This is a genomic window from Priestia sp. TSO9 (genome assembly GCF_021029645.1).
Classification (GTDB): Bacteria; Bacillota; Bacilli; order Bacillales; family Bacillaceae_H; genus Priestia; species Priestia megaterium_E.
This window is the reverse complement of record NZ_JAJEKD010000016.1, coordinates 1-112,907: the sequence shown is the minus strand read 5'-3', so window position 1 is coordinate 112,907 and position 112,907 is coordinate 1. Positions and strand designations below refer to the sequence as shown.

Sequence of the window (112,907 nt, the reverse complement as noted above, 5' to 3'; positions counted from 1 at the left end):
TCATCAGAATCATCAGGTGCTCGTCGTGAAGGAACCATTGTAAAAATCTTAGAACGAGGTACCCAGCAAATTGTAGGTACGTATACGCAAAGCAAAAATTTTGGCTTTGTGATTGCGGATGACAAAAAAATTGCAGGTGATATCTTTATTCCCAAAGCAGCAAGAAACGGTGCAGTTGAAGGCCATAAAGTAGTAGTAGAACTGACAACCTATCCGGAAGGCCGCATGAACGCAGAAGGAAAAGTGGTTCAAATTCTTGGACATAAAAACGATCCGGGTATTGATATCATTTCTGTTATCCATAAGCACGGTCTTCCTCAAGAATTTCCTGCTGATGCTTTAACACAAGCAATTGATACACCTGAAACGATTGACGAAAAAGATATCGGCAACCGCCGCGATCTTCGTGATCAAGTTATTGTAACCATTGACGGAGCAGATGCAAAAGATTTGGATGACGCCGTAACGGTTACAGAGCTTGAAAATGGAAACTACAAATTAGGCGTCCATATTGCAGATGTAAGTCACTACGTTAAAGAAGGTTCTCCGATTGATGTAGAAGCAGCAGAGCGCGGAACAAGCGTCTATTTAGTAGACCGAGTTATTCCGATGATTCCTCACCGTTTATCTAATGGAATTTGCTCATTAAATCCAAAAGTTAACCGTTTTACGCTTTCTTGTGAGATGGAAATCGATCCACAGGGTGAAGTAGTAAAACATGAGATTTTTGAAAGTGTCATCAAAACGACAGAACGAATGACGTATTCAGACGTTAACAAAATCTTAGTGGATAAAGACGAAGAAGTGTTAGAACGCTACGAGCCAATCGTTCCGATGTTTGAGCGTATGGAAAAGCTGGCAGCTATTCTTCGTAAAAAAAGAATGGATCGCGGTGCCATTGATTTTGATTTCAAAGAAGCAAAAGTATTAGTAGACGATGATGGCCATCCCCACGATGTTATTTTGCGTGAACGTTCGGTTGCTGAAAAGCTAATCGAAGAATTTATGCTAGCGGCGAATGAAACAGTAGCAGAACATTTTCACTGGATGAACGTACCGTTCATTTATCGTATTCATGAAGATCCAGATGCAGAGAAGCTTACTCGTTTCTTAGAGTTCATTACAAACTTTGGTTACACGGTGAAAGGAACAGGAAACGATATTCATCCGCGTGCGCTACAGGATATTTTAGAAGAAGTAAAAGGTACGCCTGAAGAGATGGTTATTTCAACTGTTATGCTTCGTTCGATGAAACAAGCGAAATATGAAGCAGAAAGTTTAGGCCACTTTGGTTTATCAGCTGAGTTCTATACGCATTTTACGTCTCCAATCCGTCGTTATCCGGATTTAATCGTTCATCGTCTCATTCGCACGTATTTAATTGAAGGAAAAACAGATCAGCAAACGCAAGAAAAATGGCGCGAGCTTCTGCCTGATGTTGCTGAGCATTCTTCTAATATGGAACGTCGTTCAGTTGACGCTGAGCGAGAAACGGACGATATGAAAAAAGCTGAGTTTATGGCTGATAAAGTTGGGGAAGTATTTAATGGTATTATTAGCTCTGTTACTAACTTCGGAATGTTCGTGGAGCTAGAAAATACGATTGAAGGTTTAGTTCACGTCAGTGACTTAACAGATGACTATTATCGTTACGACGAGCGTCACTATGCGATGATTGGAGAGAAAACGGGTAATGTCTTCCGAATTGGAGACGAAATTGAAGTGAAAGTTGCCGATGTGAATAAAGACGAGCGTTCAGTTGATTTTATTATTGTAGGAATGAAAGAAAGTCGCAAACGCTTATCTAAAGACCGTCCTAAAGTGATTAAAGCAAAACAAAAGTCACGCAAAGATGATAAAGGAAAAGGTCGCGAGGGCAGCCGAAGCAAAAATGAAGAGTGGTCTACTCAAAAGCCAAAGAAGAAAAAGAAAAAGAGATTCTTCGAGGGTGCCCCAAACGTTAAGCGCAAAAAGAAAAAGCGCAAATAATCGAAATCGACAGCAGTGAAGCAGAAGGGTATTCCTTCTGCTTCAAAACAGCTCCATTAAACGTTTTAGTTGTTGTTTAGATTTCCATACAGTAAAATGATACATAATATCATACATATACGTAAGTACGGCTGAAGGGAAGGAACGTTTTATGCCAAAAGGTGAAGGGAAATTAATTGCACAAAACAAAAAAGCCCGCCACGACTTTTTTATTGAAGAAACATATGAGACGGGTATTGTTCTACAAGGAACGGAAATAAAATCAATTCGTAATGGGCGTGTAAATTTAAAGGACTCTTTTGCTCGTGTGCAAAACGGAGAAGTATTTCTACACAATATGCACGTTAGTCCTTACGAACAAGGAAATCGATACAATCATGAGCCGTTGCGTACACGAAAGTTATTGCTGCATAAGCGTGAAATCAGCAAGCTAATTGGCTATTCAAAAGAAACGGGTTATTCATTAGTTCCTTTAAAAGTGTATTTAAAAAATGGATACGCAAAGGTTTTACTAGGGCTTGGTAAGGGTAAAAAGAAATATGACAAGCGTGAAGACTTGAAGCGAAAAGAAGCGAAGCGCGATATCGAACGAGCATTTCGTGATCGTCAAAAGATGTAACATTACAAAATCTTACAATTGCAAAATGCTCATTTTGTGATATAATAAGTATTGTTATCAGTTAGATTTCATTTTGCACACTGAAGTCGCTATCTGATGTAAGATTTTTTCTTACACATTCCGACTCCCTTTTATATGGGGACGTTACGGATTCGACAGGGGTAGTTCGAGCTTAGGTTGCGAGTCGAGGAGATGGCCTCGTTAAAACATCAACGCCAATAATAACTGGCAAATCTAACAATAACTTCGCTTTAGCTGCATAATAGTAGCTTAGCGGTTCCTCCCTCCATCGCCCATGTGGTAGGGTAAGGGACTCACTTTAAGTGGGCTACGCCGGAGTTCGCCGTCTGAGGACGAAGGAAGAGAATAATCAGACTAGCGACTGGGACGCCTGTTGGTAGGCAGAACAGCTCGCGAATGATTAATATGCCAACTACACTCGTAGACGCTTAAGTGGCGATATTTCTGGACGTGGGTTCGACTCCCACCGTCTCCACCAATACATATTGTATGGTGGTTTACCTTACTTATAACAGGAGTTAATCAAATGTATGTTCTGCATTTGATTAGCTCCTTTTTAATTTATGATGTATGTAAAAAGGATGTCTCTTACACAAAGAGACATCCTTTTACTTTTGTTTAAGCTGAACAAAAAGCAGCATAAGAAAGGAAAGAAAGACGATTGAAATAACCCATAGCCAAGCGAGATTCATGTTTCCAGAGTCAATCGCTACGTAGATAGCGGTAGGAACAGTTTGTGTTTCACCTGGAATATTACCAGCAAACATCAAAGTGGCTCCAAACTCTCCGAGTGCTCTTGCCAGACTTAGCACTCCTCCTGTTACGATGGCTTTAGAAGCTAAAGGGATGGAAATAAAGAAAAAGACTGTCCATTCGCTTGCACCATCTACTCGAGCTGCGTCTTCAATTTCGTAATCTACGCCTTGAAAGCCTGTTTTGGCAGATTGATACATAAGCGGAAACGCAACGACAACGGATGCAATAACAGCCGCCCACCATGTGAAAATAACAGGTTGTTGAAAGACCCATTCAATTGCCCGGCCGAGCAGGCTCTGTTTCCCGAATATGACAATCAATAAAAATCCAACAACGGACGGAGGGAGCACCAACGGGAGCATTAACGCCGTTTCAATCATCACTTTTCCCTTAAAGTGTTTCCTGGATAACAGTTTTCCTATAACAGTGCCTAAAATAATAACGACAAATCCTGCTACTAATGCAATTTTAAGCGATAGCTGAAGAGGAGATAAAAATTCTTGAATCATAGCGGCCTCAATTTGCAGTGAAACCGTATTTCTTTAAAGTGTCAAGAGCCGTCTTACTTTGTAAAAATTGATAAAAAGCTTTTGCTTCTTGTGGATGTTTCGAATCCTTAATAACGCCTAAAGGATATACAATTGGTTTGTGAGTGCTATTCTCTGCAGTAGCGACAATCTTCACCTTTTTTGAAATCAAGGCATCGGTTTTATAAACCACCCCAGCTTCAACGTTTCCTGTCTCCACATAGGAAAGTACCTGGCGTACGTCTTTCGCATAGACGGTTTTTGGCTCAATGTTTTTCCAGAGGTTCATGTGCTCAAAAGTCTCTTTCGCATACTGTCCGGCAGGAACGGATTCTGGTATTCCAAGTGCAATTTTTTGAACAGTCGGCTTTGATAGATCTTCAAAATTTGTGATAGCAGACGTATTATTCTTTGGCACGATAAGCACAAGGTCATTGCCAACCAAGTCAGTACCATTTTTCTTGGAGATAGCTCCTGCTTTTACTAGTGCATCAAACTTGTCTTCCGCGGCTGAAAAAAATAAATCAACAGGTGCGCCGTTTGTAATTTGCTGCTGCAGCGACCCTGAAGCTCCAAAATTAAATTTTAAGTCTATATTTGGATGCTTTTTTTCATATTGCTTTTGAATATCAGTGAGCGCATCTTTTAAGCTGGCCGCAGCGGATATCGTTAAGCTGATGTTTTTGTGCTGAGCTGCGGATTGATCTGTATTTGTTTCGTTCGAACAAGCAGCAGTAAACATAATTAAAAATAATAGTGCGAATAAAGGTTTAAAGTATTGTTGCATCGTGTCACCTCAATTAGTTGTAGTAAAGCAATTTAGTATAACTATATCACGTTCATTTAAAATTTGACTTCCTAAAAAGAAAACAGCGACTTGAAAGGGGAAAACTTTCAAGTCGCTGCTTCATTTATTCTTCCAACGCTTTGCCCATTCCTTTTAAAAAGTGAAGCCCAAATCCAATTGCACGATTGACATCTGGATCGTTTAGCGCTTTTATAAGAGCTAATGCACTTACTTTTTTTCCTGTTTTTACATATTCATTCGCTTCGTTCATACCAGCCGTTGCGCTATTTACAAGTTTAGCGGTTACCTCTGGATCTGCCTTCATCAAACCGCTGCTTGCACCCATAAGAGTATTAATTAAATTGGTTACCGGTTCTCTGGAAATTTGATCAAGCGCAATTTTTGAGATTTTTTCTTTTGCTTGAATCATTGAATCAGCAGCTTCAAGAACACCCATGTCGTTAAGTTCGCCAACAATACCGAGAATACGGTTCAACGCTTCTTCATTATCTGCCAGCAGAGAAGTTAAATCTTCTAATTTTTGTTGTTTTTCTTCTTCCTCGCTTAGAAGAGGTTTCTTAATTTCTGTAATAGGTTGTGCCATCTTTTCTCCTCCTATTTACTTGTTAAATGGACGTAGCCAGGACGGTTCCATTTACGCTGAACCTCGACCCCATTTTGAGGATGACGTTTTTTATTACGCGGATTTGTAGACGGTAAAGGCGTTTCGCCACCTTTACTTAATACTTCCATCCGTACTTTTGTTTGTTTGTAAGCCGGCGTATTTGTTCGTTGGTCGACTGCAGGTCCCGTCAAGAAGTTAATAGCCGAATCTTTATGAACAGAGTGCATTGGAAGATACAGTTCATTTGCTTTTACTCGCTCTGTAATTAATGCCTGTACTTTTACTGCTCCAAACGGTGAGATTAATCTGACAAGCGAACCTTCTTTAATTTCACGCTCCTTGGCAAGCTGAGGTGAAATTTCTACAAATACTTCTGGTACTTTTGATTGGATGCCGCTCGATTTATTAGTCATATTCCCTTCGTGAAAATGTTCTAACATTCTTCCATTATTAATGTGTAGATCATATTCTTCTGGGAATTCGGCAGGAAGTACCCAATGTGATAAAGCAAAGCGCGCTTTTTTATCTGGGAAATTAAATCCATCGACGTAAAGTAACGGCGTGCTTTTTCCCTCTAAGCTCCCCCATAAGAAGCTATTCCAGCCTTCAAGGTTTTCGTAGCTGGCTTGGCTGAATAGGGGTGATAGACTAGCCATTTCTGCAAAGATATCACCAGGATGTGTATACGTCCAGTTCGCGCCTAAGCGGTTGGCAATCTCTTGAACAATCCACCAATCAGGCTTTGAATCACCGAGCGTTGGTAATGCTTGATACAATCTTTGGACACGTCGCTCCGTATTGGTAAACGTTCCGTCTTTTTCAAGAGAAGGAACAGCAGGGAGTACAACATCAGCATATTGAGCCGTTCTCGAAAGGAAAATGTCTTGGACGACAAAAAAATCTAAATTTGATAATATTTCGTGTACGTGGTTAGCATTTGAATCAACAAGAGCCATATCTTCTCCGACAAGGTACATGGCCTTCATTTTTCCTTCATCAATTGAATGCAGCATTTGAATATTATCAAGCCCTGGCTTGTCTTTAATTTTTACACCGTATGCTTTTTCAAATTTCGCTCGGGCGACTGAGTCTGTGACGTGCTGATAGCCTGGAAGCCAAGCAGGAAGAGTCCCCATATCACATGCTCCTTGGACGTTATTGTGGCCTCGGAGCGGATAAGCACCTGCTCCAGGGCGTCGATAGTTTCCAGTAGCAAGCAACAGGTTTGAGATAGCTGCTGATGTATCAGAGCCTCCCGTATTTTGCGTTACGCCCATGCCCCACAGCACACAGGTTCCATCGGCGTCTCGAATCATTTCAGCTATTTGAATGAGCGTTGCTGCTGGAATACCCGTGATTTGTTCAGCATATTCAAGCGTGTACTTTTCAAGCAAAGAGTTAAAGTCTTCAAAATAGTTGACGTTTTCTTGGATGAATTTTTCATTGTGCCATCCTTGGTCAATCATGTATTTTGTTACAGCCATTAGCCATACTTGGTCCGTACCTTGCTTTGGACTGATAAAAATGTCAGAGCGTTCAGCCATTTCGTTTTTGCGCAAATCCGCGACGATTAGTTTTTGGTCATGAAGTTTGTGCGCGCGTTTGATACGAGTTGCTAATACAGGGTGACCTTCAGCAGGGTTAGCTCCAACGATGATAACCAGTCCAGCTTTTGCGATGTCTTTTATCGTGCCGGCATCGCCTCCCATTCCCACTGTTCGGAATAATCCATCAGTTGCAGGAGACTGACAGTAGCGAGAGCAGTTGTCTACGTCATTTGTTTCAAACATTTGGCGAGCCAGCTTTTGAATAACATAGTTTTCTTCGTTTGTAATCTTGGAAGAAGAGATAAAACCAACTGATCCATGTCCATACTGCTGATTGATAGAGCTTAACCTGCTTGCTACTAAGTCGAGGGCTTCTTCCCATGACGACTCTACAAATGCGCCATTTTTTCGGATTAAAGGCTTAGTAATACGTTTTTCAGAGTTTACAAAATCCCAGCCGAATTTTCCTTTCACACAGGTTGAAATAGCATTTGCGGGAGCATCAGAGCTAGGCTGAACTTTAAGGATTTCACGGCCTTTTGTCCACACTTCAAATGAACATCCCACTCCACAAAATGTACAGACAGTTTTTGTTTTTTTTGTGCGTGTTTCGCGCATAGCTGCTTCTACTTCTGAAACAGCAAAAATTCCGCTGTATCCAGGTTCTACTTCTTTAACTAAATCAATCATTGGATTTAAAACGTCTTTTGGAAGTCCAGTCATAAATCCAGCTTCTCCAAGCATGGATTTTTCCATTAATGCATTACAAGGGCATACTGTTACACATTGACCGCAGCTCACACAAGAAGATTCATTGATTGCTACACCGTCATCCCAGAGAACGCGGGGGCGTTTCGCTTCCCAGTCGATAGAGAGTGTTTCATTAACTTGAAGATTTTGACAAACCTCTACGCATTGTCCACAAGCAATGCATTGATTAGGGTCATAACGGTAGAAGGGATGAGACATATCGACTTCATTCTCTGAGGCCTTTGGCGTATAGGGGTATTTTTGATGTTCAATCTCCATCATTTCGGCTGTGTTATGTAATTTACAGTTTCCATTGTTATTATCGCAAACGGTGCAGTATAGCAAATGATTCTCTAATAAACGATCCATTGCTTCCGTCTGTGCCGCTTTTGCGGGTGCTGATTGTAATTCAATCTTCATGCCGTTTTCAGCTTTGGTAGAACAAGAACGAACTAACTCGCCATTCATTTCAACAATACATGTGTCACAAGTTTGAATAGGATCCACTTCAGGCACATAGCAAATCTGAGGGTGCTCAATACTTTGCTGATTAATAATTTCGAGTATAGTAGAGCCTGAAGCTGCCTTGTATTCGTTACCATTTATATGAACAGTGATGGTTTCACGACTCATTTGTTTTCCTCCTTTATATAAAAACAAAAAACCACCATGAATACACACGCCTAATCAAATAAGGGAAGTGCAATCATGGTGGAATAGTTTACTAGCAGGTCTTACTAATATGCCAATCCGGCCCATTTATATCGTTAAGAAAAAGTGATAGAGTAATAACAATTCATTATTATTATTCCATCTCGGTTATTTATAATTATATCGCTACGTTTTTAAATGCACAACTTTTTTAAATACCCAACTCTCTTCAAAAGTTTTGCTGCAAAGATTTTAGGCTTTTATTTTTTGAAGTGTTGATTTATGATAAAAAAACTGTAGGAATAAAATGCACAATTTAATTTTAATCGGTGGGAGAGCGTTGATTATGTCAAAAACTATTCATGAATTTAATGATATTATTCGGAAGCTTCGAAAAGATTTATTTGGAAAAGGACCGGAAAGAATACATACGGTTTTTGTTGAAAATATGGCTGTCTCAACACTGTATGGAAATTTAACTCCGACAGAAACATTTATTGCAAGCACTGCTGAAGGATGTGACATGGTTCATCTAGCTCGAACAAAAATGATCCAAGATGTATATGCATCGAATCCGCCGGAAGGGCTAGAAGAATTGGTAGGAGCAAAGTTGGTTAATTTATTTTCAGATATGAAAATAAAAGAAAATATAGCGGTTTCCGTATTCGTTTTTGATAAAAACATTATTTGAAAAAGGAGACATCACATGAACTCGACCGTTAAGAAGCGTACAGTTCTTAGATTTAAAAATGGTCAAATGGAAAGCGTAGAAGATAAAATCGTAACGGAGTTTCCTGTGACTGTGAAAATTAATGAGGAAGAGTTTGTCACGATGGTATGTAGCCCACAATACATTGAAGATATGGTCATTGGCTATTTAGCATCTGAAGGGGTTATTCGAGCATATAAAGACATTAAAAACATATGGGTTCAAGAAAAAGAAGGGTATGTTCATGTTACAATAGATAAATTAAACCCGTATTTTCAAAACCTTCAAAATAAACGATATATCACGTCTTGCTGCGGGGCGAGCAGACAAGGGTTTGTCTTTATAAATGATGCGCTGACTGCTAAAAAAATGAATGATATATCGGTAGAACTTTCAATTAAGGATTGTTTTCAATTGATGAATAAGCTGCAGCAATCTGCTGCTACGTTTCAAGAAACGGGTGGCGTTCATAACGCTGCTATTTGTGATAAAAATGGCTTTATGCTTAGCAGAATGGATATTGGCAGGCATAATGCTCTAGATAAACTATACGGGTATTGCTTAAAACACCATATTTCAATTAGAGATAAAGTAGTCGTTTTCAGCGGCCGTATTTCGTCAGAAATTTTGTTGAAAGTAGCGAAGATCGGGTGTGAAGTGGTTCTTTCAAAATCTGCTCCGACTGAACTTGCTTTAAATCTAGCAGAAGAATTGGGAATTACAACGGTAGGGTTTATTCGAAATGATTCGTTGAATATTTATACATGCCCGGAAAGAATTTTAAAAGAGAGTTAATCTGCTGTGGAGAAGCTGACAGCTAGAGAGAGGAGAGATGAGGCAGATGTCATACGCTATAGTTGATACTTTAAAGCGTCCTTTACGAGACTTGCGTTTGTCAGTAACAGATCGCTGTAACTTTCGCTGTCGATATTGTATGCCTGAAGAAATTTTTGGGGCAGACTATCCATTTTTACCTGCCGAAAACATTCTTTCGTTTGATGAATTAGAGAGACTCACTAGATTATTCGCATCGCTAGGAGTAAAAAAAGTGCGTATAACGGGAGGAGAGCCGCTGCTAAGAAAAGGCTTGCCAGATCTAATCAATCGTCTGAAGCAAATTGAGGGTATAGATGATATTGCGATAACAACAAACGGCTCACTGTTAAAGAAGCATGCAGAAGCCTTATCAAAAGCGGGATTATCAAGAGTGACCGTTAGCTTAGACTCACTTGATGAAGTGAGATTTCAAGAGCTGAATGGAAACCGAGGAAGCGTAAAACGAGTATTAGAAGGAATAGAAGCAGCAGCTCTTGTGGGGATTTCAGTCAAAATAAACATGGTTGTTCAAAAAGGTAAGAATGAGCAAGATATTCTTCCGATGGCCCAATATTTTAAAGACAAAAAACATACGCTGCGTTTTATTGAATATATGGATGTTGGAAATGCAAACGGATGGAAAATGGATGAGGTTATAACAAAGAAACAAATTCTGGATATAATTGGACAAGAAATGCCTCTTGAAGAAATTCCACCTCATTATACGGGGGAAGTAGCCACCAGGTATCGATACGTCGGGACAGAAGAGGAAATTGGTATCATTTCATCTGTCACAGATTCATTCTGTTCCACTTGTTCACGCGCAAGAGTATCGGCTGAAGGAAAGCTCTATACCTGTTTGTTCGCGTCAAAAGGATATGACCTCCGCAAACTGATACGATCAGAAGCATCTGATCATACTGTTTGTGACACGATTTCTGATATCTGGAATCATCGGAAAGATCGTTACTCAGCCGAACGAGCTAACGGAAGACAGGTCCAAGGCGCTGAAAAAGTGGAAATGTCCCATATTGGTGGATAATTCAAAAAAGCTTTATACGTGCCAATCACTGCGATGATTCACATTTATAAAAGTGGGATCTTCTGCTGAAAAAGGCACGCGAAGGACGTTTGTCTGATTCAATAATTGCGTAAGCCTTCTTTCACCTTGTGTAACGAGTTGTTCAATAAGAGGAAGCGTTCTACGGTGATAGATTGCTAGAAGCGGGTGAATGTGATCAGGCTGAACAGGAAGAACAATGTCAGGTGAGTCCGTTTGAGTCAGTGTGATCATGTGATGAACAAACTCAGCATTAATAAAAGGAATATCGCAAGAAAGAATAAAGAACCATTCAGCGCAGCAATCGATGGCAGTTAAAGCGTGATGAATTGCATATAAAGGTCCTTGATACGGGCATTTTTCAACTGCAAATGCCACATCCTTTCTTTGAAAATAAGGGAGTAAATCTTGGTTGGTAGACACCAGTATAGGTGTGACGTGATTGTCTTTTAATGCATCTATACTATATTCGTAAAATGATTTCTTGTTATAGGTTTCAAACATTTTTGGTTGACCGTAGCGAGAAGATTTTCCTCCTGCTAATACAATGCCGGCAATGGACATTTATTAAATACCTCCATCAAAATATATTTGTATATTTATGCAAAAAAGCCTCCGTGAAGCAGCGTAGCTTTATGTGTATAATAGCATGTTTTTAAAGAAATATCTTTGACGAAGGAATAGACAGTGAAGTCAGAGATTGAATGAGAAAGGGAGAGAAAAGAGTGACAGAACGTTATTCACGTCAGCAGCTTTTCCAGCCCGTTGGAAACAAAGGGCAGCAGCAAATTAGAAATAAGCATGTTTTAGTTGTAGGTGCAGGGGCTCTAGGCAGCGCTAGCGCCGAAGCCCTCGTGCGTGCTGGAATTGGAAAATTGACTCTTGTAGATCGTGATTATGTGGAATGGAGTAATCTACAGCGTCAGCAGCTTTATACAGAACAAGATGCGCAAAACAAACTACCTAAAGCTGTAGCAGCAAAAAATCGTTTGCGTCAAATAAACACGGAAGTAAAGATTGAAGCGCTGGTGATGGATGCTCAGCCTGCTAATTTAGAAGATATCGTCCAAACAGCTGATGTGATTATCGATGCGACAGACAACTTCGACATCCGTTTTATTTTAAATGATTTGTCACATAAGCATGAAGTTCCTTGGATATACGGCTCATGTGTAGGGAGTTATGGCGCCACTTATACCGTTATCCCCAATGTAACCCCTTGTCTGCACTGCATATTAAAAAAAGTGCCTGTCGGAGGAGCAACCTGTGAGACAGCAGGAATTATCAGTCCCGCTGTTCAAATCGTGGCAGCCTATCAAATAACCGAAGCATTAAAAATTTTAGTCGAAGATGTTGAAGCTTTGCGCCACACATTTCTAACCTTTGACGTCTGGAATAATCAGCATGCTGAATTTAAGACGGGCAAAATGAAAAGTGATAAATGTTCTTCTTGCGGATCGACTCGAACATATCCGTACCTAGCGTATGAAAATCAGCTTAAAACAGAAGTTCTGTGCGGCAGAGAGACGGTTCAAATCAGACCTTCGCAGCGTCATTTGTACAACTTCGATGAATTGGAAAACCGGTTAAAAAAACAGGGGAAAGTGGACCGCAATCCATACCTTCTCTCATGTCAGCTTCCAGAGCAGCGCTTTGTAATTTTTCAAGATGGCCGTGTATTTATTCATGGAACGAATGATATTCAATTTGCGAAAAGCTTATATTATCGTTTACTAGGATGAGTAAAGGAGTGAAAAGAATGAGAGAAAAGCGAACTCCTATCCCTGTCGGAGAATGCGTTGGACGAGTGATGCAGTATGCAAAAAACAGAAAGCAAGAAATCATTGCGCTTGAAGAAGCTCACGGCAGATTTTTAGCTGAAGATTTAATAGCAGATCATGATATTCCTGCTTTTGATCGTTCACCATATGATGGTTTTGCCGTTCGGTCGCAAGATACGAAAGAAGCATCATCACTTCATCCAGTAGAACTGGCTGTTCGAGGAGAAATAGGAGCGGGTTCTGTTTTTGAACATACAGTCAGCGCGATGCAGGCTGTGCGTATTATGACAGGAGCTCCTATTCCCAAAGGCTGCGATGCGGTTGCGATGCTTGAAGTAACAAAAGAATATACGAAAGACAATCAGCCGATCGTTCAAATCAAGCGTTCATTTAACAGCGGAGATAACGTTTCTTTTCAAGGAGAAGAAACAACAAAAGACACTGTGTTAGCTTCAAAAGGAACGTATATCACTCCGGGAGTAGCAGCTCTTTTAGCCACATTTGGCTATAGTGACGTAGCTGTCTTCAAAAAGCCTGTAGTTGGATTACTTGCAACTGGAAGTGAACTAGTGGAAGTGAGTGATCCTGTTGAACGAGGCAAAATTCGTAATAGCAATGCTCATATGCTTCGTGCGCAAATTGAAAAAGCTGGAGGCGAAGTGAACTATTTTGGTATCATGCCCGATGATTTAAGTGAGTGCTACAATGCGGTAAAATCTGCACTATCAGAAGTGGACATGCTGATTACGACGGGCGGCGTTTCAGTAGGAGACTATGATTATCTACCAGATGTTTATAAGCAATTACAAGCCGAAGTTCTCTTTAATAAAATTGCGATGAGGCCAGGCAGTGTAACAACGGTTGCTCGTATGGGAGAAAAGCTTTTATTTGGCTTATCGGGAAATCCTACAGCGTGCTATGTCGGTTTTGAACTTCTGGCTCGTCCGGTAATCAGTACATATGCGGGTAAAAGCGCCCCTCATCTTCGGAAAGAAAAAGCTTTGTTAGGAAAGGACTTCTTAAAGCCAAATCCTTTTATGCGATTTGTATCTGGCAGGCTTTCATACAGGGAAGGACAGCTGATTGCTTCTCCATTAAGCTTTACAAAATCTAGTGCTGTTTCTTCTTTAGCTCATGCGGATACATTAATTATATTTCCTGGAGGGACGAGAGGATACAAAGAAGGAATGCTGGTTGACGTCTTATTGCTAGATGACGTGCGGGGAAGTGAATGGCCTTGGTAGCTTGTTGTACCGTTTTACAAGTAGTTGGATTTCAAAACAGCGGAAAAACTACTTTAGTGGAAAAGCTCATTAAAAGAGCGAAACAATTCAATCTATGTGTAGGTTCTATTAAGCACCATGGACACGGCGGACCTCCAGATAGCAGCAGTGAGCTAAAAGACAGTCATCGCCACCAGCAAGCAGGTGCCGATGTGGCAGGTGTAGAGGGAGGTGGAATCCTTCAGCTTACGGCAGATAGTAAAGACTGGAGCCTAAAAAAGCTGATTGATTTTTATCAATTTTTCTCGCCAGATGTCATTTTTATTGAAGGATATAAAAAAGAATCCTATCCAAAAGCAGTCTTGATTCGAAGTGAAGAAGATCTTGTTCTGCTTTCCTCTCTAACCAATATTATATGTGTGATTAGTCACGTTCCGCTAAAAAAAGAAGTGCAGCGAGCATATCCAATGTTTCATTTACAAGAAGACGAACTTTATCTTAATTTTTTATTGAAAGAAGTGGGGGAAAGAAGATGAACCAGCACTTATTTGAAGTAGTAAATCAGCCAATTGCTGTAGATGAAATAATTAAAAAAGTTTCTAGAAGAGACGCGGGAGCTATTACGACATTTATTGGAACGGTAAGAGAATTTACAAAAGGCAAGAAGACGCTCTCTCTTGAATATCAAGCCTATGTGCCAATGGCAGTGAAAATGCTTAGCCAAATTGGTGACGAAATTCAGGAAAAGTGGCCCGATGCGTTGACAGCTATTACTCACCGAATCGGGAAGCTTGATATAACAGAAGTCGCAGTAGTTATTGCGGTTTCTTCTCCGCATCGCAAAACAGCTTATGAAGCAAACGAGTATGCTATTGAACGTATTAAGCAAATTGTGCCAATTTGGAAAAAAGAATTTTGGGAAGACGGAACAAAATGGATTGGAGATCAGTTAGAAACGAAAGAATATCCTGAAGGAAAGCCATTGAAGGAGATGTGAAAATGATTAACGTCTTATTTTTTGCTGCTATACGTGAAGAGGCTGGAGTGGAACAAGTAACAGTTGATAAGCAAGATATAACAGTGAAGGAATTAAAGGAATATGTACAAAAAACGTATAAACTTTCCTCTCTGGAGCAAACGATGACAGCAGTCAACGAAGAGTTTGTAACAGATGAAGAAGCCATTGGAACGGGAGATACCGTCGCATTTATTCCACCCGTTAGTGGAGGATAAAAAAAGGTGCTGAATACACAGCACCTTTTTTTATTATCTAAATTGAGCTACTTTTTCGATTGGTAAACGTACAGACGGGTAACCGCTATTTGCTGCTTTGCCGATTGAAAGTAACATAACCGGTGCATAGCGCTCTTTGTCTAAACCGAATGCATCGGCAATTTGATCTTTTTCATAACCGCCAATAGCGTTTGTATCATAACCATGAGCACGTGCAACAAGCATTAACTGCATGGATACTAAACCGCCGTCAATTAATACTGTTTCTTTATTTAATTCTTCAGAAGCAGCTGCGTAGTGCGCTTTGATTTTAGGGATTTGCATGTCTCTAATTTCTTGTGGCATATAGCCTAGTTCAACAGCTTTATCGTAAATTTCATCTAAATTTTCTTCACTTTTTAAATCGCCGAATATCGCAATAACAGCTGCTGATGTTTCTACTTGTGACTGATTAAATTTAGCAAGCGGAGCTAATGTTGTTTTTCCTTCAGGGCTATCAATTACTAGAAAGCGCCAAGGCTGTGCATTAACAGAAGATGGAGCTAGCGTCGCTTCTGTTAAAATTTCTTTCATTTCTTCGCGGCTGATTTTGACAGATGGATCGTAATAACGAATAGATCTGCGCCCTGTAATAATATCTTGAAAATCATTGTTTAGTGTTTTTGTTTGTGTCATGATGAACTCTCCTTTATGTTAAAAATGTTATGACCGTTCAATGGCCGAAATGTTTACTTTTAAACGCTCGAGCATTTTGGAAAGCAGCAGCTGTTCTTCTTCGCTGAAATCTTTAAATGCTTCATCAATAAAGCGAGCTTTTTCGTTTCGAAATGCACCGATTTTTTCATGTCCGCTTTTCGTAAGCTTTACAAATGTTACGCGGTTGTCATCAGGGTTTTTACGGCGTGATACAACATCTCTTTCTTCGAGCTGCTTTAAATGCCTTGTAATTGCAGCATTGTCAATGTTTACTTGCTGTTGAAGCGCCTTTTGACTCATTTCACCTGTTTCATAAAGCTGATGTAAAATATCAAGACGTGATTGGCTAACACCGGTACAATGCTCAAACTTTTGATTAATTTGTTTATTAACTTCTTGCAGAGCATACAGAACATTTGCTTTTTCAGAACATGAATGTGACAAGAAAGTCGCTCCCTTTTTCTATAATATTTATTGATGAATTAATATTTGATACATCAATGTTTGATACATCAACTAATATAAAATAAATAAAAGTGAAAGTCAAGAAAGTGAACGTTGTTTTTTAAAAATAATAAAGAAAGAGGCTGAGACGTAACGAAATGAATCCCATCCAAAGGCGAACAATCTGGATATATAATCTGGACTGCTTGCTCGGCCGCTGAGCCTCCTCGTTGCTTGCGCTCCTGCGGGGTCTCACCTGTTCCACTGTTCCCGCAGGAGTCTTCGCCTTGCCCTCCAATCAACTGCTGGAAGGAACGAAACAGATAAAATCTACGTTCACCATAACAAAAAAAAACGAACCACTAATCAAACAGTTTGATTAGTGGTTCGTTTTTCATTTCAGCTAAACTATTTTTCTCTCAGCCTCTTTAAGCTGAATGATTTTTTTGCTAATTTGTTCATGCGTATAGGGAGATAGAAACGGAATACGCTTGATAATCAAATCGTGAATCCAGAATAATCGCTGAATAAGAGGAGCTGTTTTAGCTGAAACGTATATAATAAAGCATCCGATAGCTCCCGCAATCACCATGCCTCCAAGTACATCTGCTGGATAGTGAACGCCTACGTAAATACGTGAAAGGCCCGAAATGACAGCCCATATAAAAATGATGCTTCTCCATTTGTTTTTTCGTAACCACATGATCCAAGCAGCAGAAAAGACTAAAATCGAATGATCACTCACAAAAGATGAATTAGCCGGGTGCGGAATCAGCTTATGAACGTGATGAGTCACAAACGGACGCGGGTGGTAATACACCAGGTGAATGACCTCATTGATACATAGAGAAAGTACAATTGTAAACAACATGTATAAAGCCGTATAACGGTGATAAATTGTTCTTTCTGTTTTTCCGCTAAACCAAAGCAAAAGCAAACAAGCCATTATAAAATAAGGAACGCTATTCGTGATGATAATCATGACAGAATCCATTGCGCTGGATTCACCAGCAAACGAGTTAATCCATTGAAATACTTCGTAATTGAGGTTCATTTGTTTTCTCCTTATGCAGTACTTTTCACTCTTAGTTTAGATTGACACTCTAAAAAAACGATGAATTTCACATTAAAAATCAATTAAAATCCGAAATTTAAGGGCATTTAATGATATAAAAAGGAGAGGAAGAAACTGCTTTTAGAATAGGAGATGAAACAGTTGAAAAAGGTTTTATTTTTACCTCTTCTAAAAATGCCTTCTGGCCATCATCAAGTGGCAGAGGCGTTAATGGATATATTGGAAAGAAGAACAACAAATATTTGTTATAAAAAAATAGATTTATTAAGCTATACAAACGAACTATTAGAAAAAGTGGTCACAGGCACATATTTGAAATGGATTCGTTATGCTCCAGAAACGTACAATATGGCATACAAACATCTCTTTTATGAACCGCCTGTTCATTCATTCAAATGGTATCATCACGTATTCGCAAAAAAAATGGAGCACTTAGTTAAAGAAGAAAATCCGGATTTAATTATATGCACACATGGGTTTCCTTCTTATTTGCTCAGTCAATTAAAAGCAAAAGGCAAGTGTGATGTTCCTATTATAAATGTCTACACGGATTTCTTTATTAATAATTTATGGGGAAAAGAAGAGATTGACTTTCACTTTCTTCCTAGTGAAGAAGTAAGAAGAGGGCTTCGTGCTCAAAGTGAAATTCCACTTCAAAATATGATGGTCACAGGGATACCGGTACATGAAGAAATAACAAAAACACGAACTGTTAAGCATCATGGTAACCAAAATATTTTAATTGCCGGAGGCAGCAGCGGCTTAGGCAATATTATGGATTTCTACAATGATTTAAAAGATGCGCGCCATTTTCATTACTTTGTCTTATGCGGAAAAAATCAAAAGTTATATGAAGAAATCAAGGGATGGGAATTACAGCACGTTACACCAATTCCGTACATTTCATCACGCACAGAAATGAATGAACTGTATGAACAAGTAGATGCTATCGTAACAAAGCCAGGTGGTATCACGGTCAGTGAAGCTCTTCGCAAAAATTTACCGATTTTTGTTCATTCTGCTTTACCGGGTCAAGAAGAGGTAAATTTACGCTATTTGACAGAGCAAAACTTAGTTCAAGAACTAAAGACGGATCAATCGTTAGAAAGTCAGCTGCAGGAAGTGCTGCAGGATGCTGATAAAATGAACACATTATATAACGCCATTGCTGCTTATCATAAAGAAATCGAAGCACAAACGCCTGAAGAACTTTTAGCAGTAGTCAATTGGATTTTAGGTGAAAAGCAAACGATTGGTCTTCATGCGTAAAACATTCATGTCTACAAACAATAAGGATAAGCTAAAAGACAAGTATGTTGAAAAAGTAGGGTTTAGATAAAAAAACAAACATCTTTTGAAAAAGGTGTTGTTTTTTTATCTAAAGAAGCTATTCTTTCACTTAAGACATGTGGTGAGAGGTGTATAACATGAAAGAGAAAATTTTAATTGTGGAAGATGAAGCGCAAATTGCGAAAGTGTTAAAGATTGAATTGGAATTTGAAGATTATGAAGTAGATGTTGAGTACGATGGGAAAGCGGGGTTAGAGACGGCAATATCCGCTCAATATGACCTCATTTTGCTAGACGTGATGCTTCCAAGCCTAAGCGGTATTGAGGTGTTAAGGAGACTTCGGAAAGCGGAAGTATTTACGCCAGTTATTTTATTAACTGCCAGAAATACGACGCTAGATAAGGTAATGGGCTTAGATCAAGGGGCTAATGATTATGTTACAAAACCGTTTGAAATTGAAGAGCTGTTAGCACGGGTTCGCTCTTGTATTCGCTATCGTTCGCTCGTAGAAGCATCAGGAACGAAAGAAGCTGAAGCGGAGCTCTTAACGATCAGTGATTTGACTATTAATCTTGAAACAAGGGAAGTCCTTAGAAACAACGAATCCATTACGCTGACACCGAAAGAGTATGATTTAGTTGTGTATTTGCTTACGAATAAAAATAAAATTGTCACGAGAGAAGGAATTCTCACAAACGTTTGGGGCTATGAATATGAAGGAGAAACGAACGTAATTGATGTGTATATTCGCCACTTAAGAAAAAAAGTAGATGAAGGTTTTTCTACTTCTCTCATTCATACGGTGCGAGGCGTAGGATATATGATGAAAGAGGAGAAACATGAAGATCACGACGAAGATTAATTTACTGACAACAGCATGGCTAGTGGTTATTTTATTAATCATGAACATTGTTGTTTTTTTCTCCTTTACTAAATCTACGGTGAATATGGAACAGGACATTTTATTCGAAAAAGCACGCGAGATTATTCAAAAAGGTCAGCAAGATCATTCCGTGGAGCTCTCGCCGGAGTTACTAAAATTTTATTTAACCAACCATTCATTTATCCGAACAGTTTCAGAAAATTCTACGGTCATTAACCAAGTATCAAATGATCCTCATCTGGTGAAAATTAAGCCCGAATTTTCAAAGAAAAAAAAGGTGAAACTTCGCAAAATCAGAGAAAAGCAGGTATTGGTTATTCGCATGCCTGTCAAAGTCAATAATCAAGTCGTTGAAACGCTTGAGATTGGTGAGCTCCTGACTGGTTTTGAAACCCGTAAAGACATTTTGCTATCAATTTTGATTTTTTGTTCGCTTGTGTCCATTTTATTGTCTCTTTTAGGAGGAAGATGGTTATCACGCGTCATTATGCATCCTATTAAAAATATGGTCACAACGATGAAAGAGATCGAAGAGAGCGGTGTTCCTAAAAAGGTCCTCATTCAAACGGAAACGAGAGATGAACTGCAGGGAATGACCGTTACCTTTAATCATATGATTGACCGCTTGCGAGAAAATATTGAAAAGCAAAATCAGTTTGTTTCCGATGCTTCTCATGAATTAAAAACCCCTCTAACCGTTATTCGCAGTTATTCTAATTTATTAAGAAGAAGAGGGATTAAAAATGAAGAAATTACGCTGGATGCGATCGACACCATCTATGCGGAAGCAACCAAAATGCAAAAAATGATTGAAACGCTGCTTGATCTGGCAAGTGTGGAAAAAGAACAAACGCTTGATATGAAGCAAACAGATCTTGTTCTTATTTTTGAACAAATCGTTAAGCAGCTGCAGCAAGTATACAAAAGAGAATTAGTTCTTCATTATGATCAAACGCCCATTACGATTGAAGTGGATGAACTAAAAATGAAGCAAGTGTTGATTATTTTGCTTGATAATGCAATTAAATACAGTACGGATAAAATCGAAGTGACCGTTGAAAAAAAGCAGGAAGATGTCATTATCAAAGTAAAAGACTATGGAATTGGCATTCCAAAAGAAGATCTTGCCCATATTTTTGAACGTTTCTACCGAGTGGATAAAGCCAGAAGCAGAGCTACGGGAGGAACGGGGCTTGGACTATCGATTGCACAAACTATTGTCCGCCAGCATAAAGGCGAGATTTTTATTAAAAGTGAAGAAGAACAAGGAACGGAAGTTGTGATTCACCTTCCCGTTTCATCTGTGAAATGAGGAGATTAGAAAAAATTAGTTTAGTAGAAGGAAGGTCCGAACGATAAATCGTTTGGATCGTTTCATTTTTCTCAGACTAAAGTATGAAGGTATTTCATTATAAAGTCGTTCGAAACGCACGAAAAAAGCGAATAAAATAAGAGTATCAACAATCAGTGGAGGTTTTAGTATGAGTTATACTCTTTTTATAAAAGCAAATGACAGATCGGCAAGTGAAGCGGTTAGCGTGAAATTATATGATGCATTTTTAGAAAGCTATCAACAATCGCACCAAGGTGAAGAAATAATAGAGCTAAATTTGTTTCAAGAAGAACTTCCTTATTTAGGTGCCGACATGATAAACGGTCAGTTTAAATTAGCAAGAGGGCTAGAAGTGACGGCAGCGGAAAACAAAGCAGCAGAAACTGCTAATTACTACTTAGAACAATTTGTGAGAGCAGATAAAATTGTTATTGCCTTTCCGCTTTGGAATTTTACTGTGCCGGCCGTGCTTCATATGTACTTTGATTATTTAAATCAAGCAGGCAAAACGTTTAAGTATACGCCAGAAGGTCCGGTGGGATTACTAGGCGATAAAAAAGTGATGTTATTAAATGCACGAGGCGGAGTATATTCAGAAGGTCCAGCAGCTGAGGTCGAAATGGCCGTTAAATATGTCAGCAGCGTACTTCAATTTTTTGGAATCACGGACGTGAACTCTGTTATTATTGAAGGACATAATCAGTTTCCAGATCGTGCGCAAGAAATTATTGAAAGTGGCTTAGAGCAAGCAGCACAAGCAGCTAAAACATTTTAAATAATAGTAGTAAAAGAAGACGGGACAGAAGTATTTTAGGTGAAGGTATATCCGAACGATGAATCGTTCGGATTTTTTGCTGTATATCTTAAAAAATAATAGGTAAAATGAATAAATAATATAAAAGATATTTGCTTTATCTATAGGAGGAGCAGAGATGGATATTCGTCAGCTTAATTATTTTTTAGAAGTCGCTAAATTAAGGAGCTTTACTAAAGCATCTCAAAGTCTCCATATTTCACAGCCGACCTTGAGCAAAATGGTGAAAAACTTAGAAGAAGAATTGGAAGTAGAATTAATTGATCGGTCCGCACGACAGATTGATTTAACGGATGCCGGGGAAGTGGTGTATGCGCAAGGACAAAAAGTCATGGCATCCATTGATGAGCTATCGACTTATTTATATGATGTGATGAATCTGAAAAAAGGAGTGATTAAAATTGGAATTCCTCCATTGATTGGAGTTCTGTTCTTTCCAAAGATTATCAAAGGGTTTCAGCAGCTCTATCCAGATATTACGATTAAACTTATTGAATACGGAGCAAATCGTGTTCAAAAAGCAGTAGAAAAAGGAGAGTTAGACTTAGGTGTAGCCGTGCTTCCAGTAAATGAACATCTTTTTGATATTAATCCTTTTATCTCTGAAAAAATGCTTTTATATGTTCACCATTCCCATCCTTTAGCCTCTAAGACTCATGTGGAAATTAATGAATTAGCCCAAGAGAAATTTATTTTATTTAATGAAGACTTTACGCTTCACGACCGACTTATTCAGGCATGTCAAAAAGCGGGATTTGAACCTAACGTAGCTTATGAGAGCTCTCAATGGGATTTTATTGGTGAAATGATTGCAGAAAACTTAGGCGTATCTATCTTTCCACAGTCCATTGCGGCAAAAGTAGATTCCTCTATTGTAAAAGCCGTTCCTATTACTAACCCTTCAATTTCATGGGATTTAGGGTTGATTTTAAAAAAAGATAAATATATTTCATATGCCTCTAAGCAATTTCTTCACTATATGAATAAACAGCATTCTGCTTTATATAGATAAAATGCATATGTTGTATTGAATATATGTATTTTACGAAAGAGAGAATGTGCGTTAAAGTAGATAGTGTAGAAAACATACAAGAAAGCAAACATTGATTCCGCGCGGTGTCAGTAAAAAATACGGAGGTTGATTTTACATGGCACAAGATAGTTATCAAAAAGGTTTAGATAAATTAATGGAATATACATTAACGAGTAATGATGATATTTCAACTCATTTAAAAATTACAGAAGACTTAAAAGACCTAGCTCCTGACGTTGGGAAATATATTATTGAATTTGCCTATGGAGACATTTATTCACGACCCGGTTTAACGAATAAGCAGAGAGCGTTAGTTACCATTTCATCATTGGTCACTCAGGGTACAGAGCCTCAGCTTGAGCTGCATTTAAATACAGGTTTAACAGCTGGACTAGAGCCGAATGAAATTGTGGAGAGCATCATTCAATTAATCCCATACACAGGTTTCCCTCGCGTGTTAAATGCTTTAAATGTAGCTAAGAAAGTGTTCGCTCAGCGTGACGTGGAAGTAGAAACAGGTGAAAAAGAGCTGGTAGAAAATAAATAATAAGCAAAACAAAGACGCTCTAAAAGAGCGTCTTTGTTTATGCGAGCTGCTTTTGTTTGGTTTCTTTTCCTAGAAAAACAACCGAACCAACACCGATTAAAATAGCTCCACAAAAGATTGAGAACGTAACGGTTAAAGATGTACCTTGCGTTGACATATATCCAACTAACAGCGGTCCTAAAATTCCTCCAATTCGCCCAAAAGAAGCAGCCATTCCAGCTCCTGTGCCTCGGATAGATGTCGGATATTGCTCAGGTGTATACGCGTATAAAGCACCCCAAGCGCCTAAGTTGAAGAAAGACAACAGCATACCTGCTGTTAGCAGCAGCCAAAGTGACTCGGCATTTCCAAAGATATATGCGCTGGCAGCCGTACCTAACAAATAGGTGACCAATACGAATTTTCGGCCCATGCGTTCAATAAACCAAGCAGCCGTATAATAGCCGGGCAGTTGAGCTAATGTCATAATCAATACGTATTCAAAGCTTTTGATTAAGCTAAATCCTTTAATGACCATGACGCTAGGTAGCCACAAAAACATGCCGTAATATGAAAATACAACGCAAAACCACAGAACCCACAGCATAATGGTAGATTGACGATAAGGCTTAGACCACACGCTTCTTACATTGTCCGCAATCGACGGTTTCTTTTCTTTTGTCGTTTCCACAAAATGAGGAGAATCTGGCAGTTTGATGCGCAAATAAATGGCATAAAACGCTGGGATAGCCGTCAGGATAAGCGCTAGCTGCCACCCGTAGGCTGGGATTACAAAGTAAGAAATAAGCGCTGCCAGTAGCCAGCCGAACGCCCAAAAACTTTCTAATAAGACGACCACTTTACCGCGTTTTTCCGGTGCCACAGTCTCAGAAACAAGTGTAGAAGCAACAGGCAGCTCTCCTCCTAAACCCATTCCAATTAAAAATCGAAATACTAAAAAAGCAGCAAGGGTAGTAGTAAGAGCCGAAAGGCCACTTGCTACTGAAAAAAGAACAAGAGTTACAATAAAAACGGTTTTTCGTCCAATTCGATCAGCCAATAACCCAAACACTAAAGCTCCAACGGCCATTCCAATCGAGTTAACGCTGCCTATCCAGCTCATTTCAGTAGGGGAAAGTCCCCATTCAGCGTGAAGAGCTGCAATGATAAAAGACAAAATGCCAACATCCATTGCATCGAAGAGCCATCCGAGCCCTGCGATGCCAAGAAGCTGACGTTCTGATAATTGTTTTGTTTTCATGTCTTCCTCCTAGAAGCAAAGAATTTTGCTTTAAGTTTACACTTGTCTTGACATAATGTCACGTCTATTTTAAAGAAAAAATGCAAACGGAAAAGCTCTATACCTAATGGTATAGAGCTAATTTTATTCTCACATTTTATCGTAAAGCATTTTTCCAGGCCATGTATACGCCATATGACCGCCGTCTACAGTAATGCAATCACCTGTTACATAGGAGCTGTCATCAGATGCTAAAAATAATACAGCACCGGCTACTTCTTCCGGTTTGCCTAGACGGCCCATCGGATCGACCCATTCATATGCTTTTCTAAATTTTTTTCCTTCTTCAGCGCCTGATAAATCATCAAGAAGCGGTGTTTCGATTGTGCCCGGAGCAATTGAGTTAACGCGAATACCTTCACGAGCGTAGTCAATTGCCATGGTTCTTGTTAGGTTGGTAATAGCACCTTTCGCTGCGTTATAGCCAGAACGGTCTAAGTCTGCTGCTAGTCCGGATACGGATGAATTATTAATAATCGATCCGCCATTTTCTAACATCAGGGGAATAACGTATTTGCTTACAAGAAATGTTCCGCGCAAATCTACAGACATTAAGCGATCCCAAAGTTCTACTGGATATTCGTGAAGCTTGCCGCCTTCTGTGTCTGTACCGGCATTATTAAAAAGAATGTCCACTTTTCCAAATTTCTTTTCAATTTCCGCTGTGAACTCTTTTACTTTTTCTTCTTCAGCTACGTCGATATAGTAGGCATGGGCTTCACCGCCAGCATCTTTAATTTCTTGAGCTACTTTTTTCACACCGTCCAAATTAATATCAGCACAAATAACAACCGCGCCTTCTTTCGCAAAGCGTTCAGCAGTTGCTTTTCCTATGCCGGAGCTTGATCCTGTAATCACTGCGATTTTTGATTCTAAACGTCCCAATTGTATCCCTCCGCAAAAATAAATATATAAGTATGTATGTTCATGTACCCATCTATTATTTTGATAAAACGTCGTTAGTTTATACGTGTGCGAATAGAAATAAAGAGACGCAGCAAAACAAATCCATTGTATAATGAACAGCAGTATGTCAGAAAAAATGAGGTGTTTGTATGAAAGCAATCATAAAAAGTTTTATTAATGGACTCTTAACGATTGTCCCTATTATCCTTGTTATTTATATTTTAGTAAGAGTGTTTAATTTTTTAGACAGCATTTTAGGAAACGTATTGAAGCCCTATATGAAGCAGGATTATATACCGGGGATTGGCATCTTAGCGACGCTTGTTTTAATTACGTTCTTAGGATGGTTATCCACTCGTTTTTTTGCAGGGAAAATTATTAACTTAATTGATCGGTTGTTAGAAAGAATACCGCTTGTTAAAACGCTATATACCGTTATTAAAGATACGTTTCAATCTTTTCTTGGAGAGAAAAAGTCATTTTCAAAAGTCGCTTTAGTGACGATGCCCGGCACGTCAATGAAAGTCATAGGGTTTGTGACCTCTGAAGAAGTAGAAGAGGTGATTCATTCATTAAAAGACCACGTAGCCGTTTATGTTCCACAGACTTTTCAAGTAGCCGGTTTTACTTTTTTGATTCCAAAAGAAGAAATTGAATGGTTAGATATTAAGCCGGAAGAAGCCATGAAGTTCGTGTTATCTGGGGGAGTATCTAGTTCAAAAGCAGAAAAATAACAGAAGGCTTGTTGAAGCCTTCTGTTATTTTTGTTGAAGTAAGGCTGTTAAAAGATTAAGCGGTTCTTCCAACGGTTTAAGTTCCGTTAAATTTCCAACCATGCCTTTTACAATAGCAGCGGTAGGCTTATCTTTTTTTAGCTCCGTTTGTAAAATGTGAAAGCTGTCTGCGTGCTCATCAGAAATATGATCGCTGTTGTCTAGCAGATGTTTAATTTCCTCAAGAGCTTGTTTTACCTGCTCATTTTTACTGAGAAAAGTCGTTCGTTCCTTTCCGTATATATCTTCACCAAAAGAAGCAGGAATAAGGGGACGAGGTTTTCTAGCTAATAAATCTTCTACTAATACATCAACTCGGTCCATTATGTACTGCGCTACTTCTTTAAATGTAAGCTCGAATTGATTGAAGATAATAATTTCTAAAAAGGAATGATGAATACCTTCAATCATTTTCGTTAAATCCGAGATATAAGGAGTTACGTCTTCTCCGTATACGCTAACGAGGCTTTTGCGATGGAAGTAAAACGTTTCTCGCTGCATTTTATGAACAAAGGTCTCCACTTCTTTGTTAAAGGGAATAGATTTTTCACGGATTTGCATGATAATAAAATCTCTGTGCTCCGTAATAAATTCATAGAAATAGATGAGCTGATTCATATAGCGGCTGCGGGCATCGTTTACTTCCTCGTCGAGAGCATAAACAGAGCTAAAGAGCTTTTCATAGTAAAAGTTTAGAATTGATAATAAAAGTGCATCCTTAGATTTGAAGTGCAGGTAAAACGCACCTTTTGAAATGTTGCATTCATCTACAATTTCTTGCACAGAGGTAGCATTAAATCCTTTTTTTGCAAAAAGCTTAATCGAAGCTTCAATTATTCTTTTTTCTTTTTCCTTCATGTCTTCTACCTCATTTATTGAACAATTTGGCCATTCATTTCGTTAGATAATAGTATCATACACTAAAAAAGATAAAGGTATATATCAAAGTTGAGAACGAGAGTCAGTTCCTTTAAAAAACGATTATTATAAATATGTCTTTATTATGAACAAGTCAGGAGAGAACCTGCTTAGGGTTGACACTGACTAGTTAGTCATTTATATTTTAAGTTGTTGTGACCGATCAGTCAATTTTATTAGTATACATATATTTGAAGGAGGATATGCATTGGGGAAGTTTATTAAATTTTCATTGAAAAATAAATTTGCAGTATGGCTGTTAACGCTCTTTGTCATTATTGCAGGGCTGTATTCAGGGTTTAATATGAAGCTAGAGACCATTCCTGATATTTCAACGCCTGTTGTAACAGTCAGTGCAACTTATCCGGGAGCCACTCCGGAACAAGTGGCAGATAAGGTGAGTAAGCCGATTGAACAAAAGCTCCAGGGACTGAGCGGCGTTGACACAGTTAGCTCATCTTCTTATGAAAATATGGCTACCATTCAAGTTGAATATAGTTTTAGTAAAGATATGGAAAAGGCAGAAGACGAAGTTAGGCGAGCTCTTTCAAACGTAGATCTGCCAGATGATGTCGAGGAACCAAATGTTTCAAGACAAAGCATTAGTGATTTTCCGATTATTTCATTAAGTGTTTCAGATGATAAAAAATCATTAGAAGACTTAACGAAGTATGTAAAAAATACCGTTGTTCCACAAGTTGAAAAAGTGCAGGGGATTTCTTCGGTCAGTGTGTCAGGAGAACAAGTTGAAGAAGCAGAACTTGTATTCAAACAAGACAAGCTCAAGCAGCTGGGACTTGATGAAGATACGGTGAAAAAGCTTATCCAAGCATCCGATGCAAAAGTGCCGGCTGGCACGTATACGATGGATGGATCTCAAAAATCTGTTGTGGTAGACGGAAAGATGACAACAGAAAAAGATTTAGAAAACTTAGAGATTCCAGCTGTGCCTAGTCAAGGAGCTGCTCAAGGTCAGCAACAAGGAATGAGCCAGCAGCAGACACAAGGCACCGTGCAGCAGGCGCCATCCGCAGCTTCTATTCCAACTGTGAAATTAAAAGAAATTGCGGATATTAAAGTGACGGGGAAAGCAGAATCTATTTCTCGCACGAACGGAAAACCTTCCATTGCTGTACAAGTTGTCAAAGCGAAGGATGCGAACACAGTAAATGTTGTAAATGATATTAAAGAAAAAATGAATAGCCTAGAAAAGAAAAACAAAGACCTTCACGTTGACAATATTTTTGATCAAGGTAAACCGATTGAAGATTCTGTTCATACGATGCTAAATAAAGCTATTATCGGTGCGGTCTTTGCGGTTATTATTATTCTTTTATTTTTACGTGATATTCGTTCAACGATTATTGCCGTTATTTCGATTCCGCTTTCGTTATTGATCGCCATTTTAGCGCTCAAATCAATGGATATCTCTTTAAATATTATGACGCTTGGAGCGATGACTGTAGCCATCGGAAGGGTTGTAGATGATTCCATTGTCGTTATTGAAAATATTTACCGCCGCATGGCTTATCAGGAAGAAAAGCTTAAAGGAAAAGATTTAATTGTCGCGGCGACGAAAGAAATGTTTGTTCCAATTTTCTCTTCTACAATCGTAACCGTGGCCGTATTCTTACCGTTAGGTCTAGTAGAAGGACCGGTAGGAGAGCTATTCTTACCGTTTGCATTAACCGTTGTTTTTGCACTGTTAGCATCACTGCTAGTAGCGGTAACACTCGTGCCAATGCTTGCTCATTCGTTATTTAAAACAAATGTAAAAGTAAAAGAAGAAAAACCAAGCAAACTAGCGCACGGATATAAGCGAATTTTGAACTGGACGCTAAACCATAAGCTTATTTCCTTTGGGTTAGCCGTACTACTGTTAGTAGGAAGTTTATTCTTAGTTCCTTCTATTGGCGTGAGCTTCTTATCATCTGATCAAGAAAAAACGCTGACGCTTACGTATACACCGAAAGCCGGACAGTCTCAAAGCGACGTAGAAAAAGCAGCAAATCGCGCAGAAGCGTACTTGATGAAGCGAGATGGTGTCAAAACGGTTCAGTATTCGTTCGGCGAAGGTAACTCTTTTAATCCGGGAAGCAAAAATAACGTTTTAACATTTGTGCAATATGACGAGGATACACAAAACTTTGATAAAGAGCAGGATAAAGTATTAAAAGCTCTTAATAAACAAGCGAATCAAGGTGAATGGGGCTCAATGAATACGGCGTCTAGCGGCAGCAATAATTCATTAAACGTCCTTATTTACGGAGATAGCTTAGATGAAATCAAACCTTATGCTGATAAAGTTGAGCATGTTTTAGAAAAGCATAAAGAACTGAAAAATGTCGATTCTACGCTTTCAGATACGTTTGATGAATATACGCTAGTACCGAATCAAAAGAAAGCCGCTGAACTCGGCTTGTCAGCCAGTCAAATTGGCATGCAAATTTCGAACCTTGGACAGCGTGAAGTATTAACAACTATCCAAAAAGACGGAAATGAAATTAACGTATACCTTCCAAAAGAAAAAGAGGATTTCTCTACTTTTGCTGAACTTTCAAGCACAAAAGTGACCTCTCAAACTGGACAGGAAGTTACATTAAATGAAGTTGTCGACATTAAAAAAGGTAAAACATCGAATACGGTAACTCGCCGTGATAATAAAATTTATGCAGAGGTAAGTGCCGATATTAAGAGTGACGATGTAGGCGGTGTTTCTTCTAACGTCCAAAAAGAAGTGAAGAAAATTGACTTGCCAAGTGATATGGATATTAACTTTGGCGGAGCATCAGAGCAAATCAATGACTCATTTAGTCAATTAGGAATTGCTATGCTCGCAGCCATCGGTATCGTGTACTTCGTACTAGTACTGACATTTGGTGGAGGGCTAGCACCATTTGCTATCTTATTCTCACTTCCATTTACACTCATTGGTGCACTAGTGGCGCTTTTAATCTCTGGAGAAACGATCAGCATTTCTTCGATGATTGGAGCTCTTATGCTGATTGGAATTGTGGTAACAAATGCAATTGTGCTGATTGACCGCGTGATTCATAAAGAGCAAGAGGGTCTGTCGACGCGTGAAGCGTTACTAGAAGCTGGAATGACACGTCTTCGCCCGATCTTAATGACAGCTATTGCAACAATTGGTGCACTGCTTCCATTGGCTTTTGGATTTGAAGGTGGAGGCCTTATTTCAAAAGGGCTAGGGGTTACGGTAATCGGAGGACTAACAAGTTCTACGCTGCTTACGCTCATTATCGTTCCAATTGTCTATGAGTTTTTTATGAAGTTTAAGCGCAAAAAAGTAAAAGAGTAGAAGCAAAACAAATTTCCGCTTTTGAGGTGAATAGCGATGAAGTCAATTGATAAACTAATGAAACAGCTGATTCAACAAGGAATTAAAGCAAAGAAAGTAACGATTGATAAATCAAAGCGCCAGCAGTGGATGTCCATGTCATTGCCTAAAACAGCATGGCAGCATTCAAAGTAAAAAAGAGCTGACTTAGAGTCAGCTCTTTTTTTATTAACGATCTGTATCTTCAAATGATCCTTCTTGATAGGCGTCGCTTACTTGCTCATGTGTTTCTGCTAGGCCTTGTGAGAGTGCATCTTGTCGGTTATAATCTTCTGTTTCGAACTGGGGGTCAGCCATTTCATTTGTATTAGGCTGCTTTTTAGGCTGTTTTTTTGAATTCATTTTCACCACTCCTATTTAATAAAGTGAGACCACGGTTAGTGTGCGATGAAAGGAAATACATTATACATGCAAAAAGAGCTTCGATTCGTCGAAGCTCTTTCTTTCATATTATTACTGTTGTTTTTTATTTAAGAAGATTTTTTCAATATCATCAAGTACGATATTAGCTGCTAATACACCGCCTGCTGTATTCCAAGTAGCATCATCTACTTTATGAACATGGTCTTCTTGAGCTACTTTTAACTTTTTGAAAAGCGGATCGTTTATCCATTCTTTTTCAAGCTTCGTTGCTTCGCCATCTCCCGTTTCATAAGAGAAGTAGAATAGCTGGTCGCCGTCCATTGCCGGAATGCGTTCTTTTGTTGCATTCATTTCAGCAAAATCATTTTTGTCTTGAGACTCAGGTCGAGCGAATCCAAGCTGGTCTAAAATAACGCCTGAGAATGAATCTTTATGATAAATACGAACGTCTCCAGCTGTAAAGCGTACAACTGAGATTTTTTGTTTTAACTGATCTCCAAGGCGTTTTTTTAAATCTGCTACGCGATTGTCATAGTCAGCTAATACTTCTTTACCTTTTTCTTCTTTATTTACAGCTTTTGCATATAGCTTAAAGTTTGATTTCCAGTCTCCGCGCAGTTCTTCAGAAAATACAGTGGGAGCAATTTGACTAAGCTGGTCGTATACTTTTTCTTGGCGCATTTTATTTCCGATAATCAAGTCAGGCTTTAAAGCAGCGATTGCTTCTAAGCTTGGCTCACTTTCTGTACCCACACTTTTAACACCTTTCATCTGACCTTTAATATGGTCGTACCACGGATTTCCTAACCATGATTGAACAGCACCAACAGGCTTTACACCCATTGCAAGAAGAGCCTCAGTACCTTCGTTTGTTAAAACGACAACTCGTTTAGGCGTTCCTTTAATCTCTGTTTTATCCATTGCGTGTTTTACTGTATAAGTTTCGCCAGAACCCTCAGTTTTTTCTTTTTTATCATCGTCAGCGCTGTTTGAATTACCGCAGGCTGCCAGCACAAGCAGTGTCATAATGGTAAGAATGGATAACAAATATGACAACTTGCCTTTAGAATATGTATTCACATCTTTTCCCCCTTATAAGTGATAATGATTTTCATTAACAATTAAGATAATATTCTAACTTTTAAGCGGTGTCAATTAAAAATTGAAAATGATTCTCAAAATCATTGACACTTTTTTCAATGTTTCCTAAACTAAAGGTTAGATATATATAGGAATCATCTTAGAGGAGAGCAATGAAAATGATGCTACGCAGTGTTCAAATGAAAGTAATGGGGCTCATCATTGGAATCATGCTGCTTTTAATCTGTATTGGATTAAGTATCGTACTCGGATACACAGATACAAGTATCAAGACAGCATTTGAAGCTTTTCAAGCGTTTAACGGTTCGAATGAGCACATAGTTATTCAAAATATTCGATTGCCGCGCGCTATAATCGGTGCTGTGGTAGGTATTTGTTTAGGAATTGCAGGAGCAATGATGCAGGCGTTAACGAAAAACCCACTTGCTTCACCGGATATTATTGGTGTGAACGCTGGGGCCAGCTTTTTTATTGTTGTTGCAGTGATGATTTTTTCGGTCAATTCACTTCAAGCTTTTACGTGGATTGCATTTGTAGGAGCGGCATTAACCGTAGTGGTTGTCTATTTTCTTGGATCCCTCGGAAAAGAAGGATTAACGCCTATTAAATTGACGCTCGCAGGAGCGGCTATTGCAGCCTTTTTCTCTTCTTTAACACAAGGACTGCTGGCTGTGGATGAATCTTCGCTTGATCAAGTTCTTTTTTGGCTGGCTGGATCTGTGCAAGGACGCAAGGTGGAAATGCTGTATGGCATACTGCCTTATATAGTACCAGCAATCATTGTCACGTTTTTTATCGCTTCAAAAATTAATATTTTAACGATTGGTGAAGATGTAGCTAAAGGATTAGGTCAAAGAACGATTCTTGTCAAAATTATAAGCGGCATCATTATTGCCATTTTAGCTGGTGGAGCCGTTGCAGTAGCCGGTCCGATTAGCTTTGTCGGAATTATTGTTCCTCATGTTGTAAGAGCAATTGTAGGACAAGATTATCGTTGGGTATTTCCCTATAGTGCGGTTGCCGGAGGCATCTTAATTTTATTAGCCGATGTTGCAGCCAGGTATGTCATTATGCCTCAAGAAATCCCTGTTGGAGTCATGACTGCTGTTATTGGTACGCCTTTCTTTATCTATATGGCAAGGAAAGGGGCAAAGGCGTCATGAAAACATACTTATCTCTTCGCTTAAAGAGAATTTCATTTTTGGTTAACATAAAAGCAGCTCTGATCATTATTGGATTTTCAGCTGCACTTGTTGCTCTCTTTTTATTGAGTGCAGGTACGGGTGACTTATTTATTAATCCACTTCGTGTGATTAACATTTTAGCGGGTCATGGATTGGAGTTTGAACGATTAGTTGTTACATCTTTTAGACTTCCACGCATTATTGTTGCCATTTGTGCCGGTATTTGCCTAGCTATTGCAGGCGCTATCTTGCAGGGGCTTGTGAGAAATCCGCTTGCTTCACCAGACTTAATTGGATTAACAGGAGGAGCGTCAGTCGGTGTAGTGTTATTTTTGACACTATTTAGTGATAAAAGCAACTCGTTAACCGTAAGTATTAATTGGATGCCTGTTAGCGCATTTTTAGGTGCAGTGGCAGTGGCGCTTTTACTTTATGTGTTTGCCTGGAAAAATGGCGTCTCTCCTATTACACTAGTATTAATAGGAATTGGATTAACAGCGTTAACGAAAGCCATGACCACGCTGTTTATGATTATGGGTCCTATCTATCGCGCCAGTCAGGCAAATATTTGGATCACAGGAACGGTGTATGGCTCAAATTGGGCCAGTGTTTCCGTACTAGTTCCTGTTACAATAGGGCTGGTTATAATTACGATTTTAATGATTCGCAATTTAAATGTTCAAGAATTAGGTGAAGAAATTGCGACTAACGTTGGAAGTCGCGTTCAAAAAAATCGATTGGCACTATTGCTGATGAGTACAGCTTTAACAGGAAGCGCCGTTGCATTTGCCGGCGGAATTAGCTTTGTAGGATTGCTTGCTCCACATATTGCCCGAAAGCTGGTAGGTTCTTCATTCGGCGCTTTAATACCGCTATCGGCATTAATCGGAGCGATTTTAATCACAGCAGCAGATTTAATTGGCCGAACATTTTTCTTGCCAATCGAAGTGCCAGCAGGTGTATTTACAGCTGCAATTGGCGCACCGTACTTCATTTATTTACTATACAAACAAAGAAACGTATAGCATTCTTTGTAGAAGGAGCGATTCGCATGCATTCGTTAGAAACAAAATCGCTAACATTATCATATGGAGAAGCGATGATTATAGATGAGCTTGACGTTACCATCCCAAAGGGTGAGATTACGGTCTTTATCGGCAGTAATGGATGCGGAAAATCTACGTTGCTGCGTTCACTAGCAAGGTTATTGAAACCACATGCCGGCTCTATTTTACTAGAAGGCTCTAAAATTTCCTCTCTTCCGACAAAGGAAATTGCAAAGCAGCTAGCAATTCTTCCACAAGGTCCTGTTGCACCTGAAGGGTTGACCGTGCTGCAGCTTGTTAAACAAGGGCGCTATCCGTATCAAAATTGGTTCCGTCAGTGGTCTCAAGAAGATGAAGAAAAAGTACAAAATGCACTCGAGGCAACAGGTTTAGCAGACTTGGCTGATCGTCAAGTTGATTCGCTTTCTGGAGGACAGCGCCAGCGCGCATGGATTGCCATGACATTAGCACAAGATACGGATATTATTTTACTTGATGAACCGACAACGTATTTAGATATGACACATCAAATTGAGATCTTGGACTTGTTATTTGAACTGAATGAAAAAGAAAATCGTACCATCGTAATGGTGCTGCACGATTTAAACTTAGCCTGCCGCTATGCTCATCATATTGTGGCGCTTCAAGATAAAAAAATCTATGCACAGGGAAGACCAGAAGAAGTCATTAACTGCGATTTAGTACAGCGAGTCTTTAATATGAACTGTGAAGTGACGGTGGATCCGTTATTTGGAACGCCTCTTTGTATTCCTCATGGGCGCGGACGATGTATTGTGAATAAGCTGCGCGTTGAAACGCAGCATGCTCAATAAGAAAGAGCAAAGCGAGTTAGCAGAAAAATTCCGCTGTACGTTTAAAGATAACTCGCTGTACAGGTTGTCTCCCTCCAGCTGCATGGATGAAAGCACGTTGAGGGTGCAGCTGCTATGGGTTCAACACACGATGAAGGCTGCTAACTTGAGAGCAGCTGCTTCCATGTTAGCGAAGCGGTATAGCTTTGTTGTGGTGGCGGCTTTGTATTCATTTATTGTGTTTCAAAAAAAGATAAACGCATCGACTAACAATGTTTCGTTGCATACAGAAGACGCTGAAACGATGTGGCTGCCAAAAGTATTTATCTCAGAAATTGAGACGAAAGAAGTAACAGAGGACAATCAGAAGATTCTTCTTGATGAACTTCTTGATGAATTGTTTGCTCATCACATTGAGCCGATATGGTCATCGCTGCATAAAGTGACAAAAATCTCGAAGCTGACGCTGTGGGAAAACGTAGCTGTTTATATCCACTGGCTTTACGATTTGCTTTTAGCAAATGAAGAAATAGAAAATGTGCAAGTGCAAAAGAATTTACGATACGTGTTGGAAGAAGCTGAGGGTCATCACTTTGGTTCATACCATCATAATCCGCTTTCTCGGTACAGTTCACCTCCTCCATATGTAAAGAAGCAAAAGCAGGAGATAAGGGTTCGGCAAACGTGCTGTTTATCTTACCAAACAGGAGCTAAAGAGACTTATTGTCAAACGTGTCCGGTTATTTGTAAACCAAAGAAAGGAGTGATTGTGCATGAATAAAACCTTTCAAGAGCAATTCGACGGTTTGATTGAAAAGTATACAGAACTAATGGTCGGCGAAAGTGACGAGCAGCTACAAGAAAAAGTAAAAATGTGGGCACTTTACAACCATATCTCAAAATCCATGCCGCCTTTAACCAAGCATTGGAATCAATTATATCCAGAAGCAAAAGCGGAAATGGTCGAGATTGTAAAGGAAATCAAAGAGCTGAATGAAGCGCATCGAGCGTCACAGCGAAAACCAGAATAAAAACATTCATCACGAAGCTGATGGATGTTTTTTTATCCAAAAGCTCCCGGTCGCTTTTTGGTTTTGTGTGCATACGTTAATAAAGGGTGCCTATCTAGTTTGAAAAATGGTAAAATTAATGATAATTAAATAAATTTTGTGAGGCGTATGACAAGTGAAGGCGGGGGGTTGCTTTGGAACAAACGATAAGAAACTTTTTTTTATTGTTATCAAAAAGCAAAAAGTTAACAAAGCTGGCTAAGCGCTATGGCTTACGTTTTGGAGCAGCAAGATTTGTTGCAGGGGAAACCATCGATGAAGCTGTTAGTGTGATAAAAAAGCTAAATGAACAGGGATTAAAAGTAACGATTGATTATCTTGGCGAGTTTGTGGAAAGTGAAGCTGAAGTTGCCCATGCTGCAGCTCAATGCATAAAGGCCATTCACCTTATACACAAAGAAAGGTTAGATTCAGAAATTTCTTTAAAATTAACGTCTATGGGATTGGATATTTCAGAGGATTTGGCGCTTCATCATATGCGGCGTATTCTTCAAGAAGCGGAAAAATATAGCGTATTTGTGACGATTGATATGGAGGACTATAGGCGATGCAGCAAGACGATTAAGCTATTTAAACAATTAAAAAATGAGTATGAACACGTAGGGACGGTGCTTCAAGCATACTTATATCGAACAGAAAGTGACATCCGTGAATTAGATGCTTATGCTCCTAAATTAAGGTTAGTGAAAGGTGCGTACAAAGAAGCACCAGACGTCGCGTTTCCTGATAAAGAAGACGTAGATGAAAACTTTCAAAACATCATTGGACTTCACTTATTAAACGGTCACTATACAGCAGTTGCTACTCACGATGAACGAATCATTCAGTATACAAAAGAGTTTGTTAAAAAGCATGGAATTTCAATGAATCAGTTTGAGTTTCAGATGCTATACGGGATTCGATCAGAAAGGCAAGTTCAGCTCGTAGCAGAACAATATAAAATGAGAGTGTACGTTCCTTATGGAACGGACTGGTATGGGTACTTTATGAGGCGCCTTGCAGAAAGACCTGCAAATGTCGCATTTGTCTTAAAAGGAATCGTAAAAAAATAATAATGAAATGGTCGTGATGACAAAGTAAGAAATAATCAAAAATCGAACATGATTCGATTACTCATGTTCGATTTTGAGGTTAATGTTCTTGAGTGTTATGCTTTGTGTACTGCTGGTTTTGAGACGTCTTTTTGCCGCGTCCGTGCGGTTCATTGACCGGTCCAGCATTTCCTTTAACGCTTGCTGCGCTTACGCCTGCTGACGATGGATCCTTCTTTAATTTGCTCACAAAATCACCTCCTGTGTATTAAGATAACCAAACACATTAAAAATAGTTAGAGATAATATTGTGAATATATTGCGAAAATTTAAAAAATGTTTTATAGTAAAAACAGAGATTAACAGTGACTCTCTTTTTTTACGCATAAAATGAATGATCATTCATTCAATATATTAAAGGGGATGTGGGGATAATTATGAACATAAAAAAAGCCGCCGTTTTAGGTTCCGGAGTTATGGGCTCTGGAATTGCAGCTCATTTAGCAAATGTAGGAATTCCAACGCTTTTGCTAGACGTGGTTCCAACTTCATTAACAGCAGACGAGGAAAAAAAACAGCTAACGCTTGAAGATAGGCAAGTGAGAAATCGGTTGAGTACAACTGCTGTAGCTAAATTAACGAAGCAAAAACCGGCGCCTTTAACGTCTAAGTCATCACTATCGTTGATTACGCCAGGAAATCTTGAAGATCATTTACAGCAGTTAAGCGACTGTGATTGGATTATTGAAGTAGTAGTGGAACGTCTTGATATTAAACAGCAGTTGTTTGAAAAAATTGACAGTGTACGAAAAAAAGGAAGTATTGTAAGTTCAAACACTTCAGGAATATCGATCCACGAAATGGCTAAAGGACGCTCAGAAGATTTTAAAGCGCATTTTTTAGGAACGCACTTTTTTAATCCACCGCGTTATTTAAAGTTATTAGAAATCATTCCAACTCATGACACAAAATCAGAAATTGTTGAATATATGAAAACGTTTGGTGAAGATGTATTAGGTAAAGGAGTAGTTATTGCAAAAGATACGCCTAACTTTATCGCCAACCGTATCGGTACGTACGGTTTACTTGTGACCGTTCAAGAAATGTTAAAAGGTAATTACAGCGTGGGAGAAGTTGACTCTGTGACGGGCCCCTTAATTGGAAGACCAAAAAGCGCAACGTTTCGAACACTAGACGTAGTGGGACTAGACACATTTATTCATGTGGCCAACAATGTATTTGACAAAGTAGAAGGCAAAGAAAAAGAAGTGTTCGATGTCCCTTTATTTATGAAACAAATGCAGGAAAATGGCTGGCTGGGAAGCAAGTCGGGGCAAGGCTTCTTTTTAAAGAAAGGCAAGGAAATTTTAGAACTTGATCCTAGTACACTTCAATACGTTGAGAGAAAGAAGTTAAAAACAGCTTCTACCGAATTAAGCAAGCAGGCAAAAGGGCTGCAAAATAAAATGAAAGCGCTTATATATTCTGATGATCGTGCCGGACAGCTTCTTTGGAATGTGATCAGTCCCGTTCTTGTATATGCAGCACAGTTAAAAAATGAAATCGCCGACGATATCGTGGCCATTGATCAAGCTATGAAGTGGGGATTTGGCTGGAAAATGGGTCCTTTTGAGACGTGGGATGCAATTGGTTTAGAAAAGTCAATTGAGAAGATGGAGCAGTCTGGTTTAGCGGTTCCGCAGTGGGTAAAACAAATGCAGGAAAATGGATTTACAAGCTTCTATAAAGAAATGGAAGGTCAAACGCTTTACTACGAAGATGAAGAGTATAAAGCGGTAAAAGAAAATAAAAAGGTGATTCACCTGTCATCTTTACGTTCTCAAAATAATGTCATTTTAGAAAACAGCGGAGCGAGTTTAATTGATTTAGGAGATGATGTGGCGTGCCTGCAGTTCACCTCTCCTAACAATGCAATCGGGCTAGATATTATTAGCTTATTAAATCAGTCTCTTGAAGAAGTGAATAAGAACTATAAAGGACTGGTCATAGGAAATCAAGGGAAAAATTTCTGCGTTGGCGCTAACTTAGCTATGATTTTAATGGAAGCACAAGATGACAATTATTTTGAAATTGAATTTGTCATTAAACAATTTCAACAGGCAATGATGAAGGTAAAATACAACGAAAAGCCGGTTGTTGCAGCTCCATTTGCGATGACGCTTGGAGGCGGAGCAGAAATTTGCTTACCGTCATCTAAAATCCAAGCTTCTGCTGAAACTTACATGGGCCTTGTAGAAGTAGGAGTCGGACTTATTCCTGGTGGAGGAGGTAATAAGGAGCTTTATATCAAACAGTTAAATGGTTTACCGAACGGTGTAACGCTCGATCTTCAGCAAATTGCCAATAAAACATTTGAAACAATTGCTACTGCAAAAGTATCTGCTTCTGCTGCAGAAGCTAGACAGCTAAACTTTTTAAACCGCCATGATGGCATCAGCGTAAACGGAGATCATTTGCTGAATGATGCGAAGAACTCAGTCCTTGCTTTACATGACACGGGCTATAAACCACCTGTAAGAACTAAAATTCCTGTGGTTGGAGAAACAGGATATGCAACGTTGCTGCTAGGAGCTCAATCCATGAAATATTCAGGATATATATCAGAACATGATTATAAAATTGCTAGTAAGTTAGCATTTGTGTTAGCCGGAGGACGTGTAGCGTTTGGTTCGGAAGTTGATGAAGAGTATTTGCTGGACTTAGAGAGAGAAGCATTTTTAAGCCTTGTTGGAGAAGCGAAGTCTCAAGAACGTATGCAGCACATGTTAGTTAAAGGAAAACCACTGCGTAATTAAGGGGGAGAAAAAATGAGAGAAGCAGTTATTGTAGCAGGTGCTAGGACACCGGTCGGAAAAGCAAAAAAAGGTTCACTGGCAAGTGTTAGGCCTGATGATTTGGGAGCCATTGCGGTTAAAGAAACTCTTCGCCGAGCAGGCGGATACGAAGGACCCATTGATGATTTAATTATTGGTTGTGCGATGCCTGAAGCAGAACAAGGTTTGAATATGGCTCGAAATATTGGCGCTCTTGCGGGTTTGCCTTATACGGTGCCAGCAATAACGATTAATCGTTATTGTTCGTCAGGTTTGCAAAGTATTGCCTACGGTGCAGAACGAATTATGCTAGGGCAAGCCAAAGCAGTGTTAGCTGGAGGAGCAGAATCAATGAGTTTTGTTCCGATGTTTGGAAACGTAGCGCGTCCGAATGTTCAGCTGGTTGAAAATGCGCCGGAATATTATATGGGCATGGGGCATACAGCAGAACAAGTGGCGATGAAATACGGCATTTCACGTGAAGACCAGGATGCGTTTGCTGTACGCAGCCATCAAAAAGCAGCAAAAGCACTTCAAGAAGGGAAGTTTAACGACGAAATTGTTCCGGTGGAAGTGACGCTTCGAAAAGTGGATGAAAACAATAAGCTCCGTGAACAAAAGCTGATGTTCTCTCAAGATGAAGGAGTTCGTCCCGGCACAACTGCGGACGTATTAGGAAAACTTCGTCCAGCTTTTTCGGTTAAAGGATCCGTAACAGCTGGAAACTCTTCGCAGACAAGTGACGGAGCTGCATCCGTTTTTCTAATGGATAAAGAACAAGCTGAAGCAGAAGGGTTAAAGCCTTTGCTTAAGTTTCGCTCATTTGCAGTTGGAGGAGTTCCGCCTGAAGTAATGGGGATTGGCCCGATAGCTGCCATTCCTAAAGCTCTTAAACTAGCAGGGCTGGAGCTTTCTGATATTGGATTGTTTGAATTAAATGAAGCATTTGCTTCTCAAGCACTTGGCGTTATTCGTGAATTAAATATTAATGAAGATAAAGTAAATGTAAACGGAGGCGCTATTGCCTTAGGTCATCCATTAGGCTGTACCGGAGCTAAGCTGACTCTTAGCTTAATGCACGAAATGCAGCGTCGAAATGAGCAGTTTGGAATTGTCACGATGTGTATTGGCGGAGGAATGGGAGCTGCTGGTGTATTTGAATTGTTAGCATAATCATTTCAAAGGGGGATATGAACATGTCAAATAAAACAAAACAAATGATTAAAGGTGGAAGCTTTTTAATTGAAGAAGGCGATGCAAGCCGCGTCTACACGCCGGAGGATTATACATCTGAACAAAAGATGATTGCCAAGACGACAGATGAATTTGTAGAAAATGAAGTCCTTCCACAAGTGGAATATTTAGAAAAGCATGAGTTTGACCGTTCTGTAAAGTTATTAAAACAAGCTGGTGAATTAGGCTTGCTTGGTGCAGATGTACCGGAAGAATACGGTGGACTCGGTTTAGATAAAATTACCTCGGCTTTAATTGCTGAAAAAATGTCTCGAGCAGGCGGATTTTCCATCACTCATGGTGCTCACGTAGGAATTGGGTCATTGCCAATCGTCTTATTTGGAACAGAAGAGCAAAAGCAAGCATATTTACCTGCTTTAGCAGTTGGGGAAAAAATAGCAGCATATGCGTTAACAGAACCTGGTTCTGGTTCCGATGCCCTCGGTGCTCGAACAACAGCTCGCCTTAACGCAGAAGGCACACACTATGTATTAAATGGAGAAAAGCAGTGGATTACGAATGCCGGATTTGCTGATGTGTTCGTGGTGTATGCGAAAATCGACGGCGATAAATTTTCTGCTTTTATCGTTGAACGCGAATTTCCAGGTGTTTCGGTTGGACCGGAAGAGAAGAAAATGGGAATCAAAAGCTCCTCAACCAGAACGTTGATTCTTGAAGATGCGCTTGTTCCAAAAGAAAACGTGTTAGGTGAAGTTGGCAAAGGGCATGTGATTGCCTTTAATATTTTAAATATTGGGCGCTACAAGCTTGGAGTTGGAGCAGTTGGAGCAGGGAAACGTGCGTTAGAAATCACGTCTCAATATGTTAACCAGCGTCAGCAGTTTAAAACGCCCATTGCTAAATTTTCATTAACCCAAGAAAAAATAGCAACAATGGCTTCTAAATTGTACGCAACTGAAAGCTCCGTCTATCGTACGGTAGGACTTTTTGAAGACCATATGGGCCAGCTTTCAGAAGAACAGCAAAAAGACGGAAAACAAATTGCCGCTTCCATTGCTGAATATGCTATTGAATGCTCATTAAACAAAGTGTTTGCAACGGAATCTCTTGACTACATCGTAGATGAAGGCGTCCAGCTTCACGGAGGCTATGGTTTTATGAGTGAGTATGAAATCGAGCGCCTGTATCGTGATTCCCGCATTAACCGTATTTTTGAAGGAACAAATGAAATTAATCGTCTCTTAGTACCAGGCACGTATTTACGCAAAGCGCTAAAAGGAGAGCTTCCGCTGCTTCAAAAAGCACAAACGCTTCAAGAAGAATTGATGATGCTTATGCCGCAGGAAGTAGGGAATGAGCCGTTAGATCAAGAAAAAATGCTTGTGCAAAATGGGAAGAAAATTGCGCTCTTGCTTTTAGGCCTAGCTGCACAGAAATACGGTAAAGAATTAGAGAAAGAACAAGAAATTCTCGTTAATATTTCTGATATGATTAGTAACGTATATGCAATGGAATCTACTGTTTTACGTACTGAAAAAGCCATTTCCAAAACAGGAGCAGATCAAAACAGCTTAAAAGTAAAATATACGCAAGTATTTTGCCAAGAAGCATTTAATCGAATTGAAGCAGATGCAAAAGAAACGTTAATTGGCGTTGAACAAGGTGATACGCTTAGAGTCATGCTTTCGTCTCTTCGCAAGTTAACGCGCTATACACCAATCAATGTGATTAGCGTAAAGCGCGAGATTGCAAAAACGCTTCTAGAAGTAGAGAAGTTCACAGTTTAAGGGAAAAAGGAGCTCGTTTTACGAGCTCCTTTTTGTTTAAGAAGCCTCTATCTAGGTAAATGATAAAGGATGTGTTAAAATACGAAAAAAGCTTAAAATAAAGGGTGGTTGACGAAATGTCATTATTTTTTTATTCATATCCAAAGTGTGGTACGTGCCGAAAAGCCAAGAAGTGGCTGGATGATAACGGAGTAGCGTATGAAGAAATTCATATTGTAGAAAACCCGCCAACAAAAGAGCAGCTGCAATCTTATTATCAGAACAGCGGCTTAGAATTAAAAAAATTCTTTAATACAAGCGGTAAAAAATATCGTGAATTAGGGCTTAAAGATAAAGTAAGCAGTGCGAGTGAAGACGAACTGCTGTCTATTCTTGCGTCAGATGGCATGTTAATTAAGCGTCCGCTGCTAACAGATGGACAAAAAGTAACGCTTGGCTTCAAAGAAGAGCAGTTTGAGGACGTGTGGAAGTAAGTTTTCAAATAGAAAATTTTTACCTTTTACGTTACACTGTTAATAGGAAGTTATTTTAGGTTGTAGAAAGTGTTCTCCACGTTGAAGGCGCTTTTTATATAAACAAATTACGATACATATTTTGGAGGGATTAAGATGAGTACACCAAAAGATTTGCGTTATTCTGAAGAGCATGAATGGGTAAAAACAGAAGGAGACGTTGTCCGCGTAGGTATTACGCATTTTGCTCAAGCTGAGCTTGGCGACATCGTATTCGTTGAACTGCCAGAAGTAGGAGCAACAGTAGAAGCTGACGAGCCGTTTGGCAGCGTTGAATCAGTAAAAACAGTTTCTGAGCTTTACGCACCAATTAGCGGTGAAGTTGTAGCAGTAAACGATAACTTAAGCGATAGCCCTGAACTTGTTAATGAATCTCCATACGAAGAAGCATGGATGATTACAATCAAACCGTCTGATGCTTCTCAAGTAGACAAGCTAATGACAGCAGAGCAATACGAAGAAATGACAAACGAAGGATAATATTCCTCCATAAATTGTCTTTATGAAAAGTTTTTGACTGGACACTCTATTAGTAAACAAGCTAAAGGAGTGTCTTTTTATGTTTGAAAAACAAAAAATGGACGTTACAGATCGCGTTACAGCTAAATTTCATGACGGCGGCATGAAATTATATGTTGATAAGCAGCCAATTGGTGAAGTTAGTTACGGAACAAGCGGCAATGAATACCGCTTTGAAGAAGGGTATTCGCAAGAAAATAATAAGTTCTACCAATATACAGATGTACAAAAGCAAGGTGAAACGCAAAAATATACAGACTGCGACGAAGAAGCAGGATGGTGCTAAACAGTGGCAACTGCCGCTGTTTTTCTTGTTTTATGGAAACAATATGGCCTAAGCTGCCTTTTAAAACAGTTCTTTCTTGCAAATTTCTTTTAAAAAACAGGTGAACTGTGATACATTAACGAATATTGTATAGCATAAAGAAATGATGTTACTATACAACTGACGATTATGGGTGATGAAAATGGGGCTAATTGAAATTGAAAAAGTAATTATTGTCGAAGGAAAATCAGATAAAAAACGTATCCAAGATATCATTCGAGAACCAATTGAAATTATCTGTACAAACGGTACGATTAGTTTATCAAAGCTGGATGAAATTATTGACTTTACGTTTAACAAAGAGGTATACATACTCGTTGACTCTGATGATTCAGGGAATAAGCTAAGAAAACAATTTAAACGAGAGCTTCCGGAAGCAGAGCATCTATATATTGATAAAATGTACCGAGAGGTTGCTGCCGCCCCTAGACATCACATAGCAACAGTATTACTGAGTGCCAATATCGATGTTAATGCAGAATTTTTAACATAAAAGGAATGAGCAACATGCAAGAATGGAGCGAAAAACAGCTTGACGATCAGTTAAAAGAAGGACAAAGAGCGTTTATCTTTTTCCATACACCTTTTTGCGGGACATGTCAGCTGGCAAAAAAAATGTTAACCGTAGCAGAAGCAATGCTGCCTGGTGTGACCATCGGAATGAGCAATTTAAATTATATGCCTTCAAAAGCAGAAGTATTTTCAATTGAAAGTGTACCTTGTTTGATTGAAGTGAAAAATGGCGAAATGGTAAAAAAACTCTATGCGTTTCATTCCATCGAGCACGTACTTGAAGAGCTTCGATAATCAAACGTTTGTTTAAAATGAAGAAATGGAACGAGAGCAAACCGTTGGGGCTGTTGAATTCTTGGGATATTATCCCAAGAACAAAATCTGTTGACAGCCTATCTGACACATGCTAAAATCACACTCATGAATGTTCATAAATGAATGAATATTTCCCAAAAACAAAATAATTGTTGCGAACTCTTATCAAGAGAGGTGGAGGGACTGAGCCCTGTGAAACCCGGCAACCGTCAGACTAACTGAAATGGTGCCAATTCCTGCAAAGCTATGCGCTTTGAAAGATGAGAGAAAGGATTAAATATCGAGCCTTTCTGTCATGCGCAGAGAGGCTTTTTTAATGGGGAAAATTGTTTTACGGCTTTTTCATCCTATAGGGCAACCTAACATAATTAAGTTTTTACTAAAGAAGGTGAAGAAATATGATTACATTAACAGACGTTACAAAAATTTATCAGGCTAAAAGCGGTCAAGTAACAGCTGTTGATAATGTGAATCTAACCGTTAACCAAGGTGAAATTTACGGAATTATTGGTTATAGCGGAGCGGGTAAAAGTTCTTTAATTCGCTTGCTAAACGGGTTAGAAACACCAACGACAGGAACGGTCGAAGTAGCAGGTAATGATATTGGAAAAATTAAAGGCGGAAAACTCAGAAAAGCTAGACAAGAAATTAGTATGGTATTTCAGCACTTTAATATCTTGTGGTCGCGTACGGTGCGAGAAAATATTGCCTTTCCGTTAGAAATAGCAGGGATCTCAAAAGAAAAAAGAATGAAACGAGTAGACGAGCTTATCAAGCTAGTCGGGCTTGAAGGGCGTGAAAATGCTTATCCATCACAGCTTAGCGGTGGGCAAAAGCAGCGTGTTGGTATTGCTAGAGCGCTAGCCAATAACCCAAAAGTATTGCTGTGTGATGAAGCAACATCAGCGCTTGATCCTCAAACGACAGATTCTATTTTAGATCTGTTAGTAGATATTAATGAGAAGCTAGGGTTAACCATTGTACTCATTACTCATGAAATGCACGTTATTCGTAAAATTTGTCATCGAGTAGCTGTTATGGAAAATGGGGCAGTGGTAGAAGAAGGGCAAGTGCTAGAAGTCTTCAGAAAACCTAAGCAGCCGATTACAAAGCGATTTGTTCAACAGATTTCTGAACCAGAAGAAACGTTTGAAACAATTGAACAAGTACAGGAGTTATATCCAAGCGGGCAAATTATTCAGCTGACGTTTGTTGGCGGAAAAGCAGAGCAACCGCTCATTACAACGATTTTAAAACAGTTTGATGTAACGATTAATATTTTGCAAGGAAAGATTTCTCATACACAAACAGGTTCATACGGAACGTTGTTCGTTCATTTAGACGGAGAATTAACAGAAGTTGAAAAAGTCATTGCATACATTCATGAGCAGCAGGTAGAAGTGGAGGTAATGACAAATGCTTGAGAAACTATTTCCAAATGTTATTTTAGATGATTTTATTCAAGCGACAAATGAAACACTATATATGACGGCTATTTCAGTTATAGCCACGTTTGTTCTAGGTATTTTATTGGGCTTGCTTTTATTTTTAACCTCCAAAGGACAGCTTTGGCAAAACAAACCTTTATATGCCATTGTGTCAGCAGTTGTAAATATCTTTCGTTCCATTCCATTCATTATTTTAATTGTTTTACTGATTCCATTTACCAAAGCATTGGTAGGAAGTATTTTAGGCGCTAATGCAGCGTTACCTGCTTTAATTGTTGGAGCAGCACCATTTTATGCGCGCCTTGTAGAAATTGGTCTGCGCGAAATTGATAAAGGTGTTATTGAAGCTGCTAAATCAATGGGAGCAACAACAAGCACTATTATCTTTAAAGTGCTGTTACCTGAATCGCTGCCAGCTTTAATTTCTGGTTTGACGGTAACTACGATTGCGTTAGTCGGCTATACGGCAATGGCGGGTGTGATTGGAGCTGGAGGTCTCGGGAATCTTGCATATTTAGAAGGATTCCAGCGCAGTCATAATGATGTAACGCTAGCTGCTACGATCTTAATTTTGATTATTGTATTTATTATCCAACTTATTGGAGATGCGATTACTGCAAAAATTGATAAAAGATAAAAGGAGGATTATTTATTATGAAAAAATGGCTTTCGGCTTTAGCATTAACATCTGCGCTAGTAGTAGGATTAGCTGCGTGTGGATCTAACAATGGATCAAAAGATGAAAAGAAAATTGTTGTGGGTGCCTCTAATACGCCCCATGCTGAAATTTTAGAACAAGCAAAACCGATTTTAGAAAAACAAGGAATTGACTTGGAAATTAAAAAATTCCAAGATTACATCTTACCGAACACAGCTCTTGCAAACAATGAAATTGATGCAAACTACTTCCAGCACGTTCCTTATATGAATTCAGTGCTAAAAGATCACAAGGGTGAAAAAGGATATGATTTTGTAAGTGCCGGTGCCATTCACATTGAACCAATCGGTATCTACTCTAAAAAATATAAAAGCTTAAAAGATCTTCGGAAAAACGGGACAGTTATTATGCGTGATGCAGTAGCAGAGCAAGGACGTATTTTATCGATTTTTGAAAAAGCCGGCGTAATCAAATTAAAACCAGGCGTAAAGAAAACAGATGCACAAATTAAAGATATCGTAGAAAACCCGAAGAATTTGAAATTTAAAGCCGATGTTGAAGGCGGATTGTTACCTCAGATGTACAAAAACAATGAAGGTGACGCTGTTGTTATCAATGCTAACTATGCTATCGATGCTGGCTTAGATCCAGTAAAAGATCCAATCGCAGTGGAAAGCAAAGAAAATAACCCTTATGCAAACATCATTACGGTTCACAAAGGCGACGAAAATAAAGATACAGTGAAAGCTTTAGTGAAAGTTCTTCACTCTAAAGAAATTCAAGACTACATTAAAGAAAAATATAAAGGCGGAGTACTGCCGGTAAATAAATAATAGAAGAAAAGCACTTGCCCACGCTGGGCAAGTGCTTTTTTTGTATGCGGGAAAACGAATAACTCTTATTTTTCTCACGCATACTAACCGTGAAAACTTTACTGATGATGGGAGCTGACGTTATGCAGCAAGAAGCACGTCATTCAACTGAGCAAGCACTTCATGATTATAAAATGGGTGTTGGGAAATTTAGCGAAAAATTACCGGAAGTAACAAAAACGTTTAATGCGTTTACTGAAGCATGTTTTGGAGAAGGTTCTCTTTCTAAAAAAGAAAAGCAGTTAATCGCGTTAGGAATCAGCGTAGTAGCTCAAGACGAGTACTGTATGATTTATCATACAAAAGGCTGCATTGATCAAGGTGCAACTGAGCAAGAAATTTTAGAAGCATGCGGAGTGTCAGCAGCATTTGGAGGAGGCGCAGCGATGAGTCAGTCTGTTACGCTTGTCCAAGAGTGTATTTCAGAACTGACTAGCCACACGCACTAAGTAAATAAGCGGGTAAAAAAGCTTGTCTTAGAAGGCTCTATGGAGTCTTTTAAGGCAACTTTTTTATGAGTGGATTTAGTCTTGAAAAACGTACATAATGGTTTAAAACCTTTTGGGTCAAAAGGTTGCTATAAGTTTTCATTTGTTATAAGATTGTAATGAGAATAAAATGAGAATAATTAAAAAGATATAGGTATATCGTTTTTTACTATATACGTCTATAACTGGAGGTTTTAATATGGCAGGGTCAACTTTAACAATTAAAGATCTTCATGTTGCAATTGAAGGTAAAGAAATTTTAAAAGGTGTTAATTTAGAAGTTAAGGGCGGCGAAATCCATGCAATCATGGGACCAAACGGTACTGGTAAATCAACATTATCTTCAGCAATCATGGGACATCCTAAATACGAGGTTACACAAGGAAGCATCACGCTAGACGGCGAAGATGTACTTGAGATGGAAGTAGATGAGCGCGCTCGTGCAGGTCTATTCCTAGCTATGCAATATCCAAGTGAAATCAGCGGGGTAACAAATGCTGACTTCTTACGTTCAGCAATTAATGCTCGTCGTGAAGAAGGAGAAGAAATTTCACTAATGAAATTCATCCGTCAATTAGACAAAAACATGGATTTCTTAGAAATGGATCAAGATATGGCTCAGCGTTACCTAAACGAAGGTTTCTCTGGCGGTGAGAAGAAACGTAATGAAATTCTTCAATTAATGATGCTTCAACCAGGAATTGCAATTTTAGATGAAATCGATTCTGGTTTAGATATCGATGCGTTAAAAGTTGTATCAAAAGGTATTAATGAACTGCGCGGCAGCGAGTTTGGTTGCTTAATGATTACTCACTACCAACGTTTATTAAACTACATTACGCCAGATAAAGTTCACGTTATGATGCAAGGTCGCGTTGTAAAATCAGGCGGACCAGAATTGGCACAGCGTCTAGAGGCAGAAGGTTATGACTGGATCAAACAAGAATTAGGTATTGAAGACGAAACTGTAGAGCAAGAAGCTTAAGAGTTAGGAGGATCTCTATGACTATTGATACGAAATTACCATTTGATCAAGAGTACATCAGCAGCTTTTCAAAAGAAGCTAATGAACCAACTTGGCTGCTAGATCTTCGCTTACAAGCTCTTGCGAAAGCAGAAGATCTTGCACTTCCAAAGCCAGATAAAACAAACATTTCGAAATGGAACTTTACTGCATTTGACAAGCACACTTCACAGGCAAGCACAATCTCATCTGTAGACGAGCTTCCAGAAGTAGTTAAAGCATTGATTGATACAGAAGCTGTTAAAAACCTATATGTTCAGCGTGACCAAACAGCTGCATATTCGACATTAACAGAAGAGCTAAAGTCTCAAGGCGTTATCTTCACAGATATTCAAACAGCTGCTAAAGAGCATAGCGACCTTGTTGAGAAGTACTTCATGAAAGACGGAGTTAAAGTAGATGAGCACCGTTTAACTGCATTAAACGCAGCGTTATTAAACGGCGGTGTATTCGTGTACGTTCCTAAAAATGTAGAAGTACAAGAGCCGCTTCAAGCTGTATTTGTCCGTGAAGATGAAGAAGCTGCTTTATTCAACCATGTGATTGTTGTAGCTGAAGACAACAGCTCAGTAACATATGTAGAAAACTACATTGCTACTGCTGAAGAGTCAAAAGGTGTTGTTAATATCGTGACTGAAGTATTCGCTAACAGCAACGCAAAAGTAACATTTGGAGCTGTTGACTACTTAGCTAAAGGCACAACTACTTATGTGAACCGCCGCGGCGTAGCGGGCAAAGATGGTCGCATTGAGTGGGCTTTAGGCTTAATGAGTGAAGGAAATACAGTTTCAGAAAATACAACGTATCTAATGGGCGACGGTTCATATGGAGATACAAAAACGGTAACAGTTGGACGTGGAGAGCAGTCTCAAAACTTAACAACAAGTATCGTACATTTTGGAAAACATTCTGAAGGCTACATTTTAAAACACGGTGTTATGAAAGAAAGCGCGTCTTCAATCTTTAACGGTATCGGTAAAATTGAACACGGTGCGTCTAAATCAAACGCTGAGCAAGAATCTCGTGTGTTAATGTTAAGTGAAAAAGCACGTGGAGATGCAAACCCAATTCTTCTAATTGATGAAGACGATGTAACAGCAGGACACGCTGCATCTGTTGGACGCGTAGATCCAATTCAGCTTTACTACTTAATGAGCCGCGGTATTCCGCAAACAGAAGCAGAACGTCTAGTTATCCACGGATTCTTAGCACCAGTTGTAAACGAGTTGCCAATCGAAACGGTTAAAAAGCAATTAACAGATTTAATTGAAAGGAAAGTTCGGTAATGAATATCTCTGATATTCGTAAACAATTTCCTATTTTAGACCAAGAGGTAAATGGCAGCCCACTCGTTTATTTGGACAGTGCAGCAACTTCACAAAAGCCGCTTGCTGTAATTGAAGCAATTGAGAAGTATTATAAAGAATATAACTCAAACGTACACCGAGGCGTTCACACGCTTGGTACAAGAGCAACAGACGGATACGAAGGCGCTCGTGAAAAGGTTCGTAAGTTTATTAATGCAAAATCAACGGAAGAGATTATCTTTACGCGCGGTACAACGACAGCTCTTAATACAGTAGCTGCAAGCTATGGCCGTGCTAATCTCAAACCTGGTGATGAAATTGTGATTACTTATATGGAGCATCACAGCAACATCATTCCTTGGCAGCAAGTTGCCAAGGAAACAGGTGCAACGTTAAAATATATTTCATTAACAGAAGATCATGCACTTTCACTAGAAGAGGTAAAAAGCACGATTACATCCAACACCAAAATTGTATCGATTATGCAAGTATCTAACGTATTGGGCACGATTAATCCAGTAAAAGAGATTGCAGAAATTGCACATGCTAACGGTGCCGTAATGGTTGTGGATGGTGCGCAAAGTACGCCTCATATGAAGGTGGATGTACAAGATTTAGACTGCGATTTCTTTGCTTTCTCTGGACATAAAATGGGCGGACCGACTGGAATCGGCGCTCTTTATGGAAAGAAAGAGCTTCTTGAAAAAATGGAACCAATCGAGTTTGGCGGCGAAATGATTGACTTCGTAAACCTATACGAATCAACGTGGAAAGAGCTTCCTTGGAAATTTGAAGGAGGTACGCCAATCATTGCAGGTGCAATTGGTTTAGGTGCAGCGATTGATTTCTTAGAAGAAGTTGGTTTAGATAATATTCAAGCACATGAGCACAAGTTAGCGCAGTATGCACTGGATCGCTTATCGCAAGTAGATGGAATTACGATTTACGGACCGAAAGAGCGAGCGGGTGTTGTGACGTTTAATATTGAAGATGTGCATCCGCACGACGTTGCAACAGTAGTAGACGCTGATGGAATTGCGATTCGTGCAGGTCATCACTGTGCGCAGCCGCTGATGAAATATTTAAACGTATCTTCTACTGCACGTGCAAGCTTCTATTTGTATAACACGGAAGAAGAAGTAGATAAATTGGTGTCATCATTAATAAAAACGAAGGAGTATTTTACAAATGGCTTTTAATAATTTAGATACTCTCTATCGTCAAGTAATTATGGACCATTATAAAAATCCGCGTAATCGTGGAACGTTGAATGAAGATACTGTGAACATTCATATGAATAACCCGACGTGTGGAGACCGCATTGAACTTTCTTTAAAAGTAGAGGACGGCAAAGTGGTGGATGCAAAGTTCGAAGGTGAAGGATGTTCAATTTCAATGTCATCAGCTTCAATGATGACACAAGCAATTAAAGGTCAAGAAGTAGACAAAGCGTTTAAAATGGCCCATATCTTCTCTGACATGATGCAAGGTAAAGAGTATGATGATAGTATAGATTTAGGAGATATTGAAGCACTTCAAGGTGTAGCAAAATTTCCTGCGCGTATTAAATGTGCAACACTAGCGTGGAAAGCGATGGAAAAAGGTCTTAACGAACAAAAATAAGACCTTCATTCATTCCCAATCCTATCAAGTAGGGGGTAATAAAAGATGGCTAAAAAAATGCCAGAAATCGGCGATTATAAATATGGATTTTCCGATAAAGACGTATCAATTTTCCGCTCTAAACGCGGTTTAACAAAAGAAATCGTAGAAGAAATTTCTCGTATGAAAGAGGAACCACAATGGATGCTTGACTTCCGTTTGAAATCTCTAGAGCACTTCTACAACATGCCAATGCCACAGTGGGGCGGAGACATGGCAAGCTTAGACTTTGATGAAATTACGTACTACGTAAAACCATCTGAGAAGTCTGAACGCTCTTGGGATGAAGTTCCTGAAGAAATTAAACAAACGTTTGATAAACTTGGTATTCCTGAAGCAGAGCAAAAGTATCTTGCGGGTGTATCAGCTCAGTACGAATCTGAAGTTGTTTATCACAATATGAAAGAAGATCTTGAAGCACAAGGTATCGTATTTAAAGATACGGATACGGCGCTAAAAGAAAACGAAGATATTTTCCGTGAGCATTTTGGAAAAGTTATCCCGCCAACGGATAACAAATTCTCTGCACTTAACTCGGCGGTTTGGTCTGGTGGATCATTCATTTACGTACCAAAAGGCGTAAAAGTAGATACACCATTACAAGCTTATTTCCGTATTAACTCTGAAAATATGGGACAGTTTGAGCGTACGTTAATTATTGCTGATGAAGGCTCACACGTCCACTATGTAGAGGGCTGTACAGCACCTGTTTATACAACAAACTCTCTTCACAGTGCCGTTGTAGAAATCATCATCAAAAAAGATGCGTATTGCCGCTATACAACCATTCAAAACTGGGCGAACAACGTATACAACCTTGTAACAAAACGCGCGGTTTGTGAAGCAAACGCAACAATGGAATGGATTGATGGAAATATTGGTTCTAAGTTAACAATGAAATATCCAGCTGTTATCTTAAAAGGTGAAGGCGCACGTGGTATGACATTATCTATTGCCCTTGCTGGTAAAGGACAGCACCAAGATGCTGGTGCAAAAATGATTCACTTAGCACCGAACACATCTTCAACGATCGTATCAAAATCAATTTCAAAACAAGGCGGTAAAGTAACATACCGCGGTATCGTACACTTCGGCCGTAAAGCAGAAGGTGCACGTGCGAACATTGAGTGTGATACGCTAATTATGGATAATCAATCAACTTCTGATACAATTCCGTACAATGAGATTTTAAACGATAACATCTCACTTGAGCATGAAGCGAAGGTATCGAAAGTATCTGAAGAACAATTATTCTATCTAATGAGCCGCGGTATTTCTGAAGAAGAAGCAACAGAAATGATTGTAATGGGCTTTATTGAGCCATTTACAAAAGAGCTTCCAATGGAATATGCAGTAGAAATGAACCGTCTAATCAAATTTGAAATGGAAGGTTCAATCGGTTAATACTAGAAAAAACTCGTTTGCTGTTTATGCAAACGAGTTTTTTTGTATCGTTTGTATTAAAATAAAGAAAAGCGAAGCTAAGAAAATAGAGGAGGAATGGCATGATTTATATTGGAGTCACAGGCTGGGGAGATCATGATTCATTATATGAAGCGGGTGTTTCTTCAAGAGATAAGCTTGCCGTATATGCAGGCCATTTTCCAATTGTTGAAGTCGATTCATCTTTTTATGCAATTCAACCTAAATCAAATGTAGAAAAGTGGGTGAATGATACACCCGAATCTTTTCGATTTGTGGTAAAAGCCTATCAAGGCATGACAGGCCATATGAGAGAAGGGAACCCGTTTGATAGCAAGGAAGAAATGTTTCATGCATTTTTAGAATCAGTAAAGCCATACGTAAGTTCAAATAAGCTGGCCATGATTTTATTCCAAATGCCGCCTTGGTTTGACTGTACCAAAGAAAATGTAGCCTATTTGAGATATAGCCGTGAGAAGTTTGGAGATTTGCCAGTAGCCCTTGAGTTTCGAAATCAGTCCTGGTTTAAGCCATTTTTCTATGATAAAACGTTAACGTTTATGGAACAAGAGAAGTGGATTCATGGTATTTGTGATGAACCGCAGGCAGGAGAAGGATCTATTCCAATTGTGATTCATGCTACAGATAAACAGAAAACACTTATCCGTTTTCACGGACGAAACGTACACGGTTGGAATAAGCCCGCAGAAGGCAATTGGCGAGCAGTAAGGTTTTTGTATCGTTACAATGAAAAAGAGCTCCTAGAGTGGAAAGAACGTCTTGAAAAGCTGCAAAAACAAACAAAGGACATTTACCTGTTATTTAATAATAACTCCGGCGGAGATGCTGTACATAATGCCAAACAGCTCATGAGTTTATTAAATATTGAATATGAAAATTTAGCTCCTAAACAATTAGATTTTTTTAATGAATTTTAGCACTGAGTCCTATAAAAGTTTATATAAATAAGGAAGAAGGAATATAAACGTCAAATAGGTAGAAAAGTACATGTAAAACCTCACTTTTTTCTTTCAAAATCATAAATTGATTAAGAAAGGAGTGAGTTATTATGATCACCTTAGCGCCTATCGTAATTGAAGGTCATACGTTTAATGCAGTTACCGTATTGCTGCCAAAAACAACTCTGTTAACAATTTCATCAGATAAAGGGTACATTATGTGCGGAGCACTAGACGTAGGTCTATTAAATGATAAATTAGCTGATCGTCAAATAATAGCTGGAAGAGCTGTAGGCGTACGTACAATTGAGCAGCTTCTTGAAGCGCCTCTTGAATCTGTAACGCTTGAAGCTGAAAAAAGAGGGATTTTTAAAGGGACAATTGGCAAAGATGCTTTATTGAAAATGCTTTAATATAGTGGAAAATTTAAGATAAAACTTTTTAAAAGAAGCGTGAACCTCCTTATACATGCATACATATAGCTTGTAAGGAGGGATTTTTTTTGGTTAAACTTCGTCGGAAATTAACAAGAAAAGGCCCGCTTCCTTTTCGCTACGTTCTGTTGCTCACCTTTCTTTTTTTTATGCTTTCCACAGGGGTAGGATTATGGCTAATTAATAGAGGGATTGAACCCACGTTAATGAAATATGCTGAAGCACAAACAAAAGAGATTGCAACTTTAGTTATTAATAAAGCGGTGAATAAACAGGTACTTGATCAGCTGGACGTAGATGTTATTAAAGTTGAATCTACACCTAACGGTCAAGTAGCTAAAATTGACACAGCGCTTGTAAATCGGGTTAGAGCTCAGACTACGTCATTTGTTCAAGCTAATTTAAAAGAGGCAGAAAAAGGGAATTTAGATGCACTTGAACTTCCAACAGATATTCGTATTGAAAAAAATGAAAAGCTTCGGAATCAAGGAATTGTATACCAAGTTCCTCTTGGGCAAGCAACTAATAATGCGCTGCTTGGAAATCTAGGTCCGCTGATTCCGGTTAAATTTCATGCTATTGGTGACGTTCAAACAGACGTAGTGCGAAAAATCGAGGAATATGGAATAAATAATGCGTTTCTTGAAGTATCCATCAAAGTAAAAGTAAACATGCAAATCATTATCCCGTTTGCAACGAGAAAAACAACCGTTACGGCTACAATTCCTGTAGGGGGGACTGTTATCCCTGGAAATGTTCCTGATTATTTTAACGGTGGAAATTCGTCTTCTCCGGCAATTGAACTTCCGAAGAAAAATTAACAATATTATATTAACGTGATAAAGTGTTATTTAAAAAGCAGGTGCGGAAGTTCAGAAATACTTTCATATCTGCTTTTATTCATTGGAATATTTATCTGAATTTTCTATGAAAAATATTTTGACATACTATCTTCTCCCTTCTATAATTTGAGATAGGAAGTTATAGAAAGAATAATCTAAAAATTATAAAAATTTTCGTTGATCTACGATAAAAAGAGAGTAGAGAGAGAATAAGAGGGGGAATTACAGTGGAAAATAGGCCGCAGTGGGGATCAAGAGCAGGTTTTATTTTAGCAGCAGCAGGGTCAGCAATTGGACTAGGGAATATATGGAGGTTTCCGGCTACTGCATATGAAAACGGAGGAGGAGCATTTTTTCTTCCCTATTTATTTGCTTTGTTGACGGCAGGAATTCCTATTTTAATCATGGAGTTTGCTATAGGTCATAAATATAAAGGTTCCTCTCCTTTATCGTTAGCGAGACTAAGTCCAAAGGCTGAGTGGCTGGGCTGGTGGCAAGTAGCTATTTCATTTTTTATTTCCGTTTACTACTCTGTCATTATTGCATGGGCGATGTCGTATTTTATCTTTTCATTTAAGTTAAGCTGGGGAAAGGATACGGAAGCGTTCTTATATGGAGATTACTTAAAATTAGCTGAAGCACCAGGACAAACAGGAAGCATCGTATTACATGTTTTAATTCCGCTTGTACTTGTATGGATTGTAACATTAGGTGTGTTATTAAAGGGAATCAAAAAAGGAATTGAAGCAGCAAACAAAATCTTTTTACCAACACTAATTGTTCTATTTTTAATCATTGTCATTCGAGCAGTAACATTGGACGGAGCAATGGAAGGTCTGCACGCTTTCTTTAAACCAAACTGGAGCGGAATTGGAGATGGAAAGGTTTGGATTGCAGCATATGGTCAAATTTTCTTTAGTTTATCTGTTGGTTTTGCTATTATGATCACTTATTCCAGTTACCTTCCAAAAAAATCTGATTTAACTAATAATGCGTTTATTACTGGATTCGGTAATTCTGCTTTTGAATTACTAGCAGGAATCGGTGTGTTTAGCGCACTTGGGTTTATGGCTACTCAGCAAGGTATCCCAATCGATAAGGTGGTTCAGGGAGGGGTAGGACTAGCCTTTGTTGTTTTCCCGCAAATTATTAATGAATTTCCGGCCTTTAAACAGCTGTTTGGAATGTTATTCTTTGCTTCCTTAACATTAGCAGGATTAACGTCGCTTATTTCAATTATTGAAACATTTGTAGCAGGCATTCAAGATAAATTTACTATCTCACGTACAAAATCTGTATTAATAGGCGGAGGAATCGCTTCAATTTGCTCGCTATTATTTGCAACACAAGGCGGACTTTATTTCTTAGATGTGGTCGATTATTTCATTAATAACTTCGGGGTTGCTTTAGCAGGCTTAGTAGAAGTTGTATTAGTTGCTTGGGTATTTAAAAAGCTGAGCAGCCTTCAGCAGCATGCAAACGAATTTTCTGATATCCGAATCGGTTCATGGTGGAAGATATGTTTAGGAGTAGTTACACCACTTGTACTTGGGTATATGATGTTTGATAACTTCCGAAAAAATATTTCGGAAAACTACGAACAGTATGCAACGGCTTTTGTAGGTCCTTTTGGTTGGGGCGTGGCAGCTCTGGCTGTTATTTTAGGCATTGCTTTTTCTTTTGCACGATGGAAAGATGGGACGATTCGTTTGTCAGTTAAAGAGAAGGGGGTTTCTAAATAATGGATGGAAGTTCAATGACAATGATGGTTGTAGGGATGGTCATCATATGGGGCGGCTTGGCCGCAAGTATTGCTCATGCTGTGAAAAAAGCAAAAGAAAGTAAAGCATCAGGATAAAAAAACAGGAAGCATCAGCTTCCTATTTTTTTATTTTTTCTTTAGTTCTAAACGATCATTTCGTTCCCACGTTCTTAACTGAGGATATGGATCAAACGACCACTCATTTTTGCCGTTATCTTTATACATTCCATAGTGCAAGTGAGGAGGGAATTTCCCAGAAGTTCCAGGAGGTCCATAACCGGAACTTCCTACTCCGCCAATGAGTGTTCCTGGTTCTACAATTTGTCCTACTTTTAAATTTTTTGCAAATCCGCTTAAATGAGCTAAATAGTGATAGTTGTTGTGAAGGTCACGAATACCAATTCGCCAGCCTCCATATTTATTCCATCCTTTAAGCTCAATAATGCCATAGCAAGGGGATTTTACTGGAACTCCGTAATCTGCAAAAATGTCTGTTCCTTCATGAATTCGTTTGCCACCCCAGCCGCGCGCATCTCCCCATGTACTGCGATAACTGTAGTTCGCACGGAGAGGCACTGGAAATGAAGAACCTTTTAAATCAATCCGACCGTAATGGCGAAAAATTTTGGCATTCCCTAAAATAATATCAACTGCTTTAGCCCGGTGATAATAGTTCCAAAGCGCAATTTTAATATAGTCTTCGGACACCCCGAACGTCCGAATATAATTTGCCATTGTAAAAAGCATATCTTCATCATTAAATTGGTCTGCTTTTTTGTCTCCGTTCCCATCTTTGCCCATTCCCCCGAGCAGAGAAATCGTAAGTGGGTTTGTATCTTCCAAATTCGGATTTAAAGAACCTGACCATTTTTCTGGAGGGTAATAAATGGCGATCGCGCCTTTCTCTCTTGGAATATCTTTATGAGAGCGTCGAATATTTCGTTCATACTGGTCAATCCCAGCAAAGTAATACCAAGGAATCGTAGTAGCGGCTTCCATTTGTTTATACAGCTCTAATCTCTTTTGAATAAGTATTTTTTCTTGATCTGCTGCTGATTCAGCTGTTACGTGGTGCCATCCTGTGAATATAGACATGAACATAAAAAGTAAGATAATCGTTTTGCGCATCGTGTTTCCCCCTTTCTAAAAATAGTGTGTAACACTAGTTTGCAGCGAGAAAAAAGATTTCATAAATATTAATTAATGGAAATCGCTTCAAAACTTTTTTAAAGAATTTTATTCAGAAGATAAATGGAAATTATACGGAGGATGAAAACGCACACATTTGAATGGAAAATAGAAGAAAACTGAGGAAAATAAAGAGCAGACAACTTGTCGAATCTCACTTTTTTATGATAAAGTGACATATAGTTATGTTTTTAATATGTAGTTAAAATTAAGCATATAGGTTATAGACATTTTCTAGATTGGTGGAGTTGATAATATGGCAACAAAAGAAGAGCATGTCCGCAAACCCGAGTGGCTGAAGATTAAGCTAAACACAAACGAAAATTACACAGGCTTAAAGAAAATGATGCGTGAGAAAAACCTTCATACAGTTTGTGAAGAAGCAAGATGTCCGAATATTCATGAGTGTTGGGCTGTTCGTCGTACGGCAACTTTTATGATTTTGGGAGAAGTATGTACACGTGCCTGTCGTTTTTGCGCGGTTAAGACAGGTTTACCAACAGAATTAGATTTAGAAGAGCCAGAACGCGTAGCGGATTCTGTGCAGCTAATGAACTTAAAACATGCGGTTATTACAGTAGTAGCTCGCGATGATTTAAAAGACGGAGGAGCAAGCGTATTAGCTGAAACAATTCGTGCGATTCGTCGTAAAAATCCATTCACAACAATTGAAGTATTGCCTTCTGATATGGGCGGTGTGGAAGAGAACTTACGTATTGTAATGGATGCACGTCCTGATATTTTAAATCATAATATTGAAACAGTACGCAGCCTTACTCCTCGTGTTCGTGCTCGTGCTAAATATGATCGTTCTCTTGAGTTCCTTCGCCGTGCAAAAGAAATGCAGCCGGATATTCCTACGAAATCAAGTATCATGCTTGGTCTAGGAGAAACAAAAGAAGAAATTATTGAAACGATGGATGATTTGCGTGCAAATAATGTAGATATTATGACGCTAGGCCAATATCTACAGCCAACTAAAAAGCACATAAAAGTTCAAAAATATTACCATCCAAATGAATTTGAAGAGCTAAAAGAAATTGCATTATCAAAAGGATTCAGCCATGTTGAAGCAGGTCCTCTTGTACGTTCTTCTTACCATGCAGATGAGCAAGTTAACGCTGCTGCAAAAAACAAAGCACAAGAAAGCAAATAAGGTAAAAAAGGTGATGATATGCTCATCACCTTTTTTGTTTATTCGACCATATCTTTGTCCGTCATCGGTTCATTCAATTCGTTTTTCTCTCTTCCATTTGCATCTTCTCCGCCGTTCATTTTACGCCCTTGGGGAGATTTCAGCATTTGTTGAATAACGGCATCGATTCGTTTTCTAGCATCATTCGTTTGCGTATTCATTTCACTGATATTTTCGATTTGGTCCATCTGTTTCGGATTATCTGAGACGTATACATGATAATAACGAGGAACTACAGACATAGCTGTACGTTTTACCTGATCGGCTGCGTTATTCCGGTTTTTAGCATCTGTTTTATAAGCAACAAGCACATCTTTATCGGTTACTAGCGTAGCGGCTTGCTTAATATTTGGTATAGCGGTGCTCAGTTTACTAATATTATCGGCTGCTTCTTCTCGATTAAATGTTCCTACTTGGTTCATATTGGAATTTTGCTCATTTGTGTTTTTAGTGTATCGGACATATCCATAATTTGTGCCGCTATTATTATTTGGATTATAATAATGATTAGGCTCGTTTACATTAATGGCATCTGGGTTGTTTGGTGATAAATTTTCATTTTCAGCTGTGTTTTTATTTTGACAGCCAATGGTTAAAATACTTGTTATCAAAGCGATTCCAAGAATAGATTTCTTCACCATTTCCACCTCCTGTAGTTAAATATCGTACGCCAGGTAAACCGGCGAACCTTCATGTGGAGCATAAAAGATCAGTAGGTATACCGATAAAACTCCTACAGGATTAGAGTGCTGCTTATAGGTGAAAAATTTCATGTTAATTGATGGTTTCATCATCATAATTATGGTATGGTAAATTTTAAGAGAAGAGGTGTGAGCAATGGTCTGTATCAATAATATTTGTTATGAAGTATTAAGAGATGAGCGCGAGGCATTTAATGAAGAGGCGTTTAGAGGTCGCTTTATTGACGTGCTGAGCCGCTATGACTATATTGTGGGAGATTGGGGATACAATCAGCTTCGACTGCGAGGCTTTTTTGATGACCGAAATCAAAAGGCAACGTATGATACGAAGATTAGTACGCTTCAAGACTATTTACATGAATATTGTAATTTTGGCTGTGCGTATTTTGTTTTAAAAAAAGTCCATAAGTAAAAAAAGGCAAGCCGAAGACACTAATTGTCCTTCACGCTGCCTTTTTTTTTTTTAGATGATTTCATATAAAAATTCGCGAAGTTCCTGACCGTCTTCACTGTTTAATTTAAATACTTCTTCAAGATAGTTTGGTTCTTCAAGGTCATCTTGTCCAATGATGGCAAAGCGTCCTCCTTGAATATCAAGAACAACTTGTTTGCCATAATAACGGTCGGTTTGGATAATAGCTAAATCAAATCGTTGATTTTCGCCCATAAAGCTGACAAACCTGGTCTTTGTAGATACAACATCATCATATAGATAAAAGCGTTCGCTCATAGGTATACTCCTTTCATAGGTTGTATTTGTATCATATCAAATAAGGTCAAAAACAAAAATGAATTTATCAAATGGATAATGGGTCATGATAAAATAGAACAGGAACCCCGTTTGTTTATGAAAAAAGATTTATAGAGAGCTGACAACTAGGGAGGAAATAATATGTACTTTGTAGATCGTGAAAAAATAGAAGCCACGCTTGTTTTTTTTGATGAACATGTTCGTTTGTTTTCTGAGCATTCGAGCTGGAACACAGAAATAGAGAAAAAGGCATTAGAGAGAATTGTACATCTTTTAATTGAAAACGTTTTAGATGTAGGAAATGCAATGATTGATGGGTTTATTATGAGAGATCCAGGCAGTTACGACGATATCATTGACATTTTAGTTGATGAGAAAGTGGTTAAAAAAGAGGAAGAAACGCCATTAAAAGAGATTGTTCAATTGCGTAAAAGCCTTGTTCAAGAATATGTGGATGTTAATCATCAGGATATTTATCAAAAAGTGATGCAGCATAAAGACGTACTGGCAGCATTTTCAGAGCGCGTAAGGACATATCTAGAGACAGAGTTAGGACCTGTGTCTGCTTTTCGTAACTAAAGGCAAGCAAGTTGTAGTTGTATAAAAAATAAGCTATGATTTCAAGTATGAGACTTGAAAGGAGATCACACAACATGAAGGAATATAAAGGATATTTGATTGATTTAGACGGAACAATGTACAAAGGAACAGAGCTAATTGCCGAGGCGCGTGATTTTGTTATTAAATTAAAGGAAAAAGGAATTCCTTATTTATTTGTAACAAACAACTCCACAAAAACGCCCGATAAAGTAGCTGAAAAGCTAGAGGCATTTGGCATTCCTGCAACAGAAGAGCAAGTTTTTACAACGAGCCAGGCAACAGCTAATTATTTGCATGAACGCAAAGCAAACGCTTCAGCTTATGTAATTGGTGGAGAAGGAATCCGACATGCGCTGCTTGAAAAAGGATTTACCATTGAAGAGGAAGATACGGATTTCGTAGTTGTTGGTTTGGATCAGGAAATTACATATGAAAAATTAGCAAAAGCATGTTTAAACGTTCGAAACGGCGCCTTTTTTGTTTCAACTAACGGAGATATTGCGATTCCTACTGAAAGAGGCTTACTACCTGGTAATGGATCTATCACGTCCGTTATTACGGTTTCTACCCAAACAAATCCAGTATTTATTGGCAAACCAGAAAGTATTATTATGGAGCAAGCCCTTGAAGTCATCGGTACGCCAAAAGAAGAAACAATCATGATTGGTGATTACTATGATACAGATATTTTAGCAGGGATGAATGCAGGCTTAGATACATTACTAGTCCATACAGGGGTAACAACAAGAGAGTTACTAGAAGGATATGAGAAAAAGCCAACTTATACGGTAGATTCACTAAAAGAGTGGATGGAGCGAATTTAAAAAGCTGTCAATTGACAGCTTTTTTTGTTTTTTAAACCTATTCTTGACTGGCAGCCCGGTGCGCTAACCGGCTAGAAGCAGCGGCAGCAATTGCGCCTACTAAATCATCTAAGAAAGTGTGGCATTCTCCAGTCGATTTATCGTTTAATCGTTCTAGAATACCCGGCTTTTGTTTATCGATATACCCGTAATTGGTAAAGCCGATTGATCCGTACACATTTACAATCGACAATGCTAAAATCTCGTCGATACCGTATAAACCTTCGTCTTTCTCAAGAATATCCAACAGAGGCGGCTCAATCACTTTTTTTTCCGTGAGGACATCTAGTTGAATACCCGTTAAAATAGCATTTTGAACTTCTCGTTTAGAAATGACGCGTTCAACGTTATATAAACAGTCTTCGATTGTTAAGTTTGGGTGATACTTTTTTTGCAAGTAATAGACCAGTTCAGCAATGTCTGTAAGAGCCACGCCGCGTTCTATTAACCATTCTCTTGCTTTTTTTTCTAACTCACTTTGTGTATGTTTTTTCTCCAAGTATCATCACCTGTTTTCTATATATTTTTAAGTCTAAAGTTGTTTCATACTACTAACCCGGAGTAAATAACTATAAATGGTGTATTTCTAATCTATTCATTCCTCCGTAAATATTATGACAAGTAATGTTGTTTTCCATCATATAATTTCTTGAATGAATGAAGAGAGGGATTAAAATGATACAAACCATTTATGAGCATTATGGATTACGTCCAAATGAATTTATGCCCGTTGGTAAATTTGAAGGTTTTCAGTATCGAGATATTTTATATACAATCATTAATGTAAAGCAAATGGAACAAGACGAGTTAAATGAACTATATCAAATGAGTCAATTTCTGATGGGTCAAGGTGATCGCCATGTGGCAACATTTATGCCTAATTTGAATGGTGAAATGATTACAGAAACTGAAACTGAAAAATTTATCATTTGCCGCTGTCTTGCGGAAGAGAAAAACCCCAATTTTTCACCTGGGCACGAGCTAGCTGTTTTTCATCAAAAAGGGAGGCTGTTTCCTTATGAAGTGGAAAAAGCAAACCGGCTAGGGCAATGGAAGTCCATGTGGGAGAAGCGTCTCGACCAGATGGAGCAATTTTGGTATGGAAGATTACGTGCTTTGCCTAATCAAGAGATGGAAAAACGTTTTTTAGAAACTTTTCCTTATTATCTAGGATTAACGGAAAATGCTATTCAATACCTAGTAGACACGGAAATTGACGATTTGCCTCGTTCAGTTGACGCTGCGACGATTTGTCACCATCGGTTCGGCCAAAAAACATGGGGGGAAGACTACGTTTACAAGCTCCCAGCAGATTGGGTCTTCGATCACCCGAGCAGAGATATAGCTGAATATATAAGGGAACAATATTTATTAACATACGCTGTTGATGAAGGGCACATGCATCAGTTTTTAAGTGAATACGAAAAGGTAAATCCACTTTCTTCTTTTTCTTGGAGACTGTTATATGCTAGACTTCTTTTTCCCGTTCATTATTTTGAGGTCATTGAAGGGTATTACAGTGTACAAGATGAGAAGCAAAAACAAAAGTATTATGAGAAGCTGGAAGGAGTATTAGCTCATTCTTCTCACTACGAAGCTTTTCTGAAGCGCTTTTACCAGTCGGTGGGTATTTCAACGTCTCGTTATCACATTCCTGAATTAACATGGATTCATTAAAAAGCGATTACTATAGAATATGATAAAATAGAAAAATAGGTGTTGGATAATCCAAACCTGTTTTTCTATTTTGTTTTTGTGCATGCAGTTTAAAAAGGATAAAGAGGTGGCGTACATATGGACAAGCCGTTTGTATTTATTACGAGAAAAATACCGAATGAATTAATCGAACCTTTAAAGGCAGTAGCGAATGTGGAAATGTGGGATAAAGAAGATGAGGCAGTCCCTCATGAGCTGCTTTGTGAAAAAGCTAAGCACGCACATGCTCTATTAACAATGCTTTCAGATCGTATTGACAGTGAATTGCTTACGCAAGCTCCTCATTTAAAGATTGTAGCTAACTTGGCGGTCGGATTCGATAATATTGACGTAGAAGCGGCAACTGAACGAGGAGTTATCGTTTCTAATACGCCCGATGTTTTATCTGATACAACAGCAGATTTAACGTTTGGTTTATTAATGAGTGTAGCTAGACGTTTAGTAGAAGCTGCTGAATATGTGAAAGAAAATCAGTGGAAAAGCTGGAGTCCATTTTTGTTAGCAGGCAGAGATGTTCATCATAAAACATTAGGTATTGTTGGAATGGGGAAAATTGGAGAGACGCTTGCGAAACGTGCTACAGGTTTTGATATGGAAATTCTGTACCACAATCGAAGCCGCAACCTTCAAGCGGAAAAAAAGCTCGATGCAGTTTACTGTGAGTTAAATGAGCTGCTTGAACGATCTGATTTTGTTGTTTGTTTGACACCATTAACGGACGAAACCAAACATTTATTTAATGCATCAGCATTTGAACAGATGAAAAAAACTGCGATTTTTATTAATGCTTCAAGAGGAGCGGTGGTTGATGAGCAAGCATTGTTACATGCGATTCAATCTGGTGAAATTGCTGGAGCTGGCTTGGATGTATTCGATCAAGAGCCTATTTCTGCTTCTCACCCTCTTCTTCAGTTGCCTAACGTTATCGGGCTTCCTCATATCGGCAGTGCGAGTATCGAAACGCGCACGGAAATGATTTCTTTATGTGTTAAAAACATTAAAGCAGTACTTACAAACGAGTCTCCTATTACAATTGTAAATAAAGAAGCGTTTGCGAAAAAATCATAACAGAAAAAGACAATTTCATTTCGGTGAAATTGTCTTTTTTTTATTAAAAAACAGTGGGAGCCATGTTATGATAATAAAATGAAATATTTTAAAAATTTACATTTATCTTTATATACCAATTTTTTTAACGAGTTTACGAGAAAAGATGGCAAGTAAACCTTGTAAAAAAGAAAAATAAGGTCTATAATGTCCTCTATAAGAGAACAAATGTATACGTAGAAAGAACACAGAGGTGAGGAATATGACAAAAAGTATTTCAGTAGGATTATTAGGGTTAGGAACGGTAGGAAGCGGAGTAGTCAAAATTATTGAAAATCATCAGGATAAATTAAGTCATCAAGTCGGGTGTCCTGTAGAAGTTAAAAAAGTAGTAGTTAAAGATATTGATAAGAAACGTGACGTAGAAATCAGTGAAGATAAATTAACAACGAATGTTGAAGACGTTTTACATAACGCGGAGATTGACGTTGTCATTGAAGTAATGGGTGGCGTTGAAGAAACAAGGGATTATATCTTAACAGCCCTTCGTAATAAAAAGCATGTTGTAACGGCAAACAAAGATTTGATGGCGGTTTACGGCTCAGAATTGTTAACAGTAGCTTCTGAAAATAACTGTGATTTATTTTATGAAGCAAGTGTAGCTGGCGGTATTCCAATCCTTCGTGGATTAGCAGATGGGTTAGCATCTGATCGTATTACGAAGATGATGGGAATTGTAAATGGGACAACAAACTTCATTTTAACGAAAATGACAAAAGAAGGAAGCGCTTATGATGAAGTGTTAAAAGAAGCGCAGGATTTAGGATATGCTGAAGCGGATCCAACTTCTGACGTAGGTGGTTTAGATGCTGCTCGCAAAATGGCAATCTTGGCTACACTAGGATTTTCAATGAAAATTGACTTGGACGATGTTCGTGTTCAAGGTATTACAGAAGTAACGGAAGAAGACTTGCAATATAGTAAACAATTAGGCTATACGATGAAACTGATTGGATATGCACATCGTGACGGCGACAATGTAGAAGTTAGTGTTCAGCCAACTCTTTTAGCAGACACACATCCTCTTGCTTCAGTAAGCGATGAGTACAATGCTGTATATGTATACGGAGAAGCTGTCGGAGAAACGATGTTTTATGGACCGGGGGCAGGAAGCCTGCCAACTGCTACTGCTGTCGTATCAGATTTAGTAGGTGTTATGAAAAACATGCGTTTAGGTGTGAATGGTAAAAGTGCGGTAACGCCTCAGTATCCAAAACAGTTAAAAGCAGAAGATGAAATGTTCTCGAAGCATTTCTTACGTATTCATGTTAAAGATCAAGTTGGAGCATTTGCAAAATTAACAACACTATTTTCAGAGCGTGGCGTGAGCTTCGAAAAAATTATCCAACTTCCTGTGAAAGGAAGCGAATTAGCTGAGATTGTTGTTGTTACACACAAAACATCTCAAAAAGATTATGAGGAAATCCTTCAGCAGCTTCGGGATTTACCAATTGTAGAAAATGTAAAAAGCAGTTACCGCGTAGAGGGAGTTGGCACAGTATGATGTGGAAAGGTCTATTAGCTGAATATAAAGAATTTTTACCTGTAACAGAGAAAACACCTATGCTTACACTACATGAAGGAAATACGCCTTTAATTCATCTTGCTCATTTATCAAAAGAGCTAGGCATTGACTTACATGTAAAAGTAGAAGGGCTAAATCCAACGGGGTCATTTAAAGACCGCGGAATGGTAATGGCTGTAGCAAAAGCGAAAGAAGAAGGAAGCAATACGGTTATTTGTGCATCCACAGGTAACACATCTGCAGCTGCAGCAGCTTATGCATCACGCGCTGGCATGCGCTGTATCGTTGTTATTCCAAATGGAAAAATTGCGATGGGGAAATTAGCTCAAGCTGTTATGTATGGTGCAGAAATTGTAGCAATTGAAGGAAACTTTGACCAAGCGCTTTCTATGGTTCGTAAGCTAAGTGAAACATCACCTGTTGCACTTGTAAACTCTGTAAACCCATACCGTATTGAAGGGCAAAAAACAGCTTCTTTCGAAATTTGTGAACAGCTTGGAAAAGCGCCTGATGTTTTAGCTATTCCGGTAGGGAACGCAGGGAACATTACAGCTTACTGGAAAGGATTCAGAGAGTACAGTGAGCGTCATCAAACGTCTCTTCCTCACATGCACGGGTTTGAAGCAGAAGGTGCAGCGGCGATCGTACGTAACCAAGTTATCGAAAACCCAGAAACAATTGCAACGGCTATTCGAATCGGAAATCCAGCAAGCTGGGATTATGCTGTAAACGCAGCAAAAGAATCAAACGGAAAAATTGATGAAGTAACAGATGAACAAATCTTAGAAGCATATCGTACAATTGCACGCAAAGAAGGCGTATTTGCAGAGCCAGGTTCTTGCGCTTCAATTGCTGGTGTATTCAAAGATGTAGCTTCTGGTAAAATTGCAAAAGGTTCAACGGTAGTAGCTGTACTAACAGGTAACGGATTAAAAGATCCAAACGTAGCAATCGATGCTCATAATGTAAAGCCAGTGGTTTTACCAAATGATGAAGAAAAGGTATTTGAGTATATCCAAGGTGTCGTTGCTTCATGCTAGAAAATGAGCGTTTTGTCATTACGGTCCCAGCTAGCTCTGCTAATTTAGGGCCAGGATTTGATTCAATTGGAGTGGCTTTATCTCGCTACTTAAGATTAACAGTAGAGCGTCATGACGAATGGATTTTTATCCCTGAAACGAAAGAAGTACAAAGTATTCCTACAGGTACAGATAACTTAATGTATGAAGTGGCACAAGACGTGGCTCGTCAATTTAACATTGCTCTTCCAAGTGCGAAGGTCTCTGTTTGGAGCAACATTCCATTAGCAAGGGGACTTGGAAGCAGCGCATCAGCTATCGTAGCTGGAATCGAACTGGCTAATGTACTGTGTGACTTGCGTTTATCAAAAAGAGAAAAGCTTCGCATCAGCAGCTTAATGGAAGGACATCCCGATAACGTCAGCCCGTCTATTTATGGCGGCATCGTTGTTGGTTACCATCATGAAAATGAAACATATATTGCTCAAATACCTGAATTTGATGTCGATATCGTGATGGCTATTCCAGAATATGAATTAAAAACAACCGATGCTCGTGATGTGCTGCCTTCGGATATTAATTATCGCCATGCAGTAGAAGCTGGGGCAATCGGGAACATGCTAGTAGCGGCCCTGTTAAATAAAGATTTACCTCTGGTAGGCGAATTTATGGAGAAAGATTTATATCACGAACCTTATCGTATGAGACTCGTGCCAGAGCTTTCTCTTGTGCGAAAAGAAGCAAAAGCTCTCGGCGCATACGGTGTGTCACTAAGCGGAGCCGGTCCGAGTGTATTATGTTTAGCACCAAAAGGAAAAGGAAAAACGATTGCTGAACATATGCATGCTTTACTGCCGAACTGCGAAATAGATGTTTTACAAATTGATCGCAAAGGTGTATTTGTAGAAGCTGAAGTCACAACGAGTTAATAAAAAAATCCTCATTCATTTGAATGAGGATTTTTCATTCGCAAGCCTCAATAAAATGGGAGGTTGCTTTTATAATAAAATCAAAGAGATTAGAATACTTGTTCTACTTCAACTACACCAGGTACTTCTTCTAAAAGGGCACGTTCGATACCAGCTTTTAGCGTGATTGTTGAACTTGGGCAGCTTCCGCAAGCGCCTAAAAGACGTAACTTTACAATACCATCCTCTACGTCTACTAGCTCACAGTCTCCACCGTCGCGAAGTAAAAACGGACGAAGTTTTTCTAATACTTCTTGAACTTGCTCGTGCATTTCTGACATAACTATCGACTCCTTTCTTCTACTCTTATTATAAACGGTCTTTCATGAAAAATCTATCGGAGTATACACCGTAATGTTACCTTAAAAGAAAAAGATGTGCAATGAATCAGTTTTGTGTAAAATAGTATTCATAATGAAGTAAAAGTGTGAATAATCGTACAGTTTGTATGTAAAGATTCAAGGGGGATGTGCTATGCAATCAACTGAGGTAGAAGTGTGTATTTATGGAGCTGAAATTGTTTGTGCAAGCTGTGTTAATCTGCCGTCTTCAAAAGACACCTATGATTGGCTAGAGGCAGCGATTTCTCGCAAATATCCGAACCAGCCGTTTGCTATCACATATGTAGATATAAACGAGCCGCATACGGATCCGGAAAAAGCAGCCTTTGCCAAGCGTGTGATTGAGGAAGATTTATTCTATCCTGTAGTGGTTATTAATGGAGAAATTGTTGGGGAAGGCAATCCGAAATTAAAGCGCGTATTTGAGGAAATGGAGAAGTATGGTTTCTGCGCTTCATGATGAAAAAAGCCGTTAGATTGTCAGTCATCTAACGGCTTTTATTTTATCCACTATGGTGTTTATACATCCAAAGAATACCTGATTTTAATAATCGAGCTACGCGTCCTGTAATTGGACGTTCGGCAACTAAGCCAAATCCATGCTTTTTGCCTAATGAACCAAGTATGCCTTTTAATTTAATAGTTGGCAATTCATCTGGAAGCGCTTCGCCTTTCCAGCGATGAAGAAGTACTTGCACAATTTGTTCAGCCTGACCTTCTGCCAGCTGAGCGCTTGGTGCATGAGGTAGGCTTGCACAATCACCTAAAATGTAGACATTTTCATCGTCAGGCAAGTTATGGTATTTCGTTAATACGACGCGTCCTTGAGGATCTTTGTCTACGTCTAGATCGCGTACCACTTTATTTGGCTGGATACCTGCTGTCCAAACGATTGCATCGCTTTGAATGGGCTCATCATGATTGTAAAGAATGTTCGGTTCTACTTTTGTAATATTAGCACTATTTACGATTTCAACACCGTTTGAAGTAAACCAAGTTTGAACGTAATTACTTAAACGTTCTGGGAAAGCAGATAAAATTAATTTACCGCGGTCAAATAAGATGATTTTTAAATCCGGGCGGCTTTCTCTTAGCTCGCTTGCTAGTTCTACTCCGCTTAATCCAGCTCCTACAATTGAAACAGTAGCGTGGGCTGGCAAGTTGTTTAATGTCTGATAAGTTGCTCGTGAAGCATCAATGGATTGAATGCTGTATGTATGCTCAAGAGCTCCGGGAACTCCATGATATTTATCTTCGCATCCGAGTCCTACAATCAGGTCATCATAAGCGATCATTTGATCATCCACATAGACGCATTTCTCTTTCAGGTCTATGCGTTTTACACAGCCGTAGCGAATTTTTAAGCGAGGGTGTTCAGGAAAAGCAACACGAACATGCTGATCAGAGATTGTTCCAGCTGCAAGTGCATAGAATTCAGTTTTTAGTGAGTGATAAGGTGCTTTGTCAATAAGCGTTACTTCTACATCGTTAGGCAATTGATTCGGAAAAAGGCGCTGCAAAACGCGCATACCACCGTATCCGCCGCCCAGTATGACAAGGTTCTTCATGTGAATTTCCCCTTTAGCTTCATGCATTTTTGTTTTCTCTCTATTATTCTTGCTTTTAAGAATAAGAGAGTACAAATTACCGTTAATAAGGATGGTTGCCAAAAAGATATGAAAGGCTATATAAGATAACATATTTTACTTAAATAATAATTTAATATAACCTCGTTTGGTTTTCTATACATAAAAGTATAACTAAATTAATAAAAAACCACAATATGTTTCAACATAATTTCAAGCTATCCCTGTAATAAAGCTTTATTTATACTTTTTTTGAAAAAGTTTGTGAAGCTAAAAAGCGTGCGCAAAATGAACGTGAATTTCCAAAGTTGACGTTGAAAATGAAAGGAGATAGGATAAACTAATAGTAGAGAGGTGAAAAACGTGATACAGCCAATTATTGAATTTTGCGTTAGCAATTTAGCCAGTGGTTCTCAAACAGCTTTAGAAAAGCTTGAAAAAGATCCAAATCTAGATATTATTGAATACGGATGTTTAGGTTATTGCGGGAAATGTTCACAATCTTTATTTGCCTTGGTAAACGGAGAGATTGTTACAGCGGAAACACCTGAACAGTTAGTGGATAATATTTACATTCATTTAGAAGAAAATCCAATGTTTTAAACTATCCCCGCTGTCGTATCTCTTTTTATCAGGAGAGGGACATGAGGCTAATAGAATAGATGATGTAAGCACGGCTAGTCTTGCCGTGCTTTTTTATGCGCTTTTGCGCAAATATCTGTGCTTCAACCATCCTCTTTGCAATCATAATGCTTCTTTTGTTTTTTAATACTCCAAAGGAGGACAAAATAAAAAACCCCTTAATCTTTATGATTAAGGAGCTAAAAAAACGGGGGATGATATTATTGTGTACAAAAGAGAATCACTTTATACTAGAGCTACATAAAAAAATAATGGGTGATAATATGAAAAAATTTCAGTTTACAAAAATGCATGCACTTGGCAACAACTATATCTACGTAAATATGTTTGAAGAACATATAGAAGAGCAAGAGTTAGCACCGCTTGCTGTAAAAGTCTCAAATGTTTATACGGGAATTGGATCGGATGGAATGATTCTTATTTGTCCATCTGAACGTGCAGATGTGAAAATGCGCGTATTTAATAATGACGGCTCGGAAGCAAAAAACTGCGGAAACGGTTTAAGATGTGTAGCTAAATATGCATATGAACATAATTTAGTAACAAGCGAAAGATTTTTTATCGAAACGCTTTCTGGAGTTGTAGAAGCAACGGTGCATCCGCAGGGAAATGAAGTTCCAGAAGTGACAATCGATATGGGAGCGCCTATTTTAGCTAGAGAACAAATTCCAATGACGGGAGCAAGACAAGACCAGGTCGTTAATGAAGAGATGGAATTTGGAAAAGAACGGTTAAAAGGGACGGCTGTATCAATGGGAAATCCTCACGTCGTCTTTTACGTAAATGATATTGAACAAGCGCCTCTTACTACATTAGGACCCGTGGTGGAAAAAGATTCGCGTTTTCCAGAAGGAGTGAACGTTGAATTTGTCGAGGTAGTGAACGAAAGAGAGCTGAACTTTCGTGTATGGGAAAGAGGTTCGGGTATCACTCAAGCATGTGGAACAGGAGCATGCGCTGCCGTTGTTTCATCTGTGTTAAATGAGAAGACGAAAAAAGATGTCCCTACCGTGGTACACCTCGCTGGAGGAGATTTAACGATTGTTTGGCAAAATAAAGGCAATGTATTAATGACAGGTCCAGCCAATGTGATTTGTGACGGCACGTATTATTATTAAAAAATGAAGAAGCAGACGATTTGTCGTCACAGCCATTTCGTCGTATACTAAACAAAAAAGGAGGTCTGTTTAAAAATGAGTCAAGATATCCTAACAATTACAGAAGCTGCAAGCTTTCAAATAAAAGATATGATGAAAGAACATGAAGAAGAAAATGCTTATTTACGTGTTAATGTAAATGGAGGAGGCTGTTCAGGTCTTTCTTACGGCATGGGTTTTGCTCACGAAGTAAATAAAAACGATACGCTGTTTGAACAACATGGCATCAAGATTCTTGTAGATAGCGAAAGTGCTCCAATTTTAAAAGATGTAAAAATTGATTACAAGCAATCTATGCTAGGCGGAGGGTTTACAATTGATAACCCGAACGCCATTGCAGCATGCGGCTGCGGCTCTTCTTTCCGTACAGCAAGCAACGCAGGTGCTCCTGAAGAGTGCTAAATATATTTTTATCAAGAAGCTTTCTTCACCTCATCCGGTGAAGAAAGCTTTTTTAGTGAGAAATTTTTGTATGTTACATCATCTGTCAAACTTGTTGACTGAATAATCAGTCTTTTTTATACTCAATAAAAAAGAGGAGATGAACGGATTTGATAGATGCGACTCGTTACGACGCGGAACAAGTAGGGGGTTACGGAAGTTTTCGCAAAAAAAACACCCTGCCTATTCTATGGAAGGGGTTTATAAACTGGTTAAAACTTGAAAGTAGCAAAATGGAGTCTAAGAATGCAAAAAGTATTCACTTCAGTGAATCGCATTTATTCGTTCAGCATTTGCCTTTTTCCTCAGGTGAAGCCTGTCATCAAAACTCGTCCTCTGCGCCTCTTAACCATTCTGAACCATACATTCGCTATTATGAAAATGCTAATGCATCTCTGGCTGAAAGCTACGGAGCAGTTGAAGGAGAGCATATTCTGCTGATTGAACGTATTGCCGGTCAATCAGAGGTAGTAAAATATTTAAGCAAGCTCGAAGGTTTGAAGGCCTACAGAATGAGCGTAACTAGTCAAGAAGGAAACCATTCCTTTTATGAAATCTGTTTAATAAGCAGTGATGCGGAAATGATGAGTGAAATCATTCATCGAATGGTTACACCAATCCAGCAATGAAAAAAAGCAGGCGAGAGCCTGCTTTTTTTATGAGAACATTGACGTACTGTGCATAGGCTGTAAGCGAGCCTTTGGATCAATGTATGCCTTAGCGTTATTAACGGCAGTCGGACCTTCGCCAAATCCTGCCACGATGAGTTTTACTTTTCCATCATATGTGCAGACATCACCTGCTGCATAGATGCCAGGAATGTTTGTTTCTTGCTTTGAGTTAACAACAATTGCATTTTTCTCTAAATCTAAGTCCCATTCTTTAATCGGACCTAGAGAAGAAACAAATCCAAAGTTTACAATAACATCATCTACGTCTACTACTGTCTTTTCTTCACCTTTTGTATTTTCTAACACAACTTGTGTAATACGGTCATCCCCAATAAATTCAACCGGTACATATGGTGTTTTAATATCAACTGATGAATTATGCAAGTTTTCTACGCTATGTTCATGAGCGCGGAACTTGTCTCGGCGATGCGTTAACGTTACTTTTTCTGCGATCGGCTCTAACATAAGAGACCAGTCGACAGCAGAATCCCCGCCCCCGCATACTAATACTTTGCGGCCTTTGAATTTATTCATATCATCCACAAAATAATGAAGGTTCGTTTGCTCGAACTGTTCTGCGTTTTCTAGCTCGATTTTACGGGGCTTAAATGCACCGTTTCCAGCCGTAATAATAATTGTTTTTGAATAGTGGACTTCAGAATTAGTAGTTAAACGAAACACGCCGTCCGCTTGTTTTTCTACCTTTTCTACTGCTTGCTCTAGCGCAACTGCAGGTTTAAATTGATCCATTTGCTCTTTTAGGTTATTGACTAATTCTTGAGCGCGTACTTTTGGAAAACCAGCTACGTCATAAATATATTTTTCAGGATATAAAGCAGAAAGCTGTCCACCAAGCTGTGGTAAGCTTTCAATAATTTTTACGCTCGCCTGACGCATACCGCCATAAAATGCTGTAAATAAGCCTGTAGGGCCGCCTCCGATGATGGTAATATCATATACTTGTTTATCTTCTTTCATTTATAATCACCTCTAGATTGTTCTGTGCCAATGCATATTCTACTTTATGATAGCATAGTAAATTATAAAATATCATTAAAACACGCTGGAATGTTTGAGAAACTTTCTCAACTTAAAGATCAGTATTTGCAATCATTAACATAACCACACGTTTTGGTCAAATATAAAACTGGGTATACAGGAAAGTAATTGAAAATTTAAAAGCTTGTAAATACAAAGTGAAGGGTTGAAAAACCGATGAAAAAAGCATAAGATGTTTGTGTAAATCAAGCTAGGACTTATGCTTACATTTTTTTAAAAAAGAAAAAATGTATTTTTTTAAAAAAGAACGTGAAGTGATTCACATTATTTTTCTTATATGAATAATAAATGGATAGCGATGATCGTTCTTGCTCAAACTAACACAAAAAAGCAAACCAAATAAAATTGCTCTTATCATTATATTTGTAAGACATACTTGTGACTATAACTAAAAAAGGTGGATGACATTCCTATGAAAAAGCCTAAAATCGTCATTTTGGGTGCCGGGTATGGCGGCATTATGACAATTGTTAATTTACAAAAGAAACTGGGTGCTAGCGATGCAGAAATTGTTTTGGTAAATAAAAACGATTACCATTACGAAACGACATGGCTTCATGAAGTATCAGCAGGTACAATTCATCAAGATCGCTCTCGTGTTCCTGTTAAAAATTTAATTAACACAAATAAGGTTACATTTATCAAAGACACGGTCGTAGATATTAAGTTAGATGAAAAGCGTGTTCTTCTTGAAAACAGTGAGCTAACGTACGATTATTTAGTTGTTGCTTTAGGGTATGAAGCAGAAACTTTCGGAATTAAGGGTTTAAAAGAACATGCATTTACCATTACGAGCATTAATGCAGCACGTCAAATTCGTGAGCATATTGATTATGTGTTTGCGACGTACAACAATGAAGTGGAAAAAAGAGACGAACTTCTGACAATTATTGTTGGGGGTGCTGGCTTTACCGGCATTGAATTTGTGGGAGAATTAGCAAATCGAGTCCCTCAGCTTTGCAAAGAGTTTGATATTCCGCGTGAAAAAGTACGCGTTATTTGTGTAGAAGCAGCGCCTACGGCTTTACCAGGTTTTGATCCAGAACTTGTAGAATATGCGGTAACACAACTAGAACGAAAAGGAATCGAGTTCAAGATCGGAACAGCGATTAAAGAGTGTACAGAAGAAGGAATTATTGTATCAAAAGATGACCAAGTAGAAGAAATCAAATCAGCAACAGTTGTATGGGCTGCAGGTGTTCGAGGCAGTCATCTGATTGAGAAAGCTGGATTTGAGAACATGCGCGGACGTGTAAAAGTAAGTAATAGCTTGCTGGCACCAGGGCACGAAGATGTGTTCGTTATTGGAGATTGTTCACTAATGATTAACCCTGAAACAGAACGTCCTTATCCACCAACAGCTCAAATCGCTATGCAGCAAGGCGGTACCTGCGCTGAAAATATTAGCCGTTTGATGAAAGGGCAAAAAGAATTAAGCGAGTTTAAACCAGATATTAAAGGAACGGTATGTTCGTTAGGGCATGATGACGCAATTGGCGTTGTATATGGTCGAAAACTATTTGGTTCAAGCGCATCTTTTATGAAAAAAGTTGTTGATAATCGCTCGCTTTTCCTTCAAGGCGGAGCAGGTCTTGTATTGAAAAAAGGAAAATTTAATTTCTTTTAAAACAAAAAGCAAAAGGTCTTTAAGCCTTTTGCTTTTTTTGGTATTAACTTACTTTTCTGTGATTGACGCCTTCATTACTCTTAAGTAAACTGAGAGTATAAAGAGTAACGGAGGCGAAAAGCAATGGAAATGAGTGTGCCTGTACTAATTATCTCCATCTTGTTGTTTTTTGTTTTGTTTTTTGGAATCGGTTTCTTGTTAAATATGCTGCTTCGTATGTCTTGGATTATGGCCATTATTTATCCCGTAATTTTTATTTTTATTATTGATGATGTAAGAGCTGTTGATTACATTCAACATCCCGCTCACTCCTTTCAGCAGCTAGGGATAAAAGTGCTATCTTTAGCCACAGCTGACATTACAATTTTAATGGCTGGTTTTATAGGTGCACTAGCTTCAGGCATTACCATCAAATCTTTACGAACAAGAGGGTACCAAATGTTTTAAATGTAAATTCTTCTCCCAAACGAATAATTTGTTTTTATGTTGGAAACAAATAGATTCGTGAGAGGAGTTGTGGAAATCACAATGATTGGAAAAATAGCAAAGCGATTCATTATGTGCCTACTACTGGTCGGAGCGCTGTTTACAACATATGAAGCAATTACCGGCGTCCCAATAACCACAGTCATCAAATATATGCCTTTTATAAACAGTACAGGGCATCCTCTAATGAATGAAAGGCTCTTGCCATCATTTCTAAAACCACTAAGAGCTGAAGCGGCTAGCAATGACAAAGAGCGTCTGACGATTGAAGAAGCATTTGATTGGTCGCGTTATCCAACTAAGAATGTATTAGCTACGGGTTACACAGCTGGTTACGAATCAACGGGGAAAAATCCCAATCATCCAGGGTATGGTATTACATATTCGGGCGTTAAAGTAAAACGTGACTTGTATTCAACCATCGCTGCTGATTTAACCATATTTCCAATCGGCACGATCTTGTTTATTCCGGGCTATGGCTATGGAGTGGTAGCAGATAAAGGTGGGGCTATTAAAGGCAATCATCTTGATTTATATTTTGAGACTGTTTCCGATGTGTACAACATATGGGGTAAAAAAGAATTAAACGTCTATGTAGTAAAATCAGGGGACGGCCGCTTAACTGAAGAAGAGTTAACAATGCTGAATGAAAAGAAGTCGATGCAAGTTTTTCGCCAGCAGGTAAAATAAACGAGAAACACATGAAGAACTCTTCATGTGTTTTCTTATGTTTTATGGCCATACATAATATGTTACAAAAGCAACTGCTATCCCTGTTAAGGCTCCAAAGAAAACTTCAATAGGCTTATGTCCAAGCAGCTCTTTTAGCTTCACTTGTTTTTCGTCTTCTTCATTGGTCGTCCACAGCTTTGCCTCTTTTACCGCGCGCTGAAAGTCTTCAACCAAACGATTTAAAACCGTTGCTTGCTCTCCTGCGTGTCTTCTTACCCCTTTAGCATCGAACATAACAATAATGGCAAAAATAGCGGAGAGAGCAAAAATAGGGGATTTAAGACCTTCTGCTAGCCCAATGGCAGTTGCTAAGGAAGTTACTGCTGCGGAGTGAGAGCTTGGCATGCCTCCCGTACTAAAAAATAAGCTGCCGTCTATTTTCTTAGTAGCTACAAAAGAAAGGGGAATCTTAATAAATTGAGCAAAGAAAATAGCGATTAATGAACTCCAAAGTGGAAAATTTGAGAATAACTCCATTGAGATGTCCTCCCTCAACTTAAAATGTCTGAAAAGCTAAACCCGTATGATGAAAAAAGCGGTAGATGAAAGTATATGTGTGAAACTAAGGTTTTTGAACTGTGATTAAAAATTGTATTTCTGCTATCATATGTATATAGATGAAAACAGTGGTGAATATGATATATATTCCACTTGCTGAATAGATTAAACAAAGCAGATGATAAATAAAAATAAAATCTCTATACGTAAAAGGAGGAATTTTATGTTTTCGCATGTAGAAACATTTGGTGTTGATCATCAAACAGAAGCGCTCGTAATCGGGTTATTTAATCAAAACCAACAGTTTGAAGGCCTTCTAAAAGAAATTGATGAAGCTTTAGGTGGACAGCTCATTCATTTGATTAAAGAAGGGGATATACGTGTACAAGAAAAACGTATTTCAACGATTCATACACTAGGAAAATTAGGAGCAAAACGTCTTTATTTTGTAGGACTCGGACGAAAGCAAGCGCTAACTAAAAATGGGCTCAAAGAGAGCTTTGGGCTGTTATTTAAAAAGTTAAAAGAAGCGAAGATTTCAAACGCATCGGTCGCCCTTTCTACATTTAATACAGGAGCGTGGTCAGAGCAAGAAACTGCAGCTTTATTAGGAGAAGCTCAACAGCTTGCTATGTACGAGTTTGAAAACTACAAAAAGAAATCAAACGAACCTAACAAACAGCTTGAGAAAATTGAACTGTTTTCTTTTTATAAAGACGTTGTACAATCTGCTTTGGTTGGATATACGTATGGAAAAGCAACAAACTCAGCGCGCACCCTTGTTAACTTACCAAGCAATATGCTAACGGCTACAGATTTAGCTAATTATGCAGTAGAAATGGCACATACATATGGTTTTGAATATGAAATTTTAGAAAAAGAAGAGATGGAAACATTGGGAATGGGCGCACTGTTAGCAGTCAATCAAGGTTCCGCAGAGCCTCCTAAAATGATTGTCCTAAAATATCAAGGAAAAGAAAAATGGGAAGACGTTATTGGGTTGGTAGGAAAAGGGATTACTTTTGACACAGGTGGTTACTCTATTAAATCTAAAGACGGGATTGTAGGTATGAAAACAGATATGGGCGGAGCTGCATCTGTTCTTGGTGCAATGGAAGCGATTGGAGAATTAAAACCTCATCAAAACGTAGTAGCTGTCATTCCCTCAACTGACAACGTTATTAGCGCGCGTGCTTTTAAGCCAGATGACGTAATTACAGCAATGAATGGAAAGACAATAGAAGTACTGAATACAGATGCTGAAGGGCGTTTAGCGTTAGCTGATGGTATCTCCTATGCCAAACACCACGGAGCAAATTATTTAGTAGACGTGGCGACATTAACGGGTGGTGTAATTGTAGCTCTTGGTACACATACAACTGGGGCAATGACGAATGATTCCGCTTTATTGCAGCAAATAGCGAAAGCGAGCATTGAGACAGGCGAACCGATTTGGGAACTGCCTATTACAGAACGAGACAAAAAGCGTGTTCGGGGAAGTAAGGTAGCAGATTTAAATAACTCTCCTGGACGGGAGGGGCACGCAATTATGGCAGGAACCTTTATTGGTGAGTTTGCAGAGCAAACACCATGGGTTCACTTGGATATTGCTGGAACTGCAACATCCGCTGCTTCTCATGAGTTAGGACCTTCAGGTGCAACAGGCGTGATGGTGCGAACACTAGCTGCAATGGTTTGTTCATTTGAAGCCAATTAATGAAAAAATATAGCAGTGATAGAAAGAAACGTAAAAAGAAGCATCGATGATGCTTCTTTTTTAATATGTTTACATAATGTTTTTTCTTTTTAGTAAGAAAAGATTATTTAGAAAAATCCTTATATTGTTAAGGGTGTAGAGAAGTTAAACAAACGTTTATTTAATAAGATGATTGACTTTTTTTCTATACCTAATATAATGAACATGTTGTTTATCTCTCTAATGTTTTAATGAGATAAAGTAAAAAGAAAAATGGAGGTTTCAAAATGAATGCAGTATTAATAGCTGTGCTCGTGATGCTGATTTTGAGCTTATTGCGTATCAACGTTGTCTTTTCTTTAGCAGTCGGAGCGCTAATTGGAGGACTTGTTGGCGGTATCAGCCTCACAGATACAGTAAGTATATACACAGATGGTCTTGGAAACAGTGCTTCTGTTGCATTAAGCTATGCTTTGCTTGGAGGATTTGCGATGGCTGTTTCGCGGACAGGGCTGCCTGATGCCGTTGTTCAGCTAGCGTTAAAAATAGTAGGGAAAGAAGGAGAAACGAAAAAGAAGTCACTGTCAAAAGTACTGATTTTATTGATCATCCTTATTATTTCATGTTTTTCCCAAAACGTTATTCCGGTTCACATTGCGTTTATTCCGCTATTAATTCCACCTCTATTAAAAGTATTTAATCAGTTGGAAATCGATCGCCGATTAGTCGCAACAGTGATTACATTTGGATTGGTTACACCTTATATGTATTTGCCGGCAGGATTCGGTAAGATTTATCACGACATTTTATTTACTAACATCAAAGAAAGTGGATTAACAATTGATAAAGGAGATATTACTACGGCGATGGCTCTTCCAGCTTTAGGAATGGTAGCGGGCTTATTGTTTGCTGTGTTTATTTCGTACCGCAAGCCGCGCAGTTATGAAGACATTGATATTGATCAAGGCACAGAGCAGCGTACAGGTTACACAACAAGAGGAATTATAGTAGCTTTACTTGCGATTGTAGCGGCTTTAACTGTGCAGCTCTTAGTAGATTCTATGATTTTCGGAGCGCTTGCAGGGATTGTTATCGTTTACTTCAGCGGGGCTTTGAAGTGGAATGAAGCAGATCCAGTATTAACGAACGGAATGAGAATGATGGCTTTCATCGGATTTGTTATGCTGTCTGCCTCTGGTTTTGCAAAAGTTCTTCAAGAAACTGGAGATGTAGAAGCGCTTGTAAAAGGCTCTGTTGCTCTTATTGGCGGCAACCAAATGCTAGGTGCATTTCTTATGCTTGTCATCGGGCTTTTAGTGACAATGGGCATTGGTTCTTCTTTCTCTACTATTCCAATTATCGCGACGATTTTTGTTCCTCTTTGCTTAGAACTTGGTATGAGTCCAATGGCAACGATTTGTATTGTTGGTACAGCGGGAGCGCTTGGAGACGCTGGTTCACCAGCTTCAGACAGTACGCTTGGACCCACATCTGGATTAGCAGTCGATCGTCAGCATGATCATATTTGGGATACGTGTGTACCAACTTTTCTTCACTATAACATTCCACTTATTATTTTTGGGTGGATAGCCTCAGTTATCTTGTAAATAGAGGCCATATAATGAAATGACAAAAAGCAGCCGATCAAAACCGGCTGCTTTTTTCATGCTTGAGAAAGAGTAGAAGCAGTGCTGTCACAAGCTCCTAATGCTTGCTCTACAGCCTGAAGAGATTGTTCAATACGTTCACGATTTGAATCTTTCTCTACCGTTTGAAGAGCTTGTTCAAGGCTTGCTTTTGCCTGATTTAATGATGTGCAAGAATCTTGCACGTAACCTCTAGCGTTTTTAGACATTCTTCTTCCTCCTAACTAACCAAAAATGAGAATCAATAAGTAGTATGAGTAATTTGCAGGGAATTATGAGGAGAAATAATAAAAAGGATTAACTCTTATGAAAGGAGTTAATCCTGTCAGCCTAACTGTTTAAATTGGTTGGAATGTAGAAGTTCAAGCACTTTCTTATCAAGCTCCTTAATTTTCTTTACAGCCAGATTATATTCCAATTCACGGTAATGGTGTTTGCCGCCTGGCTCTTCATCAGCTTCATCAGCTAGTTTGACTACTTTTTGAAGAGGGCGTTGTTGAATTGTTCCTTCAGGCAAATATGAGTCTGTGTGTAGTAAAATAGCTAAAGCAATTTCTTTTGCCGCCTGAGGTTCCTCACCTAAACGAATGAGTAATTTATGTGCACGTTCAGCCCCTTTAATAGCGTGAATATCATTTTGACGATACTTCTCATAATCCCACTGACCATTTGTGTACCATTCGTAGTGGCCAATATCATGAAGCAGCGCTGCTTTTGTAGCTAAATCCGGGTTTACATTATGCTGTACGGATAGACGAAACGCATGATAGGCGACGGATACAGCATGCGCAACGCCAGATCGAGTTAAATATTTTTGAGCGATAGGATGCGTGAAAATTTCTACTAGCGTAACATGTCTCATCATGTCATCCCTCCTAAAGAAAAAATATATTTCCAAATACAATATCATATTTGTATCCTAAATACAATTATCGTGTAATTTGTTTTTACATACAAAAATGGCATATATTATAATATTCGTAACGAAACAACATGTACATCTTTTTTTGAAGAAAATAAGACTTTTTTCCTTGTATTTTACCATCTAATATTTAACGATACGTGACAGCAGTCAAATTGGGTATCGGGATGAATAAACGTAATTTTAATATAGTCTGGAGTATAAAAAACATCGATTTTTGTCTTAACACCAGTGGAAAGAATGAGTTTTTTTACTTCACTCATTTTGGATTCTTGAGCAGCAGCTTTTATTTTTTTTATTAAATTTGGCGAAGTATTAGCTCTTTGAATAAAGATAGTAGCGCTTTGCATGGTAGAGGGAATAACTTTAAGAGATTGCTGAAATGTCGCGATGTTCGCCTCAGGTAAGTTAGGTACCCTGTATGTATAAGGGTGAGGCATGTAGTACGATGGCCAATAGTAAGACAAGGGAGCAAATGATTTCATATAAGAATCCTCCTAGAAAAGGGATTTTTATTATGTATATGTAGAGGGTTCGTATATGTTGTAGCAAAACCCTTATTGTATACTAGATACAAAGGGAGGTATGGATATGAAAACAAAAGATACGCTGTTAGAAGCATTAGGAATTGAGATTATTAGTGCGAGTGAACAAAGAGTGGAAGCGACGATGCCTGTTGATGAGCGAACGCGTCAGCCATTCGGGCTTTTACACGGAGGAGCATCGGTGGCGTTAGCTGAAACTGTGGCTAGTCTAGGTGCCATTAAAAGTGTAGATCTCGAAAAAGAAATTTGCGTAGGTTTAGAAATTAATGCCAATCATATCAAAGGGAAAAAAGACGGAATCGTTACAGCTATAGGCGTTCCTTTACATAAAGGAAAAAAAACAGCGGTTTGGGAAGTGAAAATTCAAGATGAAGAAGAGAATTTAATCTGTATATCCAGATGTACGCTTGCTATTCTGCCTAAAGCTTAAACATAAGAATGCTTAGTCTAGAAGGTGTGAGGTATGCTTTTGGAGCCAGAAGGAGCCACCTCACACACTCGTGTTAGAGTTTAAAGAGAATTTGGAAGAGCGGATACATAAAAAAGTGAAAAAATAGGTAAAAAAATAAGCGAAATTATGTCTATTCGTGACAGTTACCCTGCGCATAGAGACATGCTCTAGAATATAGTAGTAGTAAAGTATTCTTTTTATTCAGCAACTAGAATATTCATAATATTAAAAATAAGAACAGAAAATAGACCTTCCGATTGTTCAATCGTGCTATAATAGCATTAATATAGTAGGGCGGTTTATTTTACAAAGGGGTGATAATATTGGATAAGAACTCTCAGTATTTATTCATTGATTTTGAATTTACAATGCCAGAGTATAAGGGTTTTCCAAAAGGCTTTTTTCCGGAAATCATTGAAGTTGGTTTGGTGTTTGTTAAAAATCAAGAAATCATTGATCGTTTCTCCTCTTACGTACAGCCTACACACTTTACAAAATTAACTGAGCGCTGTAAATCATTTCTCCACATCGAACAAAATCAAGTAAATGAAGGCATTACGCTAGAGCAGCTTGTACAGCGACTGGGCATGTATAAACACAGCACGATCATTACATGGGGGAACATGGATATGAAAGTATTAAGGCAGTGCTGTCAAAAAAATAAGGTGCCATTTCCTTTTGCAGGTAAAGAAATTGATCTTTCAATGGAGTATAAGCGCTTTTTTGGAGATCAAAATCAAACTGGCCTTTGGAAAGCTGTGCAGGAGTATGGTAAAGAAGGAACTGGAAAGCACCACTGCGCGCTTGATGATGCGATGACGACACTCAACATCTTTAAGCTTGTAGAAAAAGATAAGCGGTACCTTCAAAAACCAGAGCCAACGACCATAGGAGATCGAATCGATTTTTCAAAAGTATTAAATAAATTTGCATTATAAAAGCCAAATCACTTCTACGTGAATTTGGCTTTTTACTTAATGAATACCGTACTCTTTTTTTAACTCTTCTAAACAGGCAATACTTGCTTGAGCAAAAGGGCTATCTTTGGCTTGTTGCTCAGCTATCTTTAATTCAAGTGCTTTTTTTAGTGAATCTTTATAATCGGGAACGCTGTCTTCATAGAGATGAACCATTTTTTGAGGAATATTGGCCTGCTCTCGAAATGAAAGTGCTTTTCGCTCGTGAAAAAAAGGTACGTCTACTTGTCCCGGATTATGTAAGTCACCTTGTTCTGGATGCTTTAACACAGCTTGAATTCGCACAACATAATGCAGATCTCGAACTTGTGTAATTTCACCGATGTATTTCCCAGTTTTATAAAGTGCCGTAACCATTTGACCAATTGTAAATGTCATATTGCCAGATCTCCTTTAAGTAAAATGTTTGTTATCACCAGTATAAATCAAACCCCCCTACCGTTTCTATGAAAGGATGTTGTACATAATGTATTTAATGTTTTTGCTTTATTTTCCGGAAGATAAAAGAGAATATATTCCTGCTTTTGCTACTATGGCGATTTTTGTGCTAGCAGCAGTTGCAGTATGGCGTTTAATCATTAAGATTTCTAAAAAAGAAGAAGAAAAAACGAAGGAGTTAGAAGCAAAGCTAAAAGAACAGGAAAATCAGAAATCACTTTAATGAAATGCAAATAAAATGTAAGCGTTTAAAATGATATGTTGCTGGACAATCTATGGAAAGACATCTAAAACTTTCGCTAGTGCATATGCGATTGGAGGGCAACATGAAAAAACTACTACTCATTGGAACCGTGCCTTTTTTCTTGTTAACGGGGTGTATGGAAAAAGAAATATCTAATAAAGAAGTCAAAGTTTATAACGCAGATGGAGATAGCATCGGTACAGTCAAGTTGAAAGAGCAGGCTGATGGAATTGAGTTTACGTACAACTTAAGCGGACTTCCACCTGGCGAACACGGCGTACATATTCATGAAATGGGAATTTGCAAAGCTCCTAACTTTAAAAGTGCGGGCAATCACCTTGATCCTGATAAAAAGAAACACGGATTGTTAAATCCAAAAGGACCGCATCTAGGCGATATGAAAAATATTGTGGTAGAAGACGATCAGACGTATACAGGAACAGATATGGTTCCTCAAGTCACGTTAAAAGAAGGAAAGACATCTCTCGTTAAGCGTATGGATGGTTCGTCCCTTGTTATTACCGAACAAGGTGATGACGGAATGACAGAGCCATCAGGTAATTCTGGCAAGCGAATCGCCTGCGGAGTTATTTCAAAAAAACATTAAAAACAGCGTTCTTTCTCACGAAAGAACGCTGTTTTTTACGTTAAAGCTATTTTTAAGCGATTTAATCCTTCTTGAAGCTGTTCATGTGAACAGCCAATGTTCAAGCGGATAAAACCTTTTCCATATGTGGAACTGTATTTTTCACCTTTTTCTACGGCAATTTTCCCTTTTTCTAATAAGCGTTCATGTAATTCTTCTTCTGATAAATGCAGCTTGGTGCAGTCAATCCATAGTAAATAAGTTCCTTCTGGCTGAACCACTCGCAGTTCAGGCAAGTTCTCACTTATAAAACGCGTCACGAGATCTACATTTTTCTTCAGATACACAAGCAGTGCTTCTAACCACTCTTCACCTTCACTATAAGCTGCCTCTAACCCAATTATTCCGAATGTGTTTAAGTTAGAAAACCCTTGTTTTTGCTGCTGCTGAACATACTGTGTGCGCAGTTTCTCATTTGGAATAATAACAGCTGAAGCCTGAAGTCCCGGTATATTAAATGTTTTGCTAGGGGCCATACACGTAATGGTTCGATTGGCTGCATCTTCACTCACCATGCTGATGGGAATGTGTTTATAAGGCTGGTAAATTAGATCAGAATGGATTTCATCTGAAACAATTAATACATTGTATTTTTCACAAAGGTCGGCAAGCTTCTTCAGTTCTTCTTTTGTCCACACGCGTCCTACTGGATTATGAGGGCTGCAAAGAATCATTAATTTTACGCCTTCTGCAAATTTTTTTTCTAAATCTGAAAAATCAATTTCGTATTTATCGCCTGCAAGTTTTAACGGATTTTCAACAACTTCTCGATCATTTACCTTTATCATGTTAAAAAATGGAGTATAGACTGGAGGCTGAATTAAAATTGAATCTCCGGGTTCCGTAAATGCTTGAATAGCCATACTCAGGGCAAACACAACTCCTGGACTGTATGTAATCCATTCATGATCAATGGTCCACTGATGCTTTTTTTCTACCCAAGATGATAAAGCATTCGCCGTAGATTCAGTAGGGGAAGTGTAGCCGAAAATACCATGTTTGACACGCTCATTAATGGTTTGAAGAACATTAGGCGGCGCTTGGAAATCCATATCAGCTACCCAAAAAGGCAGAACATCTTTTGCTCCAAAAACAAGATCAGTTTTGTCCCACTTTACGGACTGCGTACCTGTACGGTTAATTAATTGATCAAAAGAATAAGTAGACAATAAAAGTACCCCCTTTTTTAATATAATAGTTTGCTTATTTTTAATACGTTTGTCAACGAAGTTAACTTGTGAAGTCAATAAAGAAAGTGAAAAAATTGCTGAAGCACGACTAATAAATTTTTATTAAAGTTAGCGCCTCGTGTGAAATATACGAACCCGCCCCGTCATTATTGAGACAGGGCTTTTTCACCGTACAAGAAATCGACCATATGAGATTGCACAATGTCGGGACACTCTTCTGGTAAAAGGTGTCCAATTTCCTTTAAAGAGATAAAGGTAGAGTCTGTTAAATCATCTTTTAACTTACGTCCGAGATGCAAAGGAACAACCCGGTCTTCTTCTCCCCAAATGAGTAAACTTGGTTTTTTTATGTGCTGCAAATCCTTTGAGGATAGGTCTCCTTCTCGATCACGAATCATTCTGGTTAAAGCCATAAACGTACGGTCATCCAAAAATGGTTCAGTATAGCCATCAATCATTTCTTCGTCGATTAACTTATGGTCAAATACGACATTTTGCAAGTTGCCTAATACACCTTTGCGAGACAGCCACGTTTTTACCCACAGATAAAAGAAGGGAACATAAGAAGACATGACCAATCCATAATGTGAGGGGCCTAAATAAGCTGAGCTGCAAAGAAGAACTAGTTTCGATATGCAAGAAGGCTTTAACTTTGCTACGTTTAAACAAACTTGTCCTCCCATTGAGTGTCCCGATAGTACAACATCTTTCAACTTTAAATATTCAATCAATTCGATGACAATTCTGGCTAAATTTTTATACGAGTATTGAAAGGTTAACGATTTTTCACTTCGCCCAAATGGCGGAAGGTCCAGCGTAATGATAGAAAACGTATCTTCAAATAAAGGAATTAAACGTCGAAAGCTAAAACTCGATGATAAAAAGCCGTGAATAAATATAATGGCTGGTTTATCAGGATGATAGTTATGGCATTCGTAGTAAACATTGACTCCATTAAAAGTACGCTGGTGGCAAGTAATTTTAGATTCAGTCAATTTGGTTCACTCCATCTTTTTCTTTCTAGTCTGTCCTAGTTTCCAGCAATCTATAAAATGAAACTCACTTACCGGTATAGATTTCACATTAAAGATGTGTTTAAATTTGATATAATGGAAAAAGTGAAAAAATTTAATCGTTGTAGGAGGGGAACGCTGTGTTCTTAGAAGAAAAAGAGTTAGAAATTTTAGAAATTCTAGAAAAAAATAGCCGTATTTCGATAGATAGTATTTCAAAAATGGTGGATTTAACGTTTGAAGAAACCTCTAATATTGTTAAAAAGCTAGAGAGAGAAAAAGTAATTGTGCAATATTCAGCTGATATTAACTGGAGACGAGTAGATGGACATGAGGGTGTCACGGCTATGATAGATGTAAAAGTTGCACCAAAGCGAGGAGTAGGCTTTGACGAGATTGCGGAGCGCATCTATCGTTTTCAAGAAGTGAAATCCGTGTACCTAATGTCAGGAGCATATGATTTGTCTGTTATTATTGAAGAAAAATCAATGTCTGAAGTAGCGTTTTTTGTTTCCGAAAAGCTTTCTACGCTAGACTCTGTTTTATCTACAACGACTCACTTTATCATGAAAAAGTACAAGCACGATGGTACCATCTATGACCAAGGCGATGAAGATCGCAGAATCGTGGTGTCTCCGTAATGAAAGAGCGCTTGTCAACAACTGTACAACAGCTGAAACCTTCAGGTATTCGCCGCTTTTTTGATTTAGCAGCAAGTATGGATAACGTCATCTCTCTTGGAGTAGGTGAACCTGATTTTGTCACATCTTGGGCTGTTCGAGAAGCGAGTATTTTATCGTTGGAAAGGGGATATACCTCTTATACAGCAAATGCGGGACTTTTAGAGCTCCGCTTTGAAATTATGAAGTATATGAAAAGAAATTTTAACGTCTCGTATGATTATAAAGATGATATTATTGTGACCGTTGGAGGAAGTCAGGCTCTAGATATTACAATGCGAGCTTTGATTAACCCTGAAGATGAAATTATTGTCGTGGAGCCAAATTTTGTGTCTTACAGCCCGTTAATTTCGCTAGCAGGAGGAGTTCCTGTGGCAATTGAAACAACGGCAGAAACAGAGTTTAAACTGCAGCCTAGACAGATTGAAGAAGTCATTACAAGCAACACGAAAGCCCTTCTTTTATGCTCTCCTAATAATCCAACAGGAAGCTCACTATCTAAAGAAGAGCTGCAGGCTATTGCTGATATTGTCATAAAGCATGACTTGCTTGTTATCACGGATGAAATATATGCAGAATTAACATATGATGAAGAATTTACATCTATTGCTTCTTTAGAAGGAATGAAAGAACGAACCATTATTATTTCTGGCTTTTCTAAAGGGTTTGCCATGACTGGATGGCGTCTTGGGTACATATGTGCACCAACTGAGATTGCTAAAGCAATGCTGAAAATTCATCAGTATACAATGATGTGTGCGCCTACCATGGCACAATATGGAGCAATTGAAGCACTACAAAATGGGCAGCATGACGTAGAAGAGATGAGAAAAAGCTATCGCAGAAGACGGAACTATATGGTGAAGTCATTAAATCAAATTGGTCTGGAATGCCATTCTCCTGGAGGAGCGTTTTATGTGTTCCCGTCTATCAAGAAAACTGGATTGTCATCGGAAGAATTCGCTGAGCAGCTTTTGCTTGAAGAGCGAGTAGCCGTGGTGCCAGGCAATGTATTTGGAAAAGGCGGAGAGGGACATATTCGCTGTTCATACGCCTCTTCAATGGAATCATTAGAAGAATCCATAAAACGGATTAGCCGTTTTGTTGAAAATAAGTTATAATAAAAATAAGATATTATGTCATATCGTATAGACGGTTTGATATAATATCTTTTTTGCTATGATGAAATGTAGTGTTAGTTTATATTTGTGACAAAATTGGTAAATAATAAATATAGTATAACTACTTTTTGATTCAATCTATGAACTGTGCTATAATTTTAAATTGGCTATAATGGTGAAAATAATAAGGTATCTAGGAGTGTTTATATGTCAAAATTTGAAATCGGTACTGTTACAAAAGGTAAAGTAACAGGAATTCAACCATACGGTGCATTCGTTGCATTAAATGAAGAAACTCAAGGATTAGTTCATATCTCAGAAGTAAAACATGGCTTCGTTAAAGATATTAACGAACATTTATCAGTAGGAGACGAAGTAAACGTTAAAGTTTTATCTGTTGATGAGTCAACTGGTAAAATTGGTTTATCTATTCGTGCAACTGAGCCAGCTCCAGAAAAAACTGAAGCTTCTGCACCTAAAAAACCTGCTAAAAAGCGTCAAGGTCAAGCAACATTTCACACTGAATCTACTCAAGGATTCAACACTTTAAAAGAAAAATTAGAAGAGTGGATTGAGCAATCAAACCGCGAAGATCTAATTAAGAAATAAGAAAAAAAAGAAGGATAGCTTAGCTATCCTTCTTTTTTTAATGTTCCGTTCTAGGTTCTGTACGCTCTACTTCAGCAGAAGGTTTAAATAATAGACCTAGGTTAATCAGTCCTGCGATTCCAACCAATCCATAGATAATGCGGGAGAAAGCAGATGTTTGACCGCCGAAGATTGCTGCTACTAAATCAAATTGAAAAAAGCCAATAAGTCCCCAGTTAATTGCTCCAATAATCGTTAATACGAGCGCAATACGTTGAATACCACTCATGATGAACCCTCCTTGTTTTGTAGTTCACTTATTAGCCTGCTTTTTTTAGAGGGAAATATGCATATTTACTTTTGGAAGATACAGACAAATAAACGTTCATTTGGATGGGGTGAGCATCTAGCCAACAGGGAATAATCTTTAGGAAGTCAATTTTCTTTACAATCAAAAAGTTGTTCTTCATAATGATGCATGTAATCAAGCTCGTAAGGAGGAGTTTATAGTGAACAATTTTACATTTTATAACCCTACAAAATTAATTTTTGGTAAAGGTCAATTAGAGCAATTAAAAACAGAAGCAAGTCGCTTTGGTAAAAAGATATTATTAGTATACGGCGGAGGAAGCGTAAAACGCAGCGGTTTATATGATCAAGTAATGGATGTACTGAATGACATGAATGCAGAAGTACATGAGTTAGCGGGAGTAGAGCCGAATCCTCGTCTGACAACTGTTCGCAAAGGAATCGATATTTGTAAAGAAAACGGTATTGAATTTTTACTTGCAGTTGGTGGAGGAAGCGTAATCGATTGTACAAAAGCAATCGCAGCAGGCGCAAAATATGATGGAGACGTATGGGACATCATTAACCGCGACGTATTCGCAGCTGAAGCTCTTCCATTTGGAACCGTGCTAACATTAGCAGCAACAGGTTCAGAAATGAATGCTGGTTCTGTTATTACAAATTGGGAAACACAAGAAAAATACGGCTGGGGCAGTCCGGCAACATTCCCTCAATTTTCTATTTTAGATCCCGTTAATACATTTACTGTACCAAAAAATCAAACAGTTTATGGCATGGTTGACATGATGAGCCACGTATTTGAACAATATTTCCATGCTGCAACAAATACGCCGCTTCAAGATCGCATGTGTGAAGGAGTACTGCAAACGGTTATTGAAACGGGACCAAAATTATTAAACGACTTAGAGAACTACGAGTTACGTGAAACGATTTTATACAATGGGACAATCGCATTAAACGGTATGTTACAAATGGGACACCAAGGCGATTGGGCTACTCACAATATTGAGCATGCGGTATCAGCTGTATATGACATTCCACATGCAGGTGGACTGGCAATTTTATTCCCGAACTGGATGAAGCACGTAATGGATGAGAACGTAGATCGCTTCAAGCAAGTAGCTGTACGCGTATTTAACGTAGATACAGAAGGCAAGACGGATAAAGAAGTAGCACTTGAAGGTGTTGATAAGCTTCGTGAATTCTGGTCAAGCCTAGGTGCACCAACTCGCTTAGCTGATTATGATATTGGTGAAGACAAATTAGATCTTATGGCTGATCGTGCAATGGCTAAAGGTGAATTTGGTAAATTTAAAAAATTAAACAAAGAAGATGTACTAGCAATCCTACGCGCTTCTTTATAAGATTCTCGATAAAAAACGCCGTGCAAACCGCACGGCGTTTTTTTCTATTCATGATGGGTAAGCTTTTTCTGCTGTTTGGTTTTCAAATCATCCCGAACGGTTTTATCAGAAAGAGGAACTCCGCTGTAATAAGCCGCTCTCCCTAATAAATGCCCAGCAATAGGAGAGGTGATAAACACAAAGACAATGGCTAAAATTAACCGTGCACTAATATGGCCGGTGTCGATCCAAAAGTAGAGTAAGCAGCCCACTAATATAAACAGAACGCCCAAGGTAGCACTTTTAGATGCAGCGTGACTTCTTGTGTACGTATCAGGCAAGCGAATAAGCCCAATCATGGTCACAACTGTCAGAAGAGACCCTATTAGTACCAAAGCTCCTACAATGATTTCACTGATCACGTTCATATTCAATCACTTCTCCTTTCTCTAAAAACTTAGAAAAAGCAACGGTACCTACAAAGGCTATGATGCCTAGCAGTAAAATGACTTCGAAAAAAGCCTGAGTTCGAAAAATAATTGAGATGATGGCCGTGATGGCAATGATGTTAATTCCAATAGCATCAAGGGCCATTGCTCGATCAGCAGTGGACGGACCTTTTACCACTCGATAAACAAACCCAATAGTTGAAGCAGAAATGAGAATGAGCGAAACGTTTAAAAAAATATCGAGCATTTAACGACTCACCTCCATAATAGCTTTTTCGAATGTTTGCTGAATATCTGTAATAATGTCATCAATATCGTCTGTATTGATTGCATGAATATAGATAGTAGAATTATCATCGGACACATCCATCACCAGTGTGCCTGGCGTTAGCGTAATTAAAAGAGAAAGAATGGTAATTTCCCATTCACTCTCCAGACGGGTTGGCATTGCAAAGATGGCTGGCTGAATATTTAATTTAGGGCGCAATACGTCCTTAGTCACTGCAATATTGGCTTTGAATAATTCTCGTATGAAAATAAACAGCAGTTTAATGATCGCATACACTTTATGCAAGTAAAAACGTCTGTGAAAAAAACGGCGGAAAATAAACAGCAATACTGCTCCCCAGAAAAAACCTATAATAAAGGAAGGGAGTGTCCAAATTCCCCTCAAAAACACCCATGTGAATGCAATGATTACGTTTAATAATAGTTGAAATGACATGCAGATCTACTCCTTTAACACCGATTGGATATAAATTGAAGGATCCATAAGCGTTTGAGCGGCTGTTGACACATAAGGAATAACAGCTTCTGCACCTAGTCCCAAAAAGACAGAAACAGCAAGTAAGATAGCAGATGGGTATAGAATGCCTTTAAGGGATACTTTTTCATGCTCAGAAGAAAGCTTAGGTTCACCCCAGAAGCAGCTCATGAAAATCTTAATGGCAGAATATAAAACAAGCAGGCTTGAAACTAGTAAAACTCCTACAAACGTGTAGCTCTCTGATTCTAAGCCGCCCTGAACTAAAAGGAATTTTCCAATAAAGCCGCTTAGGGGAGGAATTCCTGCCAACGAAATAGTAGCGATAAAAAACATCCAGCCAAGCAGCGGATAGTCTTTAATTAACCCACCCATTTTCTTTAATTTTGTTGTTCCAGTTATTCGAACGATACTTCCAGCAAGAAGGAATAGAGCTGCTTTAATAATCATGTCGTGAATTAAATAATAAATAGCTCCTTCAAAACCTGCGTTTGTTGTCAAGGTCACCCCGTAGACAATGACTCCGACAGCAATAATAATGTTATAAATTAAGATTTTATTTACATCCGAATAAGCAATGGCGCCTACTGCACCAACAACGATAGTCAAAAGCGCAACGTAGCCGATAATTTGATGAGTAAATTCAGGATGATGGTAAAACAGTAAAGTGAAAGTCCTGAAAATCGAATAAACGCCTACTTTTGTGAGCAAAGCACCAAACAACCCGATAATAACCGGTGGAGGCGCACTATATGAACCTGGAAGCCAGAAATACATTGGAAATAAAGCTGCTTTTAAGGCAAAGACGATAAATAAAAGCATGCCAATAGTTGTTAAAATTCCCGGCTGGTTCGCCTCAGCAATTCGCTGTGAAAGGTCCGCCATGTTGAGAGTTCCTGTTACGGCATATAAATAAGCAACGGCAATGACAAACAAAGCGGATGAAATGACATTGACTAAAATATACTTAAGTGACTCTCGAAGCTGTGCTTTTGTACCGCCAATTACAATAAGAGCGTACGAAGACATAAGCATGACTTCAAAAAAGACAAATAAGTTAAAGATATCACCTGTTAAAAAGGCACCGAATACGCCCACTAATAAAAATTGTACAAATGAATAAAAGTAAAAGCGTTCACGCTTTTCCCCAATTGTTTGAAAGGCAAAAAGAACGCAGCATAGTGTTACCACACTAGCAGTAAGTACGAGAAGGGACGCGAACATGTCCGCTACTAGAATAATTCCAAAAGGAGGCTTCCAGTTCCCAAGCTCGTGAGTTAAAATACCTTTTGACTGAACCAGTTGTACTAAATAGGCAGCAAAAGCAGTGGTGGTGATTAATGATAAAACACTGATTATCCTTTGAAGTTTAATATTGTCTTTGAAAAAAATGAGCACAACACCTACAACAAACGGGATAAGCAGTGGGATGATTACAAAATTACTCGTCATGTTCATTTCCCCTTAACTTGTCCATATCGTCTGTTCCGAGTTCTTGATAAGCCCTGTACGCTAGTACAAGGAAAAAAGAAGTGACGCCAAAGCTTATGACAATGGCAGTTAAAATGAGGGCTTGAGGTAAAGGATCTGTATAAGAAGAAGCCTTTTCTCCCAGAAGGGGAACACTCCCCCCTTTTAATCCGCCCATCGTTAAAATTAACAGGTGAACACCGTGGCTTAATAAGCCTGTTCCAATAATAATTCGCAGTAAACTGCGCGATAACATGAGATATACAGCGGCAGTGAATAGAATCCCTGCCACTATGGACATTAATATTTCCACTATTCACTCTCTCCAATCGTTTGAATAATGGTCATCGTCACACCAACAACTACTAGATATACACCTAAATCAAACAGTACAACGGTAGCTAAAGATGTTTTCCCGAGAAGGGGAAGGTTAAAGTAGCTATATGTGTGAGTTAGAAATGGGACTTTGAAAATAAATGACCCAAGCCCCGTTAAAATAGCTAGCAGCAGTCCGGAAGCCGCGACCTTCTTATAATCAAATGGGATGACTTTTGATACGGTTTTTATATCGAAAGCCAGCAGTAGTAATACAAGGGCTGCTGAGGTAGTAAGTCCCCCAACAAACCCTCCTCCCGGTGTATAATGACCTGCAAAGAAAAGATGAATGGCAAAAATGATAATAATGAACGTGACTACTTTCGTTGTGGTTTGTAGTATCAAATCATTTTTTTTCACTCTTCTTCCTCCTTTGTTAACCGAAGACGAATCATGCCATAGATAGCAAGAGCTGCTATACAAAGTACGGTAATTTCAAATAGTGTATCAAATCCGCGAAAGTCCACAAGGATTACGTTCACCATGTTTTCGCCGCCTGCTTTTTCGTAGCTGTTTTCAATAAAGTAATGTGAAATCGATTCAAATAATTTCGTACTGTTTGCTGATATGCCAAGCAGTGTAACAGTCGTTCCTACAAGAAGAGCAACCAGTAAGTTTGGCAGCTGAAACTTCACCCTTACTTTTCGTTTCCGAAACTCCGGCAAGTAGTAGAAACATAGTAAAAACAGGGATACCGATACAGTTTCAATAACTAATTGAGTCAAAGCTAAGTCAGGAGCTCGGAATAGTACGAAAAATAAAGAGAGCGTATACCCGACAACTCCGAGCGAAATAATGGCTGTGAGGCGTGATTTTGCTAATAAAGTTGTAATAGTAGCTGCAACCATTACGACTGCTAATATGGCCTCATAAACGCCTATAGAAGCAGTATCTTTTAAATCAATCGCAAAGGCATTCTGAGAAAAGAGCGTCACGAGAAGTAAAATGCCTATGAAAGTAAAAATGATTAAAAGATAGTCTCTAATAAATCCTGTCATTAATGTTTTCATGATACGTGTTGACCCTTTTTCCATCCCTTTAATTCCATAATTATAGCCGTTATTAAGCGTTAAAGAAGAAGGGAATCGTGTATAAATTTTTGACCACTTTTGAATCGTCATAAATAATAAAATACCAAATATGATGACCCCTAGCGTCATAAATAATTCTGGCGTAAAGCCATGCCAAAATTTAATATGCACTTGATATTCTTTACCTTCAGCTAGCAGGCTAGGTGCGATAGAGGCCATTGTTGGCTCAATAAGGGTTGATTCTAATAAATTAGGAGCAAAGCCGAAAATAACAACCAGTGATGCTAAAATAACAGGTGAAATAAGCATGCCTACTGGTGCTTCATGCGGCTTCTTCTCTAGTTTTTCGGGCTGGTATTTGCCTGTAAAGGTTTTAAAGACAAGAATCATACTATAGACGAAAGTGAAAATACTTCCTAACCAAGCGATGATAGGCAACAAAATTCCCCACGTCTGCATGCTATACATATCCATTTTTGTCACGTTTACCATGCCTGTAAAAAACATCTCTTTACTTAAGAATCCATTAAAGGGAGGAAGACCCGCCATTGAAAATCCCCCGATGATAGCAATGGTAAATGTCACAGGCATGAAGCTCATTAACCCGCCTAACTTTCTAATGTCACGCGTGCCTGTTTCATGATCGACAATCCCTACTACCATAAACAAGCTGCCTTTGAAGGTAGCGTGGTTAATCAAATGGAAGACCGCTGCAGTAAGAGCTACTAAGTAGATATTATCGTCTAAAAAATCATAGTGAATAGCTGCGCTACCTACTCCTATAAGTGACATAATCATCCCGAGCTGACTAATGGTTGAAAAAGCTAAAATCCCTTTCAGGTCTTGTTGCTTTACTGCTGAAAATGAGCCCCAAAACAGTGTAATTAGTCCTATGATTGAAATAGCAAAAAACCAAGTGGCGCTTATAGCAAAAACAGGGCTAAGTCTTGCTAAAAGATAAATTCCCGCTTTTACCATTGTGGCTGAATGAAGGTATGCACTCACTGGGGTTGGAGCTTCCATTGCATCTGGCAGCCAAATATGAAAAGGAAACTGAGCAGATTTTGTAAAGGCCCCTAATAAAATGAGGACTAGAGCTGGAATGAATAGATGGCTTGATGTGACTACATCTACGTTTGAGATAATTTCGCGTATGCTGAAAGTACCTGTCATGACGTATAAAAGCACAATTCCTGCTAATAAGGAAAGTCCTCCGAATACGGTAATGAGCATAGATTTTAAGGCTCCGTATTGAGATTTCTCTCGTTTATACCAATAACCAATCAATAAAAAAGATGAAAGGCTTGTTAATTCCCAAAAGCTGTAAAGGCTCATTAGGTTGTCTGATAATACAACTCCTAGCATCGACCCCATAAAAAGAAGCAAATAGACATAAAACGAATGCAGTGCTTCTTTTGTCTTAGAAAGATAATAAATGGAGTAAAGAATAACAAGTGTCCCAATTCCGGTGATTAATAGAGAAAACAGAAGACCAAGTCCATCCACATAGGCATCAAAGTTAATGCCCAGACTAGGTATCCATTTCATTGAATGTAGATATGTTTCCCCCTTAGAAACACCACTGATATATTGTGTGAAATAAATGAACAACACAAGTGGAAGAGGTAAAACGAACCACCCTGTATGAATACGTTGGAATTTCCTATACAGAAGGGGGACAAAAAAAGCTAATAAAAAAGGCGATAAAATCACCAAGTGCAACCACGACAAAAGACAAACCTCCTTGTGATATTCAATTCTGTAACCGATTATATAATAATTTAATTATGCATGCATCCATGCTATTTCTTAGTATCAGCGGATTTTTCAAACCTTATTAAATAAATAGAAACTCGTCACAAAATCCATAAAAAAAACATAAAAAAATTTTTTGAACGTATAAAAATCACTCGAAATTGTCACTCTAAGAGTGAGGTGATGGAAATGTATAGGAAACAAATAGCCATCAGTTTTCTCATTTTTACCGCATTATGTATGAGCGGATTTGTGCTGAATAACCACTTGGAAATGAAAGAAGAAAACAGGATGCTACTCACTTCTAAAAACCAAGCTGAAAATTCCATATCAATAGACTCTTCCCTTTTAAAAGCCTCTTATAAACCGAGACAATATGTGAAAATAGGTGAAATGAACTATATTACACCCCACCCGATAAGCAAATAAAAAACGATTGAAGATCACTCTTTAGTCGTTTTTTATTTGCTTATTATTTGCGTAATCGTGCATGAATTACGTCCTGTAATCAAAGAACATTAGTTGACTTCACAACTGAATTTATCGTTAAATAAAAGGGTACATACAATGATTGCAGTTTCAACAAACTATAATGATTGTGTCAAATTGTAAGTGGATTCACTTGAATTCAGCTAGCAGTTTCGATAAAGTGAAAAATAAAGATATTTTAATGGAGGAACAGACTATGACACATGTTCGTTTTGATTATTCAAACGCGTTATCATTTTTTGGTGAACATGAACTTACATACTTACGTGATGCCGTGAAAGTAGCTCACCATTCAATTCATGAGAAAACAGGTGCTGGAAATGACTTTTTAGGATGGGTCGACCTTCCTACGGAGTATGACAAAGAAGAATTTGCACGCATTCAAAAAAGTGCAGAAAAAATTAAATCTGATTCAGACATATTAATTGTTATCGGTATTGGAGGATCTTACTTAGGTGCTCGTGCTGCTATTGAAATGCTTCAGCATTCATTCTATAACACATTATCAAAAGAACAGCGTAAAACTCCGCAAGTTATTTTTGCTGGTAACAACATCAGCTCAACATACATGAAAGACTTAATGGATGTTTTAAAAGATAAAGATTTCTCTATTAATGTTATTTCAAAATCTGGTACAACAACAGAACCGGCGATTGCTTTCCGTATCTTCCGTAAATTATTAGAAGAGAAATATGGCAAAGAAGAAGCACGCAAGCGTATTTATGCAACAACAGATAAAGCGCGCGGCGCATTAAAAACATTAGCGGACGAAGAAGGCTATGAAACATTTGTTATTCCAGATGATGTAGGCGGCCGTTATTCAGTATTAACTGCGGTTGGCTTATTACCAATTGCCGCTGCGGGTCTTGATATCGAACAAATGATGAAAGGGGCAGCTGATGCTCAAGAAGCATTCTCATCATCAGAGCTAGAAGAGAACCCAGCTTATCAATATGCTGTAGCTCGTAATGTGCTTTATAATAAAGGAAAAACAATTGAAATGTTGATTAACTATGAGCCAGCTCTTCAATACTTTGCTGAGTGGTGGAAACAGTTATTTGGCGAAAGTGAAGGAAAAGACCAAAAAGGTATCTACCCTTCATCTGCTAACTTCTCAACGGATCTTCATTCTTTAGGTCAATATGTACAAGAAGGTCGTCGTGATATTTTTGAAACAATTGTACAAGTTCAAGATTCTCGTCATGAGCTCACAATTGAAGAAGATGCAGCGGACTTAGATGGATTAAATTACTTAGCTGGTGAAACAGTTGACTTTGTAAATAAAAAAGCGTTCCAAGGTACAATGCTTGCTCACACAGATGGAGGCGTTCCAAACTTAGTTGTGAACATTCCTGCGCTAGATGAGTATACGTTCGGATATGTTGTATATTTCTTCGAAAAAGCATGTGCAATCAGCGGCTATTTATTAGGCGTAAACCCATTCGATCAGCCGGGAGTAGAAGCATACAAAGTAAATATGTTTGCTCTTCTTGGAAAACCTGGTTTTGAAGAGAAAAAAGCAGAATTAGAAAAGCGTTTGAAATAAATAAAAAGTTCACCTTCTTGTTAGAAGGTGAACTTTTTTGCTTTTGAGATAAAGGATAAAACGCTGGAAAAAGGACATGTTAAAACAGAGGAGGGATAACATGATTGAATTATCTTCAAGATTAGAGGGAACATTATTCAAGCTTTACGAATTAGAAAAAACGCTTAAGCCGCTTGGGTATAACATTGGAGGGAATTGGGATTATGACCATGGTTCATTCGACTATAAGATGAATGATGAAGTCGGCTATCAGTTTTTACGTATCCCGTTTACAGCTACGAACGGAGAACTGGATTCTAAAGGAACAACCGTACAGATTGGCACGCCATTTTTACTTTCACATAAATATCAAATTGGTCTAGATGACGATGTTCACAATGGAAATGTGAGTGCTTCATTTAATCAGTTTGCAGAACCCCAAGACGCAGACGCTTCATTTCCAGAAAAGTATATCAGCTTAGGAGAAGAGCTAATTAGAGAGGCAGAAGATGCGCTGCTTCAGTAATTGAAGGAACTATTCTTTTTTTAAACTCTCTAATTTTTTCACAAAAATATGTTCGTACATGACTTGACTAATCAACTCATTTGTTTTAATCATTTCATTCACACCCAAATTTTGTGCATTTTGAATATGCTTTTTTGTTAACAGTTCAACGATGCTGTAAATAGAAGGATTCAATCCTTGCAGAGCGACTAACGTAACAATCGTATTCATGTCTGCATATTCTTCTGTCTTATGCTGATCGGCAGTAATCAGCACTTTTTTTGCGTACCGAGCGTTGGCAAGTTCTAATACTTCATAATGAGAAGGACTTCCTTTAATAAAATGAACGCGATCACAAATCATGGGATTTTTAGTCAGAGAGTCGTCGATAAGAACAATGTCTTCTTTATGAAATGCGTCGCGATAAGACTCTAACACGAGTTTGGCGCGCTCATTCCACCCAACAACGATGAAGTGATCTTTTCCATAAAATTTTAAATTCCCTTCCAAATAAGCGCTCTCAGCGGAAACAGCAATTTTAGAAAGCGTAACAAAATAAGTGGTAATAAATCCTGTTCCGATCAGGACTAAAATAATTGCAGCTAACCTTCCAATCGTAGTGGTCGGAGCAAAATCACCGTACCCTATAGTAGAGATTGTAATAATAACCCACCAAATTCCTTCAAATACATTCCCAAACGTTTGCGGCTCTAGGAAATGTATAAGCATGCCAAAAAGTAGAACAAGGCAGCCGATAATAAAAAGAAGCCGCACTAAAATAGAACGACGGAAAAGTCGAAATAATAGCCATTCCATCATAAAAAAACCTCCAGTAATTAGTCATAGCCACAGTATGACCATTTTTCACTGAAGGTATAAGATATCTTTATCTTTTTACTTCGTAATATTCAATCCATTCTTTGTCTGGACCGTAGAAAAATAAGTATCTTGCTCCATTTGGCAAAGTTACAATGTTTTCTTCCACAAATGAAACGCCTGCTGATTTTAAACGCTCAAACTCCTCTTCAATTCCGTCTACCGCCAGCGCAAAATGATGAACTTTACCTTCGTTAGGTAAGCTTGAGTTATACCCTTGAATTAACTCTACGATTACATTGCCTTCTAAACCTAGAAAAGCTAGCTTCAAAGACGGATCGGTATGTGGTAGTGTTTCGATGAGCTCTAATCCCACTTTTTGCGTATAGAACTCAATAGATTCTTCTATATCCTTTACTTGAACGCCTACATGTTCAAATTTTAAAATTGTCATATGCATCACCCGTATCTATAGTATGTAAAAACTATGAAATATATTAAAGAGAAAGGATATAGAAGTCAAGATAGGGCTGCTTATCAGGAAAGGGCTCTTAAATCATATTTTTGCTGGAGTGAATAGGGTAGAGGCTTCCATCAAGAGCAAACGAAATTTTGCCTGTTTCTTCAGATACAACTAAAATTAGTGCATCCGATTTTTCCGACATTCCAATGGCTGCACGGTGACGTGTTCCCAATTTTTTGGTCGTTGAAATAATAGACGAGAGAGGTAAAACATTAGCAGCTGAGATAAGCTGATTATTTCTAATTAGGACGGCTCCGTCATGTAAGGGGGTCCCTGGGTAGAACAGTGTCTCAACTAGCGTAGCGCTGACAGGAGCTTGAATAGGCATTCCCTTTTGAATAAGAGGGTCTACATTTTGTTCCCGTTCAATGACAATTAAAGCGCCGTGACGTTTCTCAGAAAGGTTATGAATAGCTAAGGACAGAGCAGCATATTCAAATGTATAAGGCGATAGATAATGACGCAAGTAATAAGAGGCGGCCGTAGCTTGAACATCTTGAAATAACCTCCTCATCTCCTCAAAATCACATAGGATACAATGATCACTCGTATCTAAATGTTTGATTAAATTAGAGGCTTCAGTTGAAATTTGCTGTAAATATGTTCGTACATTATTTTTAATTGTATCGTCTAATTGAAAGGATTGTCTCTCCATCTTATATAGCTCCTATCTGTCAGTCAGTGTTATCTGTAATGTGTGCTAATGTGGGTGAATTATCCGTAAAGCTTATAAATCCCTTATTAATTTTATAGAGAGGTGTTGTGTTTTATTTAGGAAGAGAATATAAAAAGTTGAGGGAAAAGAAAGCGTTTTATAAACTGATATGTTCACATTTGGTTTAAATTTACATATGTTGTTTTAAATAAAAGTATAGATATTTCTGTGAATTTAAAGTATAGTTTTCTTATCGGATATATGATTTTTAATGTTGACAAATATTCTAAATATGCTAAAATTTTTAAAAAATGCTTATCAAGAGTGGTGGAGGGATCTGGCCCGCTGAACCCCGGCAACCTGCTTAGCAAGGTGCTAATTCCAGCAAAGTGTGTATCATTTTGAAAGATAAGGTGAAAATTTATTGCCTACCCAGTCTTTCAATATGGAAGACTTTTTATTTTGATATAGCGCAAGCGATAATTTAAGGAGGGACATCAATGACTGTAACCCCCGACTTAAAACAAATCTTTGAGCACGTCGAAGCAAAGTAAGAATTAAATAGTTTCGCTGACTAGACACACTAGAGGCGGTTTTATCCAATTCTAGTGGGTAAAACCGTCTTTTTTTATTGGATAACGCGGATAACTGAGAATTGGAGTGAAGAAAATGGCAGACTTATATACGTACGAAAACTGGAGTGATACATTTCCAGAGTTCGACAGTGAAGATGAAACAAAAGGAGCCCTTTCAGCATTGCAGTGGGCGTATGATACCTACGGAGATTCAATTATTTACGCATCAAGCTTTGGTATTGAAGGGATCGTGTTAATTGATTTAATTTCAAAAGTGAAAAAAGATGCTGAAATTGTCTTTTTAGATACGGGCGTTCATTTTAAAGAAACATATGAAGTGATTGATGCAATTAAAGAACGCTTTCCTGATTTGCGTATTCATATAAAAAAACCGGATTTAACTCTTGCAGAACAAGCTGAGAAACATGGAGATGAGCTTTGGAAGAGTCAGCCTAACCTATGCTGTCAAATTCGAAAAATCATCCCGTTAAGGGAATCACTTGCTCCTTATGATGCGTGGATTTCTGGTTTGAGACGCGAGCAGTCTGAATCTCGTGCCAACACGAATTATTTTAATAAAGATGAGAAATTCAAGAAAGTTAAAGTCTGCCCGTTAATTCATTGGTCTTGGAAAGAAGTTTGGCGCTATGTGTATAAGCATGAGTTACCATATAACAAACTTCATGATCAAGGCTACCCAAGCATCGGCTGTGAGCCTTGTACCGCACCTGCCTACAACGTAGACGATTTACGTTCAGGAAGATGGGCAGGTACACAAAAAGTTGAATGCGGATTACACGAATCTTAAATACGAAAGAGCTGAATAAATGATGCTTTTATATGTTGCCTTTATCATTGCGCTTTTTTTTGCAATGAATATTGGGGCAAGCGGTGCAGCAGCAGCTATGGGCGTTTCATACGGCTCCGGTGCGATTAAAAAGCGAAGAGTAGCCTTGTTCATCTGTGCTGTAGGTATTGTGCTCGGAGCCATTATCGGAGGCGGCGAGGTGGTAAAAACCATCAGTTCAGGTATCATACCTGAAAAATTGCTGTCAGTAGAATTAGTTATTATCATTCTGGCTGCTGCAACGCTGTCACTCTTTTTCGCGAATTTAATTGGTATCCCTCTATCAACAAGTGAAGTAACGGTTGGTTCAGTTGTTGGAGTAGGAGTAGCTTATCAATCTCTGTATGTGGAAAAACTTTTAGTTGTCATGTCTTTTTGGATTATTGTTCCGCTGGTTTCATTTGTCATTGCTTTTTTGATTGGAAAAGTGATAAAACGCAGAGCGCATAAAAAAGAAGCAGAGGGAAAGTGGAAAAGAGTTTTAACGATTTTAGTTATAGCCACGGGATTCTTTGAAGCCTTCTCAGCTGGAATGAATAACGTGGCAAATGCTGTCGGTCCTCTAGTAGGAGCTGGATTAATGGATGCCACAACGGGTGTCATAGCAGGAGGATTGGCTGTGGCGCTCGGAGCTCTTTTACTAGGAGGCCGAGTTATTGAAACAAACGGGAAAAAAATTACTCGCTATTCTGTAGGAGAAGGGTGCATTATCTCGGGTACTGGTGCTTCTCTTGTTACAGCAGCTTCACTTTTTGGTTTGCCAGTACCGCTTACACAGGTCACTACGTCTTCTATTATTGGAATAGGAGCAGCGAAAACGGGATTCACGAAAGAACAGCGTGAAGTGGTCATTCAAATGTTAAAGGTTTGGGTGGTATCCCCCGTATTTTCACTCGTAATCTCATATGTTCTTGTGAAATTAGTACTTGAAAGCGACTTATATTCATTTGTGGTGTTAGCTAGCGGCTGCATTGCCACAGCAGGTGTTCTAAGCTTAGCTAGAGCGACTAGAAGAAAAAGAGCAAACTTGCAGTCGGAAAAAGAAAAAATGACTGCGTGATTCAAGTGCTTTTTATTATATTGTGTTAATTATTTAAGGAGGATTTTACAAAATGACAACAATTCAAGCACACGGTGGAGAATTAATTAATTTATATCAACCAACATATGACTACACGTCACTAACAAAAGAAATCGAAGTAGATAACATGGCTCTAAGTGATTTAGAACTAATTGGAATTGGTGCTTACAGCCCAATTACAGGGTTTTTAGGAGAAAAAGATTATCAATCAGTTGTTGAAAATATGCGTTTAGCAGATGGAACAGTATGGAGTATTCCTATCACTCTTCCTGTAACAGAAGAGCAAGCTAAAGAATTAAACATTGGCGACAAAGTAAAGCTTGTTCAAAACGGCGTAACGTATGGTGTTTTAGAAGTTTCTGAAGTATATACGCCTAATAAAGAAAAAGAAGCGGAAAATGTGTACCGCACAGCAGAACTTGCTCATCCTGGCGTGAAAAAAATGATGGAACGCCCAAATGTATACGTAGCAGGTCCAATCGTACTTGTAGAACGTACACCTAAAACGCGTTTTGAAAAGTATTACCTAGATCCAACTGAAACAAGAGCAGCATTTGAAGAACGCGGTTGGAAAACGGTTGTTGGATTCCAAACTCGTAACCCTGTTCACCGTGCGCACGAATATATTCAAAAAACGGCATTAGAAATTGTAGACGGCCTGTTCTTAAATCCTCTTGTAGGAGAAACAAAGTCAGATGATATCCCAGCAGATATCCGTATGGAAAGTTATGAAGTACTTTTAGAGAACTATTATCCTAGCGATCGTGTAGCTTTAGCAGTTTTCCCTGCTGCGATGCGTTATGCTGGACCTAGAGAAGCGATTTTTCATGCAATGGTTCGAAAAAACTTTGGATGCACGCATTTCATTGTAGGCCGTGATCACGCTGGTGTTGGTGACTACTACGGAACATATGATGCACAGAAAATCTTCAGTAACTTTACAGCAGATGAATTAGGAATTACACCTTTATTCTTTGAACACAGCTTCTACTGCAAGAAGTGTGAATCGATGGCATCAACGAAAACATGCCCTCACAGCAAGGAAGATCATATGATTTTATCTGGAACAAAGGTACGTGAAATGCTTCGTAACGGAGAAGTGCCACCAAGCACATTCAGCCGTAAAGAAGTAATTGAAGTGTTAATTAAAGGATTAGCAAAACAAAAAGTATCTTCAAAATAAGGAGCGGTTGAAGTGAGCAAATCAACAAACATTACGTGGCATGATGCTGGAATTACAAAAGAGGAAAGACGCGAGCAAAATAATCATCACAGTTTTGTATTATGGTTTACAGGTCTTTCGGGTTCAGGTAAATCTACCGTAGCAAACGCAGTGGCAAAGGCGCTTTTTGATAAAAATATTCGCAACTATGTATTAGATGGTGACAATGTTCGTTTCGGCTTAAATAAGAATCTAGGGTTTTCTGCTGAAGATCGTACAGAAAATATTCGCCGTATCGGTGAGGTTTCTAAGCTATTTGTAGACAGCGGTCAAGTGGTACTAACAGCATTTATCTCTCCATTCCAAGAGGACCGCGCTCAAGTGCGTGAGATCTTAGAGGGGAATGAATTTTTGGAAGTATACGTGGAGTGTCCGTTAGAAGAATGTGAAAAAAGAGATCCAAAAGGGCTTTACAAAAAAGCAAGAAGCGGAGAAATCCGTGATTTTACAGGAATTGATTCTCCGTATGAGTCGCCGGCTAACCCTGAATTAACAATTAATACAAGCACACAGTCTGTAGAAGAATGTGTACAAACTGTTATTGAATATTTAGCTAACCGAAAATTTATCTAAATGACAGCGGACTTTGTCCGCTGTTCTAATTCAAATTAAAATGTGGGAGCGCTGCGGAGACGTGGAAATGATGGAAGGGTGAAAGGCATTCATGGGGAAAGTATATCTAGTCGGTGCAGGACCGGGGGATCCAGATTTAATTACATTAAAAGGGCTGAAAGCAATTCAGCAAGCAGATGTTATCTTATATGATCGTTTAGTGAATAAGGACCTGCTGGAGTATGCTAAAAGTGATGCAGATATCATTTACTGTGGAAAGCTTCCGAACTATCATACCCTCAAGCAAGAAACAATTAACAACTTTTTAGTGAAATTCGCTAAAAAAGGAAAAATTGTAACGCGCTTAAAAGGCGGAGATCCATTTGTTTTCGGACGCGGAGGGGAAGAAGCAGAAGCTCTCGTGCAGCAGGGCATTTCATTTGAAATTGTTCCAGGAATTACATCAGGCATCGCAGCTGCTGCTTATGCAGGAATCCCTGTCACTCACCGGGAATACAGCGCAAGCTTTGCTTTTGTAGCAGGCCATCGTAAAGATAGCGAGCATGATGCAATCAAATGGGATAGCCTAGCCAAAGGTGTAGATACTCTTGCAATTTACATGGGGGTGCGGAACTTACCGTACATTTGCCAACAGTTAATGAAACACGGAAAAACTTCAGCTACGCCAATTGCATTGATTCACTGGGGAACATGTGCGGACCAGCGCACTGTAACTGGAACTCTTGGTACAATTGTTGATATTGTTAAAGAAGAACAAATTGAAAATCCAAGTATGATTATCGTTGGTGAAGTTGTGAATTTTCATGACCGATTAAATTGGTTTGAGAAGACTGGACAGCATTACTATTCGTTTGCACAAGAAGCTTACTAAAGAGGTTGATTATATGGATGCAGTTTTATATGTTTGCCATGGCAGCCGCGTAAAAGAAGGCGCTGATCAGGCAGTTGCTTTTATTGAAAGATGTAAAAAAAATCTAGATGTACCGATTCAAGAAGTTTGTTTCCTAGAACTAGCTTCCCCCACTATTGAACAAGGATTTGAAGCGTGTATTGAACAAGGTGCTACCCGTATTGCAATTGTGCCCCTTCTGTTATTAACAGCTGCGCATGCAAAGCATGATATACCTGAAGAAATACACAAAGTATATGAACGTTATCCCCAGGTAGAAGTGCTGTACGGAGAACCGTTCGGCGTGGACGAACGAATTGTTGATATCTTGCTAGAGAGAATCAATGAAACCAATGTGGATAAGCATGAAGATTCGATGGTATTGTTGGTCGGCAGAGGAAGCAGTGATCCTGCTGTAAAAAAAGATTTTAACGAAATAGCTCAACTGCTAAAAGGCAAAGGTGCTTTTAAAGAAGTGAGCACATGCTATTTAGCTGCAGCTTCTCCTAATTTAAAAGAAGGCCTGCACCTTGCTAAACGAACTTCGTATAAGCAAGTATTCGTTCTTCCGTACCTTTTGTTTACCGGTATTTTAATGAACGAAATTAAGGAAGAATTGGAGCAGCTATCAACAGATGCCCAGCAGTTTATCTTAGCCAACTACCTAGGTTATCATGATGGACTTGCACACATTTTAAATCACCAAGTAAAAACGTTATTATCGAGCAAAGGAAATCAATACGATGTATACCGTTATGCTTGATTTAAAGGGTCGTTCGGTCTTAGTAGTTGGGGGCGGAACAATCGCAACTCGTAGAATTAAAGGTTTTTTACAAGAAGGAGCAGCCATTACAGTGGTTGCTCCAACTGTTTCAGCTGAAATAAATGAATGGGAAGCTAAAGATCAGCTGCGTGTAAAAAGAAAAAAAGTGGGAGAAGAAGACTTACTTAATGTCTTTTTAATTGTTGTGGCTACAAATGATCAAGCTGTGAATAAGTTTGTTAAGCAGCATATTAAAAATGATCAGTTGGTTAATATGGCCAGCAGTTTTTCCGATGGAAATATTCAAATTCCTGCACAGTTTTCTAGAGGGAGATTATCGCTAGCAATATCCACAGATGGCGCTAGTCCTTTGTTGACAAAACGAATCAAAGAAGACTTATCCTCAAGTTATGATGAGAGTTACACACAGTATACACAGTTTTTGTATGAATGCAGAGTTCTTATCCACAGATTGAATGTGTCAAAGAGCCGTAAACATGAGTTATTAACAGAAATTATCGATGATCAATACCGGCTGTCTCTAGTAAAACAGCGGGAATTTTTACAACAGATTAAAAAATACAAATAAAAAACGGCCAGTTGGCCGTTTTTTATTTATACATTTTCAACTTCAATGCTTCGAATACCGCTGATTTTTTGAATTTCGTAATACACTTCTGTAGTAGGGCGCTGGTTATTAACTGACACTTTCATTCGTATATACAATTCATTGGTGTCTAAATCTTTGATTCGAATATTTTTAATTGTAATATTCTTTTCTCTAATGCTATTAGTTGTATCAAAGATATTGTGCTTATCCGCCAGCTTGAGTTGAAGAATAAGCTCTTTCTCGCGCAGTTGCCTAGGCCCCAAAATAGTAATAAGGAAGGGAAGAAGTTCAACGCTGATAATGAGCAGTACAACTCCGGTAATAGCTTCAGGATAAAACCCTGCACCTACAGCAATGCCTATACCTGCTGCTCCCCAGATAATAGCCGCTGTTGTAAGCCCTGAGATGCTGTCATTTTCTTTTCGTAAAATGACGCCCGCCCCTAAAAAACCAATTCCAGAAACAATTTGCGCTGCCAGACGAAGCGGGTCCATTGTGATATGATCACCTTTATTAAAAATTTGAGAAGACTCAATCGAAACAATCGTGAGTAAACAGCTAATAATGGAAATTACGAGAGATGTTTTTAAACCAACAGGCTTTCGTTTTAGTTCCCTTTCAATTCCAATAATAAGACCAAGTACAGCGGAAATACCTAATTTGAGCAACATTTCATTTTCCATTATTTTCACCTATTTCAATAAACATTGTTGTTTATATCTGTATGAAAGAAGAAAAACAGATATGTATCAGTATAGTAAACTTTTCTTCATAATGACAGGTTAAATTCAAAAAAATCTGATTATTTATAAAGAGCTACGATCTTTTCTTTTAATTTATATTTTTGAATCTTGCCGGATGCCGTCATGGGAAAGTCGTCTATAAAATAAATATGTTCCGGAATTTTGAAATGAGCAAGCTTACCTTTGCAAAAGTCTTGGATTTCTTGAGCGGTAAGCAAAGAATGTTGCTTGAGTTTAATGCATGCAGCAACTCGTTCTCCATACTTTGGATCAGGAACACCGATAATTTGCACATCTTCTACCTCGGGTATTTTATATAAAAACTCTTCAATTTCTCTTGGGTAAATATTTTCTCCGCCTCTAATAATCATATCTTTTAGACGTCCTGTAATTTTTACATAGCCATCTTTATCAATGGTAGCTAAATCTCCTGTATGTAGCCAACCTTCTACAATTGTTTTTTCTGTTTCTTCCGGCATTTTGTAATATCCTTTCATTGTTAAATATCCTTTTGCACAAAGTTCTCCTTGTTCTCCGAAAGAAGCTGGTTTACCTGTAACTGGATTAATAATTTGAATCTGTACATGATTATGAACCTTGCCAACCGTTTGTACTCGCCGCTCGATAGAATCAGTTGGGGTTGTTTGGGTGATTACAGGAGATGTTTCGGTTTGACCATAGGCGATGGTAATTTCGTTGATGCCCATGTCATGTATGACTCGCTTCATTACTTCTGCTGGACAATTAGAACCAGCCATGATTCCTGTGCGAAGAGTAGATAAATCATATTGATCAAACTCAAGTGCATTTAATTCCGCAATAAACATAGTGGGTACACCGTGAAGAGCTGTACATTTTTCTTTCTCTACGGTGCGTAAAACAGAGGCAGGTTGAAATTCAATAATCGGTAGCATAGTAGCACCTACAGATACGCATGCTAGAACGCCCAGCACACATCCAAAGCAATGAAAGAAAGGAACTGGGATGCATAAGCGGTCTTCGTTAGTCAGTTTCATAGACTGAGCAACTAAAAAGCCGTTGTTTACTATATTATGGTGACTTAGCATAACTCCTTTTGGAAAGCCTGTCGTTCCGGAAGTATATTGCATATTGATAACATCATGGATATGTAGGGATTGTTCATGCTTATCGAGAACCTCATCCGATACCATTAAGCTACTCATTAAAAACCCGTTCCAAGATGTATGTTCGCTTGATCCACTTAAGTTTATAAGATGTTTTAGTTTGGGAAGATTATGTTCAATACCGGTGATGATAGATGTATAAGAAGTGCTTTTAAATTCATCAATGAAAAATAGCGCTGTTGTATCAGAATGACTCAATACATACTCTAATTCAGAGGATTGATAACTTGTATTAAGGGTAACCAAAACAGCGCCTATTCTAGCTGCTGCGAATTGAAGAAGTAACCATTCCGGCACGTTGGTAGCCCAGATAGCGATATGGTCGCCTTTTTTGAGACCGGTGGCTAGAAGTGCCTTTGCAACTCGAGAGGTTTCTTGATAAAATTCCGCGTACGTATAGCGAATATTTTGTTCAGAGTAAATAACCGCTTCTTGATGCCCAAACTTTTTTGTACTTTCTTTTAAAAGTTCTCCAACCGTTAATTCAAGCAATGGTTTCATTTGGTTTCCTCCTTGAATAATGTTAAAGTGTATATGAAAGCGTTTTCTAAAAGTAGTTTATCAAATTTAAAGAAAGTGTTCCAAAAAATCATTCGACAAATTCCTTCATTGTCCACTGTACGTATGAAGAAGGGGAGTAACTGAATTTATCGTATTGATTTCAATAAGTAAGTATACCGAATGCGAATATTGTAATAAAATAAAGAAATGTCTCCTTTTTATTAAGAAGACAACGTAACATCATATTAATAAAGAATGGTATAAAAATATGAAGTAAACAAACAAAAAATCATGCTGAATGTTGAAAGTGAAATAAATGAAAGGCCGTTGACTCTTCCTTCTTTATTAGAGATTTGAATTGATTCCCAATAAGCAAGTGAAATTAAGAGAATAGACATACAAAAGGACAAATAGAGTGCAGCTGCAATTAAGGTATCCAAGTGAACGCCTCCTTGGCGGATAATGATTTAATAGACATTATGCTAGTGTGGCTCTAGATATGCTAGTATCTATTAATTGACTAACGTTTCACGTACAAGAAAATAGTTTTTAAAAATATATCGAAAAACTATTGCACAATAAAAGAAGGCGTGGTATATTATTAAATGTCGCTAAGATGAACTGCTAAAGCAAACATCGAAGTGATAAACAAATAAAAAAACTTGTTGACAACTAGCTTGCAACTTGTTATGATGGTAAAGTCGCTTAAGAGCGGCGGTTGAACTTTGAAAACTGAACAAAGCGACAAACGTCAACGTTAATTTTTATTTTTTAATTGAGCAAGTCAAACATTTCTTCGGAGAGTTTGATCCTGGCTCAGGATGAACGCTGGCGGCGTGCCTAATACATGCAAGTCGAGCGAACTGATTAGAAGCTTGCTTCTATGACGTTAGCGGCGGACGGGTGAGTAACACGTGGGCAACCTGCCTGTAAGACTGGGATAACTTCGGGAAACCGAAGCTAATACCGGATAGGATCTTCTCCTTCATGGG

126 protein-coding genes, 1 rRNA gene, 1 other RNA gene and 2 riboswitches (1 of these 130 running past the window's edge) are annotated in these 112,907 nt (G+C 38.5%); of the genes, 85 read left to right on the top strand and 43 right to left on the bottom strand.

The genetic code is table 11. The features are described from left to right. From rnr to ssrA, 3 genes are all read left to right on the top strand, one after another. Window positions 1-1,989, top strand: partial view of a ribonuclease R gene (gene rnr, locus LJC66_RS25505; RefSeq protein ID WP_013059695.1) — the 3' portion only. 354 nt of this gene lie to the left of the window's left edge; 1,989 of the gene's 2,343 nt are visible here — the last part of the coding sequence; its start codon lies beyond the left edge, outside the window; its stop codon occupies window positions 1,987-1,989. Between the two features lie 151 nt (window positions 1,990-2,140). Beyond that, complete coding sequence (gene smpB / locus LJC66_RS25500) at window positions 2,141-2,608, top strand: SsrA-binding protein SmpB (RefSeq protein ID WP_013059694.1); 468 nt, start codon at window positions 2,141-2,143, stop codon at window positions 2,606-2,608. Between the two features lie 137 nt (window positions 2,609-2,745). Beyond that, window positions 2,746-3,107, top strand: a transfer-messenger RNA (tmRNA) gene (gene ssrA / locus LJC66_RS25495). A gap of 130 nt (window positions 3,108-3,237) precedes the next feature. Here ssrA and modB read toward each other — a convergent pair. From modB to fdhF, 4 genes are all read right to left on the bottom strand, one after another. Beyond that, the gene (modB, locus tag LJC66_RS25490) at window positions 3,238-3,894 is read right to left on the bottom strand and encodes a molybdate ABC transporter permease subunit (RefSeq protein ID WP_195695731.1); all 657 of its coding nucleotides are present in this window, start codon (window positions 3,892-3,894) and stop codon (window positions 3,238-3,240) included. A 7-nt stretch (window positions 3,895-3,901) separates the two neighbouring features. Continuing rightward, window positions 3,902-4,699 carry a molybdate ABC transporter substrate-binding protein gene (gene modA, locus LJC66_RS25485; protein WP_230933780.1) on the bottom strand — a complete coding sequence of 266 codons (798 nt, stop codon included), beginning with the start codon at window positions 4,697-4,699 and terminating at the stop codon, window positions 3,902-3,904. A 124-nt stretch (window positions 4,700-4,823) separates the two neighbouring features. Then, the gene (locus LJC66_RS25480) at window positions 4,824-5,303 is read right to left on the bottom strand and encodes a helical membrane plugin domain-containing protein (protein ID WP_230933779.1); all 480 of its coding nucleotides are present in this window, start codon (window positions 5,301-5,303) and stop codon (window positions 4,824-4,826) included. A gap of 11 nt (window positions 5,304-5,314) precedes the next feature. Then, window positions 5,315-8,254, bottom strand: a complete 2,940-nt coding sequence (fdhF, locus tag LJC66_RS25475; RefSeq protein WP_230933778.1) for a formate dehydrogenase subunit alpha — start codon at window positions 8,252-8,254, stop codon at window positions 5,315-5,317. Between the two features lie 364 nt (window positions 8,255-8,618). Here fdhF and LJC66_RS25470 point away from each other — a divergent pair, with 364 nt between their 5' ends. From LJC66_RS25470 to moaA, 3 genes are all read left to right on the top strand, one after another. After that, window positions 8,619-8,963, top strand: a complete 345-nt coding sequence (locus LJC66_RS25470; protein ID WP_013085380.1) for a Na-translocating system protein MpsC family protein — start codon at window positions 8,619-8,621, stop codon at window positions 8,961-8,963. Between the two features lie 66 nt (window positions 8,964-9,029). Next, complete coding sequence (gene fdhD, locus LJC66_RS25465; protein WP_372586393.1) at window positions 9,030-9,776, top strand: formate dehydrogenase accessory sulfurtransferase FdhD; 747 nt, start codon at window positions 9,030-9,032, stop codon at window positions 9,774-9,776. 46 nt (window positions 9,777-9,822) lie between these two features. Further along, the gene (gene moaA / locus LJC66_RS25460) at window positions 9,823-10,839 is read left to right on the top strand and encodes a GTP 3',8-cyclase MoaA (RefSeq protein WP_230933777.1); all 1,017 of its coding nucleotides are present in this window, start codon (window positions 9,823-9,825) and stop codon (window positions 10,837-10,839) included. Between the two features lie 12 nt (window positions 10,840-10,851). Here the strand turns inward: moaA and mobA are convergent, their stop codons facing one another. Next, window positions 10,852-11,421 (bottom strand): molybdenum cofactor guanylyltransferase, encoded by a 570-nt coding sequence (mobA, locus tag LJC66_RS25455; RefSeq protein ID WP_230933776.1) that lies wholly within the window; start codon window positions 11,419-11,421, stop codon window positions 10,852-10,854. A 161-nt stretch (window positions 11,422-11,582) separates the two neighbouring features. On the opposite strand from mobA, the gene LJC66_RS25450 reads away from it, so the two are divergent. Genes LJC66_RS25450 through moaD form a run of 5 tightly spaced genes read left to right on the top strand, consistent with a single transcriptional unit; the run spans window position 11,583 to window position 15,094 of the window. Continuing rightward, window positions 11,583-12,599 (top strand): molybdopterin-synthase adenylyltransferase MoeB, encoded by a 1,017-nt coding sequence (locus LJC66_RS25450; protein WP_230933775.1) that lies wholly within the window; start codon window positions 11,583-11,585, stop codon window positions 12,597-12,599. 17 nt (window positions 12,600-12,616) lie between these two features. Then, window positions 12,617-13,882 carry a molybdopterin molybdotransferase MoeA gene (locus LJC66_RS25445; protein WP_230933774.1) on the top strand — a complete coding sequence of 422 codons (1,266 nt, stop codon included), beginning with the start codon at window positions 12,617-12,619 and terminating at the stop codon, window positions 13,880-13,882. Continuing rightward, complete coding sequence (mobB, locus tag LJC66_RS25440; protein WP_025752618.1) at window positions 13,870-14,397, top strand: molybdopterin-guanine dinucleotide biosynthesis protein B; 528 nt, start codon at window positions 13,870-13,872, stop codon at window positions 14,395-14,397. Before LJC66_RS25445 ends, mobB begins: the two co-directional genes overlap by 13 nt. Then, window positions 14,394-14,858: a molybdenum cofactor biosynthesis protein MoaE gene (locus LJC66_RS25435; RefSeq protein ID WP_025752620.1), complete on the top strand. Its 465-nt coding sequence runs from the start codon at window positions 14,394-14,396 to the stop codon at window positions 14,856-14,858. Before mobB ends, LJC66_RS25435 begins: the two co-directional genes overlap by 4 nt. A gap of 2 nt (window positions 14,859-14,860) precedes the next feature. Next, window positions 14,861-15,094: a molybdopterin converting factor subunit 1 gene (gene moaD / locus LJC66_RS25430; protein WP_050688936.1), complete on the top strand. Its 234-nt coding sequence runs from the start codon at window positions 14,861-14,863 to the stop codon at window positions 15,092-15,094. A gap of 33 nt (window positions 15,095-15,127) precedes the next feature. Here the strand turns inward: moaD and LJC66_RS25425 are convergent, their stop codons facing one another. The 4 genes from LJC66_RS25425 to LJC66_RS25410 all read right to left on the bottom strand — a co-directional run bounded on the left by LJC66_RS25425 (window position 15,128) and on the right by LJC66_RS25410 (window position 17,288). Continuing rightward, a complete protein-coding gene (locus LJC66_RS25425; protein ID WP_230933773.1) occupies window positions 15,128-15,769 on the bottom strand; it encodes a nitroreductase family protein in 642 nt (213 codons plus the stop codon). 27 nt (window positions 15,770-15,796) lie between these two features. After that, entirely contained in the window at window positions 15,797-16,234 is a 438-nt protein-coding gene (locus LJC66_RS25420; RefSeq protein WP_013085370.1) for a MarR family winged helix-turn-helix transcriptional regulator, read from the bottom strand. A 68-nt stretch (window positions 16,235-16,302) separates the two neighbouring features. After that, the gene (locus LJC66_RS25415) at window positions 16,303-16,536 is read right to left on the bottom strand and encodes a hypothetical protein (RefSeq protein ID WP_195695740.1); all 234 of its coding nucleotides are present in this window, start codon (window positions 16,534-16,536) and stop codon (window positions 16,303-16,305) included. Window positions 16,537-16,637: 101 nt separating this feature from the next. Beyond that, window positions 16,638-17,288: an undecaprenyl-diphosphatase gene (locus LJC66_RS25410; protein ID WP_230933772.1), complete on the bottom strand. Its 651-nt coding sequence runs from the start codon at window positions 17,286-17,288 to the stop codon at window positions 16,638-16,640. 162 nt (window positions 17,289-17,450) lie between these two features. Between LJC66_RS25410 and LJC66_RS25405 the strand changes: the two genes are divergently transcribed. From LJC66_RS25405 to LJC66_RS25380, 6 genes are all read left to right on the top strand, one after another. Beyond that, window positions 17,451-18,578 (top strand): MGDG synthase family glycosyltransferase, encoded by a 1,128-nt coding sequence (locus LJC66_RS25405; RefSeq protein WP_230933771.1) that lies wholly within the window; start codon window positions 17,451-17,453, stop codon window positions 18,576-18,578. Window positions 18,579-18,736: 158 nt separating this feature from the next. Then, window positions 18,737-19,462 (top strand): response regulator transcription factor, encoded by a 726-nt coding sequence (locus LJC66_RS25400; RefSeq protein WP_025752630.1) that lies wholly within the window; start codon window positions 18,737-18,739, stop codon window positions 19,460-19,462. Further along, window positions 19,440-20,795: a sensor histidine kinase gene (locus LJC66_RS25395; protein ID WP_230933770.1), complete on the top strand. Its 1,356-nt coding sequence runs from the start codon at window positions 19,440-19,442 to the stop codon at window positions 20,793-20,795. Before LJC66_RS25400 ends, LJC66_RS25395 begins: the two co-directional genes overlap by 23 nt. Window positions 20,796-20,964: 169 nt before the next feature. Then, on the top strand, window positions 20,965-21,591 hold the full coding sequence (locus tag LJC66_RS25390) for an FMN-dependent NADH-azoreductase (RefSeq protein ID WP_230933769.1): 627 nt from the start codon (window positions 20,965-20,967) through the stop codon (window positions 21,589-21,591). A 157-nt stretch (window positions 21,592-21,748) separates the two neighbouring features. Continuing rightward, window positions 21,749-22,642: a LysR substrate-binding domain-containing protein gene (locus LJC66_RS25385; protein ID WP_195695743.1), complete on the top strand. Its 894-nt coding sequence runs from the start codon at window positions 21,749-21,751 to the stop codon at window positions 22,640-22,642. A gap of 136 nt (window positions 22,643-22,778) precedes the next feature. After that, window positions 22,779-23,210 carry a carboxymuconolactone decarboxylase family protein gene (locus tag LJC66_RS25380; protein WP_050688944.1) on the top strand — a complete coding sequence of 144 codons (432 nt, stop codon included), beginning with the start codon at window positions 22,779-22,781 and terminating at the stop codon, window positions 23,208-23,210. Window positions 23,211-23,247: 37 nt separating this feature from the next. Here the strand turns inward: LJC66_RS25380 and LJC66_RS25375 are convergent, their stop codons facing one another. Further along, window positions 23,248-24,450 carry an MFS transporter gene (locus LJC66_RS25375; protein WP_230933768.1) on the bottom strand — a complete coding sequence of 401 codons (1,203 nt, stop codon included), beginning with the start codon at window positions 24,448-24,450 and terminating at the stop codon, window positions 23,248-23,250. Window positions 24,451-24,579: 129 nt separating this feature from the next. After that, window positions 24,580-25,374 carry an SDR family oxidoreductase gene (locus LJC66_RS25370; protein ID WP_153253929.1) on the bottom strand — a complete coding sequence of 265 codons (795 nt, stop codon included), beginning with the start codon at window positions 25,372-25,374 and terminating at the stop codon, window positions 24,580-24,582. Window positions 25,375-25,544: 170 nt separating this feature from the next. Between LJC66_RS25370 and LJC66_RS25365 the strand changes: the two genes are divergently transcribed. Then, a complete protein-coding gene (locus tag LJC66_RS25365; protein ID WP_050688947.1) occupies window positions 25,545-26,129 on the top strand; it encodes a DUF502 domain-containing protein in 585 nt (194 codons plus the stop codon). Between the two features lie 24 nt (window positions 26,130-26,153). On the opposite strand, the gene LJC66_RS25360 is transcribed toward LJC66_RS25365, so the two are convergent. Beyond that, window positions 26,154-27,026 carry a TetR/AcrR family transcriptional regulator gene (locus LJC66_RS25360; protein ID WP_050688948.1) on the bottom strand — a complete coding sequence of 291 codons (873 nt, stop codon included), beginning with the start codon at window positions 27,024-27,026 and terminating at the stop codon, window positions 26,154-26,156. A 268-nt stretch (window positions 27,027-27,294) separates the two neighbouring features. Here LJC66_RS25360 and LJC66_RS25355 point away from each other — a divergent pair, with 268 nt between their 5' ends. After that, complete coding sequence (locus LJC66_RS25355) at window positions 27,295-30,405, top strand: efflux RND transporter permease subunit (protein ID WP_230933767.1); 3,111 nt, start codon at window positions 27,295-27,297, stop codon at window positions 30,403-30,405. A gap of 36 nt (window positions 30,406-30,441) precedes the next feature. Further along, window positions 30,442-30,579: a hypothetical protein gene (locus LJC66_RS25350; RefSeq protein ID WP_014457868.1), complete on the top strand. Its 138-nt coding sequence runs from the start codon at window positions 30,442-30,444 to the stop codon at window positions 30,577-30,579. 33 nt (window positions 30,580-30,612) lie between these two features. Here LJC66_RS25350 and LJC66_RS25345 read toward each other — a convergent pair whose 3' ends face one another. Together LJC66_RS25345 and LJC66_RS25340 are read right to left on the bottom strand one after the other, a co-directional pair. Next, window positions 30,613-30,786, bottom strand: coding sequence for a YozQ family protein (locus LJC66_RS25345; RefSeq protein ID WP_230933766.1), 174 nt, complete (start codon window positions 30,784-30,786; stop codon window positions 30,613-30,615). Window positions 30,787-30,897: 111 nt separating this feature from the next. Beyond that, window positions 30,898-31,887 carry an ABC transporter substrate-binding protein gene (locus LJC66_RS25340; RefSeq protein WP_230933765.1) on the bottom strand — a complete coding sequence of 330 codons (990 nt, stop codon included), beginning with the start codon at window positions 31,885-31,887 and terminating at the stop codon, window positions 30,898-30,900. Window positions 31,888-32,066: 179 nt separating this feature from the next. Between LJC66_RS25340 and LJC66_RS25335 the strand changes: the two genes are divergently transcribed. From LJC66_RS25335 to LJC66_RS25310, 6 genes are all read left to right on the top strand, one after another. Continuing rightward, window positions 32,067-33,071, top strand: coding sequence for a FecCD family ABC transporter permease (locus tag LJC66_RS25335; RefSeq protein WP_028409617.1), 1,005 nt, complete (start codon window positions 32,067-32,069; stop codon window positions 33,069-33,071). Then, a complete protein-coding gene (locus tag LJC66_RS25330; RefSeq protein ID WP_050688951.1) occupies window positions 33,068-34,117 on the top strand; it encodes a FecCD family ABC transporter permease in 1,050 nt (349 codons plus the stop codon). Before LJC66_RS25335 ends, LJC66_RS25330 begins: the two co-directional genes overlap by 4 nt. Before the next feature lie 26 nt (window positions 34,118-34,143). Continuing rightward, on the top strand, window positions 34,144-34,971 hold the full coding sequence (locus LJC66_RS25325; protein WP_013059664.1) for an ABC transporter ATP-binding protein: 828 nt from the start codon (window positions 34,144-34,146) through the stop codon (window positions 34,969-34,971). A gap of 103 nt (window positions 34,972-35,074) precedes the next feature. Then, a complete protein-coding gene (locus LJC66_RS25320) occupies window positions 35,075-35,731 on the top strand; it encodes an IucA/IucC family C-terminal-domain containing protein (protein ID WP_230933846.1) in 657 nt (218 codons plus the stop codon). Further along, window positions 35,724-35,981: a YusU family protein gene (locus LJC66_RS25315; protein ID WP_028409614.1), complete on the top strand. Its 258-nt coding sequence runs from the start codon at window positions 35,724-35,726 to the stop codon at window positions 35,979-35,981. The genes LJC66_RS25320 and LJC66_RS25315 overlap by 8 nt, the downstream gene beginning before the upstream one ends. A 173-nt stretch (window positions 35,982-36,154) precedes the next feature. Beyond that, window positions 36,155-37,072 carry a proline dehydrogenase family protein gene (locus LJC66_RS25310; RefSeq protein ID WP_230933764.1) on the top strand — a complete coding sequence of 306 codons (918 nt, stop codon included), beginning with the start codon at window positions 36,155-36,157 and terminating at the stop codon, window positions 37,070-37,072. 79 nt (window positions 37,073-37,151) lie between these two features. On the opposite strand, the gene LJC66_RS25305 is transcribed toward LJC66_RS25310, so the two are convergent. After that, window positions 37,152-37,301, bottom strand: coding sequence for a YuzL family protein (locus LJC66_RS25305; RefSeq protein ID WP_230933763.1), 150 nt, complete (start codon window positions 37,299-37,301; stop codon window positions 37,152-37,154). A gap of 184 nt (window positions 37,302-37,485) precedes the next feature. Between LJC66_RS25305 and LJC66_RS25300 the strand changes: the two genes are divergently transcribed. From LJC66_RS25300 to LJC66_RS25195, 22 genes are all read left to right on the top strand, one after another. After that, complete coding sequence (locus LJC66_RS25300) at window positions 37,486-39,867, top strand: 3-hydroxyacyl-CoA dehydrogenase/enoyl-CoA hydratase family protein (RefSeq protein WP_230933845.1); 2,382 nt, start codon at window positions 37,486-37,488, stop codon at window positions 39,865-39,867. A 12-nt stretch (window positions 39,868-39,879) separates the two neighbouring features. Continuing rightward, window positions 39,880-41,058, top strand: a complete 1,179-nt coding sequence (locus LJC66_RS25295) for an acetyl-CoA C-acetyltransferase (RefSeq protein ID WP_028409611.1) — start codon at window positions 39,880-39,882, stop codon at window positions 41,056-41,058. A 23-nt stretch (window positions 41,059-41,081) separates the two neighbouring features. After that, the gene (locus LJC66_RS25290) at window positions 41,082-42,866 is read left to right on the top strand and encodes an acyl-CoA dehydrogenase family protein (protein WP_060745815.1); all 1,785 of its coding nucleotides are present in this window, start codon (window positions 41,082-41,084) and stop codon (window positions 42,864-42,866) included. 116 nt (window positions 42,867-42,982) lie between these two features. Continuing rightward, entirely contained in the window at window positions 42,983-43,339 is a 357-nt protein-coding gene (locus tag LJC66_RS25285; RefSeq protein WP_013059656.1) for an arsenate reductase family protein, read from the top strand. 135 nt (window positions 43,340-43,474) lie between these two features. After that, window positions 43,475-43,858 carry a glycine cleavage system protein GcvH gene (gene gcvH / locus LJC66_RS25280; RefSeq protein WP_013059655.1) on the top strand — a complete coding sequence of 128 codons (384 nt, stop codon included), beginning with the start codon at window positions 43,475-43,477 and terminating at the stop codon, window positions 43,856-43,858. A 79-nt stretch (window positions 43,859-43,937) separates the two neighbouring features. Next, a complete protein-coding gene (locus LJC66_RS25275; protein WP_013059654.1) occupies window positions 43,938-44,183 on the top strand; it encodes a YusG family protein in 246 nt (81 codons plus the stop codon). Between the two features lie 181 nt (window positions 44,184-44,364). Beyond that, on the top strand, window positions 44,365-44,715 hold the full coding sequence (locus LJC66_RS25270) for a toprim domain-containing protein (protein ID WP_013059653.1): 351 nt from the start codon (window positions 44,365-44,367) through the stop codon (window positions 44,713-44,715). Between the two features lie 14 nt (window positions 44,716-44,729). Then, window positions 44,730-45,029, top strand: coding sequence for a thioredoxin family protein (locus tag LJC66_RS25265; RefSeq protein ID WP_013059652.1), 300 nt, complete (start codon window positions 44,730-44,732; stop codon window positions 45,027-45,029). A 180-nt stretch (window positions 45,030-45,209) separates the two neighbouring features. Then, window positions 45,210-45,317, top strand: a riboswitch (SAM riboswitch). 131 nt (window positions 45,318-45,448) lie between these two features. After that, window positions 45,449-46,474: a methionine ABC transporter ATP-binding protein gene (locus LJC66_RS25260; protein WP_013059651.1), complete on the top strand. Its 1,026-nt coding sequence runs from the start codon at window positions 45,449-45,451 to the stop codon at window positions 46,472-46,474. Next, the gene (locus tag LJC66_RS25255) at window positions 46,467-47,135 is read left to right on the top strand and encodes a methionine ABC transporter permease (RefSeq protein ID WP_013085342.1); all 669 of its coding nucleotides are present in this window, start codon (window positions 46,467-46,469) and stop codon (window positions 47,133-47,135) included. Before LJC66_RS25260 ends, LJC66_RS25255 begins: the two co-directional genes overlap by 8 nt. A gap of 17 nt (window positions 47,136-47,152) precedes the next feature. After that, window positions 47,153-47,989 carry a MetQ/NlpA family ABC transporter substrate-binding protein gene (locus LJC66_RS25250; RefSeq protein WP_230933762.1) on the top strand — a complete coding sequence of 279 codons (837 nt, stop codon included), beginning with the start codon at window positions 47,153-47,155 and terminating at the stop codon, window positions 47,987-47,989. 122 nt (window positions 47,990-48,111) lie between these two features. Continuing rightward, complete coding sequence (locus LJC66_RS25245) at window positions 48,112-48,477, top strand: carboxymuconolactone decarboxylase family protein (RefSeq protein WP_013059648.1); 366 nt, start codon at window positions 48,112-48,114, stop codon at window positions 48,475-48,477. Between the two features lie 238 nt (window positions 48,478-48,715). Further along, on the top strand, window positions 48,716-49,501 hold the full coding sequence (gene sufC / locus LJC66_RS25240) for a Fe-S cluster assembly ATPase SufC (RefSeq protein ID WP_013059647.1): 786 nt from the start codon (window positions 48,716-48,718) through the stop codon (window positions 49,499-49,501). Window positions 49,502-49,518: 17 nt separating this feature from the next. Continuing rightward, entirely contained in the window at window positions 49,519-50,826 is a 1,308-nt protein-coding gene (gene sufD / locus LJC66_RS25235; protein WP_153253913.1) for a Fe-S cluster assembly protein SufD, read from the top strand. After that, window positions 50,826-52,046 (top strand): cysteine desulfurase, encoded by a 1,221-nt coding sequence (locus tag LJC66_RS25230; RefSeq protein WP_013059645.1) that lies wholly within the window; start codon window positions 50,826-50,828, stop codon window positions 52,044-52,046. Before sufD ends, LJC66_RS25230 begins: the two co-directional genes overlap by 1 nt. After that, on the top strand, window positions 52,036-52,470 hold the full coding sequence (gene sufU / locus LJC66_RS25225) for a Fe-S cluster assembly sulfur transfer protein SufU (protein ID WP_013085338.1): 435 nt from the start codon (window positions 52,036-52,038) through the stop codon (window positions 52,468-52,470). Before LJC66_RS25230 ends, sufU begins: the two co-directional genes overlap by 11 nt. A gap of 45 nt (window positions 52,471-52,515) precedes the next feature. After that, window positions 52,516-53,913 (top strand): Fe-S cluster assembly protein SufB, encoded by a 1,398-nt coding sequence (gene sufB / locus LJC66_RS25220; RefSeq protein ID WP_013059643.1) that lies wholly within the window; start codon window positions 52,516-52,518, stop codon window positions 53,911-53,913. Window positions 53,914-54,014: 101 nt separating this feature from the next. Next, window positions 54,015-54,869 carry a DUF72 domain-containing protein gene (locus tag LJC66_RS25215; protein ID WP_014457889.1) on the top strand — a complete coding sequence of 285 codons (855 nt, stop codon included), beginning with the start codon at window positions 54,015-54,017 and terminating at the stop codon, window positions 54,867-54,869. Between the two features lie 131 nt (window positions 54,870-55,000). Beyond that, window positions 55,001-55,303 carry a YunC family protein gene (locus LJC66_RS25210; RefSeq protein ID WP_013059641.1) on the top strand — a complete coding sequence of 101 codons (303 nt, stop codon included), beginning with the start codon at window positions 55,001-55,003 and terminating at the stop codon, window positions 55,301-55,303. A gap of 89 nt (window positions 55,304-55,392) precedes the next feature. After that, window positions 55,393-56,145, top strand: a complete 753-nt coding sequence (yunB, locus tag LJC66_RS25205) for a sporulation protein YunB (RefSeq protein WP_013059640.1) — start codon at window positions 55,393-55,395, stop codon at window positions 56,143-56,145. Window positions 56,146-56,393: 248 nt separating this feature from the next. Next, window positions 56,394-57,908: a sodium-dependent transporter gene (locus tag LJC66_RS25200; protein WP_230933761.1), complete on the top strand. Its 1,515-nt coding sequence runs from the start codon at window positions 56,394-56,396 to the stop codon at window positions 57,906-57,908. After that, complete coding sequence (locus LJC66_RS25195; protein ID WP_107918137.1) at window positions 57,908-58,024, top strand: methionine/alanine import family NSS transporter small subunit; 117 nt, start codon at window positions 57,908-57,910, stop codon at window positions 58,022-58,024. Before LJC66_RS25200 ends, LJC66_RS25195 begins: the two co-directional genes overlap by 1 nt. Window positions 58,025-58,054: 30 nt before the next feature. Here the strand turns inward: LJC66_RS25195 and LJC66_RS25190 are convergent, their stop codons facing one another. Further along, window positions 58,055-59,056 carry a M23 family metallopeptidase gene (locus tag LJC66_RS25190; RefSeq protein ID WP_285852940.1) on the bottom strand — a complete coding sequence of 334 codons (1,002 nt, stop codon included), beginning with the start codon at window positions 59,054-59,056 and terminating at the stop codon, window positions 58,055-58,057. Window positions 59,057-59,372: 316 nt separating this feature from the next. Between LJC66_RS25190 and lipA the strand changes: the two genes are divergently transcribed. Beyond that, on the top strand, window positions 59,373-60,272 hold the full coding sequence (gene lipA / locus LJC66_RS25185) for a lipoyl synthase (RefSeq protein ID WP_050688959.1): 900 nt from the start codon (window positions 59,373-59,375) through the stop codon (window positions 60,270-60,272). 38 nt (window positions 60,273-60,310) lie between these two features. On the opposite strand, the gene LJC66_RS25180 is transcribed toward lipA, so the two are convergent. Further along, window positions 60,311-60,952 carry a YhcN/YlaJ family sporulation lipoprotein gene (locus LJC66_RS25180; RefSeq protein ID WP_013059636.1) on the bottom strand — a complete coding sequence of 214 codons (642 nt, stop codon included), beginning with the start codon at window positions 60,950-60,952 and terminating at the stop codon, window positions 60,311-60,313. Window positions 60,953-61,148: 196 nt separating this feature from the next. Between LJC66_RS25180 and LJC66_RS25175 the strand changes: the two genes are divergently transcribed. Further along, a complete protein-coding gene (locus LJC66_RS25175) occupies window positions 61,149-61,424 on the top strand; it encodes a YutD family protein (RefSeq protein ID WP_028409603.1) in 276 nt (91 codons plus the stop codon). A gap of 51 nt (window positions 61,425-61,475) precedes the next feature. Here the strand turns inward: LJC66_RS25175 and LJC66_RS25170 are convergent, their stop codons facing one another. Continuing rightward, window positions 61,476-61,742, bottom strand: a complete 267-nt coding sequence (locus tag LJC66_RS25170; protein ID WP_013059634.1) for a DUF3055 domain-containing protein — start codon at window positions 61,740-61,742, stop codon at window positions 61,476-61,478. Between the two features lie 162 nt (window positions 61,743-61,904). Here LJC66_RS25170 and LJC66_RS25165 point away from each other — a divergent pair, with 162 nt between their 5' ends. Then, window positions 61,905-62,342, top strand: a complete 438-nt coding sequence (locus LJC66_RS25165) for a DUF86 domain-containing protein (protein ID WP_230933760.1) — start codon at window positions 61,905-61,907, stop codon at window positions 62,340-62,342. Between the two features lie 74 nt (window positions 62,343-62,416). After that, window positions 62,417-63,187 carry a TIGR01457 family HAD-type hydrolase gene (locus LJC66_RS25160; protein WP_013059632.1) on the top strand — a complete coding sequence of 257 codons (771 nt, stop codon included), beginning with the start codon at window positions 62,417-62,419 and terminating at the stop codon, window positions 63,185-63,187. 37 nt (window positions 63,188-63,224) lie between these two features. Here the strand turns inward: LJC66_RS25160 and LJC66_RS25155 are convergent, their stop codons facing one another. Continuing rightward, entirely contained in the window at window positions 63,225-63,725 is a 501-nt protein-coding gene (locus tag LJC66_RS25155) for a phosphatidylglycerophosphatase A family protein (protein ID WP_013059631.1), read from the bottom strand. Between the two features lie 176 nt (window positions 63,726-63,901). On the opposite strand from LJC66_RS25155, the gene yutH reads away from it, so the two are divergent. The 5 genes from yutH (at window position 63,902) to thrB (ending at window position 69,522) form a co-directional block, all read left to right on the top strand. After that, window positions 63,902-64,903 carry a spore coat putative kinase YutH gene (yutH, locus tag LJC66_RS25150; protein ID WP_230933759.1) on the top strand — a complete coding sequence of 334 codons (1,002 nt, stop codon included), beginning with the start codon at window positions 63,902-63,904 and terminating at the stop codon, window positions 64,901-64,903. 117 nt (window positions 64,904-65,020) lie between these two features. Next, window positions 65,021-66,010 (top strand): 2-hydroxyacid dehydrogenase, encoded by a 990-nt coding sequence (locus LJC66_RS25145; protein WP_230933758.1) that lies wholly within the window; start codon window positions 65,021-65,023, stop codon window positions 66,008-66,010. Window positions 66,011-66,251: 241 nt separating this feature from the next. Beyond that, window positions 66,252-67,553 carry a homoserine dehydrogenase gene (locus LJC66_RS25140; protein ID WP_013059628.1) on the top strand — a complete coding sequence of 434 codons (1,302 nt, stop codon included), beginning with the start codon at window positions 66,252-66,254 and terminating at the stop codon, window positions 67,551-67,553. After that, complete coding sequence (gene thrC, locus LJC66_RS25135; protein ID WP_230933843.1) at window positions 67,553-68,614, top strand: threonine synthase; 1,062 nt, start codon at window positions 67,553-67,555, stop codon at window positions 68,612-68,614. The genes LJC66_RS25140 and thrC overlap by 1 nt, the downstream gene beginning before the upstream one ends. Continuing rightward, complete coding sequence (gene thrB / locus LJC66_RS25130) at window positions 68,608-69,522, top strand: homoserine kinase (RefSeq protein ID WP_230933757.1); 915 nt, start codon at window positions 68,608-68,610, stop codon at window positions 69,520-69,522. Before thrC ends, thrB begins: the two co-directional genes overlap by 7 nt. Before the next feature lie 89 nt (window positions 69,523-69,611). On the opposite strand, the gene LJC66_RS25125 is transcribed toward thrB, so the two are convergent. Further along, a complete protein-coding gene (locus LJC66_RS25125) occupies window positions 69,612-69,842 on the bottom strand; it encodes a NifU family protein (protein WP_013059625.1) in 231 nt (76 codons plus the stop codon). A gap of 193 nt (window positions 69,843-70,035) precedes the next feature. Here LJC66_RS25125 and LJC66_RS25120 point away from each other — a divergent pair, with 193 nt between their 5' ends. Next, window positions 70,036-70,362 (top strand): YuzD family protein, encoded by a 327-nt coding sequence (locus LJC66_RS25120; protein ID WP_013059624.1) that lies wholly within the window; start codon window positions 70,036-70,038, stop codon window positions 70,360-70,362. 43 nt (window positions 70,363-70,405) lie between these two features. Here LJC66_RS25120 and LJC66_RS25115 read toward each other — a convergent pair whose 3' ends face one another. Beyond that, window positions 70,406-71,470, bottom strand: coding sequence for an NAD(P)/FAD-dependent oxidoreductase (locus tag LJC66_RS25115; RefSeq protein WP_028409598.1), 1,065 nt, complete (start codon window positions 71,468-71,470; stop codon window positions 70,406-70,408). Window positions 71,471-71,851: 381 nt separating this feature from the next. On the opposite strand from LJC66_RS25115, the gene LJC66_RS25110 reads away from it, so the two are divergent. The 4 genes from LJC66_RS25110 (at window position 71,852) to LJC66_RS25095 (ending at window position 74,357) form a co-directional block, all read left to right on the top strand. Further along, window positions 71,852-72,091 (top strand): YuzB family protein, encoded by a 240-nt coding sequence (locus LJC66_RS25110; RefSeq protein ID WP_013059622.1) that lies wholly within the window; start codon window positions 71,852-71,854, stop codon window positions 72,089-72,091. 302 nt (window positions 72,092-72,393) lie between these two features. Beyond that, the gene (gene dapF, locus LJC66_RS25105; protein WP_230933756.1) at window positions 72,394-73,248 is read left to right on the top strand and encodes a diaminopimelate epimerase; all 855 of its coding nucleotides are present in this window, start codon (window positions 72,394-72,396) and stop codon (window positions 73,246-73,248) included. Between the two features lie 75 nt (window positions 73,249-73,323). Beyond that, on the top strand, window positions 73,324-73,689 hold the full coding sequence (locus LJC66_RS25100; RefSeq protein WP_216143400.1) for a HesB/IscA family protein: 366 nt from the start codon (window positions 73,324-73,326) through the stop codon (window positions 73,687-73,689). 149 nt (window positions 73,690-73,838) lie between these two features. Then, window positions 73,839-74,357 (top strand): hypothetical protein, encoded by a 519-nt coding sequence (locus tag LJC66_RS25095; protein ID WP_216143401.1) that lies wholly within the window; start codon window positions 73,839-73,841, stop codon window positions 74,355-74,357. Window positions 74,358-74,384: 27 nt separating this feature from the next. Here the strand turns inward: LJC66_RS25095 and LJC66_RS25090 are convergent, their stop codons facing one another. Next, entirely contained in the window at window positions 74,385-75,377 is a 993-nt protein-coding gene (locus tag LJC66_RS25090; RefSeq protein WP_013059618.1) for an NAD(P)/FAD-dependent oxidoreductase, read from the bottom strand. Window positions 75,378-75,870: 493 nt separating this feature from the next. Here LJC66_RS25090 and LJC66_RS25085 point away from each other — a divergent pair, with 493 nt between their 5' ends. From LJC66_RS25085 to LJC66_RS25075, 3 genes are all read left to right on the top strand, one after another. Continuing rightward, on the top strand, window positions 75,871-77,085 hold the full coding sequence (locus tag LJC66_RS25085; RefSeq protein WP_033580456.1) for an NAD(P)/FAD-dependent oxidoreductase: 1,215 nt from the start codon (window positions 75,871-75,873) through the stop codon (window positions 77,083-77,085). Window positions 77,086-77,208: 123 nt separating this feature from the next. Beyond that, window positions 77,209-77,532 carry a YuiB family protein gene (locus LJC66_RS25080; RefSeq protein ID WP_230933755.1) on the top strand — a complete coding sequence of 108 codons (324 nt, stop codon included), beginning with the start codon at window positions 77,209-77,211 and terminating at the stop codon, window positions 77,530-77,532. An 81-nt stretch (window positions 77,533-77,613) separates the two neighbouring features. Next, on the top strand, window positions 77,614-78,261 hold the full coding sequence (locus tag LJC66_RS25075; protein ID WP_013085320.1) for a 3D domain-containing protein: 648 nt from the start codon (window positions 77,614-77,616) through the stop codon (window positions 78,259-78,261). 42 nt (window positions 78,262-78,303) lie between these two features. Here LJC66_RS25075 and LJC66_RS25070 read toward each other — a convergent pair whose 3' ends face one another. After that, window positions 78,304-78,780 (bottom strand): divergent PAP2 family protein, encoded by a 477-nt coding sequence (locus LJC66_RS25070; RefSeq protein ID WP_013085319.1) that lies wholly within the window; start codon window positions 78,778-78,780, stop codon window positions 78,304-78,306. A gap of 244 nt (window positions 78,781-79,024) precedes the next feature. Here LJC66_RS25070 and LJC66_RS25065 point away from each other — a divergent pair, with 244 nt between their 5' ends. Together LJC66_RS25065 and LJC66_RS25060 are read left to right on the top strand one after the other, a co-directional pair. Then, a complete protein-coding gene (locus LJC66_RS25065; protein ID WP_230933754.1) occupies window positions 79,025-80,518 on the top strand; it encodes a leucyl aminopeptidase in 1,494 nt (497 codons plus the stop codon). A 266-nt stretch (window positions 80,519-80,784) separates the two neighbouring features. Then, window positions 80,785-82,104, top strand: coding sequence for a Na+/H+ antiporter family protein (locus LJC66_RS25060; protein WP_230933753.1), 1,320 nt, complete (start codon window positions 80,785-80,787; stop codon window positions 82,102-82,104). A 56-nt stretch (window positions 82,105-82,160) separates the two neighbouring features. Here LJC66_RS25060 and LJC66_RS25055 read toward each other — a convergent pair whose 3' ends face one another. The 3 genes from LJC66_RS25055 to LJC66_RS25045 form a co-directional block, all read right to left on the bottom strand. After that, a complete protein-coding gene (locus tag LJC66_RS25055) occupies window positions 82,161-82,352 on the bottom strand; it encodes a hypothetical protein (protein ID WP_013059611.1) in 192 nt (63 codons plus the stop codon). Window positions 82,353-82,468: 116 nt separating this feature from the next. Further along, window positions 82,469-83,005 carry an HD domain-containing protein gene (locus tag LJC66_RS25050; RefSeq protein ID WP_028409590.1) on the bottom strand — a complete coding sequence of 179 codons (537 nt, stop codon included), beginning with the start codon at window positions 83,003-83,005 and terminating at the stop codon, window positions 82,469-82,471. A 176-nt stretch (window positions 83,006-83,181) separates the two neighbouring features. Then, the gene (locus LJC66_RS25045; RefSeq protein WP_028412615.1) at window positions 83,182-83,550 is read right to left on the bottom strand and encodes a YuzC family spore coat inner layer protein; all 369 of its coding nucleotides are present in this window, start codon (window positions 83,548-83,550) and stop codon (window positions 83,182-83,184) included. 106 nt (window positions 83,551-83,656) lie between these two features. Here LJC66_RS25045 and LJC66_RS25040 point away from each other — a divergent pair, with 106 nt between their 5' ends. Together LJC66_RS25040 and kapD are read left to right on the top strand one after the other, a co-directional pair. Further along, window positions 83,657-84,040: a hotdog fold thioesterase gene (locus LJC66_RS25040; protein ID WP_013059608.1), complete on the top strand. Its 384-nt coding sequence runs from the start codon at window positions 83,657-83,659 to the stop codon at window positions 84,038-84,040. Between the two features lie 344 nt (window positions 84,041-84,384). Then, complete coding sequence (gene kapD, locus LJC66_RS25035) at window positions 84,385-84,999, top strand: 3'-5' exonuclease KapD (RefSeq protein ID WP_013059607.1); 615 nt, start codon at window positions 84,385-84,387, stop codon at window positions 84,997-84,999. 36 nt (window positions 85,000-85,035) lie between these two features. Here the strand turns inward: kapD and kapB are convergent, their stop codons facing one another. Beyond that, complete coding sequence (gene kapB, locus LJC66_RS25030) at window positions 85,036-85,416, bottom strand: kinase-associated lipoprotein KapB (RefSeq protein ID WP_230933752.1); 381 nt, start codon at window positions 85,414-85,416, stop codon at window positions 85,036-85,038. Window positions 85,417-85,501: 85 nt separating this feature from the next. On the opposite strand from kapB, the gene LJC66_RS25025 reads away from it, so the two are divergent. Beyond that, window positions 85,502-85,699: a hypothetical protein gene (locus tag LJC66_RS25025; RefSeq protein WP_230933842.1), complete on the top strand. Its 198-nt coding sequence runs from the start codon at window positions 85,502-85,504 to the stop codon at window positions 85,697-85,699. Window positions 85,700-85,802: 103 nt separating this feature from the next. Continuing rightward, entirely contained in the window at window positions 85,803-86,327 is a 525-nt protein-coding gene (locus LJC66_RS25020) for a superoxide dismutase family protein (protein WP_013059604.1), read from the top strand. Window positions 86,328-86,362: 35 nt separating this feature from the next. Here LJC66_RS25020 and LJC66_RS25015 read toward each other — a convergent pair whose 3' ends face one another. Then, window positions 86,363-87,535 (bottom strand): MalY/PatB family protein, encoded by a 1,173-nt coding sequence (locus LJC66_RS25015; RefSeq protein WP_230933751.1) that lies wholly within the window; start codon window positions 87,533-87,535, stop codon window positions 86,363-86,365. Between the two features lie 167 nt (window positions 87,536-87,702). Continuing rightward, window positions 87,703-88,551 (bottom strand): alpha/beta fold hydrolase, encoded by an 849-nt coding sequence (locus LJC66_RS25010; protein WP_230933750.1) that lies wholly within the window; start codon window positions 88,549-88,551, stop codon window positions 87,703-87,705. 158 nt (window positions 88,552-88,709) lie between these two features. Between LJC66_RS25010 and LJC66_RS25005 the strand changes: the two genes are divergently transcribed. The 3 genes from LJC66_RS25005 (at window position 88,710) to yugI (ending at window position 90,979) form a co-directional block, all read left to right on the top strand. Then, the gene (locus LJC66_RS25005) at window positions 88,710-89,210 is read left to right on the top strand and encodes an Lrp/AsnC family transcriptional regulator (protein ID WP_013059601.1); all 501 of its coding nucleotides are present in this window, start codon (window positions 88,710-88,712) and stop codon (window positions 89,208-89,210) included. Continuing rightward, entirely contained in the window at window positions 89,210-90,370 is a 1,161-nt protein-coding gene (locus LJC66_RS25000; protein WP_013059600.1) for an aminotransferase, read from the top strand. Before LJC66_RS25005 ends, LJC66_RS25000 begins: the two co-directional genes overlap by 1 nt. A 207-nt stretch (window positions 90,371-90,577) precedes the next feature. Beyond that, a complete protein-coding gene (gene yugI / locus LJC66_RS24995; RefSeq protein ID WP_230933749.1) occupies window positions 90,578-90,979 on the top strand; it encodes a S1 domain-containing post-transcriptional regulator GSP13 in 402 nt (133 codons plus the stop codon). 37 nt (window positions 90,980-91,016) lie between these two features. Here yugI and LJC66_RS24990 read toward each other — a convergent pair whose 3' ends face one another. Beyond that, window positions 91,017-91,247, bottom strand: coding sequence for a DUF378 domain-containing protein (locus LJC66_RS24990; RefSeq protein WP_013059598.1), 231 nt, complete (start codon window positions 91,245-91,247; stop codon window positions 91,017-91,019). A gap of 220 nt (window positions 91,248-91,467) precedes the next feature. Between LJC66_RS24990 and LJC66_RS24985 the strand changes: the two genes are divergently transcribed. Then, window positions 91,468-92,631 carry an iron-containing alcohol dehydrogenase gene (locus LJC66_RS24985; protein ID WP_013085305.1) on the top strand — a complete coding sequence of 388 codons (1,164 nt, stop codon included), beginning with the start codon at window positions 91,468-91,470 and terminating at the stop codon, window positions 92,629-92,631. Between the two features lie 44 nt (window positions 92,632-92,675). Here the strand turns inward: LJC66_RS24985 and mnhG are convergent, their stop codons facing one another. The 7 genes from mnhG to LJC66_RS24950 are packed head-to-tail and all read right to left on the bottom strand — an operon-like array spanning window position 92,676 to window position 98,429. Next, the gene (gene mnhG / locus LJC66_RS24980) at window positions 92,676-93,038 is read right to left on the bottom strand and encodes a monovalent cation/H(+) antiporter subunit G (RefSeq protein ID WP_013085304.1); all 363 of its coding nucleotides are present in this window, start codon (window positions 93,036-93,038) and stop codon (window positions 92,676-92,678) included. Continuing rightward, window positions 93,022-93,306 carry a Na(+)/H(+) antiporter subunit F1 gene (locus LJC66_RS24975; RefSeq protein WP_013059595.1) on the bottom strand — a complete coding sequence of 95 codons (285 nt, stop codon included), beginning with the start codon at window positions 93,304-93,306 and terminating at the stop codon, window positions 93,022-93,024. The genes mnhG and LJC66_RS24975 overlap by 17 nt, the downstream gene beginning before the upstream one ends. Then, window positions 93,307-93,783, bottom strand: a complete 477-nt coding sequence (locus tag LJC66_RS24970) for a Na+/H+ antiporter subunit E (protein ID WP_230933748.1) — start codon at window positions 93,781-93,783, stop codon at window positions 93,307-93,309. It abuts the gene before it with no gap. Between the two features lie 6 nt (window positions 93,784-93,789). Beyond that, window positions 93,790-95,274, bottom strand: coding sequence for a Na+/H+ antiporter subunit D (locus LJC66_RS24965; protein WP_230933747.1), 1,485 nt, complete (start codon window positions 95,272-95,274; stop codon window positions 93,790-93,792). After that, window positions 95,264-95,605, bottom strand: a complete 342-nt coding sequence (locus tag LJC66_RS24960; protein ID WP_013059592.1) for a Na(+)/H(+) antiporter subunit C — start codon at window positions 95,603-95,605, stop codon at window positions 95,264-95,266. The genes LJC66_RS24965 and LJC66_RS24960 overlap by 11 nt, the downstream gene beginning before the upstream one ends. Then, window positions 95,605-96,027, bottom strand: a complete 423-nt coding sequence (locus tag LJC66_RS24955) for a Na(+)/H(+) antiporter subunit B (protein ID WP_013085301.1) — start codon at window positions 96,025-96,027, stop codon at window positions 95,605-95,607. Before LJC66_RS24955 ends, LJC66_RS24960 begins: the two co-directional genes overlap by 1 nt. After that, window positions 96,024-98,429: a Na+/H+ antiporter subunit A gene (locus LJC66_RS24950; RefSeq protein WP_098967070.1), complete on the bottom strand. Its 2,406-nt coding sequence runs from the start codon at window positions 98,427-98,429 to the stop codon at window positions 96,024-96,026. Before LJC66_RS24950 ends, LJC66_RS24955 begins: the two co-directional genes overlap by 4 nt. A 709-nt stretch (window positions 98,430-99,138) precedes the next feature. Here LJC66_RS24950 and LJC66_RS24945 point away from each other — a divergent pair. Continuing rightward, entirely contained in the window at window positions 99,139-100,488 is a 1,350-nt protein-coding gene (locus tag LJC66_RS24945) for a glucose-6-phosphate isomerase (RefSeq protein WP_230933746.1), read from the top strand. 100 nt (window positions 100,489-100,588) lie between these two features. Further along, window positions 100,589-100,993 carry a YugN-like family protein gene (locus LJC66_RS24940; RefSeq protein ID WP_016765797.1) on the top strand — a complete coding sequence of 135 codons (405 nt, stop codon included), beginning with the start codon at window positions 100,589-100,591 and terminating at the stop codon, window positions 100,991-100,993. Window positions 100,994-101,002: 9 nt separating this feature from the next. On the opposite strand, the gene LJC66_RS24935 is transcribed toward LJC66_RS24940, so the two are convergent. From LJC66_RS24935 to cdaS, 3 genes are all read right to left on the bottom strand, one after another. After that, complete coding sequence (locus tag LJC66_RS24935; RefSeq protein WP_028409582.1) at window positions 101,003-101,791, bottom strand: potassium channel family protein; 789 nt, start codon at window positions 101,789-101,791, stop codon at window positions 101,003-101,005. A 67-nt stretch (window positions 101,792-101,858) separates the two neighbouring features. Beyond that, window positions 101,859-102,242, bottom strand: coding sequence for a VOC family protein (locus LJC66_RS24930; protein WP_013085297.1), 384 nt, complete (start codon window positions 102,240-102,242; stop codon window positions 101,859-101,861). Between the two features lie 97 nt (window positions 102,243-102,339). Further along, window positions 102,340-102,966: a sporulation-specific diadenylate cyclase CdaS gene (cdaS, locus tag LJC66_RS24925; protein WP_050688980.1), complete on the bottom strand. Its 627-nt coding sequence runs from the start codon at window positions 102,964-102,966 to the stop codon at window positions 102,340-102,342. 312 nt (window positions 102,967-103,278) lie between these two features. Further along, window positions 103,279-103,381, top strand: a riboswitch (SAM riboswitch). A 254-nt stretch (window positions 103,382-103,635) separates the two neighbouring features. Between cdaS and LJC66_RS24920 the strand changes: the two genes are divergently transcribed. The 7 genes from LJC66_RS24920 to LJC66_RS24890 all read left to right on the top strand — a co-directional run bounded on the left by LJC66_RS24920 (window position 103,636) and on the right by LJC66_RS24890 (window position 109,505). After that, on the top strand, window positions 103,636-104,349 hold the full coding sequence (locus LJC66_RS24920; protein WP_050688981.1) for a phosphoadenylyl-sulfate reductase: 714 nt from the start codon (window positions 103,636-103,638) through the stop codon (window positions 104,347-104,349). Between the two features lie 19 nt (window positions 104,350-104,368). After that, a complete protein-coding gene (locus LJC66_RS24915) occupies window positions 104,369-105,448 on the top strand; it encodes a sulfate permease (RefSeq protein ID WP_028409579.1) in 1,080 nt (359 codons plus the stop codon). Window positions 105,449-105,500: 52 nt separating this feature from the next. After that, window positions 105,501-106,652, top strand: coding sequence for a sulfate adenylyltransferase (gene sat, locus LJC66_RS24910; RefSeq protein ID WP_025752727.1), 1,152 nt, complete (start codon window positions 105,501-105,503; stop codon window positions 106,650-106,652). Window positions 106,653-106,664: 12 nt separating this feature from the next. Beyond that, entirely contained in the window at window positions 106,665-107,264 is a 600-nt protein-coding gene (gene cysC / locus LJC66_RS24905) for an adenylyl-sulfate kinase (protein ID WP_014457932.1), read from the top strand. Window positions 107,265-107,355: 91 nt separating this feature from the next. Further along, window positions 107,356-108,135, top strand: a complete 780-nt coding sequence (gene cobA / locus LJC66_RS24900; protein ID WP_013059580.1) for a uroporphyrinogen-III C-methyltransferase — start codon at window positions 107,356-107,358, stop codon at window positions 108,133-108,135. A 13-nt stretch (window positions 108,136-108,148) separates the two neighbouring features. Then, complete coding sequence (locus LJC66_RS24895) at window positions 108,149-108,916, top strand: sirohydrochlorin chelatase (protein WP_230933745.1); 768 nt, start codon at window positions 108,149-108,151, stop codon at window positions 108,914-108,916. Continuing rightward, the gene (locus tag LJC66_RS24890; protein ID WP_028409576.1) at window positions 108,897-109,505 is read left to right on the top strand and encodes an NAD(P)-binding protein; all 609 of its coding nucleotides are present in this window, start codon (window positions 108,897-108,899) and stop codon (window positions 109,503-109,505) included. Before LJC66_RS24895 ends, LJC66_RS24890 begins: the two co-directional genes overlap by 20 nt. A gap of 26 nt (window positions 109,506-109,531) precedes the next feature. On the opposite strand, the gene LJC66_RS24885 is transcribed toward LJC66_RS24890, so the two are convergent. From LJC66_RS24885 to LJC66_RS24875, 3 genes are all read right to left on the bottom strand, one after another. Further along, on the bottom strand, window positions 109,532-110,209 hold the full coding sequence (locus LJC66_RS24885; RefSeq protein WP_013059577.1) for an MgtC/SapB family protein: 678 nt from the start codon (window positions 110,207-110,209) through the stop codon (window positions 109,532-109,534). 119 nt (window positions 110,210-110,328) lie between these two features. Continuing rightward, window positions 110,329-111,915 (bottom strand): AMP-binding protein, encoded by a 1,587-nt coding sequence (locus LJC66_RS24880; protein ID WP_230933744.1) that lies wholly within the window; start codon window positions 111,913-111,915, stop codon window positions 110,329-110,331. A 245-nt stretch (window positions 111,916-112,160) separates the two neighbouring features. Next, a complete protein-coding gene (locus LJC66_RS24875; RefSeq protein ID WP_028412596.1) occupies window positions 112,161-112,355 on the bottom strand; it encodes a hypothetical protein in 195 nt (64 codons plus the stop codon). Between the two features lie 353 nt (window positions 112,356-112,708). Here LJC66_RS24875 and LJC66_RS24870 point away from each other — a divergent pair. Further along, window positions 112,709-112,907, top strand: a 16S ribosomal RNA gene (locus LJC66_RS24870); the annotation flags it as partial.

Bases quoted from the DNA above. Each gene is read 5' to 3' on its own strand.
- LJC66_RS25400 (WP_025752630.1), top strand. From the start codon at position 18,737: ATGAAAGAGAAAATTTTAATTGTGGAAGATGAAGCGCAAATTGCGAAA.
- fdhF (WP_230933778.1), bottom strand. From the start codon at position 8,254: ATGAGTCGTGAAACCATCACTGTTCATATAAATGGTAACGAATACAAG.
- LJC66_RS25055 (WP_013059611.1), bottom strand. From the start codon at position 82,352: ATGTCTAAAAACGCTAGAGGTTACGTGCAAGATTCTTGCACATCATTA.
- LJC66_RS25145 (WP_230933758.1), top strand. From the start codon at position 65,021: ATGGACAAGCCGTTTGTATTTATTACGAGAAAAATACCGAATGAATTA.
- LJC66_RS24990 (WP_013059598.1), bottom strand. From the start codon at position 91,247: ATGAGTGGTATTCAACGTATTGCGCTCGTATTAACGATTATTGGAGCA.
- LJC66_RS25315 (WP_028409614.1), top strand. From the start codon at position 35,724: ATGAATAAAACCTTTCAAGAGCAATTCGACGGTTTGATTGAAAAGTAT.
- yugI (WP_230933749.1), top strand. From the start codon at position 90,578: ATGTCAAAATTTGAAATCGGTACTGTTACAAAAGGTAAAGTAACAGGA.
- LJC66_RS25335 (WP_028409617.1), top strand. From the start codon at position 32,067: ATGATGCTACGCAGTGTTCAAATGAAAGTAATGGGGCTCATCATTGGA.
- thrB (WP_230933757.1), top strand. From the start codon at position 68,608: ATGCTAGAAAATGAGCGTTTTGTCATTACGGTCCCAGCTAGCTCTGCT.
- LJC66_RS25165 (WP_230933760.1), top strand. From the start codon at position 61,905: ATGTACTTTGTAGATCGTGAAAAAATAGAAGCCACGCTTGTTTTTTTT.
- LJC66_RS25345 (WP_230933766.1), bottom strand. From the start codon at position 30,786: ATGAATTCAAAAAAACAGCCTAAAAAGCAGCCTAATACAAATGAAATG.
- LJC66_RS25290 (WP_060745815.1), top strand. From the start codon at position 41,082: ATGTCAAATAAAACAAAACAAATGATTAAAGGTGGAAGCTTTTTAATT.
- fdhD (WP_372586393.1), top strand. From the start codon at position 9,030: ATGGAAAGCGTAGAAGATAAAATCGTAACGGAGTTTCCTGTGACTGTG.
- cdaS (WP_050688980.1), bottom strand. From the start codon at position 102,966: ATGGAGAGACAATCCTTTCAATTAGACGATACAATTAAAAATAATGTA.
- LJC66_RS25265 (WP_013059652.1), top strand. From the start codon at position 44,730: ATGCAAGAATGGAGCGAAAAACAGCTTGACGATCAGTTAAAAGAAGGA.
- LJC66_RS24920 (WP_050688981.1), top strand. From the start codon at position 103,636: ATGGCAGACTTATATACGTACGAAAACTGGAGTGATACATTTCCAGAG.
- LJC66_RS25215 (WP_014457889.1), top strand. From the start codon at position 54,015: ATGATTTATATTGGAGTCACAGGCTGGGGAGATCATGATTCATTATAT.
- LJC66_RS25180 (WP_013059636.1), bottom strand. From the start codon at position 60,952: ATGGTGAAGAAATCTATTCTTGGAATCGCTTTGATAACAAGTATTTTA.
- LJC66_RS25435 (WP_025752620.1), top strand. From the start codon at position 14,394: ATGAACCAGCACTTATTTGAAGTAGTAAATCAGCCAATTGCTGTAGAT.
- LJC66_RS25175 (WP_028409603.1), top strand. From the start codon at position 61,149: ATGGTCTGTATCAATAATATTTGTTATGAAGTATTAAGAGATGAGCGC.
- LJC66_RS25295 (WP_028409611.1), top strand. From the start codon at position 39,880: ATGAGAGAAGCAGTTATTGTAGCAGGTGCTAGGACACCGGTCGGAAAA.
- modA (WP_230933780.1), bottom strand. From the start codon at position 4,699: ATGCAACAATACTTTAAACCTTTATTCGCACTATTATTTTTAATTATG.
- LJC66_RS25470 (WP_013085380.1), top strand. From the start codon at position 8,619: ATGTCAAAAACTATTCATGAATTTAATGATATTATTCGGAAGCTTCGA.
- dapF (WP_230933756.1), top strand. From the start codon at position 72,394: ATGAAAAAATTTCAGTTTACAAAAATGCATGCACTTGGCAACAACTAT.
- LJC66_RS25125 (WP_013059625.1), bottom strand. From the start codon at position 69,842: ATGTCAGAAATGCACGAGCAAGTTCAAGAAGTATTAGAAAAACTTCGT.
- LJC66_RS25395 (WP_230933770.1), top strand. From the start codon at position 19,440: ATGAAGATCACGACGAAGATTAATTTACTGACAACAGCATGGCTAGTG.
- LJC66_RS25090 (WP_013059618.1), bottom strand. From the start codon at position 75,377: ATGAAAGAAGATAAACAAGTATATGATATTACCATCATCGGAGGCGGC.
- LJC66_RS25425 (WP_230933773.1), bottom strand. From the start codon at position 15,769: ATGACACAAACAAAAACACTAAACAATGATTTTCAAGATATTATTACA.
- LJC66_RS24975 (WP_013059595.1), bottom strand. From the start codon at position 93,306: ATGCTCGATATTTTTTTAAACGTTTCGCTCATTCTCATTTCTGCTTCA.
- LJC66_RS25230 (WP_013059645.1), top strand. From the start codon at position 50,826: ATGAATATCTCTGATATTCGTAAACAATTTCCTATTTTAGACCAAGAG.
- LJC66_RS24935 (WP_028409582.1), bottom strand. From the start codon at position 101,791: ATGATGGAATGGCTATTATTTCGACTTTTCCGTCGTTCTATTTTAGTG.
- thrC (WP_230933843.1), top strand. From the start codon at position 67,553: ATGTGGAAAGGTCTATTAGCTGAATATAAAGAATTTTTACCTGTAACA.
- sufB (WP_013059643.1), top strand. From the start codon at position 52,516: ATGGCTAAAAAAATGCCAGAAATCGGCGATTATAAATATGGATTTTCC.
- LJC66_RS25085 (WP_033580456.1), top strand. From the start codon at position 75,871: ATGAAAAAGCCTAAAATCGTCATTTTGGGTGCCGGGTATGGCGGCATT.
- sat (WP_025752727.1), top strand. From the start codon at position 105,501: ATGACAACAATTCAAGCACACGGTGGAGAATTAATTAATTTATATCAA.
- LJC66_RS25255 (WP_013085342.1), top strand. From the start codon at position 46,467: ATGCTTGAGAAACTATTTCCAAATGTTATTTTAGATGATTTTATTCAA.
- LJC66_RS25000 (WP_013059600.1), top strand. From the start codon at position 89,210: ATGAAAGAGCGCTTGTCAACAACTGTACAACAGCTGAAACCTTCAGGT.
- LJC66_RS24880 (WP_230933744.1), bottom strand. From the start codon at position 111,915: ATGAAACCATTGCTTGAATTAACGGTTGGAGAACTTTTAAAAGAAAGT.
- LJC66_RS25070 (WP_013085319.1), bottom strand. From the start codon at position 78,780: ATGGAGTTATTCTCAAATTTTCCACTTTGGAGTTCATTAATCGCTATT.
- LJC66_RS25260 (WP_013059651.1), top strand. From the start codon at position 45,449: ATGATTACATTAACAGACGTTACAAAAATTTATCAGGCTAAAAGCGGT.
- LJC66_RS25115 (WP_028409598.1), bottom strand. From the start codon at position 71,470: ATGAAGAACCTTGTCATACTGGGCGGCGGATACGGTGGTATGCGCGTT.
- LJC66_RS25040 (WP_013059608.1), top strand. From the start codon at position 83,657: ATGAAAACAAAAGATACGCTGTTAGAAGCATTAGGAATTGAGATTATT.
- LJC66_RS24940 (WP_016765797.1), top strand. From the start codon at position 100,589: ATGATTGAATTATCTTCAAGATTAGAGGGAACATTATTCAAGCTTTAC.
- LJC66_RS25020 (WP_013059604.1), top strand. From the start codon at position 85,803: ATGAAAAAACTACTACTCATTGGAACCGTGCCTTTTTTCTTGTTAACG.
- LJC66_RS25390 (WP_230933769.1), top strand. From the start codon at position 20,965: ATGAGTTATACTCTTTTTATAAAAGCAAATGACAGATCGGCAAGTGAA.
- LJC66_RS25120 (WP_013059624.1), top strand. From the start codon at position 70,036: ATGCAATCAACTGAGGTAGAAGTGTGTATTTATGGAGCTGAAATTGTT.
- LJC66_RS25445 (WP_230933774.1), top strand. From the start codon at position 12,617: ATGAGAGAAAAGCGAACTCCTATCCCTGTCGGAGAATGCGTTGGACGA.
- sufC (WP_013059647.1), top strand. From the start codon at position 48,716: ATGGCAGGGTCAACTTTAACAATTAAAGATCTTCATGTTGCAATTGAA.
- LJC66_RS25325 (WP_013059664.1), top strand. From the start codon at position 34,144: ATGCATTCGTTAGAAACAAAATCGCTAACATTATCATATGGAGAAGCG.
- LJC66_RS25350 (WP_014457868.1), top strand. From the start codon at position 30,442: ATGAAGTCAATTGATAAACTAATGAAACAGCTGATTCAACAAGGAATT.
- LJC66_RS24895 (WP_230933745.1), top strand. From the start codon at position 108,149: ATGGATGCAGTTTTATATGTTTGCCATGGCAGCCGCGTAAAAGAAGGC.
- LJC66_RS24965 (WP_230933747.1), bottom strand. From the start codon at position 95,274: ATGACGAGTAATTTTGTAATCATCCCACTGCTTATCCCGTTTGTTGTA.
- mobB (WP_025752618.1), top strand. From the start codon at position 13,870: ATGGCCTTGGTAGCTTGTTGTACCGTTTTACAAGTAGTTGGATTTCAA.
- sufU (WP_013085338.1), top strand. From the start codon at position 52,036: ATGGCTTTTAATAATTTAGATACTCTCTATCGTCAAGTAATTATGGAC.
- LJC66_RS25285 (WP_013059656.1), top strand. From the start codon at position 42,983: ATGTCATTATTTTTTTATTCATATCCAAAGTGTGGTACGTGCCGAAAA.
- LJC66_RS25375 (WP_230933768.1), bottom strand. From the start codon at position 24,450: ATGAAAACAAAACAATTATCAGAACGTCAGCTTCTTGGCATCGCAGGG.
- smpB (WP_013059694.1), top strand. From the start codon at position 2,141: ATGCCAAAAGGTGAAGGGAAATTAATTGCACAAAACAAAAAAGCCCGC.
- cobA (WP_013059580.1), top strand. From the start codon at position 107,356: ATGGGGAAAGTATATCTAGTCGGTGCAGGACCGGGGGATCCAGATTTA.
- LJC66_RS24970 (WP_230933748.1), bottom strand. From the start codon at position 93,783: ATGTCATTTCAACTATTATTAAACGTAATCATTGCATTCACATGGGTG.
- LJC66_RS24890 (WP_028409576.1), top strand. From the start codon at position 108,897: ATGTATACCGTTATGCTTGATTTAAAGGGTCGTTCGGTCTTAGTAGTT.
- kapB (WP_230933752.1), bottom strand. From the start codon at position 85,416: ATGACATTTACAATTGGTCAAATGGTTACGGCACTTTATAAAACTGGG.
- LJC66_RS24885 (WP_013059577.1), bottom strand. From the start codon at position 110,209: ATGGAAAATGAAATGTTGCTCAAATTAGGTATTTCCGCTGTACTTGGT.
- LJC66_RS25170 (WP_013059634.1), bottom strand. From the start codon at position 61,742: ATGAGCGAACGCTTTTATCTATATGATGATGTTGTATCTACAAAGACC.
- LJC66_RS25250 (WP_230933762.1), top strand. From the start codon at position 47,153: ATGAAAAAATGGCTTTCGGCTTTAGCATTAACATCTGCGCTAGTAGTA.
- LJC66_RS25075 (WP_013085320.1), top strand. From the start codon at position 77,614: ATGATTGGAAAAATAGCAAAGCGATTCATTATGTGCCTACTACTGGTC.
- LJC66_RS25410 (WP_230933772.1), bottom strand. From the start codon at position 17,288: ATGAACCTCAATTACGAAGTATTTCAATGGATTAACTCGTTTGCTGGT.
- LJC66_RS25195 (WP_107918137.1), top strand. From the start codon at position 57,908: ATGGATGGAAGTTCAATGACAATGATGGTTGTAGGGATGGTCATCATA.
- moaA (WP_230933777.1), top strand. From the start codon at position 9,823: ATGTCATACGCTATAGTTGATACTTTAAAGCGTCCTTTACGAGACTTG.
- LJC66_RS25045 (WP_028412615.1), bottom strand. From the start codon at position 83,550: ATGAAATCATTTGCTCCCTTGTCTTACTATTGGCCATCGTACTACATG.
- LJC66_RS25080 (WP_230933755.1), top strand. From the start codon at position 77,209: ATGGAAATGAGTGTGCCTGTACTAATTATCTCCATCTTGTTGTTTTTT.
- LJC66_RS25330 (WP_050688951.1), top strand. From the start codon at position 33,068: ATGAAAACATACTTATCTCTTCGCTTAAAGAGAATTTCATTTTTGGTT.
- LJC66_RS25100 (WP_216143400.1), top strand. From the start codon at position 73,324: ATGAGTCAAGATATCCTAACAATTACAGAAGCTGCAAGCTTTCAAATA.
- gcvH (WP_013059655.1), top strand. From the start codon at position 43,475: ATGAGTACACCAAAAGATTTGCGTTATTCTGAAGAGCATGAATGGGTA.
- LJC66_RS25480 (WP_230933779.1), bottom strand. From the start codon at position 5,303: ATGGCACAACCTATTACAGAAATTAAGAAACCTCTTCTAAGCGAGGAA.
- LJC66_RS25270 (WP_013059653.1), top strand. From the start codon at position 44,365: ATGGGGCTAATTGAAATTGAAAAAGTAATTATTGTCGAAGGAAAATCA.
- mnhG (WP_013085304.1), bottom strand. From the start codon at position 93,038: ATGAACGTGATCAGTGAAATCATTGTAGGAGCTTTGGTACTAATAGGG.
- LJC66_RS25190 (WP_285852940.1), bottom strand. From the start codon at position 59,056: ATGCGCAAAACGATTATCTTACTTTTTATGTTCATGTCTATATTCACA.
- LJC66_RS25210 (WP_013059641.1), top strand. From the start codon at position 55,001: ATGATCACCTTAGCGCCTATCGTAATTGAAGGTCATACGTTTAATGCA.
- LJC66_RS25060 (WP_230933753.1), top strand. From the start codon at position 80,785: ATGAATGCAGTATTAATAGCTGTGCTCGTGATGCTGATTTTGAGCTTA.
- lipA (WP_050688959.1), top strand. From the start codon at position 59,373: ATGGCAACAAAAGAAGAGCATGTCCGCAAACCCGAGTGGCTGAAGATT.
- LJC66_RS24915 (WP_028409579.1), top strand. From the start codon at position 104,369: ATGATGCTTTTATATGTTGCCTTTATCATTGCGCTTTTTTTTGCAATG.
- LJC66_RS24930 (WP_013085297.1), bottom strand. From the start codon at position 102,242: ATGACAATTTTAAAATTTGAACATGTAGGCGTTCAAGTAAAGGATATA.
- LJC66_RS25365 (WP_050688947.1), top strand. From the start codon at position 25,545: ATGAAAGCAATCATAAAAAGTTTTATTAATGGACTCTTAACGATTGTC.
- yutH (WP_230933759.1), top strand. From the start codon at position 63,902: ATGATACAAACCATTTATGAGCATTATGGATTACGTCCAAATGAATTT.
- LJC66_RS25245 (WP_013059648.1), top strand. From the start codon at position 48,112: ATGCAGCAAGAAGCACGTCATTCAACTGAGCAAGCACTTCATGATTAT.
- LJC66_RS25275 (WP_013059654.1), top strand. From the start codon at position 43,938: ATGTTTGAAAAACAAAAAATGGACGTTACAGATCGCGTTACAGCTAAA.
- LJC66_RS24945 (WP_230933746.1), top strand. From the start codon at position 99,139: ATGACACATGTTCGTTTTGATTATTCAAACGCGTTATCATTTTTTGGT.
- LJC66_RS25050 (WP_028409590.1), bottom strand. From the start codon at position 83,005: ATGAGACATGTTACGCTAGTAGAAATTTTCACGCATCCTATCGCTCAA.
- LJC66_RS25160 (WP_013059632.1), top strand. From the start codon at position 62,417: ATGAAGGAATATAAAGGATATTTGATTGATTTAGACGGAACAATGTAC.
- modB (WP_195695731.1), bottom strand. From the start codon at position 3,894: ATGATTCAAGAATTTTTATCTCCTCTTCAGCTATCGCTTAAAATTGCA.
- LJC66_RS25380 (WP_050688944.1), top strand. From the start codon at position 22,779: ATGGCACAAGATAGTTATCAAAAAGGTTTAGATAAATTAATGGAATAT.
- LJC66_RS25140 (WP_013059628.1), top strand. From the start codon at position 66,252: ATGACAAAAAGTATTTCAGTAGGATTATTAGGGTTAGGAACGGTAGGA.
- LJC66_RS25065 (WP_230933754.1), top strand. From the start codon at position 79,025: ATGTTTTCGCATGTAGAAACATTTGGTGTTGATCATCAAACAGAAGCG.
- LJC66_RS25385 (WP_195695743.1), top strand. From the start codon at position 21,749: ATGGATATTCGTCAGCTTAATTATTTTTTAGAAGTCGCTAAATTAAGG.
- moaD (WP_050688936.1), top strand. From the start codon at position 14,861: ATGATTAACGTCTTATTTTTTGCTGCTATACGTGAAGAGGCTGGAGTG.
- mobA (WP_230933776.1), bottom strand. From the start codon at position 11,421: ATGTCCATTGCCGGCATTGTATTAGCAGGAGGAAAATCTTCTCGCTAC.
- sufD (WP_153253913.1), top strand. From the start codon at position 49,519: ATGACTATTGATACGAAATTACCATTTGATCAAGAGTACATCAGCAGC.
- LJC66_RS25360 (WP_050688948.1), bottom strand. From the start codon at position 27,026: ATGAAGGAAAAAGAAAAAAGAATAATTGAAGCTTCGATTAAGCTTTTT.